This is a genomic window from Roseibium limicola (assembly GCF_017313085.1).
Classification (GTDB): Bacteria; Pseudomonadota; Alphaproteobacteria; order Rhizobiales; family Stappiaceae; genus Roseibium; species Roseibium limicola.
In genome coordinates this window covers 170432-285774 of the sequence record NZ_JAFLNF010000005.1, presented here as the reverse complement: position 1 = coordinate 285774, position 115343 = coordinate 170432, and the positions used below count along the sequence as shown (strand labels likewise).

At 58.1% G+C, this 115343-nt stretch carries 100 protein-coding genes and 1 pseudogene (2 of these 101 running past the window's edge); 49 read left to right on the top strand and 52 right to left on the bottom strand.

Features of this window, described 5'->3' with window-relative positions:
* The 6 genes from J0X15_RS13360 to J0X15_RS13340 all read left to right on the top strand — a co-directional run.
* Positions 1-528, top strand: the 3' portion of a protein-coding gene (locus J0X15_RS13360; protein ID WP_209015327.1) for a BKACE family enzyme. Its footprint begins 306 nt before the window's first position; the window shows 528 of its 834 coding nt (coding positions 307-834); its start codon lies beyond the left edge, outside the window; its stop codon occupies positions 526-528.
* A gap of 163 nt (positions 529-691) precedes the next feature.
* Positions 692-955 carry a ribbon-helix-helix domain-containing protein gene (locus J0X15_RS13355; RefSeq protein WP_209015326.1) on the top strand — a complete coding sequence of 88 codons (264 nt, stop codon included), beginning with the start codon at positions 692-694 and terminating at the stop codon, positions 953-955.
* 3 nt (positions 956-958) lie between these two features.
* A complete protein-coding gene (locus tag J0X15_RS13350) occupies positions 959-1246 on the top strand; it encodes a type II toxin-antitoxin system RelE/ParE family toxin (RefSeq protein ID WP_209015325.1) in 288 nt (95 codons plus the stop codon).
* A gap of 2 nt (positions 1247-1248) precedes the next feature.
* Entirely contained in the window at positions 1249-1371 is a 123-nt protein-coding gene (locus tag J0X15_RS20205) for a 3-keto-5-aminohexanoate cleavage protein (protein ID WP_231710407.1), read from the top strand.
* Positions 1372-1648: 277 nt separating this feature from the next.
* Complete coding sequence (locus tag J0X15_RS13345) at positions 1649-2209, top strand: hypothetical protein (RefSeq protein ID WP_206941604.1); 561 nt, start codon at positions 1649-1651, stop codon at positions 2207-2209.
* 358 nt (positions 2210-2567) lie between these two features.
* Positions 2568-3521, top strand: a complete 954-nt coding sequence (locus J0X15_RS13340) for an AEC family transporter (protein WP_206941603.1) — start codon at positions 2568-2570, stop codon at positions 3519-3521.
* A gap of 21 nt (positions 3522-3542) precedes the next feature.
* Here J0X15_RS13340 and J0X15_RS13335 read toward each other — a convergent pair whose 3' ends face one another.
* Positions 3543-3860 carry an antibiotic biosynthesis monooxygenase family protein gene (locus J0X15_RS13335; RefSeq protein WP_206941602.1) on the bottom strand — a complete coding sequence of 106 codons (318 nt, stop codon included), beginning with the start codon at positions 3858-3860 and terminating at the stop codon, positions 3543-3545.
* 220 nt (positions 3861-4080) lie between these two features.
* Between J0X15_RS13335 and J0X15_RS13330 the strand changes: the two genes are divergently transcribed.
* Both J0X15_RS13330 and J0X15_RS13325 read left to right on the top strand, forming a co-directional pair.
* A complete protein-coding gene (locus J0X15_RS13330) occupies positions 4081-4899 on the top strand; it encodes a bifunctional allantoicase/(S)-ureidoglycine aminohydrolase (RefSeq protein WP_206941600.1) in 819 nt (272 codons plus the stop codon).
* Positions 4900-4904: 5 nt separating this feature from the next.
* Positions 4905-5399 carry an ureidoglycolate lyase gene (locus J0X15_RS13325; RefSeq protein ID WP_206941599.1) on the top strand — a complete coding sequence of 165 codons (495 nt, stop codon included), beginning with the start codon at positions 4905-4907 and terminating at the stop codon, positions 5397-5399.
* A 51-nt stretch (positions 5400-5450) separates the two neighbouring features.
* On the opposite strand, the gene J0X15_RS13320 is transcribed toward J0X15_RS13325, so the two are convergent.
* The 5 genes from J0X15_RS13320 to J0X15_RS13300 form a co-directional block, all read right to left on the bottom strand.
* Positions 5451-5870 (bottom strand): DUF7282 domain-containing protein, encoded by a 420-nt coding sequence (locus J0X15_RS13320; RefSeq protein ID WP_206941598.1) that lies wholly within the window; start codon positions 5868-5870, stop codon positions 5451-5453.
* 187 nt (positions 5871-6057) lie between these two features.
* Positions 6058-9141, bottom strand: coding sequence for an efflux RND transporter permease subunit (locus J0X15_RS13315; protein WP_206941597.1), 3084 nt, complete (start codon positions 9139-9141; stop codon positions 6058-6060).
* Positions 9142-9170: 29 nt separating this feature from the next.
* Positions 9171-10274, bottom strand: a complete 1104-nt coding sequence (locus J0X15_RS13310) for an efflux RND transporter periplasmic adaptor subunit (RefSeq protein WP_209015324.1) — start codon at positions 10272-10274, stop codon at positions 9171-9173.
* A 4-nt stretch (positions 10275-10278) separates the two neighbouring features.
* Complete coding sequence (locus J0X15_RS13305) at positions 10279-10971, bottom strand: TetR/AcrR family transcriptional regulator (RefSeq protein WP_206941595.1); 693 nt, start codon at positions 10969-10971, stop codon at positions 10279-10281.
* Between the two features lie 207 nt (positions 10972-11178).
* Positions 11179-12807 (bottom strand): EAL domain-containing protein, encoded by a 1629-nt coding sequence (locus J0X15_RS13300; protein ID WP_206941593.1) that lies wholly within the window; start codon positions 12805-12807, stop codon positions 11179-11181.
* A 362-nt stretch (positions 12808-13169) separates the two neighbouring features.
* Between J0X15_RS13300 and J0X15_RS13295 the strand changes: the two genes are divergently transcribed.
* Positions 13170-14375 (top strand): hypothetical protein, encoded by a 1206-nt coding sequence (locus J0X15_RS13295; protein WP_206941591.1) that lies wholly within the window; start codon positions 13170-13172, stop codon positions 14373-14375.
* A 102-nt stretch (positions 14376-14477) separates the two neighbouring features.
* A complete protein-coding gene (locus J0X15_RS13290) occupies positions 14478-16487 on the top strand; it encodes a hypothetical protein (protein WP_206941588.1) in 2010 nt (669 codons plus the stop codon).
* Between the two features lie 37 nt (positions 16488-16524).
* Here J0X15_RS13290 and J0X15_RS13285 read toward each other — a convergent pair whose 3' ends face one another.
* The 3 genes from J0X15_RS13285 to J0X15_RS13275 form a co-directional block, all read right to left on the bottom strand.
* Positions 16525-18342, bottom strand: coding sequence for an ABC transporter ATP-binding protein (locus tag J0X15_RS13285; protein WP_206941586.1), 1818 nt, complete (start codon positions 18340-18342; stop codon positions 16525-16527).
* A 166-nt stretch (positions 18343-18508) separates the two neighbouring features.
* Positions 18509-20290, bottom strand: coding sequence for an aspartate--tRNA ligase (aspS, locus tag J0X15_RS13280; protein ID WP_206941584.1), 1782 nt, complete (start codon positions 20288-20290; stop codon positions 18509-18511).
* A gap of 266 nt (positions 20291-20556) precedes the next feature.
* Positions 20557-21204: a ParA family protein gene (locus tag J0X15_RS13275; RefSeq protein WP_206941582.1), complete on the bottom strand. Its 648-nt coding sequence runs from the start codon at positions 21202-21204 to the stop codon at positions 20557-20559.
* Positions 21205-21377: 173 nt separating this feature from the next.
* On the opposite strand from J0X15_RS13275, the gene rnd reads away from it, so the two are divergent.
* Positions 21378-22550 (top strand): ribonuclease D, encoded by a 1173-nt coding sequence (gene rnd, locus J0X15_RS13270; protein WP_206941580.1) that lies wholly within the window; start codon positions 21378-21380, stop codon positions 22548-22550.
* A gap of 98 nt (positions 22551-22648) precedes the next feature.
* Here rnd and J0X15_RS13265 read toward each other — a convergent pair whose 3' ends face one another.
* From J0X15_RS13265 to J0X15_RS13250, 4 genes are all read right to left on the bottom strand, one after another.
* The gene (locus J0X15_RS13265; protein ID WP_206941578.1) at positions 22649-24175 is read right to left on the bottom strand and encodes a Ppx/GppA phosphatase family protein; all 1527 of its coding nucleotides are present in this window, start codon (positions 24173-24175) and stop codon (positions 22649-22651) included.
* Between the two features lies 1 nt (position 24176).
* The gene (locus J0X15_RS13260; RefSeq protein ID WP_206941576.1) at positions 24177-26411 is read right to left on the bottom strand and encodes an RNA degradosome polyphosphate kinase; all 2235 of its coding nucleotides are present in this window, start codon (positions 26409-26411) and stop codon (positions 24177-24179) included.
* Positions 26412-26550: 139 nt separating this feature from the next.
* Positions 26551-27249, bottom strand: a complete 699-nt coding sequence (locus tag J0X15_RS13255) for a P-loop NTPase family protein (protein ID WP_206941574.1) — start codon at positions 27247-27249, stop codon at positions 26551-26553.
* A 3-nt stretch (positions 27250-27252) separates the two neighbouring features.
* The gene (locus J0X15_RS13250; protein WP_206941572.1) at positions 27253-28347 is read right to left on the bottom strand and encodes an AI-2E family transporter; all 1095 of its coding nucleotides are present in this window, start codon (positions 28345-28347) and stop codon (positions 27253-27255) included.
* Between the two features lie 250 nt (positions 28348-28597).
* Between J0X15_RS13250 and purM the strand changes: the two genes are divergently transcribed.
* Positions 28598-29680, top strand: a complete 1083-nt coding sequence (purM, locus tag J0X15_RS13245; protein WP_206941570.1) for a phosphoribosylformylglycinamidine cyclo-ligase — start codon at positions 28598-28600, stop codon at positions 29678-29680.
* Positions 29677-30333: a phosphoribosylglycinamide formyltransferase gene (gene purN / locus J0X15_RS13240; protein WP_206941568.1), complete on the top strand. Its 657-nt coding sequence runs from the start codon at positions 29677-29679 to the stop codon at positions 30331-30333. The genes purM and purN overlap by 4 nt, the downstream gene beginning before the upstream one ends.
* A gap of 11 nt (positions 30334-30344) precedes the next feature.
* On the opposite strand, the gene J0X15_RS13235 is transcribed toward purN, so the two are convergent.
* From J0X15_RS13235 to ndk, 3 genes are all read right to left on the bottom strand, one after another.
* A complete protein-coding gene (locus J0X15_RS13235) occupies positions 30345-30509 on the bottom strand; it encodes a hypothetical protein (RefSeq protein ID WP_206941567.1) in 165 nt (54 codons plus the stop codon).
* A gap of 299 nt (positions 30510-30808) precedes the next feature.
* Positions 30809-32908 carry a molybdopterin-containing oxidoreductase family protein gene (locus J0X15_RS13230; RefSeq protein WP_206941565.1) on the bottom strand — a complete coding sequence of 700 codons (2100 nt, stop codon included), beginning with the start codon at positions 32906-32908 and terminating at the stop codon, positions 30809-30811.
* 198 nt (positions 32909-33106) lie between these two features.
* Entirely contained in the window at positions 33107-33529 is a 423-nt protein-coding gene (gene ndk, locus J0X15_RS13225; protein WP_206941563.1) for a nucleoside-diphosphate kinase, read from the bottom strand.
* 282 nt (positions 33530-33811) lie between these two features.
* Here ndk and J0X15_RS13220 point away from each other — a divergent pair, with 282 nt between their 5' ends.
* The 3 genes from J0X15_RS13220 to J0X15_RS13210 all read left to right on the top strand — a co-directional run bounded on the left by J0X15_RS13220 (position 33812) and on the right by J0X15_RS13210 (position 37539).
* Positions 33812-34855 (top strand): DUF4344 domain-containing metallopeptidase, encoded by a 1044-nt coding sequence (locus J0X15_RS13220; protein ID WP_206941560.1) that lies wholly within the window; start codon positions 33812-33814, stop codon positions 34853-34855.
* A gap of 78 nt (positions 34856-34933) precedes the next feature.
* On the top strand, positions 34934-36826 hold the full coding sequence (locus J0X15_RS13215; RefSeq protein WP_206941558.1) for an ABC-F family ATP-binding cassette domain-containing protein: 1893 nt from the start codon (positions 34934-34936) through the stop codon (positions 36824-36826).
* A gap of 11 nt (positions 36827-36837) precedes the next feature.
* A complete protein-coding gene (locus J0X15_RS13210; protein WP_206941556.1) occupies positions 36838-37539 on the top strand; it encodes an HAD family hydrolase in 702 nt (233 codons plus the stop codon).
* A gap of 11 nt (positions 37540-37550) precedes the next feature.
* On the opposite strand, the gene J0X15_RS13205 is transcribed toward J0X15_RS13210, so the two are convergent.
* Positions 37551-38258, bottom strand: a complete 708-nt coding sequence (locus tag J0X15_RS13205; RefSeq protein WP_206941555.1) for a class I SAM-dependent methyltransferase — start codon at positions 38256-38258, stop codon at positions 37551-37553.
* Between the two features lie 122 nt (positions 38259-38380).
* Here J0X15_RS13205 and J0X15_RS13200 point away from each other — a divergent pair, with 122 nt between their 5' ends.
* Positions 38381-39403, top strand: a complete 1023-nt coding sequence (locus tag J0X15_RS13200) for a hypothetical protein (RefSeq protein ID WP_206941554.1) — start codon at positions 38381-38383, stop codon at positions 39401-39403.
* A gap of 86 nt (positions 39404-39489) precedes the next feature.
* Here J0X15_RS13200 and J0X15_RS13195 read toward each other — a convergent pair whose 3' ends face one another.
* Both J0X15_RS13195 and J0X15_RS13190 read right to left on the bottom strand, forming a co-directional pair.
* Positions 39490-39942, bottom strand: a complete 453-nt coding sequence (locus J0X15_RS13195) for a DNA polymerase III subunit chi (RefSeq protein WP_206941553.1) — start codon at positions 39940-39942, stop codon at positions 39490-39492.
* Between the two features lie 744 nt (positions 39943-40686).
* Positions 40687-42189, bottom strand: coding sequence for a leucyl aminopeptidase (locus J0X15_RS13190; protein WP_206941552.1), 1503 nt, complete (start codon positions 42187-42189; stop codon positions 40687-40689).
* A 221-nt stretch (positions 42190-42410) separates the two neighbouring features.
* Here J0X15_RS13190 and lptF point away from each other — a divergent pair, with 221 nt between their 5' ends.
* From lptF to rsmA, 6 genes are all read left to right on the top strand, one after another.
* Positions 42411-43604 carry an LPS export ABC transporter permease LptF gene (lptF, locus tag J0X15_RS13185; protein ID WP_206941551.1) on the top strand — a complete coding sequence of 398 codons (1194 nt, stop codon included), beginning with the start codon at positions 42411-42413 and terminating at the stop codon, positions 43602-43604.
* Between the two features lie 3 nt (positions 43605-43607).
* Positions 43608-44702 carry an LPS export ABC transporter permease LptG gene (lptG, locus tag J0X15_RS13180; protein ID WP_206941550.1) on the top strand — a complete coding sequence of 365 codons (1095 nt, stop codon included), beginning with the start codon at positions 43608-43610 and terminating at the stop codon, positions 44700-44702.
* A gap of 7 nt (positions 44703-44709) precedes the next feature.
* Positions 44710-47154 carry an LPS-assembly protein LptD gene (locus J0X15_RS13175; RefSeq protein WP_209015323.1) on the top strand — a complete coding sequence of 815 codons (2445 nt, stop codon included), beginning with the start codon at positions 44710-44712 and terminating at the stop codon, positions 47152-47154.
* Positions 47155-47482: 328 nt separating this feature from the next.
* Positions 47483-48418, top strand: coding sequence for a SurA N-terminal domain-containing protein (locus J0X15_RS13170; RefSeq protein WP_206941546.1), 936 nt, complete (start codon positions 47483-47485; stop codon positions 48416-48418).
* 16 nt (positions 48419-48434) lie between these two features.
* Positions 48435-49457, top strand: a complete 1023-nt coding sequence (gene pdxA / locus J0X15_RS13165) for a 4-hydroxythreonine-4-phosphate dehydrogenase PdxA (protein WP_206941544.1) — start codon at positions 48435-48437, stop codon at positions 49455-49457.
* Between the two features lie 2 nt (positions 49458-49459).
* Positions 49460-50308 carry a 16S rRNA (adenine(1518)-N(6)/adenine(1519)-N(6))-dimethyltransferase RsmA gene (gene rsmA / locus J0X15_RS13160; RefSeq protein WP_206941542.1) on the top strand — a complete coding sequence of 283 codons (849 nt, stop codon included), beginning with the start codon at positions 49460-49462 and terminating at the stop codon, positions 50306-50308.
* Positions 50309-50360: 52 nt separating this feature from the next.
* Here the strand turns inward: rsmA and gmk are convergent, their stop codons facing one another.
* The 7 genes from gmk to fabD all read right to left on the bottom strand — a co-directional run bounded on the left by gmk (position 50361) and on the right by fabD (position 56971).
* Positions 50361-51059: a guanylate kinase gene (gmk, locus tag J0X15_RS13155; RefSeq protein WP_206941540.1), complete on the bottom strand. Its 699-nt coding sequence runs from the start codon at positions 51057-51059 to the stop codon at positions 50361-50363.
* 5 nt (positions 51060-51064) lie between these two features.
* Positions 51065-51958 carry a YicC/YloC family endoribonuclease gene (locus tag J0X15_RS13150; RefSeq protein ID WP_206941539.1) on the bottom strand — a complete coding sequence of 298 codons (894 nt, stop codon included), beginning with the start codon at positions 51956-51958 and terminating at the stop codon, positions 51065-51067.
* 43 nt (positions 51959-52001) lie between these two features.
* Positions 52002-53126: an endolytic transglycosylase MltG gene (mltG, locus tag J0X15_RS13145; RefSeq protein ID WP_206941538.1), complete on the bottom strand. Its 1125-nt coding sequence runs from the start codon at positions 53124-53126 to the stop codon at positions 52002-52004.
* Between the two features lie 203 nt (positions 53127-53329).
* On the bottom strand, positions 53330-54595 hold the full coding sequence (fabF, locus tag J0X15_RS13140; RefSeq protein ID WP_206941533.1) for a beta-ketoacyl-ACP synthase II: 1266 nt from the start codon (positions 54593-54595) through the stop codon (positions 53330-53332).
* 89 nt (positions 54596-54684) lie between these two features.
* Positions 54685-54921, bottom strand: coding sequence for an acyl carrier protein (locus J0X15_RS13135; RefSeq protein WP_206941521.1), 237 nt, complete (start codon positions 54919-54921; stop codon positions 54685-54687).
* A 289-nt stretch (positions 54922-55210) separates the two neighbouring features.
* Positions 55211-55948 (bottom strand): 3-oxoacyl-[acyl-carrier-protein] reductase, encoded by a 738-nt coding sequence (gene fabG / locus J0X15_RS13130; protein WP_206941519.1) that lies wholly within the window; start codon positions 55946-55948, stop codon positions 55211-55213.
* A gap of 78 nt (positions 55949-56026) precedes the next feature.
* Complete coding sequence (fabD, locus tag J0X15_RS13125; protein ID WP_206941517.1) at positions 56027-56971, bottom strand: ACP S-malonyltransferase; 945 nt, start codon at positions 56969-56971, stop codon at positions 56027-56029.
* A 698-nt stretch (positions 56972-57669) separates the two neighbouring features.
* Between fabD and rpsF the strand changes: the two genes are divergently transcribed.
* From rpsF to J0X15_RS13080, 9 genes are all read left to right on the top strand, one after another.
* Positions 57670-58122, top strand: a complete 453-nt coding sequence (gene rpsF, locus J0X15_RS13120; protein ID WP_206941515.1) for a 30S ribosomal protein S6 — start codon at positions 57670-57672, stop codon at positions 58120-58122.
* A 6-nt stretch (positions 58123-58128) separates the two neighbouring features.
* A complete protein-coding gene (gene rpsR, locus J0X15_RS13115; RefSeq protein WP_206941514.1) occupies positions 58129-58377 on the top strand; it encodes a 30S ribosomal protein S18 in 249 nt (82 codons plus the stop codon).
* 163 nt (positions 58378-58540) lie between these two features.
* Entirely contained in the window at positions 58541-59128 is a 588-nt protein-coding gene (gene rplI / locus J0X15_RS13110) for a 50S ribosomal protein L9 (protein WP_206941512.1), read from the top strand.
* Between the two features lie 361 nt (positions 59129-59489).
* A complete protein-coding gene (locus J0X15_RS13105) occupies positions 59490-60974 on the top strand; it encodes a replicative DNA helicase (RefSeq protein ID WP_206941510.1) in 1485 nt (494 codons plus the stop codon).
* A gap of 237 nt (positions 60975-61211) precedes the next feature.
* Complete coding sequence (alr, locus tag J0X15_RS13100) at positions 61212-62372, top strand: alanine racemase (RefSeq protein WP_206941508.1); 1161 nt, start codon at positions 61212-61214, stop codon at positions 62370-62372.
* The gene (gene radA / locus J0X15_RS13095) at positions 62373-63773 is read left to right on the top strand and encodes a DNA repair protein RadA (protein WP_206941506.1); all 1401 of its coding nucleotides are present in this window, start codon (positions 62373-62375) and stop codon (positions 63771-63773) included.
* A gap of 97 nt (positions 63774-63870) precedes the next feature.
* Positions 63871-64482, top strand: a complete 612-nt coding sequence (locus J0X15_RS13090; protein WP_206941504.1) for a CvpA family protein — start codon at positions 63871-63873, stop codon at positions 64480-64482.
* Between the two features lie 122 nt (positions 64483-64604).
* Positions 64605-66077 carry an amidophosphoribosyltransferase gene (gene purF, locus J0X15_RS13085; protein WP_206941502.1) on the top strand — a complete coding sequence of 491 codons (1473 nt, stop codon included), beginning with the start codon at positions 64605-64607 and terminating at the stop codon, positions 66075-66077.
* Positions 66078-66085: 8 nt separating this feature from the next.
* Positions 66086-66820, top strand: a complete 735-nt coding sequence (locus J0X15_RS13080) for an SDR family NAD(P)-dependent oxidoreductase (protein ID WP_206941500.1) — start codon at positions 66086-66088, stop codon at positions 66818-66820.
* 94 nt (positions 66821-66914) lie between these two features.
* On the opposite strand, the gene J0X15_RS13075 is transcribed toward J0X15_RS13080, so the two are convergent.
* From J0X15_RS13075 to J0X15_RS13060, 4 genes are all read right to left on the bottom strand, one after another.
* Positions 66915-67697 carry an inositol monophosphatase family protein gene (locus J0X15_RS13075; RefSeq protein WP_206941491.1) on the bottom strand — a complete coding sequence of 261 codons (783 nt, stop codon included), beginning with the start codon at positions 67695-67697 and terminating at the stop codon, positions 66915-66917.
* Between the two features lie 168 nt (positions 67698-67865).
* A complete protein-coding gene (gene der, locus J0X15_RS13070) occupies positions 67866-69302 on the bottom strand; it encodes a ribosome biogenesis GTPase Der (RefSeq protein WP_206941489.1) in 1437 nt (478 codons plus the stop codon).
* 57 nt (positions 69303-69359) lie between these two features.
* Positions 69360-70724, bottom strand: coding sequence for an outer membrane protein assembly factor BamB family protein (locus J0X15_RS13065; protein ID WP_206941485.1), 1365 nt, complete (start codon positions 70722-70724; stop codon positions 69360-69362).
* A complete protein-coding gene (locus J0X15_RS13060) occupies positions 70724-71416 on the bottom strand; it encodes a tetratricopeptide repeat protein (RefSeq protein WP_206941482.1) in 693 nt (230 codons plus the stop codon). The genes J0X15_RS13065 and J0X15_RS13060 overlap by 1 nt, the downstream gene beginning before the upstream one ends.
* 734 nt (positions 71417-72150) lie before the next feature.
* On the opposite strand from J0X15_RS13060, the gene J0X15_RS13055 reads away from it, so the two are divergent.
* Positions 72151-72432, top strand: coding sequence for a PilZ domain-containing protein (locus J0X15_RS13055; RefSeq protein ID WP_206941480.1), 282 nt, complete (start codon positions 72151-72153; stop codon positions 72430-72432).
* Between the two features lie 102 nt (positions 72433-72534).
* Here the strand turns inward: J0X15_RS13055 and J0X15_RS13050 are convergent, their stop codons facing one another.
* From J0X15_RS13050 to pcaQ, 11 genes are all read right to left on the bottom strand, one after another.
* Complete coding sequence (locus tag J0X15_RS13050) at positions 72535-73656, bottom strand: Gfo/Idh/MocA family protein (RefSeq protein WP_206941472.1); 1122 nt, start codon at positions 73654-73656, stop codon at positions 72535-72537.
* A gap of 189 nt (positions 73657-73845) precedes the next feature.
* Positions 73846-74256 (bottom strand): Fur family transcriptional regulator, encoded by a 411-nt coding sequence (locus J0X15_RS13045; RefSeq protein WP_206941470.1) that lies wholly within the window; start codon positions 74254-74256, stop codon positions 73846-73848.
* Positions 74257-74285: 29 nt separating this feature from the next.
* The gene (locus tag J0X15_RS13040) at positions 74286-75086 is read right to left on the bottom strand and encodes a metal ABC transporter permease (RefSeq protein WP_206941468.1); all 801 of its coding nucleotides are present in this window, start codon (positions 75084-75086) and stop codon (positions 74286-74288) included.
* Positions 75079-75954: an ATP-binding cassette domain-containing protein gene (locus J0X15_RS13035; RefSeq protein WP_206941466.1), complete on the bottom strand. Its 876-nt coding sequence runs from the start codon at positions 75952-75954 to the stop codon at positions 75079-75081. Before J0X15_RS13035 ends, J0X15_RS13040 begins: the two co-directional genes overlap by 8 nt.
* 195 nt (positions 75955-76149) lie before the next feature.
* A complete protein-coding gene (cysN, locus tag J0X15_RS13030) occupies positions 76150-78090 on the bottom strand; it encodes a sulfate adenylyltransferase subunit CysN (RefSeq protein ID WP_206941464.1) in 1941 nt (646 codons plus the stop codon).
* Positions 78090-79019 carry a sulfate adenylyltransferase subunit CysD gene (cysD, locus tag J0X15_RS13025; RefSeq protein WP_206941462.1) on the bottom strand — a complete coding sequence of 310 codons (930 nt, stop codon included), beginning with the start codon at positions 79017-79019 and terminating at the stop codon, positions 78090-78092. The genes cysN and cysD overlap by 1 nt, the downstream gene beginning before the upstream one ends.
* A 66-nt stretch (positions 79020-79085) precedes the next feature.
* Complete coding sequence (gene cysQ / locus J0X15_RS13020; RefSeq protein WP_206941453.1) at positions 79086-79949, bottom strand: 3'(2'),5'-bisphosphate nucleotidase CysQ; 864 nt, start codon at positions 79947-79949, stop codon at positions 79086-79088.
* Positions 79950-80201: 252 nt separating this feature from the next.
* Positions 80202-81590 (bottom strand): TRAP transporter large permease, encoded by a 1389-nt coding sequence (locus J0X15_RS13015; RefSeq protein WP_206941451.1) that lies wholly within the window; start codon positions 81588-81590, stop codon positions 80202-80204.
* Positions 81583-82080, bottom strand: coding sequence for a TRAP transporter small permease (locus tag J0X15_RS13010; RefSeq protein WP_206941449.1), 498 nt, complete (start codon positions 82078-82080; stop codon positions 81583-81585). Before J0X15_RS13010 ends, J0X15_RS13015 begins: the two co-directional genes overlap by 8 nt.
* A 76-nt stretch (positions 82081-82156) precedes the next feature.
* Entirely contained in the window at positions 82157-83185 is a 1029-nt protein-coding gene (locus tag J0X15_RS13005; RefSeq protein WP_206941447.1) for a TRAP transporter substrate-binding protein, read from the bottom strand.
* 205 nt (positions 83186-83390) lie between these two features.
* Entirely contained in the window at positions 83391-84317 is a 927-nt protein-coding gene (pcaQ, locus tag J0X15_RS13000; protein WP_206941445.1) for a pca operon transcription factor PcaQ, read from the bottom strand.
* Positions 84318-84450: 133 nt separating this feature from the next.
* On the opposite strand from pcaQ, the gene pcaD reads away from it, so the two are divergent.
* From pcaD to pobA, 9 genes are all read left to right on the top strand, one after another.
* Positions 84451-85245 carry a 3-oxoadipate enol-lactonase gene (pcaD, locus tag J0X15_RS12995; protein ID WP_206941443.1) on the top strand — a complete coding sequence of 265 codons (795 nt, stop codon included), beginning with the start codon at positions 84451-84453 and terminating at the stop codon, positions 85243-85245.
* On the top strand, positions 85238-85630 hold the full coding sequence (pcaC, locus tag J0X15_RS12990) for a 4-carboxymuconolactone decarboxylase (protein ID WP_206941441.1): 393 nt from the start codon (positions 85238-85240) through the stop codon (positions 85628-85630). Before pcaD ends, pcaC begins: the two co-directional genes overlap by 8 nt.
* Positions 85631-85735: 105 nt before the next feature.
* Positions 85736-86494, top strand: coding sequence for a protocatechuate 3,4-dioxygenase subunit beta (gene pcaH / locus J0X15_RS12985; RefSeq protein ID WP_231710406.1), 759 nt, complete (start codon positions 85736-85738; stop codon positions 86492-86494).
* 3 nt (positions 86495-86497) lie between these two features.
* Positions 86498-87124, top strand: coding sequence for a protocatechuate 3,4-dioxygenase subunit alpha (gene pcaG / locus J0X15_RS12980; protein WP_206941439.1), 627 nt, complete (start codon positions 86498-86500; stop codon positions 87122-87124).
* A gap of 117 nt (positions 87125-87241) precedes the next feature.
* Complete coding sequence (locus J0X15_RS12975) at positions 87242-88099, top strand: CoA transferase subunit A (protein WP_206941437.1); 858 nt, start codon at positions 87242-87244, stop codon at positions 88097-88099.
* 10 nt (positions 88100-88109) lie between these two features.
* Entirely contained in the window at positions 88110-88880 is a 771-nt protein-coding gene (locus tag J0X15_RS12970; protein ID WP_206941435.1) for a CoA-transferase subunit beta, read from the top strand.
* 11 nt (positions 88881-88891) lie between these two features.
* Complete coding sequence (gene pcaF / locus J0X15_RS12965) at positions 88892-90097, top strand: 3-oxoadipyl-CoA thiolase (protein ID WP_206941822.1); 1206 nt, start codon at positions 88892-88894, stop codon at positions 90095-90097.
* 389 nt (positions 90098-90486) lie between these two features.
* A complete protein-coding gene (pcaB, locus tag J0X15_RS12960) occupies positions 90487-91827 on the top strand; it encodes a 3-carboxy-cis,cis-muconate cycloisomerase (protein ID WP_206941432.1) in 1341 nt (446 codons plus the stop codon).
* A gap of 201 nt (positions 91828-92028) precedes the next feature.
* Complete coding sequence (gene pobA / locus J0X15_RS12955) at positions 92029-93201, top strand: 4-hydroxybenzoate 3-monooxygenase (protein ID WP_206941430.1); 1173 nt, start codon at positions 92029-92031, stop codon at positions 93199-93201.
* 151 nt (positions 93202-93352) lie between these two features.
* Here pobA and J0X15_RS12950 read toward each other — a convergent pair whose 3' ends face one another.
* Entirely contained in the window at positions 93353-93628 is a 276-nt protein-coding gene (locus J0X15_RS12950; RefSeq protein ID WP_206941428.1) for a hypothetical protein, read from the bottom strand.
* Positions 93629-93793: 165 nt separating this feature from the next.
* Entirely contained in the window at positions 93794-94687 is an 894-nt protein-coding gene (locus J0X15_RS12945) for a helix-turn-helix domain-containing protein (RefSeq protein ID WP_206941426.1), read from the bottom strand.
* A 426-nt stretch (positions 94688-95113) separates the two neighbouring features.
* Here J0X15_RS12945 and J0X15_RS12940 point away from each other — a divergent pair, with 426 nt between their 5' ends.
* Positions 95114-96805, top strand: a complete 1692-nt coding sequence (locus J0X15_RS12940) for a methyl-accepting chemotaxis protein (RefSeq protein WP_206941424.1) — start codon at positions 95114-95116, stop codon at positions 96803-96805.
* Positions 96806-96894: 89 nt separating this feature from the next.
* On the opposite strand, the pseudogene puuE reads toward J0X15_RS12940, so the two are convergent.
* Positions 96895-97794: pseudogene (gene puuE, locus J0X15_RS12935) on the bottom strand (allantoinase PuuE); the annotation flags it as partial.
* 202 nt (positions 97795-97996) lie between these two features.
* Between puuE and J0X15_RS12930 the strand changes: the two are divergent.
* The 5 genes from J0X15_RS12930 (at position 97997) to J0X15_RS12910 (ending at position 105211) form a co-directional block, all read left to right on the top strand.
* On the top strand, positions 97997-98164 hold the full coding sequence (locus J0X15_RS12930) for a hypothetical protein (RefSeq protein ID WP_206941406.1): 168 nt from the start codon (positions 97997-97999) through the stop codon (positions 98162-98164).
* 643 nt (positions 98165-98807) lie between these two features.
* Complete coding sequence (locus J0X15_RS12925) at positions 98808-99419, top strand: PadR family transcriptional regulator (RefSeq protein ID WP_206941405.1); 612 nt, start codon at positions 98808-98810, stop codon at positions 99417-99419.
* A gap of 29 nt (positions 99420-99448) precedes the next feature.
* Positions 99449-100552 (top strand): efflux RND transporter periplasmic adaptor subunit, encoded by a 1104-nt coding sequence (locus J0X15_RS12920; protein WP_206941403.1) that lies wholly within the window; start codon positions 99449-99451, stop codon positions 100550-100552.
* On the top strand, positions 100549-104115 hold the full coding sequence (locus J0X15_RS20200; RefSeq protein WP_206941401.1) for an efflux RND transporter permease subunit: 3567 nt from the start codon (positions 100549-100551) through the stop codon (positions 104113-104115). The genes J0X15_RS12920 and J0X15_RS20200 overlap by 4 nt, the downstream gene beginning before the upstream one ends.
* Positions 104116-104236: 121 nt before the next feature.
* Positions 104237-105211, top strand: coding sequence for a helix-turn-helix domain-containing GNAT family N-acetyltransferase (locus J0X15_RS12910; RefSeq protein ID WP_206941399.1), 975 nt, complete (start codon positions 104237-104239; stop codon positions 105209-105211).
* 21 nt (positions 105212-105232) lie between these two features.
* Here the strand turns inward: J0X15_RS12910 and J0X15_RS12905 are convergent, their stop codons facing one another.
* The 5 genes from J0X15_RS12905 to J0X15_RS12885 form a co-directional block, all read right to left on the bottom strand.
* Positions 105233-106045 carry a CDP-alcohol phosphatidyltransferase family protein gene (locus J0X15_RS12905; RefSeq protein WP_408015346.1) on the bottom strand — a complete coding sequence of 271 codons (813 nt, stop codon included), beginning with the start codon at positions 106043-106045 and terminating at the stop codon, positions 105233-105235.
* Positions 106046-106137: 92 nt separating this feature from the next.
* Entirely contained in the window at positions 106138-106842 is a 705-nt protein-coding gene (locus J0X15_RS12900; RefSeq protein ID WP_206941397.1) for a phosphatidylserine decarboxylase, read from the bottom strand.
* 184 nt (positions 106843-107026) lie between these two features.
* A complete protein-coding gene (locus J0X15_RS12895) occupies positions 107027-108874 on the bottom strand; it encodes an ABCB family ABC transporter ATP-binding protein/permease (RefSeq protein ID WP_206941818.1) in 1848 nt (615 codons plus the stop codon).
* A gap of 226 nt (positions 108875-109100) precedes the next feature.
* Positions 109101-109556, bottom strand: a complete 456-nt coding sequence (locus J0X15_RS12890; protein WP_231710404.1) for an ArsR/SmtB family transcription factor — start codon at positions 109554-109556, stop codon at positions 109101-109103.
* 206 nt (positions 109557-109762) lie between these two features.
* On the bottom strand, positions 109763-111403 hold the full coding sequence (locus J0X15_RS12885; RefSeq protein ID WP_206941395.1) for a LysM peptidoglycan-binding domain-containing protein: 1641 nt from the start codon (positions 111401-111403) through the stop codon (positions 109763-109765).
* 354 nt (positions 111404-111757) lie between these two features.
* On the opposite strand from J0X15_RS12885, the gene J0X15_RS12880 reads away from it, so the two are divergent.
* Positions 111758-112363 carry an LOG family protein gene (locus J0X15_RS12880; protein WP_206941384.1) on the top strand — a complete coding sequence of 202 codons (606 nt, stop codon included), beginning with the start codon at positions 111758-111760 and terminating at the stop codon, positions 112361-112363.
* An 86-nt stretch (positions 112364-112449) separates the two neighbouring features.
* Here the strand turns inward: J0X15_RS12880 and rarD are convergent, their stop codons facing one another.
* The 3 genes in view from rarD to pip are tightly spaced (at most 57 nt apart) and all read right to left on the bottom strand, a layout consistent with a single transcriptional unit that may run on beyond the window.
* On the bottom strand, positions 112450-113379 hold the full coding sequence (gene rarD / locus J0X15_RS12875) for an EamA family transporter RarD (RefSeq protein WP_206941381.1): 930 nt from the start codon (positions 113377-113379) through the stop codon (positions 112450-112452).
* 22 nt (positions 113380-113401) lie between these two features.
* Positions 113402-115009 carry a citramalate synthase gene (gene cimA / locus J0X15_RS12870; protein WP_206941379.1) on the bottom strand — a complete coding sequence of 536 codons (1608 nt, stop codon included), beginning with the start codon at positions 115007-115009 and terminating at the stop codon, positions 113402-113404.
* Positions 115010-115066: 57 nt separating this feature from the next.
* Positions 115067-115343 carry the 3' end of a prolyl aminopeptidase gene (gene pip, locus J0X15_RS12865; RefSeq protein ID WP_206941377.1) on the bottom strand. Its footprint extends 683 nt past the window's final position, so only the last 277 of its 960 coding nucleotides appear in the window; its start codon lies beyond the right edge, outside the window — the gene reads right to left on this strand; its stop codon occupies positions 115067-115069.

Here is a 115343-nt window from a genome sequence, read left to right as displayed (position 1 = left end):
TCGCTGCAGCCGGACATGGCGTCGCTGTCGGTGGGCTCCAACAACTTTCCGACGCGGGTCTATGAGAACCCGCCGGAACTTGTCGACTGGCTGGCGTCGGAAATGCGCACGTATCACGTCAAGCCGGAGATCGAGGCCTTCGACCTCAGCCACATTCATCAGGCAGCAAGCATGAACCGGGATGGCCGCATTCCGGGAAACCTCTACATCCAGTTCGTCATGGGCGTGAAAAACGCCATGCCCGCCGACCGGGACACCTTTGACTATTACATCCGCACGGTCGAGCGCCTGGCACCGGGGGCCGAATGGTGTGCCGCCGGCATTGGTGCGGCGCAGATCGTTCTGAACGAATGGAGCGTGTCCTCGGGCGGTCACGCCCGCACCGGGCTGGAAGACAACGTCCGCCTCGACCGCGACACCCTCGCCCCCTCCAACGCCTCCCTGGTCGAACGGGTGACGGATCTCTGTGAGCGGTACGAGCGCCCGGTCGCCACGTGGCAACAAGCGCGGGAAATGCTGGGGGTGTGAGTTTGAGGGGTGATTGAGCCCCGAATTTTCGCGAAAGCCGAAGCCAAGCCCCCCCCCGCTCCCCCTTGAGGGAGAAAAGGGTGCGGGGCAAACACACCGTTTTTCAAGGCACGACAGCCTCAGAAGCGTGATAGACTGGGTCTAAATGCCAAGAGGTCCTCTCATGTCTGCAGTTGAAAAGATAATCATCACCGTTCCGGCTGATCTGGCACAGCGCCTGCGCCAAAGCGTGGACGGCGGTGAATATGCCTCTGCCAATGAAGTCATCAGCGAGGCCCTGCAGGAGTGGGCCATGAAGCGGGGCGCCGGGATCGAAGACCTAGAAACCCTGAAACAGGAGATCAAGGCCGGATTGGAAAGCGGCGCGCCCTTGTCCGCCGATGACGTCTTCGCCGATCTGCGCGCGCGATACGCCAAGACAAGCTGACCGGTGCCGCGCCTCGTCATTCTGCCCGCAGCCCGAGACGACCTGCGAGAGATCGGCGACTATATCGCCCGAGACAATCCGGGCCGCGCCCTGTCATTTATCAATGAAATCGAAGCTCGGCTGAGACAGGTCGCAGACCGCCCACAAAGCTTCCCCTTACGCGAGGATATTCATGCGGGCCTGAGATCAGCTCGCCATGGCCGTTATCTGATCTTCTTTCGGGAATCCCTGGACACCGTTGAGATTGTCCGTGTTCTGCAGGGGCAACGAGATTTGACGCAACAGCTTTGAAAATGACGGGCGTGACAGAAGCCGTCTCCGATGCAGCTCAGACCAAGCGGGTGACGGATCTCTGCGAGCAGTACAAGCGCCCGGTCGCCACGTGGCAACAAGCGCGGGAGATGCTGGGGTTGTGAGGGCGTTGAGGATAGGAGGGGACTGGCGGGTTTCACACATGGCTAGGCAAAACTGACGGTCACCTTGCCAGGGCCATTGGTAAATTTCGGTCCAAAGCTGTCGTTTGCTCTCGGTGCCGCGAATGACCGCTTAAGTTTTTGTACAAGCGTGTTCAAAAATTCCTAGGCACACAGTAATTTGGTACGTTTTAGCGTTCACTTTGTAGGTTGAAGAATTTGCGTACATTTTCCAACCTAACACCTAATCGGAAAGTGCTTCGTATGCGGAGACAGTGAAATGGAGCTTTTGGAACTTCTAACGGAGATTATCGGCCATCTCGCATGGCCAGTCGCCGCGATCGTTGTCGCACTAAGTTTCAAATCAGAAATCTCGAAGTTTCTGCAACGTGTGACGAACGCAAAATACATGGGCGTAGAATTGGACCTCGAAAGGGAATTTTCTGAACTCAAGGCAGAAGCTACAGATGCCGGGGTCACGATTGTGTATCCTTCATCTAGCTTTGACAGAGCTACCATAGACGGTCTGGAAAACGCGCCCGAGCTTGCGTTCATTAGGTCTTGGCAAGAAATCGAAAACGTTATCGTCTCCCACTATGGATCAGTATCTGGCCTTAAAAAGAATGAAGGCCGCTTCATTTTTGGTAAAGCGGTCAAGTACCTTCGCGAGAATGGCACAATAAACGCTGAGCTAGAGATGCTCATCCAAAAACTACGTCAGATAAGAAACTTGGTTGTTCACGGTTCCGATGTATCCGTTTCTCGCGCTGAAGCATTCGAATGGCTTGGCATATCCAAAAGTGTATTGGATAGGCTCAAACAAAAAATCGGTACAGATTGAGCCGCTCCATATTGGAGACGGGCGCCATCCACTTTCCGTGATGAATTCAATCGTTTCTTGGCGCTCTACCGCAGGCAACCCAATAGCGGTCAATGGCGGAGCCGCAGCGAATGTCCGTTTCGTCCGCAGAGCTGCCGTTCATGCAAAGTGCAGCGAATTCGCACTTTCCGCCCAACCTGTCTCGTCACTGCTTCTGCGATGAATGACGGCTTTCAGTAGCTAGGCTAAAATAATCGAACGACTAGCCTGGCCCACAACCTCCCCTTCCCACACACAAAACCATAAGCCCCCCTTGCTTTTTCTCCGCCCAACCGTTCATAGCTAGGGTCCTTCCTTCACGCCCTTCGGTGTCCTTCCCGTGCTTGACGTTCTGTCCATCACCTCCGTCATCTTCCTGCTGATTGCGGTTGGGCGGTTTGTTGTCTGGCGGGGGATTTTTGATGCGTCGGGCATGCGGGTTCTGGGCGCTTATGTGGTCAACATTGCCCTGCCCTGTCTGATCTTCAACGCGCTGAACTCCAGCCCGATCGCCGAGATCTTTCAGCCCGGCTACCTGATCGCCTTTGCGGCTGGCTCGATGATCACGCTGTTCGGGGCGTATCTGATTTCGCGCAAGGTGCTTGGCATGACCGGGATGGAGAGCACGTTTCAGGGGCTTGGCATGTCCTGCGCCAACAGCGGCTTTGTCGGCTATCCCATCCTGCACATTGCCATGCCCGCCATCGCGCCGCTGGTGCTGGCCCACAACATGGTGGTGGAAACGCTGATGATGCTGCCGCTGGTGCTGATGCTGGCAGAGCGGGCCCAGAACGCCCATCTGACCGGTCGGCGGCTGGCGCTGCAGATCGGCAAGCGGCTGGCGGCCAACCCGATTATCTGGGCGATGGCAACGGGCATCCTGTTCTCGCTCAGCGGGCTGCATCTGCCGGGGCCGCTGGCGCAATCGGCCGACCTTCTGGCCAGCTCCAGTGCGGCGGTCTCGCTGATCGTCATCGGCGGTTCACTGGGCAACTTGTCGCTCAGATCGATCAACGTCAAGGTCATCACCATTGTCGCCGGCAAGCTGCTGATCATGCCGGTCATCATGGCAGTGGTGGCTTTCAGCCTCGTCAACAGCGGGCTGATAACGGTTGCCCCCGACATGCTGACGGCGTTGATCCTTTCAGCCGGCATGCCGACGATGTCGCTGATCCCGATCCTGGCGCTGATCTACAACGCCGGCGAAGAGCCAGGCGTCGCCCTGGCGCTCAGTACGGCCCTGTCGTTCATCACGATCAGCCTGCTGCTCTGGGGCCTTGGCGTCACGGGCTAGGCAAAACGAAAATTCTCTGCCTCAAAACACCTTGATGACGTCGTACATCACCGGCTCGAAATGCTTGCACAGGGCCGACAGGCGGCGGTTGCGTTCGCGCATCGGATCGGAGCGCAGCATGGCGAGAAAATCCTCCCGCCGCTGCCATTGCGAGTAATTGGCGATACGGGTCTGGGCGTCGTTCACATGCAGTCCGGCGCCGATGAACCCCGGCTGGCTGGAGATGAAGCTGGCGTAGGCGTCCTTCAGCTCTTCCAGCAGGTCGTAGCAGGTGCCCGGTGTCACCTCGAACGTCGTGACCACCGTCTGACAGGTGGCTTGATCGGAAATTTCAGGCATGGCTTCCTCCTCCAGATGGCTCTGCCGTCGAGCCTCCCAGAAGACCACATCAAGGCCGACGTGGCCAGTTGCCAGAAATACACCTGTGCCCCCTGACCCTTATGAATTCGCTTGAAGCCGCCCCCTGCTCCTCGCTACCTTAAGCGTCACACCATCCAATCGGGATCAGGCCACGCATGGCCCTCACCTCCCCCCTTCACGCGAATGACAAGGACACACAATGGCGGGCACATATTATGCGCCGAAAGGCGGCCTTCCGCCCCAGACACAGCTTCTGACCGACCGGGCCATGTTCACCGAGGCCTATGCGGTGATCCCGAAAGGCACATTGAGCGACATCACCACCAGCTTCCTGCCGTTCTGGAACGAGACCCGCCTCTGGGTCATTGCGCGTCCGCTCTCCGGCTTTGCAGAAACGTTTTCCCACTATGTGATGGATGTGGCACCCGGCGGCGGCAGCGACCAGCCCGAGGGCGACCCGAAGGCCCAGGGCGTACTGTTTGTCGTTGACGGCACAATGACTGTCACCGTCGAGGGTCAGGCGCATGAGATGGAGCCCGGTGGTTATGCCTATCTGCCCGCCGGCAGCCACTGGACCCTGAAGAACACCAGCGACGCACCGGTCAAGTTCCATTGGGTCCGCAAGGCCTATGACGCTGTCGAAGGGCTCGACGCACCGGAGCCGCTTTTCCTCAATGAAAATTCCATTGCCCCAACGGTGATGCCGGATACGGACGGCGTCTGGGCGACCACGCGCTTCGTTGACCCTGCCGACCTGCGCCACGACATGCATGTCACCATCGTCACGCTGAAGCCGGGCGGTGTCATTCCCTTCCCCGAAACCCACGTGATGGAGCACGGGCTGTATGTGCTGGAGGGCAAGGCGGTTTACCGGCTCAATCAGGACTGGGTGGAAGTGGAAGCCGGCGACTACATGTGGCTGCGCGCCTTCTGTCCGCAGGCCTGCTACGCTGGTGGTCCGGGCGACTTCCGCTACCTGCTTTACAAGGACGTCAACCGCCACATGAAGCTGGGCTGAAGATCATGAGCCAGAGCATCAAGACTGAGCCGCTGACCGCCGAGGCCTTTGCACCTTATGGCGAGGTTCTGCAGGTCGCAGGTGAACCGGACAAGCTGATCAACCAGGGTCTTTGCGGCCGCTATCACGATCTGGCCGGGCTGGATTTCATCGGCGACGGGGCGCGGGCCGGGATTTCAATCTTCCGGTCGCAAAAACGCCAGCTGCCTTACCGGCTGGAAATGCTGGAACGGCATCCCCTGGGATCTCAGGCGTTTCTACCGATGACCCATCAACCATTTCTGGTGATCGCAGCGCCGGACGATGGTGGCAAGCCGGGTCGCCCACGCGCATTCTTGACCGAGCTGGGCCAAGGCATCAACTTTGCCCGCAATGTCTGGCATGGGGTTCTGACGCCGCTCAGCGATCCGGGCCTGTTTGCCGTGGTCGACCGCATCGGCGACGGCGACAACCTGGAGGAACACTGGCTTGACATCCCCTACGACGTCATCAGCGGTTAAACCAAAAAAGGCGGCCCCATGGCCGCCTTTTTCGATGCAAATGCAAAGTGCTTATTCAGCAGTGATGACAGACATCACCAGCTTGCCGTCAACCTTGACCGGGCCGTCTTCCTTGGCGCCCAGCGTGTACTCAAAAGCGCCGGTTTTCATGCCGCCCTCTTCACCGTGCAGCATGAGCATCAGCATCTCGCCGGATTTGACCGGCTCGGTCAGAATGGCTGCCACATCTGTGTTCTCGCCCTTTTTCAGCGGCGCGTAACCGACAACCGGGCCAGGCTTCATGTCTGCGTCCGTGCGGTGAACGACCAGCCAGCCGTTGGCAGGTGCCATGATTTCTTCCGCGGTTACCGTGCCGCCGGACACGTCCTGGTCAGATCCCTTGACCCCGTGCATGCCATGGCTCTCGGCAAAGGCATTGCCGGCAAAGAGAACGGCGGTAGCGGTGAGACCTGCTTTAATCAAATTATTCATCTGTCACTCCTGCGAAGATCGCGGTGTTGTTGAACAGAAGAAGCTACGCAGGCGGGCGTCATTTAGTTTCAGCCGATACGCAGAAAAACGTAACTTGGCGCTAAAGCCGCATTTTAGCAGAAAGAAAACGTAAAAAAGAGGCGGAGAAAACTCCCCGCCCCTTTCGCACTTCAGTCGTTCAGTTGGCTCAGGCCTGCGCCGTCTCCGCTTTGACGTTGTCGCCCTTCCTGGGCGGACGAACGCGGTAGAACAAGGCATAGAGCACCGGCGTGGCGATTAGCGTCAGCACCGTTGCGAAGGCCAATCCCCCCATGATGGTCACCGCCATGCCCTGGAAGAAGGCATCGGAAAGCAATGGGAACATCCCAAGGATCGTCGTGATCGCCGCCAGCATCACCGGTCGCATACGCGACACCCCGGCCTGAACGATCGCCTCGTATTTCTCCATGCCCTCCTCGATCAGCAGATCGATCTCTTCCAGAAGAACGATGGCGTTCTTGATCAACATCCCCGTGAGAGCGAGGAAGCCGAGGAGCGACATGAAGCCGAAGGCCGTGTCGGTCCCCAGCAAAGCCAGCGCCACGCCGTTGACGGCCATCGGCACCATGATCCAGATGATCAGCGGTTCCCGAACCGAGCCGAAAAGCACGATCGAGATGATCAGCATCACCAGGAAGCCAAGCGGCAGCTGGGCCCCCAGAGAGGCCTGGGCGTCATTGGTGCTTTCAAACTCGCCACCCCACTCCAGATGATAACCATGTGGAAGCTTGATGGCCTCGACTTGAACGCGCACCCGCTTCAGCGCGGCGTCCGCCGTTTCGCCCCCGGTGACTTCTGCCGCCACGGTCAGGGTGCGCACCCGGTTGCGCCGATGGATCAGAGTATCCTGTGGCTCCATCGAGAAGTCGCGAACGACCTGCTCAACCGGGACATATCGGTTCTGCGAACTGGAATAGACGAGGTTGTCGAGAAGCGTCCTGGTCGCGTCCAGACCTTCCGCTCGCGCCTTACGGGCGATTATCGGAATATTCTCGTCCCCATCCCGGAAGGTCCCGACCTGAACGCCTGTCGTTGCAAACTTGAGCGACGACGACAGATCCTGACGGGTGATACCGGCAATCCGGGCGCGGTCTTCATCAAACAGCGGACGCAACACCAGCTCACGCTGACGCCAGTCGGTCCGGATGTCATTCAGACGATTTTCCGGATCCCGCAGCACCGCTTCGGCCTGAGACGCAAGCTGACGCAGGATATCGGCATCAGGACCGGAGAACCGTGCCTCGATCTTGGCACCCCCACCCGGACCGAAGACCAGACGCTTGGTGAACACCTGGACATCAGGATAGTCGACGCGGATCTTTTCACGAAGATCCAGAGCAAGCTGGTCGATCACCTCCAGAGATTTGGTGCGAATGATCAGATGACCATAGGCCTTGTTCGCGTCTTCAGGGCCATAAGTCAGCATGAAGCGGGTCGCACCGCTGCCTGCATAACTTGTCACGGAGGCAACCCGGTCGTCGGCAAGTACGATGTCGCCGATTTCCTTCATATCCCGCGCGGTTGAACGGATATCGGTTCCTTGAGGTGCCCAATAATGCACGTAGAACAGAGGTGTGTTGCTGTCGGGGAAGAACGCCTGTTTGACGCTGCCGAACGCCACGAAACACCCTGCCGTGACACCGATCAGCGCCAGAACGGTGAGCAGACGTGCATGAAGGGCTGCCACCAGGAACTTGCGGTAGAACGTATAGATGACGCCCTTGTAGGGGTCGTGATCGTCTCCACCGGCTCCACTGCGGAAGAAGTACTTGCCAAAGAGCGGCGTCACCGTGACGGCGAACACCCAGGACAGCAGCAGCGAAATACCGATCACCGCAAACAGCGAGAACAGGAATTCACCGGTCGCATCCGGCGACAAGCCGATGCCGGAAAATGCCATTATGCCGATGATCGTCGCGCCAAGCAGCGGCCACATGGTCTGCCCGACCACCTTGCTCGCCGCAGGAATGGCTTTGTCGCCACGCTGCATGTTGATCATCATGCCTTCGGCGACCACGATGGCGTTATCCACCAGCATGCCCATGGCGATGATCAGCGCGCCGAGCGAAATACGCTCCATCTCGAGGCCGAAAATCCGCATGAACAGCACGGTCGCCATCACGGTCAGCAGCAGAACCCCGCCAACCACCAGACTGGCTCGCCAGCCCATGAACAGGCACAAGACTCCGATGACAATGGCAACGGATGCGGCCAGATTGACGATGAAGCCATTCACCGCCTCATCCACCACGACGTTCTGTTCATAGATCGGCTGCATCACCATGCCGATGGGCAGCTGGGTCTGAATGTCATCAATCTTGGCTTGAACCGCAGTCCCCACATCAACGATGTTGGCGCCATCAAGCTGCGACACGCCGACGGTTGCGGCGCGCACGCCGTTGTGGCGGATCACCACGTCCGGCACATCCGGCGGCAGAACCTCCAGCGTCGCGATATCCGACAAGTGGATCATCGCCGTAGACCCCGGCCGCCCGACTACCAGATCGTTGATCTTGTCGTAGGCGTCAAAGGCCGATGCAGTCATCAACTGAATACGCTTGTCGCCTGACAGCGCGGATCCGTTGGTCTGAATGGCGTTTTCGGCTTCCAGAACACTGGTAATGTCTGACATGGAAATGCCGAGATTGGCCATTTTTTCCTGAGAGACATTCAGGAAAATACGGTCCTCAGGCGCACCGGCCACCTCGACCTTCGCAACCCCATCAACTGTCAGAAGCTCGCGACGGACCTGCTTCAGTGTTTCTCGGATTTCACGTCGAGTATAGCCCTCCGCCGTGAATGCGTAATACAGGCCGAAGACGTCGCCGAAGCTGTCATAGACCGCCGGTGACTGTGCGCCGCTCGGCAAGTTTCCAACTTCGTCGTTGACCTTGCGACGCAGTTCATCCCACACCTGAGGCAATTCGCTGCCGTCATAGGTGTCCTTGATCTCCACCTCGATGCGGGACAGCCCGGGCTGGGAGACGGATTTCAATTTGTCGAGCTGGGGCATCTGCTGAATGGCAGCTTCCAGCTTTTCAGTCACCTCAAGTTCCACTTCCTCGGCGGTTGCGCCGGGATAAGCGGTGACGACCTGAGCGGTCTTGATGGTAAAGGCAGGGTCTTCCAGACGGCCAACCGTCATCAACCCCCAAAGGCCGCCGAGCAAGGCGATCAACACAATCATCCAGGTGTTGACCGGCTTCTCGATCGAATAACGGGCGATATCCACGGGTCTAGTATCCGTTTCCGTTTAGAGGGTTAGCGCAGCGGGCGGACGGTCTGGCCGTCGGTCAGATAGGAGACGCCGGCGGAGATGATCTCGTCACCGAGCTCCAGTCCCTTGGTCACCGGCAGATAATCGCCAGAGACCACGCCAACCTCGATCGGCTTTTTGGAAACCGTGTCGTTTTCAGAATCGAGCAACCAGACAAAAGTCTTCTTGGCACCGTCCACGGCCACGGCTCCGGTCGGAATCAGAAAGTCCGCATCGCCATCGGCATGGCGGTCAATATTGACCACGACCGTAGCCGACATGCCCGGCATGATCCGGTAACCGGGCTGTTGCGGCATTGCCAGGGTGAACTGATAGGTCTGGGTCACATCATCGACTTCCGTGGAATGCTCGCGGTAGACCAACGGGAATTCCTTGCCTGGAAACGCCTGAAACTCTGCGTGGATTCCCTGCACCTGGCTTTCTGTCACCTGGGCGAACAGTGCTTCTGGCACGTTGATGTCCACCTGTACTTCGGAAACATCCTGCATTCGGACAACCGCCGTACCAGGACTTACGAAGGTGTAGTTGTCGATGAGACGGCGGGTGATCACCCCCTCAAACGGCGCTTCGAGCCTTGTGTAGGCCAGGTTCTGTTCTGCGGTTTTCAGAGCTTCCACAGCCAGATCGTACTGGTTCTTCTGATCGTCGTAGGTGCTTTGGGACACAACAGAGCGTTCCCGTAATTTCTTTTGACGATCTAGCTCACGCTTGGACTGGTCAACCCGAAGCTGCGCCTCGCGTACCGCGCGTTCATAATCGGACGGATCAAGAGCAGCAATCAGACTGCCCTCTTCCACACGGCCGCTTTCCATCACTGGAAGCTGCTTCAGCTTGCCGCCGACCTGAAACGCCAGATCGACGGTCTTGACCGGTTGAACGCGACCAGTGAACCGACGTGAGCTGACGCCCGTCTGGTCGGAAACGGTGAACACCTTCGCCGGGCGCGGCTGCGCGATCAGCTTGGCCTCAGCCTGGGCGATCGGGTCTGGCCCCTCCTCCTGACAGGCGACGAGGCCACCCGCCAGGGCAGCCAGAACGCCGGCTCGCATCAATGGGCGCAAAACGGCGGAATAGGAGAAACATTGCATAGGATTAGTTTTCCTCAGTCAGAAAGGGGCTGCGGACCAGCTCACGCAGCTCCTTGAAATAGATTGTCAGTTCGGAGGTGTTGAAACGCATGACGCCATGGGCGTAACTCATCAAGAGCCCCTCCAGGGAGGTCCAGATCAGCATCGCCCGTGCAAGGTGACCGGTTTCCCGGATCATTTCTTCCCGCAACCGTTCCTTGTGCGCCAAAAAGGGCTCACATAGATCCGGAGCGCTCACGTGGGTTAAAAGTATGCCTCTCGGGCCGGTTTCGTTGCTTTTGATCCAGGTCTCGGCAACTTCAACCAGCGCTGCAAGCGTTGGACTGGGGCAATCGCCCTGTTTCAGACGCTCGGTTTCCAACATGCAGGAAAAGCGAGCGACTTCTCGTTCGACCATGCCCTGGGTGAGTTTTTCCTTGGTCGGGAAATTGTAGAGAACACCCCCCTTGGAAAAACCGGCCCGCTCGGCAACGGCTTCAATGGTCAAAGCACCAGCGCCTTTTTCGCAAACAATTTGAAGTGCGGCTTCAAGAATGGCATCGCGCGACTTGCCACTGGTGTCTGCCCTGCGGCCACGCTTCTTTGGCGCGACAGTCAGAATGCAGCGATCGTTCAAAGGCACCTCCGTAGACGCCAGCTCGGCGCGAGAAGGCGACCGGCTCACCGGGCTTTCATCTGTCTCGCGTTCCAAAGGCATCGAACGTCTCCTGAAGCGCCATCCTCAAGACGCACTTCCTCCGCACCGGGAATGTAAACTTCCACGTTTACATGGCGTATATACCGTCCAGCCGGTACAGACAATAGTGAAATCATCAACCCAGCTCTGCGTTTTCCGGGATGGCGAGATTGGGGAAATGCTTAATGAAACGCAGGTCAAGCGCACTTAATCGAACATAAGTCGAGCTTAGGCTGCCGCTTCGGCGGCTTCTGCAGCACGAGCCGCTTCATCGGCAGCCTTGCGCTCTGCCGCCAAGAGATCCTCTTCGACCTTATGGGCAAAAGCGATGTACTCGGATGCCGGCATCGGCTTGGCGAAGTAATACCCCTGAGCGGCCGTCACACCAAGTTCGCGCAGCCGATCGATCTGGTCCGGGTTCTCGACGCCTTCTGCGATGATGCCCATACCCAGATTATCTGCCAGCTCGACCATGGAATCGACAATGGTGGTCGAGCTGTCGTCATCGCCGATGTTGTCGATGAACATCTTGTCGATCTTGATGATGTCGATGCCGAGCTTCTGCAGATAGGCCATGCCGCCGTGACCCGTGCCGACATCGTCCAGCGCCACACGCAGTCCCATCGCCTGCATTTCAGCGATCATCTTGCGCGCCAGATCCATGTCTTCAAGCGGATAGCGCTCAGTCACTTCCACGACAATCTGCTGGAAGGAGATCTTGGAATTCTCATAGGTGCGCTTGAGATCACCGATGATCTCGCGGTTCTTGAAGTGTCCGGCGAACAGATTGACCGACAGCTTGAAGTCCGGGTTTTCTTCATACAGCTCACCGACCTCGTCCACCGTCTGCAGCATCATGGAACGTGTCATGTCGAAGATGTGGCCGGTGCTTTCGGCATAAGCCATGAACTGCCCCGGTGACACCATGATGCCATTCGGGCGGCGCCAGCGCATCAACACTTCACACCCACGCATCTTGCCGGTCTCAATATCCATCACCGGCTGGTAGTAGGGAATGAATTCGCCATTGCGGATCGCCGCCGCGAAGTCGTCATGTGCTTCGTTCTCCGGCCGCCAAGAGTACCAGACACCAATGGCAACAAAGAGCAGAACCAGCGCACCACAGGCTGCCGCAGAAATGACTTTCAAATCCTGAATATTGGCAATCGCGGCGGACCTTGGCGCAACCACCATTGCCGATAGCGGATAACGCTCCGACTGGATGTTTGCGACCATTGTATTGCTGCTGTCATTCTCCTGGGAGGAATAGCCACCTGAGGAATACCACAGAAGGTCGGCACCCAGCCGCAGCTCCACCCGGCGATAGGACCGGATGAAATCGGGACCGGGATCGATGGCAATGACTGCCGGTGTGATCTCGGCGAACAGCCGGTAGCCGTTGCGCAGATCCCAGCTGACGACAGCCGCACGCGCGCCGAGGTATTCACGTTCCAGCATGCCGATACCGACCAGAGGTCCATCCTGTCGCAACATCGGCAGAATGGCTTGGCCCGTCAACTTCTGATCCGGCACGATGCACATGCGCTTGCCGGCGCTGTCGACAAGACCAATCGCTTCAATCGCTCCTTCGGAGGAGGCAAGTTCTTGAAAGAGAACGCGATCTTCCGCATCACAAGTCTGGACATTATCCCTGTCCAGTCGCTGCAGGGCAGAAACCGTTTCACTGATGGTGTCCTCGGCACGTTGCACATACCGCTCACCCATCCGCTCCATTTCGAAATAGGCGTGAGAGGCGGCATGGTTGTTCAGGATCCAATTGACCACGAACAGAGGCGCAGTCGCCAAAACGAGGGCGACGAGCACTGCCTTCACGAAGAAAAGATAGCGGCGGGACAAAATGCTAGCCTAAGAACAACAATCGTTGCTGAATTATGAAACAAAGGCGTAAACAACGCCTGAACGCCTGCGAATACTGCGGATCACATGCAGTAGAAATTTGCCTGATTATCCTTAGGCTTAATTACCGATTCTGTCGATACGAGCCGTCGATAACACGCAGCGTCGCAAGGCATCAGTTGATGATTGCCTTGGCTGGACAGCAGACCAGCCCTCCACCTTCCATTGACCTGCCACAAATGGGTCATACCTATCTGATGACAGCATTTGCGGATGGGGCCTCAGGGTGTGAACCATGGACCCTGTCCGGATATTTTTGGCCCGGGCCAACAGCCTGCGCATTCATTTTCTGGGAGTTTTCGATGGCTTTTCCTACCGTGCGTCGCCGCGCTGCCACCTTCATCGTCCCTGCGCTTCTGATCGGGGTCAGCACTCTACCTGCCGCCGCGTTTGAACCAACGGGCAACACGATTGCAGATGCCTATCTAGATGTCCTCGAAAGCGGCCGCGCGAAAGTCGTCAGTATCGGTTCGGTCGAGACCACCGCACAGGTCATTGCCCTGAAGAACATCGAGATGGAGACCACTGGTCTTAAGTCGGGCACAGTTGCCATCGCCATCACCGAGTTGGTGAACGGTAGCCTCAACAAGGATGGCCGGCTGAAGGTTGATCTGCTGACCGTAGAAGGCCTTGAAGCCACTTCGGGAAAGAATGGCACGGTGCATGTCAGCACGGCGGTGGCTGAAAACATAACCCTGCCCAGCCCGGCCCAGCTGAAAGGCCCGACCGGAGACGTCAAAGACGACTATTGGCAATTCCTCTTTGATCAACTCGACGTTCAGGGTATCCGCCTGAGCGGCAATGGTGCCAGTCCCATCGACGTTCAGCAGATCAGGCTCCGACAGTCGGATATCCAGAACGGCGTCTCACTCAAGTCGGAGGTTTCCGTGGCCGGGCTGAACATCCCGGCAGATAGCCTGGGCCCAAAAGGCAGCAAGCAACTCACAGACCTCGGTTACGACAGTCTTCAGGTGTCAGCGGAGGTCAATGGCGCCTGGGAACCACTGACTGGCAAGTTGAATATCGATAACAGCACAGTCATGTTCAAAGACATGGGCGACGTCAGTGTTTCGCTCACGCTTGGCGGCTTCACCAAGGAGATTATGGCCAAACTGCAAGCCGCCGACGACGCAACAGAGCCGGAAGAGGTTCTGGGGTTGCTGCAATCCTTGACGTTTGAAAAAGCCGAACTGCGGATCGACAACGAAGGACTGTATGCCCGCGCCCTCGAGACCCAGGGCGAAAAATACGGCATGGACAGCAAGACCATGGAGATGCAAATGAGCCTGGCGCTGCCGCTGCTTCTGGGGCAATTGCAGGATGAGGCCTTCCGCACGCAGGTGAATGATGCGCTTGCAGCCTTCATCGCAAACCCGCGCGCGCTGACACTTGCTGCCAATCCGACTACGATCCCCACCTTCGGGCTGCTGGCCGGAGCCGGCATTCTTGCTCCCCAAAGCCTGCCCGGCGTATTGGGTCTAACGGTTGATGCCAATCTGGCGAAATAACTGATGCTTGCGGTCCCGCCAAGACCGCAAGCCCTGCCTGCACCAACGTCGCCCCAATGTTTCCGCCTATCCCCATTTCCCCACGCGGTCTATAGTATTGAAATGAAAAGATTATTTCCCTGCATTCATCCAGCGTCATTTCTTGCAGTGCTGGGGCTGCTGTTCTGGTCGCAGACCGGCGCTTTGGCCCAACAGCCTGTTGCAAACGCCCCTGCGTCCGATGAGGCAATCGCTGCGGCAGGGGCGACTTCGTTTGAGGGTGTATTAAAGGCCGCCGTCGGACAGTGGCCCGGCGCTACCGTATCGTTGAAAAGCATCACGCCCGTCGGGCAGCGAGGCGATTTTATCCTCAAGGGATTGCGCCTGGCAGTACCACTTGAGCTCGGGGACGCTGCAGAGGTGCGCTTTGAACTGGTGGTTCAATGCGACGCCATGCAGCTGCAAGATGCCCGAGTCGACGGCAATGCCCTGCGGTTCAAGGAACTGACATTTCAATCTCCCCTGCGCATCCAGCTGTCGGATCGCAATGACCCGAGCGCCGACCTGCTTCAGAGCGTCTCCGTCTCGGACCTGACCATCAAAAGCATCTCGGTACCACTCGGATCGCCGACGAGCGACGCTATAAGAACGAGGCCATTTGAGGTCGACCAGCTGACAGCCTCTAGAATGACGGCTCAGACCGCTTCGAACCAGACTGCAGAGACCATACAAAGCTTTCAGCTGGACGATTTGTACGCCAGCGGATTGCGTGCCGCTCAGCTTGCTGGTCTGAAACTCAACGGGCTGTCTGCTGCCTTTCCAGACAGTCGAGGCACTGCGGCTATCCATATGAAGACCGGGAGCATTGCGCTTGAGGACATTGATCTCGGCCAGCTTGTGAGGTCTCTGCTTCGATCGGCAAAGGCAGAGGGTCAACAACAGCCCGCCCAGACAGCGCAAGACGTAAAAGCCGATCTGCCCCTTGTCCGCGTAGGCGAGCTGAAGGCTTTAAGTGTCGAAAGCTCAGGAACAGCCCCTGCGCCCGAGCCAGCAACACTGGCGCTGGAGCAACTCAGTTTCCATAGCCTTCGTTTTGGCTCCAGCCTGTCAGAGGTATCGCAGTTGCGGCTTGCAGGTTTCGATCTGAAACGCATGTCCTGGGCGACCGGCGGCTTCACAGCATCGCTTGAGAGCGCCCAACTATCCGATATAGGACCAGAGTTCGCCGGTTGGACGCAAGTCGAGGGCCTTGTCGTGAAAGACAATAAGGCAGGTTCTCTCAGTCTTGAACACGCATATGCGCAGAACCTGCAGGTTCCTGACATCTACACCAGCGTCCGTTCCAGCGAGACGACGCGCATTCCCGCGCCTTCCGTTGTCGACATTCTGAAATCTCTGGCCAAAACCCCTGCAGTCTCTGTTTCCGGACTAACGCTGGATTCGCGTCCCATGACGGAAGCTTCTGGAAATACACCGGCGCGCTTTACTCTGGAGCAAGGCACCTGGCATGCGACGACCGCTCAAAGCGACATTCCGATGTCTGCTGAATTGCGGCTGAACGGGATGACGTTGCCCATTGGCCATCTAATCCCGAAAGGACTGCGAGAAGCTCTGGCGCTTTCAGATACGGAAGATCTACGGCTTGACCACATCGTGCGTCTGGATTGGGATCAGCAGACGGAGAGTTATCAGCTTGCGCCGTTGCGCCTCAGTCTCGATGGACTGATCGACCTGGAACTCACGGCACGGCTGAGCAATGTCCCCGCTATGGCGTTTTCCAGCCCAGCTCTTGCGCCGATACTGATTGCCGGCGCCCCATTGGAAGGCCTGACACTTCGCCTGCGAGCTGGCGCAGCCCTGGGTAGATATCTTGAGAAAACGGCCAAACAGAGCGGTCTCTCGGTGGAAGACTTAGCCAACGCGTGGGTCGGAAACCGCTCAACCCCGCCAGAACTTCAGGACCGCCTGGCCGAGGCGCTGCGGGCAGAACGTCCAATCAAGCTTGAGCTTACGCCAACCGAGGGCATCAGCTTGTTTGAGATTGTCCGACAGACGCGGATCGGCGCCAGTACGCTTCTGGGCCAAATGGCAATCTCAATCTCACCGGAAGAGGCTTTCGACACGGCAAAGTGAACCACGACAGCTCAGATGCAAAAGGCTGCGGCAGACTTCAAACCGGATCGCTTTTCAGGTTTGGCGCGTCTGAATCGCCAGAAGAGCCAGAACTGAATTGCAGATCATATAGTCGGCGATATGTACCATCCTGACGGATCAGATCCATGTGATTGCCCTCTTCGATGCAGCGCCCCTTGTCCATCACCACGATGGTGTCGGCATCGCGAACGGTAGCCAAACGATGGGCAATGACCAGCGTAGTGCGGTTGCGCATTAAGCGTGCCAGCGCTGATTGGACCTTGGATTCAGATTCTGCATCCAGCGCCGAAGTCGCCTCATCGAGCAACAGAATCGGCGCATCGCGCAGCATCGCGCGAGCAATGGCAATGCGCTGACGCTGCCCGCCCGAAAGCTGATCCCCGCCCTCGCCGACAGACCCGTCATAGCCACCGGGAAGCTCGACGATGAACTCATGCGCATTGGCATCCTGTGCTGCCGTGACGATTTCCTCATCGGATGCGCCCGGTCGGCCGAGACGGATGTTTTCCTTCACGCTCAGATCGAACAGGAACGTATCCTGCGAGACATAGGCAATCGATCGACGCAGCGATGCAAGCGTCACGTCACGCACGTCCCGACCATCGATCAACACCGCACCCGAGGACGGATCATAGAAGCGCTCCAACAATGAGAAGACCGTAGACTTTCCAGCTCCCGAAGCCCCGACCAGAGCTGTAGTCTTGCCCGCTTCTGCCTTAAAGCTCAGCCCGATGAGTGCAGCTCCCTCGCCATAGGAGAAAGTGACATCTGCCAGCTCGACCGCGCCCTTGGTCACGTCCAGAGACCGCGCGTCTGCTGCTTGCTTCAAACTCGGCTCTTCGTCGATCAGGTCGTACATCAGCTTCACGCCGACGAGCGAGTTGTTCAGGTTGACCTGAAGCCGGGCCAACCGCTTGGCAGGATCATACGCCAGCAGCAGCGACGTGATGAAAGAAAAGAAGGCACCAGGCTCCTGCCCCATCTCGACAACCGAATAACCGCCGTAGAGAATGACCAGCGCGACCGCAAACCCGCCAAGGGTTTCCATCAACGGTGATGTTCTGGCCGTCAGCGTGGCGATCTTGTTGGCCTGCTTCTCGACGTCATGCACGGCTGAATTCATCGCCTGCTGCAGCGAATCCTCAACACCAAATGCCTTGACGATACGAACACCGAGAGCGGTCTCCTGCAGCACGGACAAAATGCGCGTGGTGGAGACGAACTGTGACTTTGCATGCTTGCGAACCCGGCGCACCAGCAAAGACACCCCGATCACGGCCGGCGGCATGATGACCAGCGCAATCAGCGATAGCAGCGGATCCTGAATGACCATCACCGCAACCAGCGCAATGATGGTCAACACGTCTCGTCCCAAGGTCACAACAACCATATCGATCACGCTACGCGCAGCTGCGGTGTTGTGCTGGATTCGCGTCGTCAGCTCGCCCAAGGGCGTGCGGCTGAAATAGCCCATGTCCTGCTCTAGAATTCGCGTGAACAGGCGACGTTGACAGTCAGCGACAATCGCATTGCCGACCCGGCTCAGGACAACCTGCTGGCCATAGGTCGAGACACCTTTGATCGTGAAGATGGCCATCACCGACAGAGCGATGATGAGGATCATGCCCTTGTCCTGATTGATGAAGACCTCGTTGATCACGTCCCGCATGATCCAGGCGCTGGCAGCGGTCGACACGGCGACAAGCCCCATGAAGACAAAGGCGATCGCGTAGCGGCGCGAATAGGCCTTTGCGTTTTCCAGCATCAACCGGCGGATCAGCGGAATAGCCGCATCAGCTGGTATCTTTTCTTGGGACTTGGATTTCTTCGACATGATCTGTTTCGATCCGGCCTTGCTGACTGATTGGGACCGCTTTGTGCGCGATCCCGAACTGTTGAGAGCCCGACGGCAAACGGGCGCCGGAAGGATATCCGACGCCCATTTCAATTTGATGATCAATCCGGTGAGGCTCCAGACGGGAGCCACACCTGACGTGAGATCAGGCGTCCGGCAGGTTCAGGCGCAGATGCAACTCACGTAGCTGCTCCGTCATCGGCTCATTCGGCGCGCCCATCATCAGGTCTTCCGCCTTCTGGTTCATCGGGAACATGATGACCTCACGGATGTTGGCTTCATCAGCCAGCAGCATGACAATACGGTCAATCCCGGCAGCACAGCCACCGTGCGGAGGTGCACCGTACTGGAATGCATTGACCATACCGCCGAAGCGCTTGTTGACTTCCTCCTTCGGATAGCCGGCAATCTCGAAGGCCTTGTACATGATCTCCGGCTTGTGATTACGGATCGCGCCGGAGACGAGCTCATGGCCGTTACAGGCCAGATCATACTGGTATCCCTTGACCTCCAGCGGATCCCCTTCAAGCGCTTCCATCCCGCCCTGCGGCATGGAGAAAGGATTGTGTTCGAAGTCGATCTTGCCGGTTTCTTCGTCGCGCTCGTAGATCGGGAAGTCGACAATCCAGGCGAACTCGAAGCGGTTCATATCGGTCAGGCCGAGTTCTTCGCCGATGATCAGGCGCGCCTTGCCGGCGATCTTTTCAAAGGTTTTCGGCTTCCCGCCGAGGAAGAAGGCTGCATCGCCAACTTCCAGACCAAGCTGCTGACGGATGGCTTCAGTGCGCTCCGGGCCGATGTTCTTGGCCAGCGGACCAGCGGCTTCCATCGAGCCGTCTTCAGCCTTGCGCCAAAAGATGTACCCCATGCCAGGCAGGCCTTCGCCCTGAGCGAACTTGTTCATGCGATCGCAGAACTTGCGGCTGCCGCCCTTTGGTGCCGGAATGGCGCGCACTTCATTGCCTTCCTGCTCCAGCAGGTTGGCAAAGATGGCAAACCCGGAGCCGGCGAAATGCTCGGAGACGACCTGCATCTTGATCGGATTGCGCAGGTCCGGCTTGTCGGAGCCGTACCACTTCATCGAATCCTTGTAAGCGATCTGCGGCCAGTTGCGGTTGACCGGACGGCCACCGCCGAACTTGTCAAAACACCCGGCAACCACTGGTTCAAGGGTGTCGAAGATATCCTGCTGCTCAACGTAGGACATCTCCAGATCGAGCTGGTAGAAATCGGTCGGCGAGCGGTCGGCACGCGGATCTTCATCGCGAAAGCAGGGTGCAATCTGGAAGTACTTGTCGAAGCCCGACACCATGATCAGCTGCTTGAACTGCTGGGGTGCCTGAGGCAGTGCGTAGAACTTGCCCGGATGCAGGCGCGACGGCACCAGAAAATCACGTGCGCCTTCTGGCGAAGAGGCGGTGATGATCGGGGTCTGGAACTCGTTGAAGCCGATGTCCCACATGCGCTTGCGCAGATCCGCCACCACGTTGGAGCGCAACATGATGTTGTTGTGCAGCTTCTCACGACGCAGGTCGAGATAGCGATACTTGAGGCGGACTTCTTCCGGGTATTCCTGATCGCCAAAGACCGGGAGCGGCAACTCCTTGGAGGCGCCCAACACTTCCAGATCACGAATGAAGATCTCGACGGCACCTGTTGCGATGTCGGAGTTGATGGTCTCGTCGGTACGCTTCTTGACCTCGCCGTCAATGCGGATGCACCACTCGGAGCGAAGGGTTTCTGCCAGCGAGAAGGCGGCAGAATCCGGATCGATCACGCATTGGGTTACACCGTAGTGGTCGCGCAGATCGATGAAGAGCAGACCCCCATGGTCGCGAACGCGATGGACCCAACCGGACAGACGCACGGTATCGCCAACATGGGTTTCGCGCAGGTCGCCGCATGTGTGACTACGGTAGCGATGCATGAATTCCTCGACAGTTTTCTAGTTCGACAAGGCCTGCCCGGCGGATGATGTCGCTCTGGGCAGACAAGACTCGGATTTAGGAGCGCAAGCGCTTCCACTTCGTTGCGTGGAGAAGCCACGTCACCAGACAGAAGTCAAGTAAGAGGCGGGTTTTCAGCGGGTACATTGTAAATACGACCAGCCAGAACAACCAGTAAAACACAGCTGATTTCAATGCTACCGGCTGCGACCTCAATGCCGGACTTGGCCATAGCCTGTGGACCGCGTCAATCGATCGCCTGCAGCAGTGGCGTCCACTGGATCCGAAGGTTTCTGCTCGGAGCGTCACGTCGGTCAAACAGCCCCGCTCCTTCAGCTGCCAGCTTGGAATAAAGCGCCCTGTCGGCCAGACGGCAAAGGACAGGGTGCCCCTCACGCGCGAATTTCTCTTCCATGATAATCTGCTGGGCTGATTTGCGTATCATACGATTGGCGACGATGTGGATCTCCGCCTTACCCTTGCGCACCCGCTTGATTTCAGAAATGAGAGACAGGAACCGAAACGTTGCCTCCCAGTCAAAGACAGACGGCAACACGGGCACGACGATCTCCGCCGCTTCCGCGATCAGCGCCTTCGCCTGTTCGCTGCGCAATCCGCCAGGCCCGTCGATGACCACGGTGTCAATCCCGGATGTCTTGTCGAGCCCCAGCCGGCCGGATTTACTCCAGTTCAGCCCGGCAATCGGCGCCAATGTGCCAGGTGCAGCCTTGATTGCCTTGTCGCGACGCTTGATCCAACCGAGACTGGACTTCTGCTTGTCGGCATCCGCCAGCGCCACACGCTGCCCCAGGGATGCAAAATGAGAGGCCAGATTCGTCGCAAGCGTCGTTTTCCCGCAACCGCCCTTTGAATTCAAAACCAGAATTTTGCGCATATCCCGCCCTAATTCGCCCCATTCAGCGCCAGGGCTGGCACCGCCCCTTGGCAGAACGCTGCCGTTCACCTCAGATATGGCGCACTGAATGCACCCAAACAATCCTGGATAGTTAATCAGTCGCGATTTCGTGGCGACAAGGAGGCAGGACTGCGATATAGGGTTTGATTACCATGCATGTGATTACAACGACATCCGAATTAGCCGAAGCGTGTGAACAGCTCGGCGTCCACGACTACGTGACGGTCGATACCGAGTTCTTGCGCGAGAGCACGTTCTGGCCGCAACTCTGTGTCATTCAAATGGCCGGGCCCGGCCTGGCCTTTGTTATTGATGCCCTGGCTGAAGGCCTGGACCTGAAACCCTTTTTCGATCTGATGGCAAAGCCTGATGTGACCAAGGTGTTTCATGCCGCCCGCCAGGACATCGAAATCATCTTCCATATGGGACATTTGATCCCCTCACCGCTGTTCGACAGTCAGGTGGCCGCCATGGTATGCGGCTTTGGCGATTCGATCTCCTACGATCAGCTGGTCTACAAGGTGACGGGTGCGCGGCTCGATAAATCGTCCCGCTTTACCGACTGGGCTCGCCGTCCGCTGACCAAGAAGCAGCTTGAGTATGCGATAGCCGACGTCACCCACCTGCGTGACTGCTACGCTTTCCTGAACGCCAATTTGGCCGAACAGAAGCGCAGCCATTGGGTGGAAGACGAGATGAAAGTGCTGTTGTCCGAAGGGACGTACCGCACCGAACCGGAAAACGCCTGGCAGCGGCTAAAAATGCGCGTGCGCAAGCCGATCGAACTGGCCGTCATGCAAGAAGTTGCCGCATGGCGCGAACGCGAAGCTCAGACCCGCAATGTTCCGCGCTCACGCGTCGTCAAGGACGATGCTATCTACGAGATCGCAGCACAGCAGCCCAGCACAAGCGAAGCGCTCGGACGTCTTCGCACGATACCCAAGGGTTTCGAACGTTCCAAGACGGCGGAAGAGATCCTCAAGGCCGTGCGCCGCGCACTTGCCCTGCCAAAGGAAAAGCTGCCAAAGCTGCCCAAAGGGCGTCAGTCTCCGGACGGATCCGCCGCTGCGGTGGATCTGTTAAAGGTGCTTTTGAAGCTTGTCAGCGAGAACCACGGTGTGGCTTCAAAGGTGATTGCAACAGTGGACGATCTGGAACGGATCGCCGCCGACGATCACGCCGATGTTGCTGCCCTTCAGGGATGGCGCCGCGAACTATTCGGCGAGACGGCCCTGCAACTGAAACGTGGCGAAGTGGCCCTTGCCTTCAAGGACCGGCAGATTGTCGCCCTGGAGCAGCCTTTGGATCCGGAAATCGTGGATTAGCCCGGCTTCCCTTCAGATATTCAATCAAAAATGGCGCGAAAGTTTTCGCGCCATTTTTTTGTTCTGCAACAGGATTTGGAGTAAGAGGCCGACACACGTCACGCGCTGACGACAACCTCGCCCTTGGCATCGAGCATCTTGGCAAACTGGCTGAGCCGCTTGCGCAAACGCTCGCCATCAAACTCTTCCAGCTCTTTCGGCAGGGCCAAGGTGATCAGTCCATCATTCTCGCTTACCGACGTCAAAGGCAAGATGCCCGGCATTGATGCACTGAGAAGCGAGGCGATCCTGAGCAAGGCTCCAAGGAGCTTGGCCTGTTCGCGCAGATGACCGCCATCAAACAGTTTCTTGATGACAGACGACAATCCGCCATCACCCAGACCCTGATGGCGATAGAACACTGAAGCCGCCAGATAGGCGCGTCCGGCGTGGCTCAGACCGACGAAGGCCGCGTTGGAGATGATGTTGAGGCTCTGCTCGCCGCGATAATCGGGATGGGCACGCCAGCCAATATCAGACAGCAGACACGCCGCGTGGCGCAAATGCTGCTCCTGCTCGGTCTCCTCAATGGACAGCACCTTGAATATCTGATCGGTCCAGGCCACCAGCTCGTCGGCATGTTCCGGCGAGCGTGATCGCAACAGAGCCAGCTCACGAGCGGCCTCCACGACCGGGTCCTGTTCCTTCATCTCAGGCGACAGCTGTTCGTAGAGCAGTCCCTCGCGCACGCCCGTGGCTGAGATGACCAGACGCTCGGCCTTCATTGCCGTAAGCACCCGCCCCAGCACGACGGCGCCGAAAGGTACCAACGGGCGGCGTTGCTTCGACAGCACGGAGGACCCCTCCACGTCGTTCAGATCCTTGACCGAGATTTCCTTGCAGAAAGCGATGGCCTTCTCCGCCGGGATCTCGAAATTATGCATGACGTGGAGCGGATATTCGACGCGTTCCATATAGAGCCGCGCCAGGGACCGCCAGGTGCCTCCAACAGCGTAGAAAGTCCGCTCGCCCTTGGCCATCTCAGGCCATTCATAAGCTTCCAGACTTTCATCGGCGATGGCCTGGGCGCGGGAGATCTTGCCTTCGGAGGCTTCCTGAAGCCGCAATCCGCCCAGGGGGAACGTATGCCCTGGGCCTGGAGCCCCGTCTTTTACCGGCACCAGCTCAAGACTGCCGCCGCCCAGATCGCCGACGATGCCGCGCGGTTTCCAGAATCCGGCGATGATGCCCAGGGCCGAATAATAGGCCTCCTCGTTGCCGTCGAGGATCCGGACCGGCTGCTGCAGAATGCGTTCGACTTCAGCCACGAATGCCGGGCCGTTGGCCGCATCGCGGGCTGCAGCAGTCGCTATCACATGGGTTTCCTTGACGCCCAGGTGCCGGCTCATAGCCCGAAAGCGCGTCACCGCGGCAATGGCGCTTTGCACGGAGCCTTCCGCCATGTGCCCGGTCGCAGCAATGCCACGCCCAAGCCCTGCCAGAAGCTTCTCGTTGAACAGGATGGTTGGCGTACGGGCATGGCGCTCGTAAACCACGAGACGGACAGAGTTCGAGCCGATATCGATGACCGCGATGGGGCCGGTGCCGTTGAAACGGCCTCGTGCCGGAGTAAATATATCTACCATCTTACTTTTCCGGCCGCTCCCCGCGCTTGCGCCGTTTCAGGAAGGGTTGCGGGCGGTCGCTTTTCAAGGATTTACCTCGGCCGGACAGAGACGGATTTGTCATGAAGTAGCGATGGGCATTGAAAGGTTCCTCATTGGCGGCCGGTGTTACCCGTTCGTGGGAGCCATCCGGCAGAATCCGCCAGCTTTGCTGATTGTCTTTCAGATTGGCGACCATAATCTGGTCCAGAACCTGTTCATGAACCGTTGCCATGCGCAGAGGAACCAAAACCTCTACCCGGCGGTCGATGTTGCGCGGCATCAGGTCTGCAGAGCCGATGTACACATGAGCCTGTGGCGAGGGCAACCCGTGGCCATTGCCGAAGCAGAAGATACGGGCATGCTCAAGAAACCGGCCGACAATAGACTTGACCCGGATGTTCTCAGAAAGGTTGGGAATGCCCGGACGCAAACAGCAAATGCCGCGGATGATCAGGTCGATCTGCACACCCGCCTGACTGGCCCGGTACAATCCATCGATGATGTCTGCATCGACAAGCGAATTCATCTTCATCCAGATTTGCGCCGGGCGACCTGCCTTGGCGTGCGCGATTTCCGCGTCGGTCAGCTCCAGAATGCGCTTGCGCAGATTAAGCGGTGAAACCGCCAGATGCTTCATCTTGCCCGGTTCGGCGTAACCGGTGATGTAGTTGAACACACGTGCGGCTTCCTGCGCGATATCCGGATCATCGGTAAAGAACGACAGATCCTCGTAAATACGCGCCGTGATCGGATGATAGTTGCCTGTGCCAATGTGACAGTAGGTGCGCAGTCCATCATGCTCGCGCCGCACCACCATGGACAGCTTGGCATGGGTCTTCAGCTCGATGAAACCGAAGACAACCTGCACGCCAGCGCGTTCCAGATCCCGCGCCCACTTGATGTTTGCTTCTTCGTCAAAGCGTGCTTTTAGCTCAACCAGCGCGGTCACGGATTTGCCGGCTTCCGCGGCCTCGGTCAGTGCCTTGACGATGGGAGAATTGTTGGAAGTGCGATAGAGCGTCTGCTTGATGGCGACCACATCCGGGTCTTGAGCTGCCTGCCGCAGATACTGCACCACCACGTCGAAGGATTCATAAGGGTGATGGACGATGATGTCCTTCTGCCCGATCGCCGCAAAACAATCACCCCCATGCTCGCGAATGCGTTCCGGAAAGCGGGCCGTATAGGAGTCGAACTTCAGATCATCACGGTCCAGATCGACGATTTGCGACAGGTTGTTGAGCGCCAGCAGGCCATCCGCCAGGAAAATCTCGTTCTCCTGAACCCGCAGAGCCTCGGCGACGAAGTCACGCAGGGCCACAGGTGTCGTGTCCTGAATCTCCAGCCGGATCACAGATCCACGCCGGCGGCGCTTCAGGGCACTTTCATACAGCCGGACAAGGTCTTCAGCCTCTTCCTCAATCTCGATGTCACTGTCGCGAATGACGCGGAATGCGCCCTTCCCCATGATTTCGTAGCCCGGGAACAGCCGGGCAATGAACAGACCGACCACACGTTCGATGGTGATGAACCGCGTGCCACCGTCTGCTCCGTGTGGCAGCCGGACAAATCGATCGACCTGGGAGGGGATGCGGAGCAATGCAATCATGCCGCGCCCACCTTTTATCGGCGCCAGTTCAAAGACGATCGAAAAGCCAAGATTGGGGATGAAGGGAAACGGATGGGCCGGATCAATCGCCAGGGGCGTCAGAACCGGGAAGATGTAGGTCAGGAAATGATCTTCCAACCATCCCAGATCCTCATCGCTCAAATCCCTGACTGCCAGCGTCTGAACACCCTTTTCTGCGATCTCGACGCGCAGCTCGCGCCAGATAGCCTGCTGTGAGGCCTGAAGCTTGCACACGGCCTCGGAAATCTTGTCCAGCTGCTCGGAAGGGGCCAGCCCGTCTGCCGATCGACTGACCACATCGGCCCGCTGCTGTCCCCGTAGTCCGGCGACGCGGACCATGAAGAATTCGTCGAGATTGTTGGCGGAGATTGACAGAAACCGCAGCCGTTCAAGGAGCGGATGATTGCGGTTCATCGCTTCTTCGAGCACGCGGTGATTGAACTGTAGCCAGGACAATTCGCGGTTCATGAAGCGGGCCGGAGACGCAATAAGGTCTTCCGATAACACAGCTGGATCACTGGTGACCGAATTCGGAGCCCCCGCAGAAGCCTCCACGGCCTGAGACAGATCCACTGTTTCGTTCATTGCCATGCTCCTACGCTTCACGCTGAGACCAAACCACGTCCGCCCGAACTAAACAATCGGCGGATAGGCTTGTTCCATTGACAGTCCGGAGGCACCTTCTGGCCCACCCCTAGATGTGCGGCCATATCCTGCATATATTTCAAGATGGTGAAGGTTGCGCGGGTTCCTGTTGCAAACGGTCCAGAACCCGACCGACCAAGGGCTTTGAGATCTTCAGGCGCCCGGCCAGAGCTTCCCGATCGATGGCATCGACCGCCCGGCAGGCGACGCCCAGCGAGCGCTCCATGCGCACGACAAGATAGTCCACAACGGAGAGATCGACCTGCAACTGCCGGTCAGCAAACAGTTTCACCAGAACATGCTGCAAGAGCCCGTCATCCGGCTCCTGAACCTCGACCGGTGCTGCGGCCCGCAATCGCGACATAAGGTCAGGCAGTGCGATGTTCCAGGCGCTTGGCCACGTGCGACTGGTAATCAGAACATGAACATCGGCCTGGCGTGCCGCGTTCAACAGGTGAAACATGGCAGTCTCGTCCACGCCACGATGCGCATCTTCGACGACAACCACAGGAGCCTGCACCAACCCATCAACCAGGTCAGCCCGCAGATCGCCTGCATTGATGACGACAGCGCCCGTCTCAGTCTTGAACGCTTCCACCAGATGGGTTTTGCCCGCTCCGACCGGTCCGGCCAGAATAACGACCGGCGCTGGCCAATCCGGCCAACGGTCAAGAAGTTCGAAAGCCGCCCGATTGGAACTGCCAACCAGATAGTCGTCGCGGCTCAGGGCTTCATCGTGAGGCAATTCCAAAGGCAGCTGGCGAGGAGGTTCCGCCATGATTTAATTGCCTGTTTCTGTTGGGGCCGCTGTGGTGCGACCGGTCCCTGTGTACAATGGGCTCGCTAGGTACTGCTTCAGGGCGAAACGTGCAAGCACCCCGAGCATGGCGGCAACAGGAACTGCAATCAACATCCCCACAAACCCCAGAAGATACCCAAAGGCAAAGAGCGCAAACATCAGAACAACCGGATGCAGTCCGGTGCTCTCGCCCACGAGCTTCGGCTGAAGCACATTGCCTTCCAGAAACTGGCCGACGCCAAAGATGGCGCCCACGGCGATGATCATGCCCCAATCCGGCCAGAACTGCACCAGGGCAACTCCCAGTGAAATGACGAAGCCGAGTGTTGCGCCCACAAACGGAATGAAACTGACGAGGCCCGCGCCCATGCCTATGAGCAGGCCGAAATTGAGGCCGACGCTGACAAGGCCGATGGCGTAGAAGGCACCGAGCAGCAAACAGACCGACACCTGCCCCCGCACAAAACCGGAAACGGCGCCATCCATCTCACGGGCCAATCGGCGGATGGTCGGCTGATGATCCCGCGGCAACCAGCTGTCGATACGCTCCACCATGCGGTCCCAGTCCAGCAACAGGTAAAATGCCACGACCGGGGTCACCACCAGCAGGGAGACCATTGATAGCAACGCCTGCCCACCGCTCCACAGCGACTTGAAGATGCTGGCCAGCCAGCTCGCGCCTTGTCCCAGCAGATTGCCGACAGAGGATTTCAGGTCACCGCCCTGAAACAATCCCATGTCCGACAGACGCTGCCCCAGATTTGTATGAACCAGTGTCTGAAGTTGCCCCACCAGATCCGGAAGCTTTTCAACGAAGCCGGCCAACTGGGAGCCGAGAACCGGCACGATCAACAACAGGAACAGAAGCACGATAATGACGAAGGTGATCAGGATGGTTACCGTCGCCCACATGCGGCTCATGCCCCAGCTCTCCAATCGGTCCCCAACCGGATCGAGCAGATAGGCGACGGCCATGCCGGCGACGAAGGGCAACAGCACGTTGGAGAAGACAGCCATGAACAAAATGACGGCGGTCAGGGACAAGAGCCAGAAAAGAATTTGCCGGCGCAGGGTCATGAGCGTGGCTCCTGTTGTCCGCAGCGAACCTGCATATGAGGGTCCGCATGATCTGAAAACGTTCCTGCACTTAGGGACGCTGACCCCATCGGGTCAAGCATATCTGGCGATTTTACTGAGGGATAAGGCCGAAAGACCTGCGACTGCCGCCCCTAGACCTGCTCTGCGCCTCTTGTTTTCCGCCGCGCCAAGGGGTATGCGGCGCTAACAGAATTCTTATTATCGCCGATCCCTTCTTGGAGTTGCCGCCATGAGCCAGTCCTCCTCCACCGGCCAGAACGGTCTGACCTACGCCCAGTCTGGTGTCGACATCGATGCCGGAAACGAGCTTGTGAAACGCATCAAGCCGCTGGTCAAGGCCACCGCACGCGCCGGTGCCGACAGCGACATTGGCGGCTTCGGCGGCCTGTTCGATCTGAAAGGCGCGGGCTTCACCGACCCGATCCTGGTGGCCGCCAACGACGGCGTCGGCACCAAGCTGAAGATTGCTATCGACACCCATCAGCACCGCACTGTCGGCATCGATCTGGTTGCCATGTGCGTCAACGACCTGATCGTTCAGGGCGCTGAGCCACTGTTTTTCCTCGACTACTTTGCTTGTGGCGCTCTGGACGTAGACACAGCTTCCGACGTGGTCGCCGGCATCGCCGATGGCTGCAAGATGGCCGGTTGTGCCCTGATTGGCGGCGAAACGGCCGAAATGCCGGGCATGTATTCCAAGGACGATTATGATCTGGCCGGTTTTTCGGTCGGCGCGGTCGAGCGCGGCGCAATCCTGCCACGCAAGGATGTCGGGACAGGCGACGTATTGCTTGGTCTGGCCTCGTCCGGCGTCCATTCCAATGGGTTTTCGCTGGTGCGCAAAATCATCGAACTGGCGGGCCTGTTCTGGGATGATGCGGCCCCATTTGCGCCCGAGCAGTCGCTTGGCGAAGCGCTGATGATGCCGACGAAGATCTACGTCAAGCCACTGCTGGCAGCTCTCAAGGAGACATCCGGCGTCAAGGCACTGGCTCATATCACCGGCGGCGGTCTTCCGGAAAATCTGCCACGCGTCCTGCCTGACGGAACCACGGCTGAGATTGATCTGAGCGCCATCGATGCGCCTGGCGTCTTTAAATGGCTGGCGAAAGCCGGTGGCGTTGCCGAACCGGAAATGCTGCGAACCTTCAATTGCGGCGTCGGCATGGTCATTGTCGTCGAGGCGGCTCAGGCGCAAGCCATCACCGACGTGCTGACCCGCGAGGGCGAAACCGTCTTCCGCATTGGCAAGATCGGCGCTGAAGGCCCTGAATCCGTCGTCTTCAAAAACAGCCTGGGTCTGCTGGCATGAGCGAACGCAAGCGCGTCGCCGTGCTGATTTCCGGGCGCGGCAGCAACATGAACTCGTTGATATCCGCAGCCATGCACCCGGATTATCCGGCAGAGATCGCGCTGGTTCTGGCCAACAAGCCAGATGCTGGCGGCTTGGCCAAGGCTGAAGAGATGGGCATCCCGACTGCGGTGGTCGATCACCGCGACTACAAGGGTGATCGCGAGGCCTTTGAGCGTGCCGTCGACGAGATCCTGAGGACTGCAAAGATCGAGATCGTCGCACTGGCAGGGTTCATGCGTTTGCTGACACCGTTCCTGGTGAATGCGTGGAAAGACCGGATGCTCAACATCCATCCGGCGCTATTGCCCTCTTTCAAGGGCCTGGCGACCCACGAGCGGGCACTGGATGAAGGCGTGAAGATCCACGGCGCTACCGTGCACTTTGTGTCCGCAGAAATGGATGATGGCCCGATCATCGCGCAAGGTGCAGTTCCGGTTCTGGATGACGATACTCCGGCCACCCTCGCCGCACGGGTTCTTAGCGTGGAGCATCAGATCTACCCCAAGGCCCTTGCACTTGTGGCCTCCGGCAAAGCCCGCCTGCGCGACCAACGCGTCGCCACCGGGGCTGCCGACGCCTCCCAAGCCGACGCACGTCTGGTCGTTCCTTAAACGCGTTCCTCTCAACACCCACCAGCGTCATCCCATGGCTCGACCATGGGATCCATGCCGTGACGCCGCGGTGTGCTCATCACGCCGCGCGATAGAAGCACCGCAACGGAATGGATTACCGGATCAAGTCCGGCAATGACGGAGTGGATGAGAGTGGTCGGGTGGCGCACCAGCACACAATACCCCCGGTCGTCCTTCTAGGGCCTGTCCCGAGAATCAACGTCCAGTGTAGACTGTGAAGGCTGGATCCTCGGCACAGGGCCGAGGATGACAGAGCGAGCGACACGGCCCCCACCTCTCAAGCGTCATCCCATGGCTCGACCATGGGATCCATGCCGTGACGCCTCCGAAAATTCATAGGGTCATTTCTGCGGGCAGCGCAACGGCATGGATTGCCGGATCAAGCCCGGCAATGACCGAAAGGAGGAGGCAGTGCAGAACTCACCGCTCAGCACCCCTCAGCATCGAAAGCGTTTCAGGCCTTGCGAATCCAGACAGCAGTATCGTGAAAGGCGGCGCCGCCGTAGGGGGCGACCTGATCGGCACCTGTCAGGGTGTTGATGCCCTTGCCGTCAACAAAAGCATCGTTCGGCCAGATCCCCTCAGAGATCACGGTGCCCGGCGATAGCTCGCCGTAATGGCGGGCATGCAAGGTCACGACGCCGCGGTCATTGCCCATCTTGACAAGATCACCATCGGCAATGCCGAGCGCGTCTGCCTCCTCAGAACGCAACCAGGCTTCGGGCCGTTTTTCTTTCTTTTTCGACGCATCCGTCTCGTTGAAGGTGGAATTGAGGAAAGAATGGGCCGGGGCCGTCACCAGCCGGAAAGGGTGACGGGCGTCGGCCGCCTCAATGGCATCCCACTGGTCAGGAAGCGCGGGCATTTCGCTCCAGGGACCGAGCGCAACGCCGTTTGACGGCTTATTCGGGGCGGTGGAACGCCCCCAGTCGGGCTTGAAGTGGAACTTGCCGTCTGCGTGACCAAAGCCTTTGAGAAAATGCGAGGTCGCAAAGTCTGGCTGCAGGTCGATCCAGCGGTTTTTCTCGAAGTCCGCCAGAGTTCCATATCCGGAATTTTGCAGCATCCAGTCTATGTGCTGGCGCGCATCCATATGAAAGCCCGGATGATCCTTTGCATGAACTCTTTTTGCCAGCTCATTGAGAACGAAAAGATTCTCTTTAGGACCATTTTCCGGCTCAACGACCTTGGGGCCCAGAAGAAGGTGCTGCTGACCGCCGCCTTTGTAGATGTCATCATGCTCCAGAAACTGCGTTGCTGGCAGAACGATATCGGCCATCTTCGCGGTCTCTGTCATGAATTGCTCATGTACCACGGTGAAAAGGTCTTCACGGGCAAAACCCTGTTTCACCGACTCCTGCTCAGGCGCAACGGAGACCGGATTGGTGTTCTGGATCAGCATTGCCTTGACCGGCGGTCCGCCGAGAAGCGCGGTGTTATCACCGGTCAGAATGCGGCCAACGAGCGACTGATCGAGCTCGCGGGTCGGCTCATCCATGAGCTCCCGCGCTTCGATCATCGCCTTGTTCAGCTTGTAGATGGCCCCGTTATTGTGAAAGACGCCGCCGCCCTCCTCTTTCCAACACCCGGTGACTGCTCCGATGCAAGCTGCCGCATGCATGGCGACAGCACCGTTGCGCGAGCGGGTAAATCCGTAACCCAAGCGGAAGTAGGTCTTTTTCACTGACCCGATCAGCCGCGCGGCTTCCTCGATCTCGGCAACACTCAATCCGGTGATGTCGGCTGCCCACTGTGGGGTGCGGGTCTGAAGGTGTTCTTCCAGCTCTGCCGGGCAATCAGTGAATTTTTCCAGATAGTCCCGGTCGGCGAGATCATCGCGGAAAAGCACATGCATGATGGCGCAGGCAAGAGCCGCGTCCGTGCCAGGCCGGATAACAAGCCCCAGGTCAGCCTGCTTCATTGTCTGGGTTCGATAAACGTCAACAACGATCAGGCGGGCGCCGCGAGTCTTGCGGGCTGTGGTCACATGGGTGACCACATTGACCTGGGTGGCGACCGGGTTGGTGCCCCAGATGACGATCTGATCGGACAAGGCCATTTCTCGCGGGTCCGGTCCGGCGAGCAGTCCGGTACCGGCGACATAGCCGGTCCAGGCCATGTTGGTGCAGAAGCTGTCAAACTGGCGGGAGTAGCCCTTGGCATGGCGGAAGCGGTGGATGCTGTCGCGCTGCACCAGTCCCATTGTCCCGGCATAGTGATACGGCCAGACGGACTGAGCACCGAATTCGGCTTCCGCCGCCAGAAACTTGTCGGCGATCAGGTCGAGGGCGGCATCCCAGGAGATTTCCTCAAACCGGCCTTCTCCCTTGGCTCCCACGCGGATCAGCGGCTTTTTCAGCCGGTCCGGGTGGTAGAGCCGGTCTGCATAGCGCGCGACCTTGGCGCAAATGACACCAGCAGTGTAGCTGTTATCCTTCGCCCCGCTCAAACGCTTCACCCGGCCTGCATCGTCCATTTGGACGTCCAACGCGCACGTTGACGGGCAATCATGCGGGCAAGCGGAAAAGGAAGTTTGCGTCGGCTGCTGGGTCATCGGGGTCCGGCCTTGAAAGTATCCAGCCCAACTTATGAAGACCCGACCGGCAAGCCGTCAAGCACAGCCTTGTGAGCATGACAATCGGATTTGTGTGGCGCCCAGCGCCAGCCCTCCCCATCGCAAAAGGGCTCTCACCGAAAAAAGGGCCACCCGTTGCCAGGTGGCCCTTTTCAAACTCAGACAGCGAGGGCGCTGTTAGCCGACGATTTCGTTGCCAGCGAACCAGAATGCCATTTCTTCGGCAGCGGTTTCAGCAGCATCAGAACCGTGAACGGAGTTTTCACCGATGGAGAGAGCGAATTCCTTGCGGATTGTGCCTTCAGCAGCGTCAGCCGGGTTGGTTGCGCCCATAACTTCACGGTTCTTGGCAACGGCATTTTCGCCTTCCAGAACCTGAACAACGGTCGGGCCGGACGCCATGAACTCTGTCAGCTCACCAAAGAACGGACGCTCTTTGTGAACTGCGTAGAATGCTTCTGCCTGACGCAGGGACATCCATACGCGCTTCGAAGCGACAACGCTCAGGCCAGCTTCTTCGAGCTTTGCGGTGATTGCGCCGGTCAGATTGCGCTTGGTGGCGTCCGGCTTGATCATGGAAAACGTGCGTTCAATCGCCATGGGTCTCTAAACTTTCTTGTGTTCCGGTCAGGTTTGACCGCTTGACGGAGCAGGCTAGAAAACCACGCTCCCGATTCGAATTTCGCGCCTCCTATAACTTTGCTGGAACCACACCGCAAGGGGGCGTCTTCATGACAAATTTGCGTCACAGCTCCCTCGCTCACAGGCAAGATGTTCGCGTTGCTGGCACAATCCTCTTCAAAGAGGTAAACTTCGAGACCCGCCCGGCTGCCTCGTATGCCGCCTCACATGGAGTGAACCGGTGGACCGGAGTGTTTGTAAATGGGCTGTCGCCTGCAATTGCCTGATGCTGAAATTTCTCCCAAGTCTGGCCTGACCAATCGGTCGGACTTAATGCGCCTCTCCGCCCGCTCCCCGTCTCTCCGCTGGCTGAGGCATGTGCTGAGCTTTGCCATGCTGGCAGTGTTTTTCGCCTCCGCGCCTCCCCTGTCCACAGATCAAGCAACGGCTGCCACTCGTGAGGAACTTCCAGAACAGTCCGAAGAGGATCAGGTGTCTGAACAGCAGGCTCTCGTTCCTTATGATGTGATGCAAGATCCGCTGCTCACCCTGATGCAGGGTCTGGATTCGGAAACCAGCAACGAGCTTTTCGTCTTTGTCGCGGGCAACAGCTATTTCGCGGTCCACCGACAGATGGCCAAAGCGGTGATTTCCAGCTTTGCCCTATCTTCCGAACTGGATCCGAGCCGCACCCTGGACGAGATTGCGGCGGTGCAGATGTCGAGCTTCAGCGGACCGGGCATCGAACTGTTCCTATCGAACGGATTGATCGGTCGCTTTGCCCTGCAGGACGTTGCCGACAATGATGGGGCCAATGACGCGGGTAAAGTCACCTCCCCTGAGACAGATGAACTGGCAAATCGTCGTTTGCTGTGCCTTCTCGCCGGGTCCGACATGATCGGTCTTGGCGACCTGGCACTCGATCTGGGATTTCCCGCCGACAATCTCGACGCTTGCCCCGAAAGCTATCTTCAAGCCCACGACCTCTGGCAAAGCCTGACGGCGGAGCATCGGCCTGCAAATGATCAATCGGCCGACCATGGTGTGAAGGTCATTCTCGACACCTCGGATGAGGACCCCCTAGGGCTATTCATCAAGGAGAGCGGTCTGCTGCACATGATCGGGCGGCAGATCGACAAGCTCTATCAGTTCCCGGAAGGCCTAACCCTTAGCGCACGCAGATGCGGCACTCCCCGGTCCTACTGGGATGCCGAGACACGTGAGGTGGTGTTGTGCGAAGAGCTCTTGGCCAGCTATGCGTGGGGCTTTGTCAGTCTGTTTTTGTCCGATACTGTGACCGAATAAACCCTATCGTTTAGCAGTTGCACAATTAGCCAAACTTTCTGCTTGCAACAGCTTCGCGCGTCGGCCATTTCTCGCCCCATGCTGCAAGTTACAGACCTTACATTCCGCATCGGCGGCCGACTTCTCATTGACAATGCCAGTGTCACCTTGCCCCCCAAGGCCAAGACCGGCCTGGTTGGCCGCAATGGAGCTGGCAAGTCCACCTTGTTCAAGTTGCTCACCGGCGACCTGTCGAGCGAGACCGGCTCTGTTACCATTCCCAAGAAGGCCCGCATCGGGCAGGTGGCGCAGGAAGCGCCAGGCACAGAAGAAACACTGCTTGAAGTGGTTCTTGCCGGCGACACCGAGCGTGCCTCCCTGCTGACCGAGGCCGAGACCGCCACAGACCCGCAACGGATCGCCGAGATCCACATGCGACTGGCTGATATCGACAGCCACACCGCAGAAGCGCGCGCGGCCTCCATTCTGTCTGGCCTCGGCTTTGATGAGGCGGCACAGGCTCGCCCGTGTTCCGCCTTCTCTGGTGGGTGGCGCATGCGCGTCGCGCTGGCGGCTGTGCTGTTTGCGGAACCCGATCTGCTGCTTTTGGATGAGCCGACCAACTATCTCGATCTGGAAGGCACCATGTGGCTAGAAAGCTACGTTGCGCGTTATCCGCATCAGGTGCTGCTGATCTCGCATGACCGCGATCTCCTGAACAAGGCGGTAGACTCCATCGTTCATCTCGAGCAGGGCAAGCTGACCTATTACACCGGCGGCTATGACAGCTTTGACCGGCAGCGTCGCGAAACCATGATGCTGCAGATGAAGGCGAAGGAAAAGCAGGACGCCCAGCGCAAGCATATGCAGACGTTTGTCGACCGCTTCCGCTATACTGCTTCAAAAGCACGTCAGGCCCAGGCCCGACTGAAGATGCTGGAAAAGATGGAGCCGATAGCCGCTCTAACGGAAGAAAGCTCCCGCCCCATCCATTTCCCTGATCCGGTCGGTCGCCTGGCACCGCCGATCCTGAAACTGGAAGGCGTCAGCGTCGGCTACGACGGCAAAGCCATTCTCAAGAATCTGACCTTGAACGTCGATACGGACGATCGGATCGCGCTTCTGGGCGCCAACGGCAACGGCAAATCCACCTTCGCCAAGCTCATTTCCGGCCGAATGGAAGCTATGGGTGGCGAGCTGGCGCGTGCATCGAAGCTGAAGATCGCCTTCTTTGCCCAGCATCAGTTGGACGAACTGCGCCCAGCTGAAACCCCGATTGCCCATGTTCGCACTCTGATGCCACAGGCGACCGAGCCGCAAGTGCGTGCCCGTGTTGCCCGGTTTGGCCTGCCGACCGATCGCATGGACACCCCTGCGAAGGATCTGTCGGGTGGTGAAAAGGCCCGGCTGCTGCTTGGCCTGGCGACCTTCCATGGTCCGAACCTGCTGATCCTCGATGAGCCGACCAACCACCTGGATATCGACAGCCGTGAAGCACTGGTTCACGCCCTGAATGACTACAAGGGCGCGGTACTTCTGATCTCGCATGACCGCCACCTGGTGGAGGCCTGCGCCGATCAGCTTTGGCTGGTGCACGACGGCAAGGTGGCTCCCTACGATGGCGACATGGAGGACTACAAGCGCCTCATTCTTCAGGGCCCGGAAGCAGCCCAGAAGGCTCGGGAAAAGCAGGCAGCTGTCGATCAGGAAGCCTCTGCAGCTTCAAGCCAGGAAAAACGCCGGGAAGCCGCACAGAAGCGCTCTCAGTTGCAGCCCCTGCGCGCCAAAATCGACGTGGCCGAAGCCGAAATCACCCGTCTCCAGGAGAAAATCGCCAAGCTGGATCAGGCACTTTCGGATCCGGACTTCTTCCAGAAACTTCCCGATCGAGCGATGAAATACGCCAAGGAGCGGGCCTTCTGCGAAAAGAAACTGGCAAAGACCGAAGAGGAATGGCTGAAGCTTTCTGCCAAGTATGAAGCCGCCAGCTAACGGGAAGCGTCATGCCCCATTCCATCAAAACGCTCGGCTTCGATGCCGATGACACGCTTTGGCACAACGAGCGGTTTTTCCAGCTGACGGAAACCCGCTTCACCGAGCTCTTGTCGGATCATGCGGAAGGTGATCACTTGCGCCAACGGCTGCTTGCAGCCGAGCGGCGTAATGTCGGCCACTACGGTTACGGCATCAAAGGCTTCACTTTATCGATGATCGAGACCGCCATCGAAGTGACAGGCGGCAATGTCCCAGGTCATGTGATCGGCGAGATCCTCGAAGCCGGCAGAGCGATGCTGTCTCATCCGGTGGAGCCCTTGCCCCACGTGGAAGCAACGCTCAAGGTCGTCAGCACCGAGTTCCAACTGGTATTGATCACCAAGGGCGATCTTTTCGATCAGGAGCGCAAAGTCGCGGAAAGCGGGCTGGCCAATTACTTCAAAGCGGTAGAAGTCGTCTCCGAAAAAGACGATGCCACTTACGCCCGGATCTTTTCGCGTCACGGGGCTGGGGCTGACAAGGCCATGATGATCGGCAACTCGATGAAGTCCGACATTCTGCCGGCTCTCTCAGCGGGCGCTCACGGCGTCCATGTGCCCTATGAGATCACCTGGGCCATGGAAAAGGCCGACGCCCCAAGCTCAACTGAACGGTTTCACCGGTTGGCACACCTCGGGGAATTGACCGACCTTCTCGCTCAAATCGGTTAAGCTCCCAAACGCTAACCGGTCTTGTGGAAGAGAGCCCGGACGTGGGGAATGCTCCTGTCCTTGCGGGCAATCTCATACTCATGCGCTTCCATAAGCGTAAAGCCCAGGCTCTCAAAGGTTTTCCACTCAGATGGCGCCAGGGGCCAAGGTGGTCCGTCTACCGCGACACCCTCTGGTCGACATCTGGTAATCAGCAACAACTGGCCACCCGGCTTCACCAATCCCGCCAATGCCTTGAGCGCGTTCGAGCGCAAAGGCTCCTGCAAGGCCTGAAGCGTGTAGCACTCATGAACGAGATCGAAGGCACCATTCCAGTCCTCCGGCATTTGAAGCAGATCGGCCACCTGATAATCTACCGCCGTCTGCGGGAAACGTTGGCGTGCCCAGTCAATGGCGTCCCCCGCCAGATCAAAGGCGGTGGTTGAATAGCCGGCCTTGGCCATCGCCTCTGCGTTGTCGCCCAGACCGCAGGCCACATCGAGGGCCTTCTCCCCGTTGCCCGGATTGTTCTCCAGCCAGGCCAGCAAGGCTTGCTTGGGTTTCATATCTGCCCAAGGGACAGCAGCCGGATCGCCGTCTGCTTCGCGGTAGACGGTCTTAAACCAGTCCTTGCGATCCAGTTCCGTTCCTCCTTTTCCGCCGGTCAGATCATCCAGCCGCCTGCGGGCCGCATCGCGCCGCGCCAGGAACGTTGCACTGCCGACCTCCGTGTCATCCATGTCGAAAACCCTTCTTGCCTGCGCGAGTATGGGCAGCGGAGAATCTGCCGCCCGCGTTTATTCGCTCGCTTGGCGGAAACATATCGGCTTTGGTGCGTTCTCCTGTCAAAGGGAGACTAAGCATGTCCACATCGCGCAATATTATTATCGCCTTAGGTGCCCTGGCGTTGACTGCGCTCCCCATTGGGCCGAGCAGCCTGACAAGTCAGCTGAATCTGTCGACCGTCGCCCATGCGGATGGCGACGATGTAGCGAAGACAATCAACAAGATGGGGTACAAAGCCTCCAACTTCCTTGGCAAAACAATCGGCGGCGCCTTGGGGATTGAAAAATCCCGGCCGAAGACCGCGCGTCGTCCAGCAGCCAATGGTTTGAACACCAAGCAACGGGCTTCCCTGGCAACAGTCTCTATCCTCCCTCCGGAACATCCTGGTAAGGAAGCAGAGTCCCTGGAAACTGAGTCTGTCGTAACTTCAGGCGAAGTGTCGGCAGAATACTCCAAACTGGACCAGAGCTACCGCGTTTACATGACCTCGGAAGATCCGGGGCTGGAAAAGGTGCAGGCTTATATCGAGGCTTCCATTGCCCAGGATGAAGCCCGCGAGAATTTCGTAAAGGCCGACGCAGACGTACAGTCTGCCGTCGGAGCCTTCCGAACCCGTCTGTCCAAAGTCCGTTCCTATGATGGGACACCCTATGATGATGCAACGCTTGAAAGCGCGGCCACGCGACTGAGTGAGCTTAAGGCGATTGATAAGGCGACCATCAGCGTCACGCAGGCGGTCTATCTGGACGGGGAGATTGTCGATCTGACGGCCGCCCTCGACAGCCCGGAAGCAGAGAACCTTGCGGAAGCCTTGTCGGAGTACACTGCCGCGCAGGCTGCTGCCTCCAGTACTGATGCGACCGCTGTTTCCGACGCCACGCTGAAGAGCGCGATCCTGTCCGCTTCTTCGAAGCCGGGCAGTTCCGTTTCTGACGAGGACGCAACGGTGGATGAGGCCACTCTTGCGTGGGCCAAGTCTCTTCTGGGGGTTGGTGCTGCACACGGCAAGATCGATGAGATCAAGGCGGCACGCACCTCGCAGATCGTTGTTGACGAAGAAGACCGCAATGCGACGACCGAACTCAAACCTATCGAATAATCAGTTGACGACATGAGAAAAAAGGCCAGGTCCCCGTTGGGAGCTGGCCTTTTTCGTTTCCGTTTGATCTCTGCAAAGCCAAAAGCTCAAGCCTTACGTTCCCAGCCACCGGTGTCTGTCTGCTGCCAATAGGTCAGCGCATGACCGGCGTCCTTGTTGACCTTCCACTGCTGGCGCGCTTGTCCCAACGCCTGCTGATCATTGCCGTCGAACAGAAAGACGACCCGCTCGTAGGCGGCGAGCTCTGGAGGCGTCGCCTTGTCGACGAGAAAACGGACATTCGCCTCGTTCGGATTATCCACCTCATGTGTGAGATAGATTGGTTGCAGCTCGGGAAAGTCGTCTTCAAGCGTGCCATGGGGCAAAAAGCTGTCATCGGAGAACGTCCACAGATGGGCATTCAAGGCATCGCGACGTTCGCTGGTACCCGTCTGCACCGTCACGGTCCAGTCCCGCTCCAGGCACTTCAGCAGCAGTTTCGGCAAGGCTGCCTCAAGTGGCTGGTGCATCAAATGGTAAAACAGGACGTCCGTACTCATGATTCGGGCCAATCGAGTGTGGGCATTGAACTTCGTGATCGTTTTAAAGAGAGAAGTCACGACAGTCGACCACCGGCAAGACGCTTATTGACGGGCTGTTTGGCAGGTCTGACGAATCTGGTTACAGCCACCCCGCTCACACGGACTGATGAGAGTGTCTAGCTCGCGCAGGGCAGCAGCTTAACCATCTCATGTTTCAGCCCTATTTGAGCAGAAATGTTGGGAACTTATGTCAAAGTCGTGGCGTTACCCAGCCAAACACTGGTTTTGTGATGCGGTAGGGCAACAAATTCCCGCGATGCGATGCCCATGGGAAAATCCGTATAGACATTGCTTTCCCGTCATTCCATTAACCCTTCACAAATCGGGATCGCCTAACTCTGTCGTCCGGGGAATTGGTAAAAATCCTTATCTGGGCTGTTTTGAACTGCGGCTTTTGAAAAGGATGAATTGGCTAAACAGGTTGAAGCCCAACCTGTCTGCGTTGTTTTAAGGGGATGGGCATGGCTGCTCGTATTGTCGTTTTTTTCGCACTGGTTTTCGCACTTGCAGGGGCAACCGCTTCCATCGGTATGATCGTTACCGAAGAGGCTTCTGCTTGTCAGGCCTACAAGACCTGCTGAGCATCTGCGCCCTCCGGGACACACCAGCCTCGCTCTTGCTGAAATACAGTCTGCGACAAGAATACAAAAACCCGCCGTTTCCGGCGGGTTTTTTCGTTTTAAGCCTTGCCACTCGTTGATATCAGCTCTCGTAGAAATCCGCCACGAACCGATCCAGCAGGCGCACGCCGTATCCGGAGGCCCATCCGGTGTTGATGTCGGTCTTGCCCGCGCCGAATGCCGTGCCGGCGACATCCAGATGCACATGCGGCACGCCGTTGGAGAAGCGCAGCAGGAACTGGGCCGCCGTAATGGATCCAGCCGTCCGACCACCGGTGTTCTTCACGTCCGCATTGGGGGTATCGATCAGCTTGTCATAGTCTTTGGAAACCGGCAGACGCCAGACGGGTTCACCGGAGGATTTTCCGGCAGCGGTCAGGCGTTCCGCCAGCTCATCATCTTCTGTGAACATTCCGGCCATCAGGTGACCAAGCGCGACGAGAACCGCGCCGGTCAGAGTGGCGAGGTCGATCATGAAGACCGGAGTGAATTTCTCCTGCGTGTACCAGAGCGCATCGGCCAGAACGAGGCGGCCTTCCGCATCGGTGTTCAGGACTTCGATCGTCGTGCCCGACATAGCGGTGAGAATATCGCCCGGACGGTAGGCATTGCCGTCCGGCATGTTCTCCACAAGTCCGATCACACCGACGGCGTTGACCCGCGCCTTGCGGGCGGCCAGCGCATGCATCAGGCCGGTCACTGCTGCTGCCCCGCCCATGTCGCCCTTCATATCTTCCATGCCGCCAGCCGGCTTGATGGAAATGCCGCCGGTGTCAAACACCACGCCCTTGCCGACGAAGGCCAGCGGTGCGTCGGACTTCTTGCCGCCGTTCCACTTCATGACCGCCAGTCGCGGTGGACGGACAGACCCCTGAGCCACCCCCAGCAGCGCGCCCATCTTGAGCTTGGTCATTTCCTTCTCGGTGAGGATTTCCACTTCTACGCCAAGCTTCTCTAGCTCCTTGGCCTTGGCGGCGAATTCGACAGGGCCAAGCACATTCGGCGGCTCATTTACCAGTTCACGGGCCAGCAGAACGCCGTCGCTGATACCGTCAAGATCGTCCCAGACCTTGCGTGTGGCCTTATGATCTTCAATCGAGATCTCCAGCTTCAACGCTGTCGGCTTGTCATCGTCAGGCTTTGCGCTCTTGTAGGTATCGAAAGTGTAGGAGGCCAGCTTGGCACCCATCGCCAGCTTGGCAGCTGCAGATGTCCCGGTCTCGCCTTCCAGACCTGCTGCTTCAAACAGCAGCGATGCTGTTTCTACCTTGGCCTTCGCCAAAGCTGCCTGAAGTTTACCACCCAGACCAAGCCAGTCCTCTTCGTTCAGCTCTTGCGGCTTTCCCAGGCCCAGCACGACAAGTCGGTCAAGCTCAAGTCCAGCAGGTGCGATGAGCTCCAGAATGCTGCCCTTCTTGCCGGTAAACCCGCCAATTGCTGCAATCTTCTCCAAGCCTGAGGACAAACGTCCAAGAAGCTCTGAGGTCGTGGCCCCCATGGCCATCTCGTCTGTGGCAAGAACCACAGCCGTGCCCTTTTCCGGAGCGGAGACCTTAGCGAAGGAGACCTTGGTGAGTTGAGCCATTTCTATCCTATTACCTCTCGTGGAAAAGCCCGCCAATCAGGGTGCCGAAGCAGGCCTTCTTTCAAGTTTGCGATCATGGCGGCAACCGATAGCAGCTGCAAGAGCCGACTTTATGACCAGAAATTTACCATGCTTGTTGAGCCTTGGTTCACCAAAATAGGTGCTATTGCTCCAGTGACGCACTTCCCCTACAAGAGGTGCCTAATCCGGTCTGGCGCAGCATGAAAATTCTGGAACGCTACATCATTCGGCGCACGGCCTTCGTGTTCGTCATGACACTGGGAGCCATGACCGGCGTCGTCTGGGCGACCCAGGCTCTTCGCCAGCTCGACCTTGTGACCTCCAAAGGCCAGACTGTCTTACAGTTCATCGGCATCACGATCCTTGCGCTGCCGTTCCTTCTCGTCATTGTCGCCCCCTTCGCCCTGATGATTGCGTTGATCCTCGTGCTGAATGCCTTGTCCGGCGACAGCGAGCTGATCGTGATCAATGCGACGGGTGGTTCACGCTTTCTCGTTCTCAAGCCGGTGATGATCTTCGCAGCGCTGGTGTTCGCCCTGTCGGCCAGCATGTCACTCTATGTGGCGCCGCTGGGGTTGGGGCAGTTGCGCGATGAAATCACGCGGGTTCGCGCCGATCTGGTCGCCAATATTGTCAAGCCGGGACGGTTTATTTCGGTTGAGGACGGCCTGACTTTCCACATTCGCAATCGCTCCGGAAATGGCACGCTTGAGGGCCTCTTGCTGCACGACACGCGCGACGAGGAAACGGCTTTCACCTATCAGGCCGAAAACGGGCAGATCATCGAGGCAGCCAACCGCACCTTGCTGGTCATGCAGAACGGCACGATCCAACGCAAACCAAAGCAACAGGGCGACATTTCCATCGTCCGCTTCCAGTCTTATGCCTTTGACCTTTCAAGCCTGATCCCGGAAGCCGGGCAGCCCGTCTACAAGGCCAGTGAGCGCTCCACCTACGATCTCCTGGCCCCCTCGCCCGATGATCGCTACGCCCAACAGCACAACGACAGACTGCAAACCGAGTTGCATGAACGCATCAGCCAACCGCTGTATTGCCTGTCATTTGCTCTCGTGGTTTTTGCCTTCCTGGGCCGCGTGCGCTCAACCCGGCAAAGTGCGGGCCTTCTGACCCTTGGCGCCATTGCCTGCTGTATCGGCATGCGCACTGCAGGCTTTGGAGCCAGCGCCATTGCCGGCAACTCGCAACTGCTTCTGGTGTTGCTTTACGCCATCCCGGTGTCGGGCATCGTGATCGCCCTCTGGTCGATTGTCCGCAGCCAGCGGCTGAGCCTGCCACGTCCGCTATCAAAGGCTGCGGAAGGTCTCTCCGAGCGGATCGAAAAGCTCTCCTCGCGGCTTACGGCCACCAACGGCCCGAACGGGGGGGCTTCTTGATCCATGCTGTTAGGGCGGACACTCTCGCTGTATTTTTCTGCGCGCTTTCTGAAGACCATTCTTGGGCTGTTCCTGCTTGCGAGCGTGCTTATATTCCTGTTCGATGTGCTGGAGCTGGTGCGGCGTGGATCGGATCGCGATGGCTTTTCAGTACTTCGAGTCGCTGCAATCTCGCTGCTCAGAGTGCCGCTGCTGCTTGAGCAGGTCATTCCCTTTGCCGTGCTCTTCGGTTCCATCGCAGCCTTTGTCAGCCTGAGCCGTGCTTTGGAGCTTGTCGTTACGCGGGCAGCCGGAGTTTCTGCCTGGCAGTTCATGCTTCCGGCGCTGCTCGCGGCCATCGGCATCGGCGTTTTTTCCATTACGGTCTACAATCCGACTGCCGTTTATCTGCAACAGAAGTCAGAGGAAATCGCCGCTGGCATTTTCGACTCGGGTGAAAGCCTGCTGATGCAGACCACCAATGACATCTGGGTCCGTCAGGACGGCCTGGATGGCGAAAGCGTGCTGCTGGCCAAGAAGTTGCTCGATGGGGGCACCCGATTGCTGGACGTCACCATCTTCACCTTCGATAAGGATGGAAGCTTCCGCGAACGGGTGGAAGCGGACAACGCCCGCCTTGGCAACCAAATCTGGTATCTGACAAACGTCACGGTCTATACGACCGAGCAAGACCCGCAGCGCTACGACAATTACGAAGTCAGCACCTATCTGACGGCAACGGAAGTGCGCGAGAGCATCGGCTCACCCGAATCAATCTCATTCTGGAAACTTCCGCGGTTTATTGAGCTTGCTAGAAATGCCGGTCTTCCTGCCTACAGATATGCATTGCAATATCAGACGCTTCTCGCCCGTCCCCTACTTTTGGCGGCCATGACACTGATCGCAGCCGCAGTTTCCCTTAGAGTGTCGCGGTTTGGTGGACTCGGGAAGATGATTGTGGGTGGAATCCTCGCCGGCTTCGTGCTTTACGTTCTAACGGAGCTCGCAAAGGACTTCGGTGGCGCGGGGATTGTCCCACCGACGATTGCAGCCTGGGCTCCGGGACTATTTGGGGTGCTGATGGGACTTACGATCCTATTGCATCAGGAAGATGGGTAGAAGACGCGTGCAGAGTATTGCCCGATCTGACCTGACACAGACCCGCTGCCGGCACGCCCGTGCCGCAGCGAAGGCTTTGCTTCGCCTGCCGTTGGCCCTTGTGCGCCAGGCTGGGTCTGTCGGGATCGCCGCCCTTCTCTCAGCCACAGCTCTCGCCACAGCATCCCTGGCGATTGCCCCCGCGCATGCGCAGAACGGGTTTACACCCAGTTTCGCCAATGCTCTCCCGGAGAGCGATGAGCAGCTTCTTCTGGAAGCTGCTCAGCTGACCTATGATTTCGACCGCGATGTCATCGTCGCGACCGGTCGCGTGCAGATCTACTATATCGGATATACGGTCGATGCCGATCAGATCGTCTTCGACCGTGGCGTCGGAACGCTGACCGCGCGCGGCAACGTTGTGATGGTCGAGCCGGATGGCAATGTGGTTCAAAGCCACGAACTGACCCTCACGGAAGATTTCGCAGAGGGCTTTGCCAACGCCCTGCAGATCGATACGCCGCAACGCACCCGCTTCATTGCGGAGAAGGCAACGCGGACCGAAGGCAACACCACGACAATCGAGAACGGCCTCTACACCGTCTACACAAAACCGACCAATCCGCCGAACAAGCCACCCCTGTGGCGGATCCGCGCTGCCAAGATCATCCACGACCAGAAGGAACGGATGATCTACTACGAGAGCGCGTCGTTCGAGCTTTTCGGCCAGCCGATCGCCTATCTCCCTTATTTCTCCATGCCTGACCCTACAGTGAAGCGGAAATCCGGTTTCCTGCTTCCGTCCGGCGTCTATCAGGACAAACTCGGCTACGGCGTCTCCGTTCCTTATTTCTGGGCACTTAGCCCGCACTTCGACGTCACCACCACTCTTACGCCACTGAGCAAGCAGGGCACGCTGGGAAGCTTCGAGTTCCGCCAGCGCCTGGGCACCGGCCAGTATTCCGTTTCCGGCGCCGGCCTCTTCCAGGCACGCCCCGGCGAATTCTCCGGAACCAGCGGCAGTGACCGTTGGCGCGGTGCGATCAACACGTCCGGCCGCTTCCGCCTTGCCCCCAATTGGGAGTATGGTTGGGATGTCACCTTCAAGAGCGACCGTCGTTTCCTTGAAGACTACGATATGGCTGACATCAGTGGCGATGGCGAGGTCTCAGAGATCTACCTGGAAGGCAGTACAGACCGGAATGGCTTGAGCGTCCGCGCTTACTCTTTCTCGCTATCGCAAGAGGACTACACCTCCACCGGCGTCAATGACGCGACCTCTACGCTGTTCTCGTCGGTCGGCGATTCACTGCAGGAAAAGCAGCCCTTCGTGCTGCCCGTGATCGACTATGATCATGTGTTTGACGATCCGATTTTCGGCGGTGAACTGTCTCTGACATCCAACTTCACGTCGCTTACCCGGGCCGAAACCGATGCCTTCCAGGCGACAGGTAGCAACGTTGACCGGTTTCGTGGCATCGACGGCACCTTCTCGCGTCTTTCCGTTCAGAGTGATTGGCGCAGAAGCTTTATCGACCCGCTTGGGCAGGTTTTCACGCCGTTCGCATATGTGCGTGGTGATCTGTTCTTCATTGCGTCTGCCGACAATGATGTGAGTGCGCTGACAAGTGAATCCTTTGCCGGCCGGGCAATGCCTGCCGCCGGGCTGGAATACCGGTATCCTTTCCTGGCGACGTTCAAGGGCGGCAACCAGATCATCGAGCCGGTGGCACAGGTCATCGTGCGGCCGGACGAAACGCGGATCGGTGAGCTTCCCAATGAAGACGCCCAGAGCCTGGTGTTCGATTCCACCACGTTGTTTGATTACGACAAGTTTTCCGGCTTTGATCGGGCGGAAGGCGGCTCGCGCGTCAATGCAGGGCTGCGCTATAAAGTGCAACTCGACAACGGCTATTACATGAGCGCGCTGATCGGTCGCTCGTATCATATCGCTGGCGAGAACTCCTATGCGACGACCGATATTCTCGGCTCGACTCAGGATTCCGGCCTCGCCACGGCCCAATCAGACTATGTCGCCAGCATGTATCTCGACACACAATACGGCGTCCGTCTCGGTGCTCAGGCACGGCTTGATGACGAGGACTTCCGTGTCCGCCGTCTGCAAGCCCAGGCGACCGGCAGCTACGGCCCTGTGGTCTCGTCGCTGGCTTATGCCTTCCTTGGTGCGCAGCCGAACCTCGGCATCAATGACCCGCGCGAAGAAATCGTCGGTTCAACCAGCCTGAAGCTGGAAGACAATTGGCGTATTTTTGGATCGATGCGTTACGATCTTGAGAACAAGGACATTGTTCAAAACGGAATCGGTGTCGGCTACGACGATGAGGGCTTCTCGATTTCGCTTTCTTACGACGAAGATCGCAGTGATAGCGATGAAGACACTGACCGGACGTTCTACTTGCGCATTGGCTTGAGAACGATCGGCAACACGCAGTTCTCTTCCGGCGCAAACTGATCCGCCCGTGCAGAAACAGAATCAGACACCTGATATAACTCACTGAAAATTTTACTTATTTAACCGTTTCACAAGCGCGCTCCAAAAAGAGCTTTGCGGCTATCTGACGCAAAGTTCGATCTGAGAGCACGCAGAACAACAGATCGCATACCGTTTATTTGCAAGCAACTCCGCTTCTGCCCGCAAAATACCGAAGGCTTACCATTTCTTTGCCCCTTTGAATTGGCATACAAATTGTGCAAGATCGCGTTCAGGATTTTCTACCGGGACTGAGTGGGCAACCACGAGGACGCAAACCGGCGGCAGCAAACGACAAACCCAGGTTCACATGGCTTTCAAACGTCCGGCATTCAAACACGTTCTTCTGGCTCTCGGCCTTTCTGTTGCTCCTGTTTTGGGTGCACAGGCTTGGGCTCAGACTTCGATTGCGGTTGTCGTTAATGACCAAGCGATTACCAATTATGACGTCAATCAACGCGCCAAGCTGATCCGCCTGACCCAGCGAAAGACCGGGGCCACCGCCCAGCGGCTGGCTGAGCAGGAACTGATTGATGACAGCATCAAACTGGCAGAAGCCAAGCGCATTGGCGTGACTGTCAGCGAGAGCGACGTCAACAATGCGTTTGGCAGCATCGCCAGCAATGTGAAGCTATCTCCCTCGAAGTTGTCGCAAGCCCTGCGCCAGAACGGTGTCAGCCCGGACACGCTGAAGGACCGACTGCGGGCGCAGCTCGCCTGGTCACAGGTTGTTCGGCGCCGCTTCCAGGCGTCCGTCGACATTACCGATAGCGAAGTGATTGCCGCCCTGCGCAAATCGGACATGAAAGACCAGCAGACCAGCATTGAGTATGACCTCAAGCGTGTAGTCGTGGTCGTTCCGCAGAAGTCCAGCAACGGCTTCCGCGCCCAACGCAAGCGGGAATCGGATGCCATTCGCGCCAAATTCAGCGGCTGCGATACATCTGGCCCCATTCTGGGCACCTACAAGGAGGTCGTGATCATGCCGATCGGTCGCCGCCTGGAGACGGAAATTCCTGAAAACATGCGCACGGCCATCGACAAGGCCGGCGAAGGAAAACTGACTGCTGCGGAAAAAACCGGCCGCGGCTATGAGATGATCGCCGTTTGCGGAAAACGCGAAATCAAGTCTGATATCGCGGCGCGCACGGAAATGGAAAACGTTCTGCGCGAAAAGGAAGGCGAGCAGCTTTCTCGCCGCTACCTGATGGATCTTCGCCGCCGGGCAACCATCGTCGACCGCTAAGCCGGAATAAAATTGTATGCCACAAAACAAGACGCCCGTCGCCGTGACTATGGGCGAACCGGCAGGTATTGGCCCTGACATCGCACTGATGGCATGGGTCGCCCGCAAGGACCTCGGCCTGCCACCGTTCTATATGCGCGCTGACCCCGGACTTCTGGCGCACCGTGCCCACCGTCTCGGGTTGACCGTGCCGATCCAGCTGGGCGAGCCCGAAGACGCCTATAAAACCTTCTCCAAGAGCCTGCCGGTCGTGTCTGGCACTGCCCCTGTGGAAGACAGACCCGGAGACGAAATAGCCACCACCGGCCAAGACGTCATCAGCTCGATTGAAGGCTGTGTTCGCGATGTTCACGAAGGACGCGCCATCGCCGTTCTGACCAATCCGATCAACAAGGCGAACCTCTATGAAGCCGGCTTCAGTTACCCTGGTCACACGGAGTATCTTGGCGCCTTGGCAGAAAAGCTCTGGGCGTTCGACAAGCCTTTAAGGCCTGTCATGATGATTGCCGGACCGGATCTGATGGTTGTGCCTGTCACCATTCACATCGCACTTAAGGATGTGCCGGTGCAGCTGACCCGCGACCTGATCGTCGAGACAGGCCGGATCGTCGCCCGTGATCTGCGCGAACGCTTCGGTCTGGCCGAGCCACGCATTGCCGTCTGCGGTCTGAACCCGCATGCCGGCGAAAACGGCACCATGGGTACCGAAGACCGTGACATCATTGCGCCTGCCGTAGAAATCCTTCAGCAGGAAGGAATTGACGTTTCCGGCCCCCTGCCCGCCGACACGCTGTTCCATGCACGCGCGCGCCAAACCTATGACTGTGCCCTTGGCATGTACCATGATCAGGTTCTCGTGCCCGCCAAGACGCTGGCCTTCGATGACGGTGTCAACGTGACACTCGGTTTGCCTTTCGTGCGCACCTCGCCCGACCATGGCACGGCTTATGGGCTGGCCGGTACCGGCAAGGCCAAGCCAGACAGCTTCGTCGCAGCCCTGCGCATGGCAACCGTGCTCGGCAATCCGGGAGCGCTGTAGCCATGGCCCAGATCGATAACCTGCCTCCCTTGCGGGAGGTCATTGCCTCTCATGGCCTTGATGCCCGCAAGTCGCTGGGCCAGAACTTCTTGCTCGACCTCAATCTGACGTCTCGCATTGCCCGGTCTGCCGGTGACCTGACCAATTGTACCGTTATTGAGATTGGACCGGGGCCCGGTGGGCTGACACGTGCCTTATTGGCGGCTGGTGCCAAACGGGTCGTGGCGATTGAAAAGGACCAACGTTGCCTGCCTGCTCTTGCGGAAATCTCCGGCCATTACGATGGCAAGCTCCACGTGATTGAGGGAGATGCACTGCAGATCAACCCACAAGAGCTTGCGCCGGGCGAAGACATCCGCATCGTCGCCAACCTACCCTACAACGTCGGCACTCAATTGCTGTTAAACTGGGTCGCTACCCCTCAATGGCCGCCGTTCTGGCTGTCGCTGACACTGATGTTCCAGAAGGAAGTTGCTGAGCGGATTACCGCGAAACCGGGATCCAAACACTATGGCCGTCTGAGCGTTCTTACCGGCTGGCGAACCCACGCGGATCAGCTGTTCGACCTCAACCCGAAAGCCTTCACGCCACCGCCCAAAGTGACGTCAACCGTGATCCATCTGACACCCCGTCCCGAGCCTTTTGAATGCGATCTGAAGCAACTTGAAAAGCTGACTGCAGCTGCCTTCGGACAACGGCGCAAGATGCTGCGCGCCAGCCTCAAGGGTCTCGCCAAGCCCGCCGAACCGCTCATTGAGGCTGCAGGGCTTGCGCCGACTGCCCGGGCTGAGGAAATCGACGTGGCAGGGTTTGTCCGTCTTGCCAACATCTTCAAGCAAAACGGCGCCTGAGCATTCGCTCCGACGCCGTTGTGATCTGGACTTTCAATGCAACCAAGAAAGCTCAGCCGTCGAGTGCGTCCTGCAGATCGCTCACCATTCCTTCGATAAAGGGACCTATCGCAGCCGAACGAGCCTGCTTATGGCGCTCTGCGCGCAGAACCGAGCGGACAGCCTCATAGGCCCGGTCCAGAACCTCATTGACCACCACATAGTCGTAACGGACCCAGTGGCGCATTTCTCCGACCGCTGTTTCCATGCGGCGCAGGATCACGGCATCCTCGTCTTCGCCCCGGCCTTTCAGTCGCTTTTTCATATCCTCGATGGAGGGCGGAAGAACGAAAATCGAGACAACATCTTCCCGCATCTTTTCATAGAGTTGGAAGGTTCCCTTGATGTCGATGTCGAAGAGAATATCACGACCACTTTCGATGGCAGATTCAACTGGAGCCCGTGGCGTGGCGTAATAGTTTCCGTGAACCTCCGCCCATTCCAGCAGCTCGCCGCCGTCCCGCATCTCGAAGAACCGTTCCTGTGAAACGAAATGGTAATGCACGCCGTCCTCTTCGTAAGAGCGACGTGGACGGGTGGTTACGGAAATGGAAAGCTCAAGGCCCTTTTCACGCTCCAGCAGCATGCGGGCAATCGTCGATTTGCCTGCACCGGAGGGAGAAGACAGGACCAGCATCAAACCGCGACGTTGTGCGTCGACCTGATCCGCAGTCACCAGTGTTGCGGCTTTGGGTTTGGGGGTCTCGGACATGAAGGTCACTCCAGGTTCTGTATTTGCTCGCGCATCTGATCAATCACCGCCTTGAGCTCAAGGCCGATTGAAGTCAGATCAACGTCATTGGATTTGGAGCAGAGCGTGTTGGTTTCCCGATTGAATTCCTGAGCCAGGAAGTCGAGGCGTCGCCCAATCGGCCCGCCCTTCTTCATCAGATCACGCACCGCAGTCACGTGCGCGTCCAAGCGGTCAAGTTCCTCACGGATGTCGGCCTTGGTCGCGAGCAGCACAGCTTCCTGATGCAGACGCTGAGGGTCAAAGGCCCCGGCACCAGCTTCCAGCAGTTCCGTCACCTGAAGTTTCAGACGCGCCTTGATCGCGGCCGGCTTGCGGGCAGGCAGAACTTCGGCCTGGCTCGTCAACTCGGCAATCCGGTCGACCTGAGCGGTCAGCAGAGCTTCGACCGCAGCCCCTTCCTGTCGACGCATGCCCACCAAGGCCTGCAGGGCCTCATCCAGCGTGGCCAGAAGAGTCTGCATCATGGCAGCGCGCGTCTCTTCATCGTCTTCGCTATCCTTGACTTCCAGCACCCCGGACTGAGAGAGGATCCCGTCCAACGTCGGCGGAGCAATATCCGGCACCTTGTCTCGCAGCAGAGAAATAGCGTTCAAAACCGCGTCCAGAGCGTTCTCGTTGACGGTCAGGGCGTTGCCAGTCTGGTCGCGCTGCATTGATAGGCCGACCGAGATATTCCCGCGTTTCAGGGCCCCGGCACAGCGCTCGCGGATCTTCTGTTCAAGAGGGTCCAGTCCCTGTGGAATTCGAATGCGGACATCAAGGTTCTTGCCGTTGACAGAGCGCAGCTCCCAGGTCCAGCGAACAACGCCACTTGCGCCTTGCACGCGTGCAAATCCGGTCATGCTGGCTACGGTCATCAATCGTCTCCTCGCCGCCGGAGCGGATCTTAATTCACGCTGATCAGTTCGATTCCGTCGTGCCGGATTGCTTTTCGCGATCCCGCAGTTCCTTCTCGATCTTGCGCCACTTGCGCACATTCGCCTGGTGTTGCTCGTAGGTCTCTGAGAAGAAATGCCCACCAGTGCCATCAGCCACAAAATACAGGTCCTTGGTGCGAGACGGATTGGCAACCGCCTCCATCGAGGCCTTGCCCGGGTTCCCGATCGGTCCGGGCGGCAGGCCCTGGATCTGATAGGTATTGTAGGCATTCTCTTTTTTCAGTTCGGACTGCTTGATCGCCGAGCGGTCCTTCAACCAGGCCTCGCCGCCATACAGGCCGTAGAGGATCGTAGGGTCCGACTGCAGGCGCATGCCTTGGTTCAGACGGTTGACGAAAACGCCGGCAATCCGCGGGCGTTCGTCGGCCTTGGCGGTTTCCTTCTCCACGATCGACGCCAGGATCACCAGATCCTCCGGCGTTTCAATCGGCAAGTTCTGGTCGCGACGGGACCAGGCATCCGCAAGAACCTTATCCTGAGCATCGCGCATCTGGTCGATGATGCCCTGACGAGACGTGCCACGGGTGAAAGTATAGGTCTCGGGCAGCAGATCGCCCTCGCCTGGAAGGTCGTTGATTTCGCCGACGAGAACCGGATGCGCACGCACTCGCTGCAGGATCTGCGCGGTGCTCCAGCCTTCGGGTACCGTTACCTGATGAACCACGGCTTTGCCGGACACCAGAGCGTCCATCACCTGCTCCATGCTGACGCCGGTTTCAAAAGCGTATTCACCCGCCTGCAGCTTGGTCGCATTCTTGTAAAAGCGGACACCGATGTTGAAGAGAAGCTCGTCGATGATGTTGTCGTCGATCACGTTCTGAGCCTGAAGCCGATCAGTGATACCGGAGAGACCTGCGCCGGAAGAAATGATCACAGTGGTGTCTTCTTCAAGGGGGCCGGCTTGCTCAAAAGCCTGTTTGCCGAAATACAGACCACAGCCGGCGCCAAGAAGCCCAAGCACGGCAATGGTGATCAGCAGATTGATTAGGATAACGATCGGATTACGCACATGCCGCGACCGCTGAGGCGGTGCCGGTGCCACTTCAGGCTGAATAGCCTCCCGTGGACTTTTCGGCTTGATACGCATTGATCGCTCCTTCCCGTTCATCTCCGATATGGCTCAACGGCAGCACCGGGTCTGTTTCCCGGAGGGGTCAATCGACTTCGATAGCCAATTCCCTGCGCCTGTTTGAGACAAGGCTGAGACTTTATAAAGGCACAACAAAAAAAGATCGCCGCCGAATGCGTCATCCGGCGGCGTTTTCCTTAGTTTCGTCAGATAGCGAGCTGTTAGCTCGCGACCTTCTTGAAAACCAGAGAAGCATTGGTGCCGCCAAACCCAAAGGAGTTTGACAGGGCTACGTCAATGTTCATCGATTTCGCCGTGTGTGGCACGAGATCGATTGGCGTTTCAACAGAAGGATCGTCAAGGTTGATTGTCGGCGGCGCGATACTGTCGCGAATCGATAGCACCGAGAAGATCGCCTCAATTGCACCGGCTGCACCAAGAAGGTGACCTGTACAGGACTTCGTCGAAGACATGGTCAGCTTTGACGCGGATTCACCGGCAAGGCGCGTGATCGCACCAAGTTCGATTTCGTCACCAAGAGGCGTTGAGGTACCGTGGGCGTTGACGTAATCAACTTCCGCAGCTGTGATGCCAGCTCGCTTCAATGCTGCGTCCATACAACGGTATGCCCCATCGCCATCAGCGGCAGGTGCCGTAATGTGGTAGGCATCACCTGAAAGGCCATAACCGACAACTTCGGCATAGATCTTGGCACCACGCGCCTTGGCATGTTCGTACTCTTCCAGCACGACAACGCCAGCACCCTCACCCATCAAGAAGCCGTCACGGGCCTTGTCGTAAGGACGCGAAGCTTTTTCCGGATTGTCATTGAATGCGGTGGAAAGCGCACGGCAAGCAGCAAACCCTGCAAGCGAAAGACGGCAAATGGGTGACTCTGTGCCACCTGCAACCATTACATCTGCATCCCCGAAGGCAATCAGACGGGAGGCATCACCAATGGCGTGCGCGCCGGTGGAGCAAGCGGTCACGACCGCATGGTTCGGACCTTTCAAACCATGACGAATGGAGACATAGCCTCCTGCCAAGTTGATCAGACGACCCGGAATAAAGAAAGGCGAAATTCGGCGCGGGCCTTTTTCAGCCAGCGTATGCGCCGCAGTCTCGATGCCCTGCAATCCGCCAATACCAGATCCGATCAAGACACCAGAGCGGGTTTGATCTTCATAAGAAGTCGGCTTCCAGTCGGCGTCGGCCAAGGCCTGATCAGCCGCGGCCACAGCATAGACAATGAAGTCGTCAACCTTGCGCTGTTCCTTGACATCGAGCCAATCGTTGGGATCGTAGCCCCCATCTTCGGCTGACCCACGCGGAATTTGCGCAGCGACTTGACATGCAAGATCGGAAGTTTCGAAGTCAGTGACCCGATTGGCTCCGCTCTTGCCAGCGACGATATTTTTCCAAGAGACATCCACGTTTCCGCCAAGCGGAGACACCATGCCCAATCCTGTTACAACTACTCGCCTCATTGACCTGCATCTTTTTAGAACGGCGGCGCGAGCTTATTCCTTGAAAAGGAGCCGCGCCGCCCATCCAATCTGTCAATTTACCGGCTTAATCAGCCAGCGTTCTTTTCCAGGAAGGAAACGGCATCGCCGACAGTCAGAATAGTTTCAGCTGCATCGTCCGGGATTTCCACGCCGAACTCTTCTTCAAACGCCATGACCAGCTCAACTGTGTCGAGGCTGTCTGCGCCCAGGTCGTCGATGAAGCTTGCGTTGTCGGTTACCTTTTCGGCATCCACACCGAGGTGCTCGATAACGATCTTCTTCACACGTTCCGCGATGTCGCTCATTTTGTACTTCCTTGAGTTTTCACGTTTTTCCTGTGCCTACTCTATCGAGCCCAAAGGTCAATAGAAAGGCTGAGTTTACTACGTCGCCGCACAAGCATGGGAACCGTTTCCCATCCGCTTGAACGCGCGATGTCTGTACAGGGCAGTGGTGGCCAACAGTATTTGGCCTATTGACCCATCCCTTGCAATAGTCGGCGGCTAGGTATCACACTTTCTACACCTTGACCAGCCGATCCGACCGCGCGGACGCGGCCGGTATTCTCATCGTGATTTGAGGAGAGTTTCCCAATCAAATCATGGCCATGCCACCGTTAACATGAAGGGTCTGGCCCGACACGTAAGCTGCTTCGTCGCTGGCCAGATAGCTGCAGGCCGACGCAATCTCGTCAGCCTTGCCGAGGCGGCCGGCCGGAACGCCTTGCAGAATTGATTCCTTCTGCTTGTCGTTCAACGCATCAGTCATGGCTGTTTCAATGAAACCCGGCGCTACCGTGTTGACGGTGATGTGGCGGCTGGCCACTTCGCGAGCCAAAGATTTGTACATGCCGATCATGCCGGCTTTCGCGGCGGCATAATTAGCCTGACCAGGATTGCCCGTCACGCCGACGACGGAGGTAATGCCGATGATGCGGCCGGTGCGGCGCTTCATCATGCCCTTGATGGCGGACCGGCAAAGACGGAAACCGGATGTCAGATTCACTTCCAGAACCTGGTCCCACTCCTCGTCCTTCATGCGCATGAAGAGATTGTCGCGCGTGATACCAGCGTTGTTGACCAGAATATCGACCTTGCCCATCACGGCTTCGGCGGCCGGCAGAAGAGCGTCGACTGCAGCGCGGTCAGACAGATTGGCCGGGGTCACGAAAGCGCGCTCGCCAAGATCGGCCGCAAGAGCCTCGAGCTTCTCAGCCCGTGTCCCAGACAGAGCAACAGTCGCACCCTGGGCATGCAATGCCCGCGCGATGGCTTCGCCGATCCCACCGGTCGCACCGGTAACAAGGGCGGCTTTTCCCTCAAGGCTGAACATTCGAGCTTCCTTCCTAGACTTTGAACCCGTGTCCGGCTGACCGAAACAACGACCTCTTAACTTGATTTAAGTAGCGCCTCAGGCGTTGAGCGTTGCGATCAACGCATCAATATCCTCGGCCGTATTGACTGCCTGGCCTTTGACGCCCGGTGCAATGCGCTTGACCATACCGGACAGAACCTTGCCAGTGCCAACTTCCACCAGAGTGTCCACATCCTGCTCGGACAGCCAGATCACACTTTCACGCCAGCGCACGGTTCCCGTTACCTGTTCAACGAGACGCTGACGAACCTCTGCCGCAGCCGTAATCGGGCGCGCCAGAACGTTTGCCACCAAGGGCACACGTGGGTCCTTGATGTCGGCTTCGGCGAGTGCTGCTGCCATCGTATCTGCAGCCGGACCCATGAGAGAACAATGGAACGGCGCGCTGACTGGCAGCAGCAGTGCCCGGCGCGCACCTTTTGCCTTGGCCAGTTCGATGGCGCGTTCGACCGCGGCAACATGGCCGGAGACAACCACCTGCCCGGGCGCGTTGTCGTTGGCTGCCTGACACACGTCATCACCGGCGGCTTCCTTGGCGATTTCCATGGCAGCCTCAAAGTCGAGGCCCAACAAAGCAGCCATTGCCCCCTGCCCGACCGGCACAGCCGCCTGCATGGCTTCACCGCGAACCCGCAGCAGCTTGGCTGCGGTGGCGACATCAAAGCTGCCAGCCGCTGCCAGAGCTGAGTATTCCCCAAGCGAATGGCCGGCGACATAAGATACAGAGGACTTGAGATCCAGGCCCTTGGCTTCCAGCACCCGCATCGTGGCGAGGCTGACAGCCATCAGAGCAGGCTGTGCATTCGCCGTCAGGGTCAGCTGATCCTCTGGGCCGTTCCACATGATATCAGACAGCTTCTGACCGAGAGCGTCATCGACTTCTTCAAAGACCGTGCGTGCTTCGGCAAATTCATCGGCCAGGGCCTTGCCCATGCCGACAGCCTGGCTGCCCTGTCCGGGAAATGTGAATGCAATGCTCATAGGAGGTCGCCTTCCTGTCTTTTATCTGGCGCATGACCTGGTTCGCAGCCCTGGTCGCCATCTTTATCGTCCGTCAGACGTCACATTTGGGGCGACGATCGGAATCGGCTGTTTGGCGCGAGGCTATGGGACCAACACAGGACCCCTGTCAAGACCTGCCAGCAGGTTACGATAAGCCATTTGTGGGAAAAAGCCTTAATTTCCCTAGGGAACCCGCCACATCAGGCGGGATTCCCGCCATTTCAATTGTTTCTCCCCCAGCAGGTCACTATAGTGAAGGGCGCCGCGGCACAGGGCGCTCCAAGTCACTTCAGACTTGGAACATCTCCAAGGGCCGCCGTGGCTCATCACTCATAGCAAACTGCCGAGCATGAGATCGTCTTTAATCCAGGCAGCTCTGTTTCAAGGCACGCCCGCGCTATATCGGATCGGGCCCAGGCCCTGAATGGCCTGCAATCCGGGACAAATGCCCCGCCAGGCCTTGCATTGCGCTGAACATCCGCTTATAGACCGCGTTCGTCCGGGATCTTGGCCGAAGGCTGAACGGAAGGATATGTGAGCTCGCTCATACTATCAGGGTGTTCCAAAAACCCGTCTTCCCGTGTCTCCGCTCTCGTAGAATTCTCGTTACCTTTCCAACGGTCACGAGGAGGCTTTGCGCCAGATCCCGTCGTAAAACCCTAGGAAAGGCTTTTCTCATGCCTCTTTACGAGCACGTGTTCCTGGCACGCCAGGACGTTTCGGCCCAGCAGGTCGAAGCCCTCGTCGAACAGTACAAAGCTATCATCGAAGCTGGTGGCGGCACTGTCGGCAAGGTAGAAAATTGGGGTCTGCGTTCCCTCGCATACCGCGTCAAAAAGAACCGCAAGGCTCATTACACCCTGATGAACATTGATGCTCCGCATCCGGCAGTTGCCGAGATGGAGCGTCAGATGGGCCTCAGCGAAGACGTTCTGCGCTTCATGACCTTCAAGGTCGAAGAGCACGACGACGAGCCGTCTGCAATGATGCAGAAGCGCGATCGTGATGACCGCCGTGGCGGCCGTGGCGATCGTTTCGGCGATAAAGGTGGCCGTGGTGGCGATCGCGGTGGTGACCGTGGTGGCGATCGTGGCGGTGACCGCGGCCCACGCCGCGCAGAAGCGGAGTAAACGATCATGGTTGATATTGCACAGCTTCCGAGCCGCCGTCCGTTCTTCCGTCGTCGGAAGACCTGCCCGTTCTCCGGTGCCAACTCTCCGAAGATCGACTACAAGGACGTTCGCCTGCTACAGCGCTACATCTCTGAGCGCGGCAAAATCGTCCCGAGCCGCATCACCGCGGTTTCCGCGAAGAAGCAGCGTGAACTGGCCCGTGCTATCAAGCGCGCCCGCCTGCTCGGCCTGCTGCCTTTCGTGATCAGCTAAGCCGTCCGCGGCTTTAAGCACTCACCCAATTTCGACGGCCCGGGGCACAGCCCCGGGCTTTCTTAGGACTGGGGCCGGCCTGACATCGCATTGCAGGACCAGCCTCTAACCGTGGCATCCGGATATCGGATTGACCCACGGGACAGACCCCCGGAGAGATTCCATGGAAGTCATTCTTCTCGAACGTATCGCCAAGCTCGGTCAGATGGGCGACACAGTCCGCGTCAAGGACGGTTACGCACGTAACTTCCTTCTGCCGCAGGGCAAGGCGCTTCGCGCCAACAAGTCGAACCTGACACGCTTTGAAGCCGAGCGGGCTCAGCTTGAAGCTCGTAACCTCGAGCGCAAGACCGAAGCTGAAGCAGTTGCTGGCAAGATCGAAGGTCAGAGCCTGACCATGATCCGTTCCGCTGGTGAAACAGGCCAGCTCTACGGTTCAGTTTCCAAGCGCGACATTTCCGACGGCCTGAATGAAATCGGCTTCTCGGTTGGCCGCAGCCAGATCGAACTGAGCACGCCAATCAAGACCGTTGGCCTGCACAGCGTTCTGATCGCTCTGCATCCGGAAGTCGAAGTCTCCGTCATCGTCAACGTTGCACGCTCGGCAGACGAAGCCATTCGCCAGACAGCCGGTGAAGACCTGAGCTCGCCAGACCACGAAGTCTTCGAATTCGAAGAGGACGAGGATGAGGACGAAGCTGAAGGCGAAGACGACGCAGAAGCTGAAGAAGCGACCGACGAAGACGCGTAACAACGACGTCTTAATCGTTTCCAAGACTGCAAGACGGCGCCCATCGTGGCGCCGTTTTTCTTTGTCTTTTCACAAAAATTGAAAAAGCATCGAATACGTGCTTTTCACATTGTTAGTATTATCGCCGCATTAACAATCAGACCCCTGCCTTTTTAGGAGGCTATTCAAAAAAACATTGTCTTTTCAATGCGCCTCACCCTGGGTTGGCGAGGACATGGTAAACAGAAACGTCAAGGCCAACGACAAGATATCCCCGTTGATTTCCACCCGGCTAAGGGAATCGGAGTCAAGGTTTTTGATTCCTTGATAGCTCCCTGAAGATGCGGGTAGACCCATTGGGCAAGGGCCATCGGGGGACGATATGAAGGGCAAATTACAGTCGGTGGAATCGGATGACAGCATACAACGCGTCGCTCCGCATAATGCGGAAGCTGAACGCCAGCTGCTCGGTGCCATCCTGGTCAACAACGAAACTTTTTACCGGGTTTCCGACTTTCTAGAGCCGTATCAATTCTTCGTTCCACAGCATCAGGAAATCTACGAGAAGATCGGCCAGCTGATCCGCGCAGGCAAAACCGCCTCGCCGATTACACTCAAGACATTCTATCCGGCCGACGCCAAAATCGCAGATCTGAGCGCCACGCAGTTTCTGCTGCGTCTGGCTGCCGATGCAGCCTCGATCATCAACGCCGAAGACTATGGTCGCACAATCTATGAACTGGCCCTGCGGCGAAACTTGATCCGCATCGGCGAGGACATGGTCAACATCGCCTATGATGCCCCGATCGATGTACCGCCGAACCAGCAGATCGACGACGCGGAAAGACGCTTGTTTGAGCTGGCAGAAACCGGCCGGAACGAGGGTGGCTTTCTTTCCTTCGGTGAAGCCCTCACCGAGACCATCGAAATGGCGCAGGCAGCGTATCACCGCGAAGGTGCCCTCTCCGGTATTTCGACAGGACTGACGGCCCTCGATAAACTGATGGGCGGCCTGCAGCACTCCGATTTGATCGTACTGGCTGCACGTCCTGCCATGGGCAAGACGTCACTTGTTACCAATATCGCCTATAATGTCGCGCAAGGGTATCAAGCCGAAGAACAGCCTGACGGGACGATCAAGACGAAGAACGGCGGCGTCGTCGGCTTCTTCTCGCTGGAAATGTCAGCAGAACAGCTCGCCACGCGTATTATCTCCGAGCAGGCAGAGATTTCCTCCTCGAAAATCCGCCGTGGTGAAATTTCCGAGGCCGAATTTGAGAAACTCGCTGCCTGTTCCCAGATCATGCAGACGGTTCCCCTGCATGTGGACCAGACCGGTGGCATCTCGATTGCTTCGCTTGTCGCTCGCGCCCGTCGCCTCAAGCGTCAGCGCGGCCTCGATCTGCTGATCGTCGACTATATTCAGCTGCTTTCGGGAACATCGAAAACCGCCGGCAATCGCGTGCAGGAAGTCACCGAGATCACCACCGGCCTGAAGGCTCTGGCGAAGGAACTGAATGTTCCGATCCTGGCGCTTTCCCAGCTGTCTCGTCAGGTGGAAAACCGCGAAGACAAGCGTCCGCAGCTTTCGGATCTGCGTGAATCGGGCTCCATCGAGCAGGACGCCGATGTGGTCATGTTCATCTACCGTGAAGAATATTACCTCTCCAAGTCAGAACCTGAAGAAGGCACGCCAGAGTACGAAGTCTGGCGCGACAAGGTCGACCGCGTAAAGGGCCGGGCTGAAATCATCGTCGCCAAGCAGCGTCATGGTCCGACCGGAACAGCCAACCTTCACTTCGAGGGCCAGTACACCCGCTTCTCCGATCTGGCAGAAGACGACTATCTGCCCGAGCGAATGGAATAAGCATCGCATCATCGCATCTCGAGGCCCATAGAGTGAGATGCGCCTGCCTGTCGGCGCTCAGGAGACTGGAGACCGGCGCGCCAAGAAAAACGTGGCGGACCTCACTGGCCCCAGCAATATTGGTTGCTTGGGGCCAGTTTTGTTTTTTCAAGGGCTGGCCCAGCCCCCTGGATTTCCCGTAAGTTTGTGATCACAAACGGACAACATTGACCGTGACACACTCGCCGAGAGGCCGCCGTGACTTCGCAAAGACCCCTTCCTGATTCCCACGCCGGCGGCGTTTTGACCATCGACACCGATGCCATCGCCGCCAACTGGTCCCTTATCGCCTCACAGCTTGCCTCAGGCTGCTCCTGCGCTGCCACCATCAAGGCTGACGCCTATGGCACCGGAGCCAAGATCACCTCCAAGCGGCTTTGGGACGAAGGCTGCACAACCTTTTGCGTGGCACTGCCGGGAGAAGCCCTGGAAGTGCGCAAGGTTCTTCCCCAGGCCAAGATCTATGTTCTCGATGGGTTGTTTCCGGACACTGCGGAAACTCTGGCGTCCAACAGCCTCGTACCGGTTCTAGGTTCGGAAGAAGAAATTCGGGAGTGGGCTGGCTTCTGCAGGACCGCAGGCCAGGCTTTTCCTGCCGCTATTCACATCGACACCGGCATGAACCGGCTCGGGCTACGTCCGGAACAGTTTTCCAGCATGATGGGCGACGCAGCACTGATCAATTCCTTCTCGCTGGACCTGCTGCTGACGCACCTCGCCTGCGGCTCAGACCCGAACCACCCAATGAATGGGCGCCAGCTGTCGGCCTTTCGTGAAGTCACCGCTCCCTTCAGCCAGATTCCGCGTTCGCTGGCTAATTCTGCCGGTGTGCTGATGGGCAAGGAGTTCCATTTCGACATGGCCCGACCCGGCATCTCTCTGTATGGCGGCAAAGCCCTCGATACCCAGGCGAACACGATGGCAGCCGTTGCCCGCGTGGAAGCGCGCGTGATGACCGTCAGATCGGTTCCCGCGGGAGAAACAGTCGGCTACGCCGCTTCCCGGACCGCTCGACGCGACACCCGCATTGCCATGGTCGCAGCCGGATATGCCGACGGGATGTTGCGTCTGACGGGGTCCACCGACGCCTCAGAAGGTGGGTATGGCTGGATTGAAGGCCACATTGCGCCGCTGTTCGGCCGCATCTCCATGGACATGATGGCGCTTGACGTCACAGATGTGCCTCAAGGCATTGTAAAACGCGGTTCGCTTGTGGAAATACTGGGCCCGAATGTTGCCGCGAGCGATCTGGCTTCCTATGCCCAGACCATCGATTACGAATACCTGACGGGGTTGGGCAAACGATACCGGCGCCACTATGGCCGCCTGCCCGCCCCTGGAGCACGACCCGGAGACTAAATGGCCAAACGGTCCACTACCTTTGTCTGCCAGTCCTGCGGTGCGGTTACCGCCAAATGGGCGGGGCGCTGCGAATCCTGTGGCGAATGGAATTCCATCGTGGAGGAGCAGACCGGCGGAGGCATCGGCGGGGGCCCTTCACGCGGCTCGGCAACCCGCGGCCGTGTGATCGAGCTGGTCGGATTGGAAGGCGACGCCAAAGAACCTCTGCGCATCCAGTCAAAGGTGGCCGAACTCGACCGGGTGACCGGGGGCGGCTTCGTGCGCGGGTCCGCACTTCTGGTCGGCGGCGATCCGGGCATCGGCAAGTCAACACTTCTCATTCAGGCAGCCGCTGCACTGGCAGATCTCGGCCACAAGACGGTGTATATATCCGGCGAAGAAGCCATCGGACAGGTTCGTCTGCGGGCCGAACGCCTGGGATTGGCCAAATCGCCTGTGGCACTCGCCGCCGAAACCAGCGTGGAAGATATTCTCGCCACCTTGCAGGCCGACAAGCCGCCGGCCCTCGTCATCCTCGATTCCGTTCAGACCCTGTGGACAGACAAGGTCGATTCGCCTCCCGGCACCGTGACCCAGGTCAGAGCTTCGGCACAGGCGATGGTGCGCTATGCCAAGAAAACCGGCAGTACCCTTGTCTTGGTCGGACATGTGACCAAGGACGGCCAGATTGCCGGGCCACGTGTCGTCGAGCATATGGTCGACGCAGTGCTCTACTTTGAAGGCGATGGCGCGCACCAGTACCGAATTCTCAGGTCGGTCAAGAACCGGTTTGGGGCGACCGACGAGATCGGCGTCTTCGAGATGACCGGTGCCGGATTACAACAGGTCGCAAACCCTTCAGCGCTTTTTCTGGGTGAACGATCGACGAACTCACCCGGCGCTGCCGTGTTTGCCGGCCTTGAAGGCTCGCGCCCGCTGCTCATCGAGATCCAGGCTCTGGTTGCCCCATCTCCGCTCGGGACCCCGCGCAGAGCCGTTATCGGCTGGGATTCGGCACGTCTGTCGATGATCCTTGCGGTACTGGAAGCCCGCTGCGGGATCCGCTTTTCACAGCATGATGTCTACCTGAATGTGGCCGGTGGACTGCGGATCAATGAACCAGGCGCCGATCTGGCTGTCGCTGCGGCCCTTGTCTCTTCACTTAGCGGGCTTGCCCTTCCAGCCAATTGCGTCTATTTCGGCGAGGTCAGCCTGTCAGGAGCCATCAGACCAGTGGCTCAGGCACAATCCCGCCTCAAAGAGGCGGAAAAACTGGGCTTCGACAAGGCGTTTTGTCCGCAAGGAAATCTAAAGGACAAAGCCCTTACAGATTTGACGGCGAATGGCCTCGAGGAACTTGGGGATTTCATCGCCAAAATATCGGCGCAAGCAGGTCGTACTGAGTCGGATGGCTCATAAAGGATCCTGACGCGCACCAAAAACCAGACTTGGTCTGGCGCTCCATCTCAGGTCAGGGATTGGCGCCGGCGAAACGGACGAGGGACCGGAAAGACACATGCCGATTACGCTGCTCGACGGAATCCTGATCGTCATCATGCTGATCTCGGCGGCTCTTGCGATGATCCGTGGTTTTGTCCGCGAGGTTCTGTCAATCGCCTCCTGGGTTGCGGCTGCCGTTGCGGCTTTCTATCTGTATGGGGACGTGCTGCCCTACGCCCAACAATATATCACCAACCAGCATGTGGCGCTTGGCGTCTCGGTGGCCAGCGTCTTCATCATCACGCTGCTTATCGTCAGCTATGTGACAATGCGTATCTCCGATTTCGTGCTCGACAGCCGCATCGGTGCACTCGACCGCACGCTCGGCTTCGTGTTCGGCTCGGTTCGCGGGCTGTTGCTGGTTGTGGTGGCCTTGATGTTCTTCAACTGGTTCGTTCATCCGGACCAACAGCCCGGCTGGATTGTCCAGGCCAAGTCGCGCCCCGTGCTTCTGTCTGTCGGCGAGCGCCTGGTTGGCTTCCTGCCTGAGGATCCCGAACAGGCCATCCTGGACAAGCTCAAGGCTGAGTCCACACAGACCACCGGGTCTGTCTCCAGCCAGGAAGATACCGGCTACAGCGCCTCCCAGCGTCAGGGACTGGAACAGCTGACAACCGGCGATAACTGAATTAGAAGGTCGGCACAGCCGGCCTTTTTTCGCGGATGCCCCGCAAAGATCCGGCACCGCTGCCCTAGACCCAGCAAAACCGCCGCCCTCCCCCCGCGCGGCGCCAATGAAGGAGCTTCGCCATGCACGGCGAGACAACTCTTGACGATCCGTTCGACATCAATGGCGACACGTTGCGCGAAGAGTGCGGTGTTTTCGGCATTCTTGGCCATGAAGACGCCAGCGCCCTAACCGCTCTCGGTCTGCACGCCCTGCAGCACCGTGGCCAGGAAGCAGCCGGCATCGTGACCCTGGATGGTGATCAGTTCCGCGCCGAGCGTCACCTTGGACTGGTCGGCGACCACTTCTCCAAGGCCGAGACCATGGCCCGCTTGTCGGGCATGTCAGCCATCGGCCACGTGCGCTACTCCACCACTGGCGAGACCGTTCTGCGCAATGTACAGCCGTTGTTTGCCGAGCTGGAAGGTGGCGGTATCTCCATCTGCCATAACGGCAACTTCACCAACGGCCTGACCCAGCGCCAGCAACTTATTCGGGACGGCGCAATCTGCCAGTCCACCTCCGATTCGGAAGTGGTTCTGCAGCTCATCGCCCGGTCGCGCGAGACCAAGATCGTTGACCGGTTCATTGAGGCAATCACCACGATGGAAGGCGCTTATGCGCTTGTTGCTCTGACACCGAAAAAGCTGATCGGTGCCCGTGACCCGCTTGGCATTCGTCCGCTTGTACTCGGCGACCTGAATGGCGCACCTATTCTGGCGTCGGAAACCTGTGCACTCGACATCATCGGCGCGACGTTCATCCGTGAAGTTGAAAACGGCGAAGTGATCGTCTGCACGCCGACCGGTATTGAGAGCTACTTCCCATTTGGCAAGCGTCCGGCGCGTCCCTGCATTTTCGAATACATCTACTTCTCGCGTCCTGATTCCATTGTCGGCGGCCGCAGCGTTTATGACGTACGCCGCAAGATGGGGCGTCAGCTGGCGCTCGAATCCCATGTCGATGCAGATGTCATCGTGCCTGTGCCCGACAGTGGCGTTCCAGCTGCCATCGGCTACAGCCAGGAAAGCGGCATTCCCTTCGAACTCGGCATCATCCGTAACCACTATGTGGGACGAACATTCATTGAACCGACGCAGCAGATCCGTAATCAGGGCGTCAAGATGAAGCATTCCGCCAACAAGCCGATCATCCAGGGCAAGCGCGTCGTGCTGATCGATGACAGCCTTGTGCGCGGCACCACATCAGTGAAGATCGTTCAAATGATCCGCGAAGCCGGAGCTGCGGAAGTGCATTTCCGCCTCGCCTCGCCGCCAATCCGCTATTCTGACTATTACGGCATCGATACGCCGGTGCGCGAAAAGCTGCTGGCCGCCAAGTACAATCTCAAGGAGATGTGCAACTACATCGGCGCCGACAGCCTTTCCTTCGTTTCCATCGATGGCATCTACAAAGCCATGGGCTATGAGGGCCGCGACAACGAAAACCCGCAGTTCACCGACCATTGTTTCACCGGTGACTATCCGACGCCTTTGACTGATCTGCATGGCGAAAAGGATCTGGTCAAGGCACCGCGTCTGGTGGAAGCGAGCTGATCGACCTGATGGCAGATACACAAGACTTTGCGGGGCGCGTGGCTGTGGTCACCGGCGCATCGCGCGGGATCGGCTATCAGCTGGCGAAGGAACTCGGCAAGCGCGGCGCACATGTGTTCGCGCTGGCCAAGACCGTGGGCGGGCTTGAAGATCTTGATGACGAGATCCGCGCTGCAGGCGGCACAGCCACTCTGGTGCCGGTCGATGTGACCGACTTTGACGCGCTGGACCGCCTTGGAGCCGCCATTTTTGAGCGCTTCAAGAAGCTCGATATTCTTGTAGGCAACGCTGGTATCCTCGGCACATTGGCCCCCACCGGGCATATCAAGCCGAAGGACTTCGAAAAGGTGATGGCGACCAACGTCACCGCCAACTTCCGCCTCATCCGCTCGCTGGATCCTCTGCTGCGGCAGTCAGAGGCCGGTCGTGCCGTGTTCATGACATCAGCACAGGCACGTGACCGGGTGCCCTTCTGGGGACTTCAGGCAGCCTCCAAGGCTGCTCTGGATGCCATGGTGGTCACCTATGCCCACGAGATGGAGAAAGCACCTCTGCGCGTCAATCTCTATGACCCAGGGCCGGTGCGCACCGGACTGCGGGCAAAGGCCATGCCGGGTGAAAAGCCCGAAAGCCTGACCCAGCCCGAAGAAGTCGTGCCAGATATCCTCAAGCTGTTATCGCCTGAGCTGGCTGAAACCGGGCTGTGCTATCGCCGTGAAAGCGGATCCTTCGAAGCCGTCTGAACGATCAGGCTACCTGCCCTATAGAAAAAGCGCGGCGCCCATTCAGGCCCGCGCTTTTTGTTTGCCTCACACCTTCTTCCGAGAGCCTCAGAAATCAGGCGAAGGACTTTTGGGCGATCTCCCGGACTGCATCATAGACGCCAGGTCCGGCAACCACGACACGCGTGCCCTTCTCCAGGGCTTCGTCTGCACTGTAGGCTTCGACTTTGCCGCCAGCCTCTTCCACCATCAGCATACCCGCCAGGCAATCCCAGGCATTCATGTGGCTTTCCACATAGCCGATCAGGCGACCGGACGCGGCATAGGCCAGCATCAGTCCACCCGAGGCATTCCGGAAGAACACACCACCCTGGTCAATCAAGGCGCTGATGCAGTTGTTCGCATCTTCAGCCCGGGTGCGACCATTGAAACCGATGCCGAGGGAGCCATTTGCCAGGCTCTCGCTGTCGGAAATCTTCATCGGCTTGCCGTTGATGAATGCACCCTGGCCTTTTGCCGCCCAAAAAGTTTCGTTGTGGCATGGGTCATGGGTCACTCCCAGGATCACCTGCCCTTCGTAAACGCAAGACAGAACCACACACCACTGAGGAATTGAGGTGACGAAGTTTGCGGTGCCATCAATCGGATCGATGACCCAGGTGTATCCACTGGTTCCCGCGACAACGCCGTGCTCTTCGCCCAAAATCCCATCGGTCGGATAGGCTTTGGCGATTTCGTCGCGCACGAGGGTTTCGACGTCCCGATCAGCCTCGGAAACGAGGTCCTGATGACCTTTGGCTGAGATCGTGAGTTCGTCCAGACGGCGGAAGTAGGTGAGGCCGAGGTCTCCCGCCTTGATGGCGAGCGTTTTTGCAAAGTCCAGCCGTTCGGACGTCATTTTCTCAATACTCCTGCTGCGTCAAAAGGAAGGCACCGCCGAGACCGGCGATGCCTTATGGATAAACAGAGATTCTTCTTCAGTTGTGTGACAGCCGCCTAAATAAACCAGCCGCTGTTACACCTCATCTGCGGCTCTACCACACGCGCGGCGACCACAGTCTGAAGGCTACTGAATCTTACGCTTTTTCTTCACCGCATATGGGTTCTCACCCTTCCGATAGGACAGGCGGATCGGAGTGCCATGAATATTAAACGTCTCACGCAGATTGTTCACCAGATAGCGGGTATAGCTTTCCGGCAACTGCTCTGGACGCGAACAGAACGCAATGAAATGCGGTGGGCGGGTCTTCGGCTGCGTCATGTAACGCAGGCGTACACGACGTCCAGCCACGGCGGGGGGCGCATGGCTTGCGGTCGCCCGCTCGAGCCAACGGTTCAGACGCGATGTGGAGACGCGCGAGTTCCAGGCCTCATAGGCCGTGAAGACACTCTCCATCATTCGATCGATGCCCTGCCCCTGAATACCCGAGAGGGTACAGATCTGAACACCGCGAACCTGGTTGAAGTATCTCTCGTTGGCGTCCCGGATCTTCGCCCAGGCTGCTTCGCGATCTTCGACCAGGTCCCACTTGTTGACGGCAATCACCAGGGCCCGGCCTTCGCGGCCGATCAGATCAATGATCTGCAGATCCTGCTTTTCGAAGGAGACCAGCGCGTCCAGCGTGATGATCACCACTTCCGCAAACTTGATGGCGCGCAGGGCATCGGCAACGGAGAGTTTTTCCAACTTCTCCTGCACACGTGCCTTCCGGCGGATCCCGGCCGTATCGAACAGCTTGATGTGATGCTCACGCCACTGCCAATCGACAGAGATACTGTCGCGGGTGATACCAGCTTCCGGCCCGGTTAGCATCCGGTCTTCGCCAAGCAGCGTGTTGATCAGCGTCGACTTGCCTGCGTTGGGGCGCCCGACAATGGCCACGCGCAGCGGGCGCTCCTTGGTTCCAACCGGCTCTTCCTCTTCCAGAAGCTCGCCGTCTTCATCCAATTCAATGCCGGTTCGGGCTTCATCAGCCTTCGCAAGTTCCAGCTCTTCCTCGTCGCTCACCCGATCCACATGGGGCTTGAGAGCATCGTAAAGATCGGCCAGGCCCTCCCCATGTTCTGCCGAAAAGGCGATCGGATCGCCAAGGCCGAGGGAGTAGGATTCATACAGCCCGGGCATGCCCGCACGGCCTTCGGCCTTGTTGGCCAGCAGAACGACCGGTGTGGTCGTCTTTCGGGCCACCGAGGCAAAGTGAGCATCGAGCGGGGTCACGCCGGCGCGCGCATCAATGACGAACAGCACAACGTCGGCTTCGGCGATGGCTTCCTCGGTCTGGCGGCGCATGCGGCCTTCCAAAGATGCGTCATCTGCATCTTCCAGCCCCGCCGTATCGACGATGGTAAATTTCAGATCGCCAAGACGTGCCTCACCAGGACGACGGTCGCGGGTTACACCCGGCGTGTCGTCAACCAGTGCCAGGCGTTTGCCGACAAGGCGATTGAACAAAGTGGACTTGCCGACATTCGGCCGTCCGATAATGGCGACTTTTGCGCCCACGAGACTGTACTCCTTGACAGCCGCCAAGAGCCCCGTCGCGTACGGCGGGGACCATCTTTATCTAAAGGCGGCGACGGCGTCATCGCCGTCCAGAACGATCATGCGGCCACCTGCGGCGATCGGAGCAACATAGACGTCCGTCTTGACGTCATTGGTTGTCATGATCTTGCCGGAGGCAGCATCAACCAGCGCCATCCGGCCGTCGCTCGACATGACGACCAGGGCGCCATTGGCAAGCAGCGGTCCGGCCCAATTGCGGCGCTGTTTCTTTTTCTGAGGCTTCGGCAAGACCGTCGCCCAGAGGATTTCGCCGCTCTTGCGGTCCAGCGCCACAAGGCGATCATCGAGATCAACCATGAAGAGCGAATTGCCTGAAACCACAGGTGTGTGAACGGAGCCCAGATCCTGAGCCCATTCACGGGAGCCTGTTTTCAAGGAAGCAGCGAGAATGCGCCCTGATACACCAGTTGCGTATACGGTGCCACCGGCAATTACCGGGCTAGCAGACACATCCGACAAACCGGACAGCGCGAAGGTGCGGATACCACGGGTAACGCCATCAATCCAGTCAGCTTCGCCACTTTCCGTATCGATCGCCATCACTTCGCCGGAAGAGAACGGAACAACGACCTTTTTGCCGGAGACAGCAGGAGCTGCAGCAGACAAGACACCGGCATTTTCTTCAATGCCCGTGTAGGACCAGGCTTCGGAGCCGTCCTCAAGGTTCAGCGCGTAGACTTCGTTCGACTGACTGACCACAAAAACCTTGCCCTGACCAACTGCGGGTGCGCCCCGTGCCGGGGTCGGCAGATCGACCTGCCAAAGAACCTGACCCGAACCAGCATCAAGAGCTGCGAGCGTGCGGTAAGCCGTCGCTGCATAGACGCGGCCACCGGACACAGCAACACCGCCACCGGGGGCCAGATCACGTTCGCCTTCAGGCCGCAGCGAGCGCGTCCACAGACGTCCGCCGCCCGTGCTCAGCGCCACGACATCGCCGGAAGGCTTGTAAACAAAGACACGGGATCCGTCAGAAACCGGACGGGCATAGCTTCTCAACGCATCAGAGGTGAGACCTCCACCGGAAGAACCGATGCTGGCGCGCCAGACTCTGGATCCGGAGATGCTGATGGCAACGTTGCCGGGATTGTTTTCCGCATTACCGCCGACCGTGGTCCACGTTTGCCCGCCAGACGCCGATCCGAAGCTGGCGGGTTTGGCTGTCGCCTCGATCGCCGGATCGTTGTTGTTGAACAACGCTTTACGATCACCAGCGAGAATCTTTTCCTTGCCCCAGGGATTCATGTTTCCGGCAAATTCGGAAACACTGCCGCAGGCAGCCAGTCCGCTGCTCAACAGAACAGCGAGAGCAACGGGGCGAAACTGCACAGCCGTTGCCCGTCGAAACTTCAACCAGGTCATCAGTTTCCGCCCTCCACAGCCGCATCATCCGTTGCCGCAGGCGTGCCTTCAGCTGCGACGATCACATCGTTCAGCAAGGCAATCCGGCGCGAAACGTCGGTCGGGGTTTCCGAATCTTCCTCGATGGCGGTGATCCATGTCCGGCTCAGCCCGATGTCGCCAGCTTTCCAGGCCGCAATGGCCAAGATTTCGCGAGCGCTGGCACGGAATGGATTGGTGTCGCCAGTCAATGACTCAGCGCGATCCGCAACGGCGTCATAATCACCTGTATCAGCGGCCAGCAGAGCCGCGCGCAGAGCTGCGACATCGCGGAAGGATTTATCAAGAGAGCTGTCAGCTGAAATCGCGTCGAAAGCTGCAAGTGCAACTTCCTTTTCGCCGCGCTCTCCTTCCAGGGCAGCATCGCGCAGACGCGCCAAAGCCGGATAACCGCCACCTGCCTGAGCGAGCTCGCTCAGCAGGGCGTCGGCTTCGTCGAACTTTCCACCTTCAGCAGCCGTCACGGCGAGCTGGAATTTTTCACCCGATGCCTGAGCCTGGGTTTCCTGCCAGTAGAGCCAGCCACGATAACCGCCGGTCCCCACAACAATAAACACAGCAAGAACCATCACCCATGGACCGAAACGGTCCCAAAGCCGACGGTACTTCTCCTGACGGATGTCTTCATCGACTTCACGAAAAATATCGGACATTGCGCGATTAATTCCTACTGCTAATAATCTTGGGCAGAGACCGCCTGAATGCGGGCACGAAACTCTACCCGCTCCCCATCTCAGGCACAAATTCCTGTCAGCATCTCTTCACCCGTATTGATGGCCGGAGTGAGGCACGCGACAACAAGAAACGGTCCCCTTGCACGTCTCCCCCCGTGCTTACGAAAAGAGCACCGCAAACACAAGCTTGCTGCGACATGTTGCCAGACTGAATTTGAAATTTTTCGTCCGCCTCAGGCTTGTTTCAGTAGGTCACCTGTTCAGATCTGCTTCTGGTCTCTGCGAGAAGAGATTTTCCGGTTGACCGGCGCAACGGTCCGCTGCGGCATTCTCCAGGCGAGCTCAGCCACGTAGCAAATCTCCACGACTACGTCAGACCGATTTGCCAAAGCTTATTAAAAAATAAATGCGAAAAATAACGAATAAATTGAAAATTTTACACAAAAACCACATCATCACCAAGCATTCAAAAACATAGAATCAATAAACTCACATTAGTAATTATCAAATTGAGGATACTACTTAACCGTCATCTGCAGTTGCAATTTGTGCGTAAGTCACAATTGACGCACTTCCTCCAGATGGTGTTTAATTAAATAGGGAATTTCAACTGGTTAGATGGTATTCTAATTTTTATCCCAGACATGCGGAAATTCTTTGTTTAGAAATACCGGATAAAAATCCACGCAACGAACGTTTGATGGACAAGAAGCATGACCGAAGAGCGCAGAGCAGAGCCACGTCGCCGCACCCTAAAATCCGCTCGCATCGTCTTTGGTGGCCTGTCGCAGGTGTTTAACTGCACCATTCGCAACGCCAATGAGACCGGAGCCTTGCTGGTTCTGCCGAGCACCGTTGGAGTGCCGAACAACTTCCTGCTTTACATCGACAATGAATCGAACCGCCGCCCGGTTGAGGTAGTCTGGCGCTCCGATGACCGGATGGGCGTGCGTTATATCGGCCCGGCCGAAAGCCTGTTGAAACGGGCGATTTGAGCGCCCGCTTCACCATTCCGGTTCCTGACCTTAATTCAACTCCGACATCCCTTCGCCAGCATCAGCTTTTGACAAATACCGACAATGAGCTGTGCCGGGCCGTCAGGCCAGCAGGTCCTCGACGTCGATAGTCGTCAATTGCTGGGGTGAGATGCATCCGGTTTTCATTTCGAGCACAGAACCATCCTGTGCTGCCTGGTCGATTGCTTCCAGAACTTCCACCACGTGAACGCCAAGAAAATCCGAGCAGCGGTAGGCCCCGCCTTCGCGCAGAGCACGGATCATGTCGGCCAAAGCGAGACCGCGATAAAAGTCTTCCGCCTGTTTTTGCGTGGTCGCGCCTGCAACATAAAAACTCTCGTCATCGCGTACCTGCTGAGCCCCGCCCGGTGACATACTAAGCTCCAGGGCCCCAGTGTAGTTGGAAGGATCCGGCAATTTGAGCGCGCCCTGCGTGCCGAAGATCTCGATTGCAGAGCTGCCTTCGCTCCACACATCCCAGCTTAATGTCAAACTGACATGAAGCTCGTTTTCAAAGACAAGCAATGCCTGATAAGTGGTCTGGCATTTGACATCGAAGACAAGCTCCTCGCCATTGCCGTCTCTGGCACGACGCACGGGTTCCGAGCGCAGGCTGAGAGCTGAAACACGTTGTACCGCGCCAAAGAGGGACACCAGCGTGCTGATGCAATAGGGGCCCTGGTGAACCAACGGCCCCTGCCCCTCATAGTATTGCGTGTCGATATGCGGATGGCGTCGGCTTTCTGCCCCGCGGTTCATCACCCGGCAGGTGGCAAAGCTCACTTTCCCCAGCTGCCCCGATTCCAAAATGGCACGGGCCTGCTGATAGGGTGCGGTGAGGAAGGTATCCGGAGCGACGCCCAGCCCCCGGCGATGCTTGACCGCGAGGTCTTGCAATGTCCGGGCCTGCTCAAAGGTCAGTGCCAAAGGCTTCTCGCTATAGAGATGCTTACCGGCCAGCAGCACCTCGCGCCCGACAGCATAGTGGGCGTCAGCTGATGTGAGATTAAGAACCAGATCGACGTCTGGCGCCTGCAACAGATCGGTCACAGTGAGCCGCCGGATTCCGTAGGCATTGCTCAGGCGTTCCGCCATGCCGCGATTCAAGTCGGCGCAAGCATTAATCTCCATGCCCCGAAACCGTGGAAGACTCTGAATATAGCTTTCTGAAATGGCTCCGCAGCCAATGATCCCGATGCGCATCAACGCTCCTGCCAGTTCGATTGGCCCCGGTCATGAACATCCGAGCCAACACTTCTTGAACAGAAAGGTGGCTGCAGACATGCGGCCAACCTTCCCTCAAGGCAAGAAACTAGGAGCAGTTGCATTTCCCATTGGTTTACGTTGCAGTAAAATGGATCAACTACCTATGCAGGAAATAAATAAGCACTGTTACTTATGACAGGAAGAGCACTCGCCACGCAATTCTATGGTTGTTCTCGCAAGAGCAAACTTGTGATCACTCGCCCAGGACTGCAGCAAGCTGACAGCTTCATCGGGTGCGAATTCATCGACCTGCCCGCATGTTTCACAAATCGCAAAGGCCGCGGTCTCGTGAGACGAGCACTCCGGATGCCGACACACGACGAAGGCATTCAGGCTTTCCAGCCGATGCACCAGCCCAACATTCATCAGCTTGGTCAACGCGCGGTAGACCTGCAACGGAGCCCGCATTCCCTCTTCACGTAATGCATCGAGGATTGCGTAAGCGGTCAGTGGACCACCGGCATCAGCCAGCGCGTCAAAGACCAGTGCCTGATTGCGGGTCAGTTCCAGTTTGGACTTGGGGGCGTGCTCGTGCATTTCAGTTCCCTTGCCGCGAACGGCTCACCTCAATTGGCGCTTTGTCGACCGAAGACCGGCAACAAGCTGACGAGAAAAAGCAACAGAGCCGCAACGACGATCGACGGCCCGGAGGGCGTATCCCAGAAAAGCGAGCCATACAGCCCGCCCACGACTGCGGCAACCCCAAGCCCACTGGCAACGAGAGCCATCTGTTCGGGTCCAGAAGACAGACGGCGCGCGGCGGCTGCCGGCATGATCAGCAGGGCGGTGATCAGCAGAACGCCCACAACCTTCATCGCAATGGCGATGACGGCTGCCATCAACAGCACGAAAACAAGCTCCATGCGCTGCGGTTGAGCGCCTTCCGCTGCAGCAAGCTCCGGGCTAACGGTCGCCGCAAACAGACGACCCCAGATCCGCCAAAGAATCAGCAGCACCGAGGCCCCGCCCCCATAGATCAGCGCCAGATCGGCGCGACCGACGGCAAGAATATCGCCGAAGAGAAGTCCGAGCAAATCCATCCGGACCCATGTCATGAAGGACAGACACACCAGCCCGATGGCCAAGGCGGAGTGGGATAGAAGCCCCAACAGGGCATCACTGGACAAAGACGGGCGCCGCGACAAAACCACCAGCAGAACAGCCAACAAGGCAGAGACTGCAAAGACAGCAAGCATGGTGTTGATTTCAAGCGCCAGAGACAGCGCAACCCCCAGAAGCCCGGCGTGAGACAGGGTGTCGCCGAAGTAGGACATGCGCCGCCAGACGATGAAGCAGCCGAAGGGACCAGCCACCACGGCGATGCCGATACCAGCCAGCAGAGCCCGGAGGAAAAAATCGTCAAGCATTGCCCGTCTTCTCCGTCACCGTAAGAACCGGCTCATGTGCATGATCATGATGCCCGTGGTCATGGCCGTGAGCGGGCGAATCGCAGTGTTCACCCGCGCAGCTCTCGGAAACTGATCCATCCGCGTGGCGCACCCGCCCGTCAGGCAAATGCTCGTGGTCATGCTTGTGCTCATAAAGTGCCAACCCGGCACGCCGGCCAAACAGCTCACGAAAGCTCTTGCTCTGGCTGACCGCTCCAGGCGTTCCGCGGCAGCAGACATGGCCATTCAGACAGACCACATGATCGGTGGAGGCCATGACCACATGCAGATCATGGGAAATCATCAGGATTCCGCACCCCAGTTCGTCCCGCAGATTGGCGATCATGTCGTAGATTTCAATCTCACCGGAATAATCGACGCCCTGCACCGGCTCATCCAGCACAAGCAGATCCGGTTTGCGTGCAATGGCCCGGGCCAGCAGAACCCGTTGCAACTCGCCCCCGGAGAGATTGCGCACTTCGTATTCCAGCAGATGAGCAGCGCCTGTCCGGCCAAGTGAAGCCAGCATATCGCTGGAGGATATCGACTGGGTCAGCCCCATCAACCGCTTGACCTTCAACGGCAAGGTCCAGTCCACCTGAAGCTTTTGCGGCACATAACCGACGCGCAAGCGGGGGCGCCGCAAGGCCTCTCCCTCGGAGGGGGAAAGGATACCCAGCGCCATCTTGGCGGTCGTCGACTTGCCAGAGCCGTTCGGCCCGATCAGCGTCACGATCTGCCTCGGAGCCACGGCCAGATCGATTCCCTGAACCAGCCATCGCCCATCACGAAAGATCCCTGCCTGGCGCAGTTCAATCAGACTTTGAGGCTCGCCTGTCGAGGCCATGGTCAACTCCACCGCCTCACATTCAGAGGCGTTATAATATTACATTCGAGATTTCTATAAGCGCTTCGCTGCAAGCAGGCAAGCCCCCACCCCGCGCCTGTAGAGATCAGACGGCCGACTGTGGCACTTAATCAAGAAGAGCCGGACCATACGGCCCGGCTCTTCTTGATTTCAGTTATCATCAGGGGAGCCTGATCAGATGCCAGCGCCATCCGCGATGCTGGCCGGTGGCACCAAATAATTGTTGGCGCGCAGGTATTCGATCACCTCTTCGGCGACCTCTTCAGGATCACGTCCAACATTCGACAATCGAAGTTCCGGATTGACCGGCGCTTCGTACGGGCTGTCGATGCCGGTGAAGTTCTTGATCTCACCCGCCTCAGCCTTGGCGTAGAGGCCCTTCGGATCGCGCTTCTTGCATTCTTCGATCGGCGTATCGACAAAGATCTCGATGAACTCGTCAGACCCGACCATCTCACGTGCCAAGTCGCGCTCGGCGCGGAACGGCGAGATGAAAGACACCAAGGTGATCAGGCCGGCGTCGACAAACAGCTTCGACACTTCGCCAACCCGGCGGATATTCTCCACCCGGTCGACGTCGGCAAAGCCAAGATCGCGGTTCAGTCCGTGACGCACGTTGTCCCCGTCGAGCGTGTAGGTATGGCGCCCTTCAAGGTGCAACTTGCGCTCGACAATCGACGCGATAGTCGACTTGCCCGATCCACTCAATCCGGTGAACCAGAGCACCGCCGGACGCTGGCCGAGGTTGGTCGCACGGGCCTGCTTGTCAACATGCATTGCCTGCCAATGAATGTTGGTGGCGCGACGCAGTGCAAACCACACCATCCCTGCTCCGACAGTCGCATTGGTCAACCGGTCGATCAGGATAAACGACCCAGTTGTGCGGTTGGCCTCATAGGGATCAAAGGCAACCGGCGCACTCAGGGAGAGGTTACAGAAGGCAATCTCATTGAGATCTATCTGCTTGCCTGCCACCTGCTCGAAGGTGTTGACGTTGATCTTGTGCTTAATCTCCGTGACGGTCGCCGTCACGGTCTTCGTCCCGATTTTCATCAGGTAAGATCGGCCCGGAAAGAGCGGCGCGTCATTCATCCAGATTAGATGGGCTGCCATCTGATCTGCGACATCAGGGCGGGACCCTGAGGTTGCCAGCAAATCACCACGGGAAATATCGATCTCGTCTTCCAGTGTGATCGTGACCGCTTCACCAGCCGCCGCTGACGGCTGATTACCAACTGGCGTGACAATTTCCTGCACTTTGGACGTCTTGCCGGAAGCCGCGACCACAAGCTCGTCGCCAATGGAAACTGTACCTGCGGCAATTGTGCCGGAATAGCCCCGGAAATCGAGGTTCGGACGGTTCACCCACTGGACCGGGAAACGGAACGGCTGATTGAGCTCATGAATGCCAATCTGGACAGTTTCCAAATGCTCAAGCAGCGTCGGGCCTTCAAACCAGTCCATTTTCTCGCTACGGATCGTGACGTTATCGCCATATCGCGCAGACATCGGGATTGCTTCGAGGGTTTCAAAATCAAATCCGGTCGCAAAGGCTGCGAATTCCTGGCGGATTTCCTCAAAACGCTCCTGGGAGAAATCAACCAGATCGATCTTGTTGATCGCAAGCACCACATGACGAATGCCCAAAAGCGACGCAATGTACGCATGCCGCCGGGTCTGCACCATCAAACCATGGCGGGCATCGACCAGCAGAACGGCCAGGTCGGCAGTCGACGCACCGGTCGCCATATTGCGGGTGTATTGCTCATGCCCCGGCGTGTCGGCAACGATGAACTTGCGCTTGTCGGTGGCAAAGAAGCGATAGGCAACATCAATGGTGATGCCCTGCTCGCGCTCGGCTTCCAGGCCGTCCACCAGCAGCGCCAGATCCATTTCCTCGCCGACCGTACCGTGGCGCCTGGAATCCTTCTCCAGAGCGGCGAGCTGATCTTCAAAGATCAGCTTGGTATCGAACAGAAGTCGCCCGATGAGGGTAGACTTGCCGTCATCAACGGAGCCACAGGTCAGGAAGCGGAGCTGGTCCTTTTCTTCCTGCGCCAGAATGTAGTCAGTGACGGTTTCCGCCGAAGCGGTGATGGTTTCGGTATCCGACATCAGAAATACCCTTCCCGCTTTTTCTTTTCCATGGAGGCGCTGTCGTCATGATCGATCAGGCGACCTGACCGCTCCGAGGTGCGCGCAATCAGCATTTCGCGTACAATCTTGGGCAGCGTGTCGGCATCGGATTCAATGGCGCCTGTCAGCGGATAGCAGCCAAGGGTCCGGAAGCGAACAAGCTTTTCTTCCACCGTTTCGCCCGGCAGGATGGTCATGCGGTCATCGTCGACCATGATCAACATGCCATCGCGCTCGACCACCGGACGTGGTGCAGCGAAATACAGCGGCACCATCGGGATATTCTCCGTCAGGATGTACTGCCAGATGTCCAACTCGGTCCAATTCGACAGCGGGAAGGCTCGAATGCTTTCGCCTTTGGAGACACGCCCGTTATAGAGGTTCCAGAGTTCCGGCCGTTGGTTCTTGGGATCCCAGCCGTGGTTCGTATTTCTAAACGAAAACACCCGCTCCTTGGCGCGGCTCTTTTCCTCATCACGGCGGGCACCGCCGAAGGCTGCATCAAAGCCGTATTTGGTCAGCGCCTGCTTGAGCGCCTCAGTCTTCATAATGTGCGTGTGGACCGAAGAACCATGGTCGAACGGATTGATGCCCTTCTCCAGACCTTCCGGATTGGAATGGACGATCAGATCCAGACCTAGGCGTTCCACGGTTTCATCGCGGAACTTGATCATGTCGCGGAACTTCCACGTGGTATCCACGTGCATCAGCGGAAATGGCGGCTTGGAAGGATAGAATGCCTTCATCGCAAGATGCAGCATGACGCTGCTGTCCTTGCCGATGGAATAAAGCATCACCGGGTTGCGGAACTCGGCAGCAACCTCGCGGATGATGTGGATGCTTTCTGCCTCAAGACGCCGCAGATTGCTCAGTCGGTCGGAAGAAAGATCCGTATGTGTCGTATCCATATGGACACCCTTTTTGGTTTTCTCGGACCTCGGTCCGGTCTCAGACAACATCAAGCGTTTGGCCGTTCAGCCAGCAACCGGAAATCCGGCAGCGGCCAGAATCTCGACATCGCTAACAGCCACGAAATAGGGATTGAGAAGGTCGGATTTGACTGCGCCCTCCGGCACCGCGTAGCGCCGGAGCGTCCAGGTCTCCGCTTCCAGAACCGTGCCACCGGCTGCGCGCAGAACCGCATCACCTGCAGCAATGTCCCATTGCATCGTCGGGGCCATGCGCGGGTAGAGATCCGCCTTGCCACAAGCAACCCAGCACAGCTTCAGGCTGGACCCGACAGACAGCTTTTCATCCACCTCGAATTTCTCGATGAACTCGGCGGTCTCTGCCGAGAGATGCGAGCGGCTGGCAAGAACCGACAGACCACCGGCGGGGACCGGACGAACGGCAATCTTGCGCACTGCGCCAAGCACACCGTCCAACACATCGGCCTGGTAAGCGCCAGCGTCCTGGCTGTCACTCATCTCGGCCGGGAACGCTCCGCCCCAGTAGATTTCATCAAGTGCCGGGGCATAGACAACGCCAAAAACCGGTAAGCCGTCTTCGATCAGAGCGATATTGACCGTGAACTGACCATTTCGGCTGATGAACTCCTTGGTTCCGTCGAGCGGATCAACGAGAAAATAGCGGTTCTGGACAACCGGCAAGTTACCCGCTTCTACGGCTTCTTCAGCCACAACGGGCACACCGGGGAAAAGCTTGGCCAGACCGGCAAGGATCACCTCTTCGGCTGCTTCGTCCGCAGCTGTCACCGGAGACCCGTCGGCCTTGGAAGCCGCAGTGACCGCTTCTGCTTCATAGATCTCAAGAATTTTTGCACCCGCAGCAATCGCGAGGGTGCACAGGGCCGAAGAAGCCGAGGAGATGGCGGTCATGAAACCCTTTTTCCGGTTCGTCTGATGTTGGGTCTAAAGTAGGTGCGAGACACCGAGGAATAAACGAATGGGATTGCGAACGAAATCCGAGCGCTGGTATTTTCGTCTCAATTTCGATCATCAAACAAAACGGCAACCCAATTCAGGCTCAGCCTGTGGCAATCGCTGTATCAATACGAAAAACCCCGCCGGCATGATAACCGGCGGGGTTTGTAAGTTTTTCAGGCAAAAGCCGAGGCAACGACAGCATCGCTATCCAAGTGCACTGGGCATGAACAGCACTAGGACAGGGAAGAAAATCAGCAGCGCCACCCGGATCAATTCCACTCCGAAGAAGGGAATGACGCCCTTGAACGTCTCTGACATCGGAACGTCCTTGGCGAGCGCATTGATGATGAAGACGTTCAGACCGACAGGCGGTGTGATCAGCCCCAACTCCACGACTATAAGCGACAGGATACCGAACCAGATCTTGAGCTCATCCACGCTCATTCCGAAGGTTGATGAAGCAGCCGTCGCATAATCCCCGCCATTCAGGTCGATCAAAACCGGCCAGAAGAAAGGAACGACAACAAGGATCATCGCCAGGCTGTCCATGAAACAGCCAAGCAGGATGAAGATCAGCAGCATGATGATCAGCACCAGCCACGGGTCGAGCCCGCTGGATCCGGCCCAGGTTGCCATTGCCGAAGGCAAGCCTGCCCGGGTGAAGAAGCCCTTGAGAACCTCCGCGCCGAACAGGATGTAATAGATCATGCCGGAGGTGATGGCCGTTTCAAGCAGTGCCGTGGAGACGCCCTTGATATTCAGCCCCTTCTCGCCCCAGAACCGCTGGGCGAATCCATAGACCAGAATGGCGAACACCCCGACCCCGGCAGCCGGAGTAGGTGTAAACAGACCAACGCCCAGACCCAGGATAATCGACCCGAAGATCAACAATACGGGAATCAACCTCAGCAGTGCTGTCTTGCGTTCTGCCGGATCCATGTCGGAAGTCTTGGGAGCAAGTTTCGGGTTGATCCGCACCATGATGGCAATCACGGAGATGAAGAACAGCACGGCAATCAGGCCGGGGATGATCGCAGCCCGGAACATATCGATGATCGAAGCTTCGACGATGACCGCATAGATCACCAAGGCGACAGATGGCGGGATCAGGATACCGAGCGTTCCACCGGCTGCAAGGGCACCAGTTGCCAGACGTGGCGAATAATTCATCCGACGAAGCTCAGGCAGAGCAACGCGGCCCATGGTGGAAGCCGTTGCCAGGGAAGATCCGCAGACTGCGCCGAAACCAGCGCAGGCGCCAATCGCTGACATGGCAACACCGCCCCGGAAGCGCGACATCAGCGCACTCATTCCACGGAACAGATCCTGGCTCAATCCCGCCTGACTGGCGAGATACCCCATGAAGACGAACAGCGGGATGACCGACAGGTCGTAGTTCGCCATGTTCGACCACAGAAGCGTCTTGAACTGCTTGATGTAAGGCAGAAAGCGAACGTACGGCGCGGCCAGCGACAGGCAATAGTAGCCACCGATGCCGACCAGCAGCATCGACAGACCAACAGGCGCGCGCAGGGACAGCAGGATGAACAGGACAACGAGCCCGCCAATCCCGATAAACTCCATCTCACCCATGGGTTTTCCTTTCAAACGTCTGGATGAGGCAAACCAGCGCCCACAGTGCCATGGAAATAATGCCTGGTATGTACCAGGGCCACTCGTCCCAACCGAGAATAGAGGTCATGGCGTGGTCGGCGCGTGTTTCCAGCATGCCCTGGATCATCCAATAACCAAGGAAAAGCGCGACAAAGACCGTGCAGAGGAGCCACATGCGATCCAGAATATTCTGAAGCGTCGGCGGAAAATGCTGCACGAACAGCTCGACCGAGACATGGCCTCGACGTACCTGGCAGTAAGGAAAGAAGCTCAGTGCGGCTACGCTGATAGCAAGTCGAACAAAGTCCTCATAACCGGGAAGCCCTGGCACGAATATGCCCATCGGCTTGAGGAGACTGTCGAGAAGAAAAGCGCCAACATTGACTGCGGTGACGAGCACGATCGCGATCACGAGGACCCCGCCGAGGAACGCCCAACCACCGGCGATACGTTGCAGAAACGCGTGCATATTTCAGCCTTTTGGAAGAAAGGCGAACGGCACTTCTATGCCGTTCGCCCTGTTGTTATTGCCTTGTCAGACAGGCTTATTTGTTATGCTCAGCCATCACAGCCGCACGCGCCTTCTCAACCAGGCCGGCACCGTCGAGACCATTGCCGTTTGCTTCTTCGACCCAACGGTCGACAACCAGCTGCATCTTGTCGTTAAACGCAGCAGTCTGCTCTTCGGACAACTCGATCAGTTCACCGGATTCGCGACGCAGCCCCTTGCCGTCTTCTTCGATGGCATCCCAAAGAGCACCATATTCCTGAGCAATCGCGCCCATGGAGTTGTCGTCGATGACCTTTTTCAGATCGTCCGGAAGATCGTTATAGCGATCTTCGTTCATGGCAATCATGAAGATGGACGTGCCGAAACGCAGGTCGTTTGCTCCAACGGTGGTGTATTTGGTCAGCTCTTGAAGCTTGAGCGGACGCACGATTTCGAACGGCACCATGGCACCGGCAACGACGCCCTTGGACAGCGCCTGCGGCAGATCCGGAACCGGCATGCCAACCGGCTCGGCACCGAGAGCTTCCAGACTCCAACCACCAACGCGTGACGGGGTCCGGATCTTCAGACCTTCGAGGTCGCCCGGAGACGTGACCTTCTTGTCGACCATGTGGAATGCCTGACCACCATGGGTGTGAAGCAGGATGATCTTCAAACCCTCGAAGTCTTCTGCGATCAGGTCAAAATTGTTGACCAGCGCCATCGTGCTTTCCTCGGCAGAGCCAAGGTGAACCGTCGGCAGCTCGAAAACTTCGGCATGCGGGAAAACGCCCGGAGTGTAGCCAAGCAGGCTCCAGACAATATCCACAACGCCGTCACGCACCTGACGGTACAGCTCAGGCGGCTTGCCGCCGAGGGACATGGACGGGAAAATCTCGACCTTGATGCGACCGTCGGAATCAGCTTCGACCTTCTGTGCCCAAGGCTCCATCATCTTCGTCTGGGCCGGGCTTTTCGGGCCGAGGAAGTGATGCATGGTGAGAGTCACGTCCTGCGCACTGGCAGACACTGTCATCATGGTTGCGGTCAACAGACCTGCAGCCACGGAAAGCAAATGTTTCATAAGAACCTCCCTTAAGGTTGTGGCATTTCGACCGAACGAGTTTCTACAGGTCCCTCCAACCCGGTCAAACTGCATCAAAAAACTACGTCATTCTTGCAGAGAGGTAAAATAATGATTCCTCAATCAAGAATAAGTATTGCTTATACAAGTGATCCTTCAAATTCCTAAGACGTCGGAAAATTCGATCTTTTTCCATAAGCAATCATTACTTTTTGACCGGCACTGATTTGGCCGCTTGCCGCAACGCGTTCTGGAAAACGAGCAAAGCTGGGGTCGGCGCTGCGTCAGCCCGTGTGGTCAGGCCCACCGGCCCGGTTGTTTCGGCTGTTTCCAACGGCAGTTCCACCAATTCCCCATTGGCGACATCGCGGGAAACCACACCACTGGAGATGATCCAGACCGCATCCGTCCCCAAAGTATAAGTTCGACCAAAACTGTTGGAAATCGTCTCGATCCGTTTCGGCAAACGGGTGATGCCCTGAGCAATCAAAAGCCGCTCCACATAGGACCGGATGATTGCCTCCTTGGTCGGATAAAGCACGGGATAATCGACGATGCGGGACAGATCATCCGCCCCATTATCAAGCATCGGGTGCCCCTTGCGAACGACGAAGGAGACACTTTCCGAATAAAGATGCGTAAAAGAGAGCCCGGCCATCTGCTCGGGATCGGACAATCGCCCCACCACCAGATCCAATTCTCCGCCGCGCAACCTGCTGAGCAACAGGGTGTTCGGGCCGGTGATCAACGTCAGCGTTGTCTCCAGCCCTTCGCTTTGAAATGCTTCCACCGCTTGCGGCACGATCCGGGCAGCCACACTGGGCAGCACACCGACGTTGAGATAGGATTCCCCCGACATGCGAGCTTGCGCAACACTGTCGAGACCCTGCTTCAGCGCCGCCAGGCTGGCGCCAGCGTAATGCAGAAACACTTCGCCGAACTGGGTCGGGACGACACCCTTGCGACTGCGCTCGAACAAGCGCACCTGGAGGATTTCCTCCAGCTCCTTAAGTGTTTTGGAAACCGCAGGCTGGGTAATGGTCAACGCGTCAGCCGCTTTGACAAGGCTGCGTCGGCGCGCCACTTCCAAAAAACACTGCACATGCCGATACTTCACGCGCGGATCGATCATACGCCATTCCGTTTGGTTATTGTTCTCTATCAATTTCTCATTTTACATAACTAACGTGAGAGTCAAATATTAAATACAATAGAACCGGTGAGCGGCCCGCGGCACAGCTCCCGGACAAGTGGAGGGAACAACGATGAAGATGGTCAAGGCCAACGGCCTATATCTCCATTATACGGATACCGGTGAAGCAGACCTGCCGACAATGGTGTTCTCCAATTCGCTGGGCACCGATCTGCGTGTATGGGACGGGATCGAGAAGCACTTTTCCGGTCGCTTCCGGATGGTATGTTATGACAAGCGCGGCCATGGGCTGAGCGAGGCTACCCCCGCCCCTTACAAGATGTCGACCCTCGTGGACGATGTGGCCGGCCTACTGGATGAACTCGGTCTTTCACAGACGATCTTCATCGGCTTGTCGGTCGGTGGCCAGATCGCCCAGGGGCTGGCGCACAAGCGTCCAGACCTTGTGCACGCGCTGGTGCTGATGGACACTGCCGCCAAGATCGGCACCCCCGAGATGTGGGGCTCTCGCATGGCCGCCATTGAAGACGGTGGGATTGCCGCCTTGAGCGAGCCCATTCTGGAGCGATGGTTCTCAGCAGATTTCCGCGCCAACCGGCCGCAGGACCTTGCCGGATGGCGAGCAATGCTGACACGGACCACCAAGGACGGATATCTTGGCACCTGCGCTGCAATCCGCGACACGGACTTCACGCAGGCCACCAGCGCTCTAACGCTGCCGGTTCTCTGCATGTGCGGCTCCGAGGATGGCTCGACACCGACCGACCTGGTCAAGGCGACAGCAGCGCTGATCAAGAACGCGACATACGCCGAGATTGCTGGCGCCGGACATCTTCCCTGTGTCGAGTTTCCCGATCAGGTCGCAACCAAAATAACAAAATTCCTTCAGGAGAAAACCATTGTCTGAACGTGCCCCCGGCTCCCGCTATGATACCGGCCTGGCGACCCGACGCAGCGTCCTGGGCGATGCCCATGTTGACCGCGCCGGCGCTAACATGACCGACTTTGACACCGACTTTCAGACGCTGATCACTGAAAGTGCCTGGGGCACGGTCTGGTCGGACGACACATTTTCCAAGCGCGAGCGTTCTATCGTGACGCTCGCTCTGCTGGCCGGTCTCGGCCACCACGAGGAATTCGCCATGCATGTGCGCGCCACGGCCCAGACTGGCGCGACGGCAGAGGACATCCGTGAATTGCTGATGCATGTGGCAATCTACGCCGGTGTCCCGGCAGCCAACACGGCGATCAAGATCGCCAAGGAAACCCTGGCCGGCATGCAAGCCGACTGATTTTACGGCAGGCTTCGACAAGCCGGCCAGCCTGTTTTCGGAGGGGCAGCCAAGGGTCAGCGTTCAGGACGGGAACGCGACCGCAAAGCCTTTTGGGAGAAAAGAATGCCTATTGAAAGACCTAACATGTTGCCGACCGGGCCCAAACCCGGAGAGTATTATCAGCGTGATCGGGACATGCAGCCTCCGGCCTATACACCGATCTACAAGACATCCGTCTTGCGCTCGCCGAAGAACGCCCTGCTGTCCATTGACCAGTCCCTGTCGGAATTGACCGGCCCGATGTTCAACCACAACGAACTCGGCCCGCTCGACAACGACATGATCTCGAACTACGCACAGGATGGAGAGCCTATCGGCCAGCGCATCATCGTGCATGGTCGGGTACTAGACGAAAACGGCAATGGCGTGCCGAACACGCTGGTGGAAGCCTGGCAGGCAAACGCCGGTGGTCGCTATCGCCACAAGAAAGACGTTTACCTAGCGCCAATCGACCCGAACTTCGGTGGCTGTGGCCGCTGCCTTTCGGATGACAACGGCTACTATTTCTTCCGCACCATCAAGCCAGGCCCCTATCCCTGGCGCAATTACGTCAACTCCTGGCGTCCGGCCCATATCCACCTGTCGGTCTTCGGTCCTTCTTTCTCCCAACGTCTGATCACTCAGATGTATTTCGAGGGTGATCCGCTGATCGACATCTGCCCGATCGTCAAGACGATCCCGGATGCAGAGGCGATCAAGCGCCTGATCGCGCCGCTCGATATGAACAATTCGATCCCGATGGACACCCGAGCCTACAAGTTCGACATCGTGCTTCGCGGTCGCCGGTCCACGCTGTTTGAAAACCGTCTGGAAGGAAACTGAGCCATGGTACAGCCACTTCACATGTTGAAGGAAACGCCAAGCCAGACGGCCGGGCCTTACGTCCACATCGGCCTTGCGCCGTCCTATGCGGGCTTCGACATCTTCGAGAACAACTTCTCCAACGAGATCGTCGGCCCGGACACCAAGGGCGAGCGGATCACCTTGCAGGGTCGTGTGTTTGACGGATCAGGCACGCCGATTCGCGATGTGTTGCTGGAGAGCTGGCAGGCCAATTCCGAGGGCAAATACAACCATCCGGAAGATTTCCAAGCCAAGGAGATTGAAGACAATTTTCGTGGCTGGGGCCGGATCTGCTCCGACTTCGACACCGGCGTCTACCAGCTGAAAACAATCAAGCCCGGCAAGGTTCCCGGGCGCAACGGCGCTGTCCAAGCACCACACATAAGTCTCTGGATCGTGTCCCGCGGCATCAATATCGGCCTCAGTACACGCGTTTATTTCAGCGATGAAACAACGGCCAATGCGACAGACCCCGTTCTTAACGGCATCGAGCTTGTGGAGCGACGTCAGACCCTGATTGCCAAGCGCAACGAGGCGGACGGCGAAGTGGTCTACACATTCGACATCTATTTGCAGGGCGACAACGAAACGGTGTTTTTCGACATATGAAAAGCACCGCGAGCCAAGAGCCGGTATACCTGCCGACAGCTTCTCGTGATCCCCTTCCTGCCCAATGGCCCGTGCGATCTGCACGGGCCACATTCGTGAAACAGACGAGTAGAAAACATGGCGAAAATTCAGTCTCTCTCCGAGGCGGTCGCTGAAAACATCAAGGACGGCGATACCGTCGCCTTTGAAGGTTTCACCCACCTCATTCCGCACGCCGCCGCGCATGAAACGTTGCGCCAGGGCCGCAAGGACCTGACCGTGATCCGCATGACCCCGGACATCATCTACGACCAGATGATCGGGATGGGTGCCGTCAAGAAACTTGTTTTCTCGTTCGCCGGAAATCCGGGCGTCGGCCTTTTGCGCCGGATGCGCGATGCTGTCGAAAACCAGTGGCCCCGCGCGTTGGAGATCGAGGAGCACAGCCACGCAGCGATGGCCAATGCATATGAGGCTGGGGCTGCCGGCCTGCCTTGCGCGATTTTCCGCGGCTACCGTGGCGCCGAGCTGGTCCGCGTCAATCCGAACATCAAGTTCGTTAACTGCCCCTTCACTGGCGAAGAACTGGCTGCCGTTCCGGCACACCGTCCCGATGTCGCTGTGATCCATGCGCAGAAGGCGACGAAAAAGGGTGATGTGCTGATCGAGGGCATCACGGGCGTCCAGAAGGAAGCCGTACTGTCCGCCAAGCGCTCCATCGTGACTGTTGAAGAAATCGTCGACGATTTCGACGATGTGCATCCCAATGCGACCGTTCTGCCGTGCTGGACCGTGACATCCGTCGCCAAGGTGCCAGGTGGGTCGCATCCCTCCTACACCCAGGGCTACTATGCCCGCGACAATGCTTCCTATCTGGAATGGGACAAGATTTCCGCTGATCGCGAAGTTTTCATGGAGTGGATGCGCGAGCACGTCATGAACGAAACGCCGGAGATCTTCGCCAAGCGCGTTGCCCATCTGAAAGTCCAAGGTTGAGGAGAGAGCCATGACCAATTTCACCTCTACCGAGATGATGACCGTAGCAGCTGCCCGGGCCCTGAAGAACTCCGACGTCTGTTTCGTCGGCATCGGCGCGCCTTCGGCCGCCTGCAACCTCGCACGACTGACCCATGCGCCAGACATCACACTGATCTACGAGAGCGGCACCATCGGCACAGCTCCAGACGTTCTGCCTCTGTCGATTGGTGACGGCGAGCTTTGCGACACCGCAGTGACCACTGTGTCCGTGCCGGAGATGTTCCGCTACTGGCTGCAAGGTGGACGCATAACCGTTGGCTTCCTTGGGGGCGCTCAGCTCGACAAGTTCGGCAACATCAACACGACCGTCGTTGGAGACTACGACAATCCGAAGGTCCGCCTGCCAGGTGGCGGCGGTGCACCTGAAATTGCCGTCTCATGTGGCGAGATCTTCATCACCATGAAGCAGTCATTGCGCGGCTTCGTCGACAAACTCGACTTTATTACTTCGCTGGGCCATGGCACGGGCGGAACGGACCGTGCCGACAAGGGCGTCACAACGAAGGGCCCGAGCCGTCTGATCACCGATCTGGCGATCTGGGAACCGGATCCGGAGACCAAGGAATTCACTGTTACCTCCCTACATCAGGGCGCGACACGGGAACAGGTCGCCGAGACCGTCGGCTGGAAGGCCAAGTTCGCCGCCGAGCTATCAGAAACACCCCTGCCGACTGCCGAAGAGCTGGAAGTGCTGCGTGATCTGCATGCCCGGACCAAAGCCGCGCATTCGGGAAACTAAGGAAACAGATGATGAAGCACGCTTATATCTGCGACTACATCCGCACTCCGATCGGCCGTTTCGGCGGGTCGCTGTCCTCCGTGCGTGCCGACGATCTCGGCGCGATCCCTCTGAGCGCCTTGATGGAACGCAACGCGGGCGTGGACTGGACCGCTGTGGATGAAGTCATCTACGGCTGTGCCAACCAGGCCGGCGAAGACAACCGCAACGTCGCCCGTATGTCGGCGCTTCTGGCCGGTCTGCCGGACGTCGTTCCCGGCACGACGATGAACCGCCTGTGCGGATCTGGGATGGATGCCATCATCACTGCGTCGCGGGCAATCATTGCTGGTCAGGCCGATCTGATCGTGGCGGGTGGCGTGGAAAACATGTCACGCGCACCGTTTGTCATGCCAAAGGCTGAAACTGCCTTCTCTCGCGCCAACTCCATTGAAGACACCACCATTGGCTGGCGCTTCATCAATCCCCTGATGAAGAAGCAGTATGGTGTCGACAGCATGCCGGAGACCGGTGAGAACGTCGCCGAGGATTTCAACATCTCGCGCGAAGATCAGGATGCCTTCGCTTTCCGCTCCCAGCAAAAGGCTGGCAAAGCATTGGCAAATGGTCGCCTGGCGGAAGAAATCGTGCCGGTTACCATTCCGCAGCGCAAGGGCGATCCGATCATCTTCGACACGGATGAACATCCCCGCCCGAGCACAACACTGGAAGCGCTCGCCAAGCTGCGGGCACCTTTCCGTGATGGCGGCTCGGTGACGGCCGGCAACGCTTCCGGCGTCAACGACGGAGCGGCAGCGCTGATCATTGCCTCTGAAGAGGCCGTCAAGAAATACGGCTTGACGCCGATTGCCCGGATCGTTGCAGGAGCTTCAGCCGGTGTTCCACCACGCATCATGGGCATCGGTCCGGCTCCGGCAACCCGCAAGCTGTGCCAGCGCATCGGCATTGCCCCGAAAGACTTCGACCTGATCGAACTGAACGAGGCCTTTGCCTCGCAGGGCATCGCGGTGCTGCGTGATCTGGGTCTTGACGAGTCTGCGGACTATATCAACCCGAATGGCGGCGCCATTGCGCTTGGCCATCCGCTCGGCGCATCAGGTGCGCGCATCACCGGCACGGCAGCACTGGAATTGAAAAAGCGCGGTGGCAAACTCGCCCTTGCGACCATGTGCATCGGTGTCGGCCAAGGCATTTCCATCGCTCTGGAAGGCGTCTGATCTTCAGGCAATCGGCAAGGCGAAGACGTTTCGCTCTGCCGATTGCCTGCTCACTCTCCTGCGCAATCTTCGGGCTTGTCCGAGCATGACACGCCATCGAGGGAGCCATGCTCCACAACGCACTCCTCCTTCGTCATCCCGGACAAGTGAAGCGCCGAGACGCGACCGGCGAGCCTCCGTGACCAACGATCTGAATCCCAGAAAACCGCAAGGTCCCGGCTCACCGACCCCGGATCTCCGGCTTTGCCGGCGTCCGGGATGACGACGATAGCCCGACTTTTCCCCGCTCCTTCGTCATTCCCGCTCGGCTCAGAATCCATTACAAACAATCACGCACTTTTAAGCTGGCCCGTTGTCACCAACAGCGTGTTCAAACCACAGGACGCCTCATGAGCCTCACCGCATTCGACAGCCAGATCACTGGTCTTATGTTCACGGATTCGAAAACTTCCGAGCTGTTTTCAGACGACGCGGTGATCAAGGCGATGGTGCAGGTGGAGAGTGCGCTCGCCGCCGCTGAAGGTGCCTGCGGTGTCATTCCGAAAGAAGCAGCTGCTGCCATCGAGAAGACCTGCGCCCGGGCGCGGATCGCTCCCTACCGGTTGGCAGAAGGCACTGCGAAAGACGGCGTGCCGGTTCCTGCATTGGTCAAGGAATTGCGCAGCCAGGTTGACAAGGACCACGCCCGCTTCGTCCACTGGGGTGCAACAAGCCAGGACATCGCCGACACCGGGTTGGTTCTGCGGCTGAAGGCTGTCCTAGACCTGCATGAAAGCGCCCTGACGCGCCTTGCCAGAACGCTGGGCGATCTCGCGCAGGCGCACCGTAACACCCCTGTAGCCGCCAGAACGCGGACGCAGCAGGCAACACCGACGAGCTTTGGCCTGAAATGCGCTGTCTGGCTGTCGGCGATCCTGCGGCATCTCGACAGGTTGCCGGGTTTGCGCGAGCGATTGTTGACCCTCTCCTTCGGCGGTGCTGCCGGTAATCTGGCAGCACTTGGTGACAAGGCGACGGATGTGGAGGCCGAACTCGCTGCAAGGTTGGGTCTGAGCATCTCACCTGCCCCTTGGCATGTCATGCGCGACAGTCTGGACGATTATGCAAACTGGCTGACGCTGGTGACTGGCACGCTCGGCAAGATGGCGCAAGACGTCATGCTGATGGCACAGAACGAAGTTGCAGAACTGAAGCCCGGATCCGGAGGCGGCTCTTCCACCATGCCGAACAAGGTCAATCCGGTGGGGGCTGAAGTGCTTGTGGCACTGGCCCGTCAGAATGCCGGCCTGATCGCCACGATGCACCAGGCTGCGCTGCATGAGCACGAACGCTCCGGATCCAATTGGGCCATTGAGTGGCTGACCCTGCCGCAGATGGTTCTGGCCACTGGAGCTGCGCTGAAAGAGGCCAACACGCTGGCCTCCGAACTGGTGGTGCGAACTGAGAACATGCGCGCCAACATCGAAGCTTCCAACGGCCTGCTTTTGGCGGAAGCCGCCATGTTCGCGCTTGCCGACCACATGCCCCGTCCAGAAGCGCAGGAAAAAGTCACCAAGGCCTGTAGGGTCGTCAACGAAACTGGACAGCATCTGTTCGATGTTCTCAAGGACAGCTACGACCTGCCAATCGACTGGAACGGATTGAAAGATCCGGCCTGCCATATGGGAGCCAGTGACCAGATGATTGACCGGGTTTTGGAATCATTTCAGAAGCTTGCTGAAAAGGCTTGAGAAACCGATTCGACTGCTTCGCGTGATGAATCAATCCGGCCTCGCACATCTGATCAGCTATCTGACGCCACTGGCTGTCGTCCCAGCCGTAAGCTCGGGATCTGCGCGGTCGAAAAGTCCAAGTGATTTGAAAAACCGTCCATTCTCCTTTGCCGTGGCCTCCCTAGAATGCCGACTAACGAAATCCGGGGAGGATGACCCATGCGTACCCAGGTTGCCATCATTGGTGCCGGACCTTCTGGCCTGCTTCTGTCCCAACTGCTCCACAAGGCCGGGGTTGACTGTGTCGTCTTCGAACGTCGCTCACCAGAATATGTCCTGTCGCGCATTCGGGCCGGTGTTCTGGAACAGGGCACGGTCGACATGCTGGAACAGGCAGGCGTCTCCGAGCGCATGCGCAAGGAAGGCCTGCCACACGACGGCTTCACCATGGCCGTCGGCGACACCCGGCTGCGGATTGACCTGAACGGCCTGACCAGCGGCAAGAACGTCATGGTCTATGGACAAACGGAAGTCACAAAGGACCTGATGGATGCACATGAGGCGCGAAGCGCCCAGGTCATCTATGAGGCGGAAAACGTCACACCGCATGACTTCGAAACCGACCATCCACGCGTCACCTATGAAAAGGACGGTGTGTCCCATGAGATCACCTGCGACTTTATCTGTGGCTGCGACGGCTATCATGGGGTGTCGCGTACCAGTGTGCCGAAAGCCGCCATCACCGAGTTCGAAAAAGTCTATCCCTTCGGATGGCTCGGCATTCTCTCCTACGTAAAGCCGGTCGATCACGAGCTGATCTACGCCAACCATCCGAATGGCTTCGCGCTGGCTTCGATGCGCTCCGAAACACTCAGCCGCTATTACATCCAGGTTCCGGCGGGAACGGACGTCAACAAATGGTCCGACGACGCACTCTGGGACGAGCTGAAGATACGTCTCGGCGCGCAAGCCGCCGCCAACATGGAAACCGGCCCGACGATCGAAAAAAGCATCGCGCCGTTGCGCAGCTTCGTCTCAGAGCCACTGCGCTTTGGACGGATGTTCCTGGCAGGTGACGCGGCGCATATCGTACCGCCAACGGGCGCCAAAGGTTTGAACCTTGCGGCTTCCGACATTCATTACCTGTCAAACGGGCTGATTGAGTTCTACGGCGAAAAATCATCTGCCGGCGTCGACCACTACTCCCAGAAGGCCTTGTCGCGGATCTGGAAGGCTGAACGCTTCTCATGGTGGATGACGTCGATTTTGCATCAATTCCCGGATCTGGGTGCGTTCAACGCCCGAATCCAGCAATCCGAAATGGATTATCTGGCGAGCTCGCACGCCGCGCAGGTGTCACTCGCAGAAAACTATGTAGGGCTTCCGTTCTAACGGAAGCGCCCGGAAGTTCAGATTCGATGACCTGACGTTTCAAGAGCAGGTCATGACCGGGTTTCGGTCTAACTCAGCCTCGCCTGTCGGCGGGGCTTTTTCTTTGCCTCCTGCAGTTAGCCAAGGTGGCCCCCTTGCAGGTTGGCGCCGCTCAGTTCGCCTGGATGCGGCGCTGCGCTTCTTCGAGTTGCGTGTTCAGAGCAGCCAAAGGAGCGGTCGGAAAAGCCACAAGCGCCTCAGCGAAATCCTGGTTCTCCTGGATGATACGGTTCAGATCGAACTTGCGCACAAATTCATAAACCGGCTGAAGATCCTCAAAGACAGTGCGACTGTCGTCAGCAAATTTCTGCACGAATAGCCGGGCATCATCCGTGTTGAGGCTGACCATCAGTGCGAACCCCGCCGAAAACGCAGCAAAAACATACACATGAAAATACCTACCCGAAACCTGCATGCCGACCCTGAGCGTTAACAAAAGATTAATTCACTCAAGACAATTAGACAGATCGGCGGACAAGCTCAAGAGCTGCAACCCAAACGAGTGCAATCAGTCCTCTCTCTTAGTTAATTTACACAAGGGGACAGCCTCGTGTCAGTCGGGTTTAGCAGTCAACGACGAGCTCTGGCTGGTGCGGAACTCCTGAGGCGAACGACCGATATCTTTGCGAAAGCTCCGCGAAAAATAAGCTGGATCCTCATATCCGAGGTCGAAAGCAATTTCCTGCACGCTCTGGTTGGAGAATGTCAGAAGACGCTTGGCTTCCAGCATCAAGCGGTCCCGCACTGCCTGGGATGCGGTGCGATCGAGGAACAATCGGCAGAACCGGTTGAGGCGCGCCACACTTAGCCCCATTTCCGACGCATAGAACTCAGCCCCTCGCTGCTGTCGGAAGTTCTCCTCAACCAGTCCCTTGAACTGAACCAGCGAGAAACCCGTCGTGGAGTCGGCCGCAGGTGGGCTGGCAGGCTGCTCGAACAGCAGGACAAGCACGAAGTTCAGCAAAGACCGAAAGATTGCCCGACGCTCCACCACCTCATTGCTTTCAGCCGCCATTTCCGACAGGGCAAAGGCCATCCGGCGCAACCTCAAGGGATCCAGAGCTGTCACCTTGCATGAGGCACACATCAGCGCTGCCTGTTCCGCCTGTGACAGATCGGCACTGCCGCCACTCAGGTAGTCGCTCGTGAAAGATACAACGTACCCCTCGGTACCGGGAGCAAACGTCCAGCCATGAACAGCCCCGGCTGGGACATAGACTGCCGTCTCATGATCTATCGATCGCTCGCCGCTTTCGCCGCTCAATCGACCGGAGCCTTCCATGATCACCAGAATCTGGAATAGATGAGCGTGGGCATGGGGGTCAAGCGACCAGCCGAGCGAGCGCGAGCGTGCCGGGATGGTTTCGATGTGAAAGAAATCGAAATCCTCAACCGGCCCGTTTTCGCCATAAAGGTGGTAGCGTGGGATAAATGGATTTTGGACCATGAAGCCTTCGACACCTGAGCTCGCGCAGATCTTCTTATAGCAGGACCTCGGGCTGCTTGGACATGCCCCTCGCCGGCTTTGGCTCAGACCACAATCTTGCACTGCACAGAGGGAAGAAAGACGCACTGATTTCTTCAGCCCGATAAACTCCGCAGCAGAAATCCGGCTCTTCGCCGCGAGATCACGCTTCCAACGTCATCACTTTTACAATTGAAGTCATTCATTTTTGCTGCACTTGCGAAATAGGCTGATGCGAGCCCCCTCGCTACTTTCTGGCTATAATCCTCACGTTTGGCGAAATCTGGCGCTGAAGCTCGTCCATTCTTCCGATCAACAACCCTAAGAAGCCCTTCGCATTTTTCACAATTCCTTAAGGGGTAAAAGCTGATTTTTACAGTCCTTTCTGCTACTTAGGCTCCCTGCTCCATGTCCCTAGATCGCTTCAGCCTCAGATTCAAAATCTGGCTTCCCGTCCTGACGGTTGGCGTCTTCTGCGCCATTATCGCCGTCTTCAGCCTCATGTCCTTGCGCACCGTGCTTTATAGCGAGCGGATCAACAAGACGCACACGGTTGCCGAAATCGCGACCTCGATGGCGAAGTATTTTCATCACCTTGAAGAAACCGGGGAACTTTCGCAGGACGAGGCGCAGGCCCGTGCCCGCGACGTCATTCGTGCCCTGCGCTATGACGGCTCCAACTACGCCTTTGGCTACACCGAAACAGGTCACCGCGTCGTCAGCGTCACGCCTGAAAAAGAGGGGCAAGACGCCTACGGGTCGTCAGACAGCAACGGCAAGCACCATGTGCAGGCGATGATTGAAGCCGCCAAGACCGGTGGTGGAGCCGTCTCCTATTACAAGCCACGCAAGGGACAGGAAACGCCCTTGCCGAAAACCTCCTGGGCTCAACCATTCAAGCCTTGGGGCTGGGTACTCGCCACCGGCATGTATGTGGATGACGTCGAAGCCAGCTTCTGGAACACCGCCTACAAGATCCTCGGCATTGCACTTGTCGGCGGCCTTCTTGCGCTTTCGATCTCCTATGCGGTTATCCGAAGCCTGTCCAAACCGCTGGCCTGCCTGACCGAAAACATGACCCGTCTGGCACAAGGCGATACGGACATCGAGATTTCCAGCTCCGGCCGCTCCGACGAGATCGGGAACATGGCCCGTGCCATGGAGGTCTTTGCTGAAAATGAGCGCGCGCGCCGCGAACTGGAGCATCAGGAAAGCGACCGCCAGGCCCTGGAGCGCACCCGCAGCGACAACGTCCAGACCCTGACGGCCGGTTTTGAAGGACAGATCCAGGGTTTGATCGAAACGATCACCAAGTCCGTCGGCGGTCTGCAACAGGCCTCCACCGATCTGAATGCCGGAGCGCAGCAGACAACAGACCAGAGTGAAGCTGTTGCCGGCGCTGCCGGACATGCCTCCTCCAATGTTGAGACTGTCGCCGCAGCAGCCGAAGAACTGGCAGCCTCCGTGTCAGAAATCAGCCGTCAGGTGGCAAGCTCCAGCGAAGTGGCGTCTCGGGCTTCCTCCCAGGCAACCCAGACCAACCAGCGGATCCAGGGTCTGTCCGATGCCGCAAACCGCATCGGAGAGGTCGTCAACCTGATTCAGGCAATCGCCGAGCAGACCAACCTGCTTGCCCTGAATGCCACCATCGAAGCGGCCCGGGCCGGAGAGGCCGGCAGAGGCTTTGCAGTTGTGGCTGCCGAGGTCAAGGATCTGGCGACCCAGACGTCCAAGGCGACGGAAGAAATCTCAGCCCAGATTCACAATGTTCAGGAAGAAACCCAGCAGGCCGTTGGTGCAATCGAAGAGATCACTGCAACTGTCAGCAGGATCAACGAGATCACCTCAAGCATCTCAGCATCTGTTGAACAACAGGGCTCCGCCACTCAGGAGATCGCCCGCAATGTGCAGGAAGCTGCGCGCGGCACTCAAGAGGTTTCGACCAATATCTCCGGCGTTTCCAAAGCTGCCTCGGAAACCAATGTCGCCGCAGATATTGTCTATGCCGCCTCACAGGATCTGGAGCAGGAATCCGAAATGCTGCGTCAGTATGTCAACGAGTTTCTGTCCTGCATTCGCGCCAATTCGGCTGCCGCCTGACCCGACAACGCTCATGGAAAACAAAGAAGGCCGGTGCATGATTGCACCGGCCTTCTTTGTTTATGCACCACACAAACTTAGCCGCGCGCGTGATGGGCGTGCCAGTGCCAGGCGATGTCGATCCGGCGCGGCAACCACACTTTATCATGGGACTGCACATATTCGAGGAAGCGAGCAAGTGCTGCGGCCCGCCCCGGACGTCCGGCGAGACGGCAGTGCAGACCGATGTTCAGCATCTTCGGTGCGCCCTCTTCCCCCTCTTGATAGAGCACATCAAAGGCATCCTTCAGATAGGTGAAGAACTGGTCGCCGGAGTTGAAGCCCTGGACCGCGGCAAAGCGCATGTCATTGGTGTCGAGCGTGTAGGGGATCACCAAGTGATCGCCATTCGGGCTGTCCACCCAATAGGGAAGATCATCGGCGTAGCTGTCGCTGTCATAAAGGAAGCCGCCCTCCTCCATAACGAGCTTTTGAGTCTGCATGGAACTGCGTCCGGTGTACCAGCCCAGAGGCCGGGAACCGGTCACTTCCTCATGGATGCGGATGGCCTCAAGCATGTGCTCGCGTTCCACCTCTTCCGGCACATCGGCGTATTCAATCCACTTCAGTCCGTGAGACGCAATTTCCCAATCAGCTTCCTTCATGGCAGCGACGATATCCGGCGTGCGGGCCAGTGCCGTTGCCACACCATAGACGGTGACTGGAATGCCGCGTTTGGAGAACATGCGCCACAAGCGCCAGAATCCTGCGCGGGAGCCGTATTCGTAGATGCTCTCCATGTTCCAGTGGCGCTTGCCCGGCCAGGCCTGGGCTCCGGTGATTTCGGAGAGGAAGGCTTCCGATGCAGCGTCGCCGTGGAGAATATTATTTTCGCCACCCTCTTCATAATTGATCACGAACTGCACGGCGACATTCGCGTTGCCAGGCCATTTCGGATCAGGAGACGTCCGGCCGTAGCCGATCATGTCGCGGGGATATGGTGTTGTCATGATGGCAGAAGTCCCTCATTCACTTGTGAGAATCACAAAACCCCATTCGATTCCCCAATGCAAGGGGCAGGCAGGAGATGAACGGCCAGCATCTTTGCGAGGCAGCCGCAACCTCGAGCCTTTATCTCAAATTTTACCGGACTGTTTTGCAAAGTCTTCCAAGGTCGCTGTTAGAACCCACCGCAGACCTTAGGAGAACCCAATGAAACTCGTCACCACGGGGCTGCTGTTTTTGGCCACGGCCGCCTCAATGGCACTTTTCGCCGATCTCAAGACGCTTGAAGATTCTTCAAGCTACAGCGCGCGATCCAGCATCAGCAGCAACCTGAACACCAGCACGAGCATGATGCAGGCCAGCCTGCTTCACTAGGCAGAATGCGGTCGATCCGACTTGGGTGGGCCATCCCCGCCCGGAGTCCGTCTGACTTCCTTCCATACCGCGAACAATCCGCGCACCTTCTCTTTTCCATCTGACACTTTTTGCCTGACGGCGATGGCGCTCGGGTCCCGCTTCCTGCGCGCGCCCGCCGCCGGTTTCGCTCAGGAATTGGAAATATCACGACATATTTTTCGAAGGACGTCTGTTCTTACGCTCAAAGCATTTTGGACAATTGAGCGCCACTCCGGCCAGCAGATAGCTAAAAATGCCATCCATCATGTGAAAATTGGCGCAATACAACTGCTGCCATGTTGCACTTGCACACCTCTTACCCCATCTGACTTGCGTAAATTGCATGACCTAACGCAAGTCAGATGGAAACAGGCCTTCATTCCGAGCCTCGAACTGAAGGCATGTCCAGCGAGTTGCCAAGGCTTGCGGATCCTCTCGGATCTGGAAATGACGAGAAAAATTGCTTGCCGAGCATTTGTCGCGGACTAGAGGTCTTGCACGACATATCCGGACTGACATATATTGATTTGATACATACCGAAATGATGCATTTGATCAGACTGCGCGTGTGCGCCGTCTTCGTTGAATTTTACAGAACCTGGACCCGCCGGAGATCTCGCCTATGAGCGTGCGCAAGCTGTGCCTGACGATCCTGAGTTTCGGAGACGCCACTGGCTATGAAATCCGGAAGGAATCCACGTCCGGGCGTTTCAGCTACTTTGACGAAGCCAGCTTCGGCTCGATTTATCCGACGCTTGCCAAGCTGGAGAACGAAGGCTTGGTCACCGTTCGCGAGGAAAGCCAGTCCGGCAAGCCGACACGCAAGGTCTACTCCATAACGAAAGCAGGACGCGCGGCTCTGGTGACAGAGCTCTGCGCTCCGCAACAACCGGATTCCTATCGCTCTCCTTTTCTCTTGATCGCTCTCTGCGCTGAACATCTGGATCAGGCCACATTACGTGCCGCAATCGAACGCCGCCGCCTGCATCTGCAGGAAGAGCTGAGCGTTCTGCAGGGCCACAATGAAGAAACACAACATCCCGGCGCCCGCTGGACCCGCAATTACGGCATCGCCTGCATGGAGTTTTCCCTCGGTTACCTTGCCAGTCATGGCGAAGAACTGATTGCAATGGCGGGGCGACCCGCTGGTGCCAACCCTATCGATGACGGCAGCGGCCGTCTTTCCAAGACCACCGAACAAACGCCGCCCGTGGCGACCGAGGCCGCCGAATAGGCTGGGTCTCAAAGTCGGAGACAATTTCGATGCACTTCAAGTTTTCATATGTTCTGGCACTGGCCATGACTGGCGGCGTCGCACTGTGGATGGCGACAGGTACCGTGGTGCGTGGCGGTGAAGAAGATAATCCCAACAGCACACCGCCGCCCGCAGAGCGGCAATCATCGTCCGGGGAAAACCTGTTCAAAGTACAAGTCACCAAGCTTGTGGCTCGGGACCGCAGCGCGACACTTGAGATCCATGGCCGGACCGAAGCCCATGCGAAGGTCCAGGTCCAGGCAGAGACTGCCGCTGTCGTCATCTCGCGCCCAACCAACGCCGGCGAGCAGATCGCCAAGGGCGACGTGCTGTGTCAGCTCGATGCGGGAACTCGGCAGGCAAAGGTTCTGGAAGCCGAGGCAAATCTGGCTCAGGCGGAATTGAACTTCAAGGCGGCGGATCGCCTGTCGCAGAATGGCTACACGGCGCAGACGACCCTGGCTGCCCAACAGGCTGGGCTGAATGCAGCCAAAGCCCGGCTCCAGGAGGCCCAGGAAGAGCTGAAGTGGGTGACGGTTCGCTCCCCCATCGATGGCATCATCGAAAGCCCGATGGCTGACGTGGGAACCCGTCTCAATGTAGGCGACACTTGTGCAACGGTTGTCGACTTCAATCCGATGATTGCCATCGGTCAGGTTTCCGAACGTAACATCGGCAAACTGTCCCTCGGGATGCCGGCGGAAGTGAAGCTGATCTCCGGTCAGACGGTTCAGGGCGCTCTCAGTTACATCGGCCCGGCCGCGGATCCAGACACACGGACATTCCGCATCGAAGTCGAGATCGACAATCATGACGGCACCACTCGCGACGGGCTGACAGCACTGACCCGGATCGTTCTGCCTTCAGAAAAAGCTCATCTGATTGATTCCTCCATCCTGACGCTCAACGATGACGGTCAGGTCGGCGTTCGCGCCGTCTCCGATGACAATGTTACCCAGTTCCATCCCGTCAGTGTGATGGGCGGCGGAGATGACGGAATGTGGGTCAAGGGTCTGCCTGACACGCTCGACGTCATCACAGTCGGTCAGGATTACGTCAAGGACGGCGAGAAGGTTCAGCCGGTCTTCAAGACGGCGGAGGCGGCTCAATGATTGCAATGCTTGAAGGGATCCTCAGACGTCCCAAAACGGTGGTGGTTCTGATGATCGCCCTGCTGGCAGCAGGAATCGCCAGCTACATCGCCATCCCGAAGGAAGAAGCGCCCGACATCGACGTGCCGGTGTTTTATGTCTCCGTGACCCAACAGGGCATTTCCCCGGAGGATTCCGAACGGTTGCTGGTTCGACCGATGGAAACTGAACTGCGCGGGCTGGATGGGCTGAAGGAACTCACCGCGATTGCCTCCGAGGGGCATGCGGGTTTCGTGCTTGAATTTGACGTATCCTTCGACAAGGACGAAGCGCTGCAGGATGTGCGTGACAAGGTCGATCAGGCCAAGTCGAAGCTGCCTTCCGAAGCAGACGAGCCGACCATTACGGAAACCAACTTCGCCCTGTTCCCGACCATGACTGTGGCGCTTTCAGGTCAGGTGCCGGAGCGAACGCTGTATCATATGGCGCGACGGCTGAAAGATGAGATCGAGGCGGTCGATACTGTGCGCTCCGCAGATCTTTCCGGTCACCGCGAAGAACTGCTGGAAGTCCTGATCGACAGCCAGAAGCTGGAAAGCTATTCAATCTCTCAAGAAGAGCTGCTGAATACCCTGTCGTCCAACAACCGGCTGATCCCTGCCGGAGCACTGGACAGCGGGTCCGGGCGTTTCAACGTCAAGGTGCCGGGTCTTGTCGCCAGTGCCGATGATGTCTTCTCCATGCCGGTCAAACAAAGCGGCGAAGGTGTTGTCACGCTTGGGGATGTCGCCGAGATCCGCAGAACCTTCAAGGACGCCAGCAGCTATACCCGCGTCAACGGTAATCCGGCGATCGCGATTCAGGTGACCAAGCGGATCGGCACGAACCTCATCGAGAACAATGCTGCCGTGCGCGCTGCTGTCGAAGCAGCGGAAGCCAATTGGCCCGAGACCGTCAAGGTCGACATCCTGCTCGATCAATCCAAAAAGACCTTTGAGGTTCTGGGCTCGCTGGAATCCTCGATCATGACCGCCATTTTCCTGGTGATGATCCTGGTCGTGGCAGCACTTGGGTTGCGCTCCGCCCTGCTGGTGGGGCTGGCGATCCCGACGAGCTTCATGCTGGCCTTCTTCATTCTGGCGGGCATGGGCTACACGGTCTCCAACATGGTGATGTTCGGCCTGGTGCTGACGGTCGGAATGCTGGTCGATGGTGCCATCGTGATGGCGGAATATGCCGACCGCAAGAGTGCGGAAGGCATGGAGCCGACCGAAGCTTACATCCGCGCCGCCAAGCTGATGTTCTGGCCCATTGTTTCCTCCACAGCGACGACGCTTGCCGCCTTCCTGCCGATGCTGATGTGGCCTGGCGTGGCTGGCGAGTTCATGAGCTATCTGCCGATCACCGTCATCATCGTTTTGTCGGCTTCTCTAGTCACCGCCATGATCTTCCTACCGGTCACCGGCGGGCTGTTTGCCAAGGCATCCCATTGGATGGGGCGTTATGCGACATGGCTGCTCGCGCTAACCATCGCAGTGGCCGTCGGCTTCGGTATTGCCAAGGCGCCCAATCTTCCCGGACCAGAACAACTGGTCGCTTTGCGGATGCCGATTGCCATCGGCGCCGCACTGCTGGCGGGGCTTGTTGGGTTCTTCATCTTGCGGCCCTTCGTCGCCTGGTCTCGTGCCCGTGCCGCGCGCCGACACGAACAGGAAATGGAAGAGGCACGCGCCTTGTCGGCGAGCGAAACATTCGACGTGCGCAAGGTGCGCGGCGTTACCGGTCTTTATATTCGCTTCCTGAAGCTGCTGGCCGGGAATCCCATCGGCAACATTGTGACCCTGGTCATGGTGCTTGGCGGCGGGTTCATGATCTTTGCCAGCTTCTCTGCAAACCCGACGGGTGTGGAGTTCTTCATTGATGAAGAACCGGATCAGGCCGTGGTCCTGGTCTCCGGTCGCGGCAATCTCTCGGCTGCCGAGAGCTTGACCCTGGTCGAGGCGGTTGAACAGGAAGTACTGCAGATCCACGGGGTGAAAAATGTCGTCACCACAGCCAATGCCCCCGGCTCGTCCGGGGGCTCTGGCCCTGACATCGGCGGTGTTCAGGACAAGCCGGCCGACGTGATCGGCCAGCTTTCTCTGGAGCTCGACGACTTCTGCTGTCGCCGCCGGGCGCAGGCGATCTTCGACGAGATCCGCACCCGCACCCAGCCACTTCCGGGCATCAAGGTGGAAACACGCAAGATCGAGGGGGGACCGCCCACCGGCAAGGATATCCAGCTGGAGATCAAGTCGACCGACTATGACCAGATGGTCGCTGCCGTCTCCCAGACACGCGCCCAGTTCGACCAGATGGAGGGGCTGATCGATGAAGAAGATGATCGTCCTCTCCCCGGCATCGAATGGCAGATCGCCATCGACCGTGAGCAGGCTGGTCGCTATCAGGCATCCATCGCGTCCGTCGGCTCAATGGTTCAGCTTGTCACCAACGGCGTTCTGATCGGCACATACCGCCCCGCCGATAGCCAGGACGAAGTCGATATCCGCGTCCGCCTGCCGAAGAACGAGCGCACGCTCGACCGTTTCGATCAGCTGCGACTGCAAACACCACGCGGGCAGGTTCCGCTGACCAACTTCGTCGAGCGCACACCAGCTCAACGGGTGTCATCGATCACCCGTCGCGACGGCCTGTATTCAATGATGATCAAGGCGACCGTGGACCCGGCAAGTGGCGCCACCATTCCCGACAAGGTCAAGGAGATCCAGGAATGGCTCGACCAGCAGACCTATCCGGAAAATGTCTACCTGAAATTCCGTGGAGCCGATGAAGATCAGCAGGAGAGCTTCGAGTTCCTGATGAAGGCGATGATCGGCTCACTGCTTCTGATGTTCCTGATCCTGCTGACCCAGTTCAATTCCTTCTATCAGACGATTCTGACACTCTCCACGGTGGTCATGTCGGTGATGGGGGTTCTGCTGGGTATGCTGATCACCGGACAGAAGTTCTCCGTCATCATGACGGGAACGGGCGTCGTGGCCCTGGCCGGTATCGTGGTGAACAACGCCATTGTGCTGCTGGATACCTACAACAGGTTCCGAGAAGACGGTCTGGAGCCACTCGACGCCATCCTTAAGACGTCGGCGCAGCGTATTCGACCAATCATGCTGACGACGATCACGACGATTGCCGGTCTGATCCCGATGGCGACACAGATGAACTTCGACTTCATCAACCAGACGATCGCCATTGGCGGCATCACCGGCTTCTGGTGGGTGCAGCTGTCCACCGCAGTGATTTCCGGCCTTGCCTTCTCCACGCTGCTGACACTGATCATGATCCCGGTGATGATCGCGCTGCCCAGCGTCTGGGGGCGGGCCTTTTCACGGGTTTTCTCCAGGGGGGCAGAGAACACTGCTGGCCATGCTTCGACAGGCGAGCCCTCTCAAGACGATGCTCAGGCGGTTCCGGACAAGGCAGCGCCTTCGCCAGTGCATGCGACCACGGGAGAGGACGAGGCTGGCTTGAAATCGCGCCAGCCGGAAAAACAGGGGCCGTCCCATATGCCACACGCAGCCGAGTGAGCCTTGAGCCGGACTCCCATTAAAAAGACAGCTAAGCGCCGGGGCCCGCCCCGGCGTTTTTTATTGCCACGGTCAGGCTTTTACAGCTAGATAGTTGCATTAAGCAACTAATGTGAGTTCCATGACCCAGATTGCCCCCACCCTCATTGAGGACATACGCAGTGCTTCGCGAACATTCGTGCGCGAGCACGGCTTTCTCGACAAGACACTTGCCGGCACCACGCTCGCCCCTTCCGCGGTTCACGCCATTATCGAGATCGGTTTGGCGGGAGAGTTGACCTCCAAACAACTGGCAGAACGTCTCAATCTGGAAAAATCGACTATCTCACGACTGGTACAGTCCCTGGAAAAAAGAGGAGAGCTGGCCGTAGTTGCCAACCCATCAGACCGCAGATCCTCTACCCTGCGATTGACGTCCCAAGGCACGGAAACTCTGAAGAGTGCCGCACACTATGGGCGCGACATGGTCGCCAACGCTCTACCGCGCCTGAACGGCATAGCGCCTGCAGATGTTGCCGAGGTCCTGACAGCCTACGCAGACGCTCTGAAAGCCCGGCGGACAGGACAGGCGGTGCAGCCAAGGCACAAGGAACCCGAAATAGTCGAGGGCTATCAAACCGGCATGATTGGCGATCTGGCCGCTCTACACGCCCGCACCCACGGCTTCATTGTCGGCGATGGTCCAAAGTTTGAAAGCGTCGTGTCCACAGCACTGGCAGAGTTTGTGCCACGCCTGTCCCGGGCGAAAAACAACAGTTGGAGTGTTGTCAAGAACCAGCGGGTGATCGCTTCCATCAGCATCGACGGCGAAGATCTGGGTGAGGAAAATGGTCGGAAGCTTGCCCATTTGAGATGGTTCATCCTGTCGGAGGAACTGCGTGGGCAAGGTCTTGGAAGAACTCTGTTGAACAAGGCCATTGACCACTGCGATCAGCACGGCTTCGATGAAATCCGCCTATGGACCGTCAAAGGCCTGGACGCTGCTCGAAAGCTTTATGAACAGAACGGATTTGTCCTGACAAGCGAGTATGTGGGCGATCAGTGGGGACGCAAGATCAGTGAACAGACCTTCAGCCGGTTTCGTCCTACACGATAGGAACGTGGGGCAGCTCGCGGCCTAGCCAGCGTCGTGCTTGTCCCGATCACTGAGGTGATCAAGATCCGTGTCATCGCAGTCTCCATCATCGTCCAGCCCCAGCGACTTATCGGCCAGGACAAGCTTGCGATGCGAGCGCCAGGCAATCGGAATGGCGATGATATAAGCCAGGGTGCCTATGGCGAGCATGCGGAACGGGTAGCTGACCGTCAGGCCAACAATCAGCACGGCCACGACAAACAGCGGCAGGACGAAGTCGCGACGAATGCGCTGACCGACCTGTTTTCCAGAAAAGGTCGGCAGGCGTGAGATCAGCAGGAAAGCGACGCCGATTACGTAAATCGCGACAGCTGGTGCAAATTCCGGCCAATGCGGCAGCACGCCGAGGAATTCCCAGTAGAGCGGCATCAGCACGACGAGCGCGCCCGCAGGGGCCGGAACGCCGGTGAAGAACTTGACCGCCCAGGCAGGCTTGTCAGGATCGTCCAGAGCGACATTGAACCGGGCCAGCCGAAGAGCTGCCGAAATGGCGAAGAGCAAGGCCGCAATCCAGCCGAATGACCCGGCTTCCTTCAAGATCCAGAGATAGAGCATCAGCGCCGGTGTCACACCGAAGTTGACAAAATCCGCCAAGGAATCCAGTTCGGCTCCAAACCGGGACGTGCCTTTCAGCATACGCGCCACCCGGCCATCGAGGGCATCGAGAACAGCAGCCACCAGCACAGCACCGATGGCGAATTCCCAACGCCCTTCAAAGGCCATGCGCACGGCAGTCAGACCGGAACACAGGGCCAGAAGCGTGACCATATTGGGCAGGATCAGGCGCATGGGCACGCGGCGGAACCGTGGTACGCGCGCCGGATCACGTGCGACAGTCGGGCGGCTGCCAGGCGTCTTGCTCGGATCGCTCAAACTGTCGCTCCCAATCAGCTTACGCGGGTGATCGGACGCGCTTGGGCATCCTTGTCATTGAGGTCGAACAGGATCGTCTCGCCTGCAATCATCGTCTGGCCGATAGCGACACGTGCAACAGTGCCTGCGGGCACGTAGACATCCAGGCGAGAGCCAAAGCGGATCAGACCGAAACGCTCGCCTGTGCCCAGGCTTTCCCCTTCACGCACGAAGCAAATGATGCGTCGGGCCACCAGACCGGCGATCTGCACGACGCCGATGCGGGTGTCCCCCGTTTCGATCACCAAGCCGTTGCGCTCATTGTCTTCAGAGGCCTTGTCGAGTTCGGCATTGAGGAACTTCCCGGCACGATAGGCCACACGCGTGATCTTGCCCCCGAGCGGAGCGCGGTTCACGTGGCAATTGAAAACGTTCATGAAGATCGACACACGCATCATTGGAACTGTTCCCAGCTCCAACTCCACCGGCGGCATCACTTCGCCGACATGGCTGACCGTTCCGTCTGCCGGGGCGATCACCAGCCCGGCGCCCACAGGTGTCACCCGTTGAGGATCCCGGAAAAAGTAGCAGACCCAAGCCGTGAAGATCAGCCCAATCCAGAACAGCGGATCGACAAACCAGCCGATGACAACCGTTGCCACGAGAGAGATCGCGATGAAGGGCCAGCCTTCACGATGGATCGGCACAAAGGCCTTGGTGACGGAATCGACGAGCGACATGGGACGCAGTCCTTGAACGTTTGAAATTTTGGTATCTTCACCAGCCACCTCATGGCTGGCAAGACGACAGGCAAAATTCACCCATCATCTTTCGATCCGGCCGGTTGTAGAGGCTTTTTCTCGGCAATTGAACCGGAAAAGCTGTTTTCTCCCCCTCACCCTGCGAAAGACGAGGGGGAGGCATTTATTTTGGTGGAATGTAGTCGGCTGTCTGGCCGCGCAAAACGATACCGCGGTCATCCGCTTCACGTACCGCACGCAACCGTTCCTCGGCTTCATTCGCCTCCCGTTGGCGGTCCCACATGGAAGCGTAAAGCCCTTGCCTGGCCAGCAACTCGGAGTGTGTGCCGCGTTCGGCAATTAATCCGCCTTCCAGCACGATAATCTGATGCGCGTTGACGACTGTCGACAGCCTGTGGGCGATCACCAGTGTCGTCCGGTTGCGCGACACCTGATCCAGCGCCGACTGGATTTCCTGCTCCGTGTGAGTATCCAGAGCCGACGTTGCCTCATCGAGAATCAAAATCGGAGGTGCCTTGAGGATCGTCCGGGCAATGGCGACACGCTGTTTTTCGCCGCCGGACAACTTCAAACCGCGCTCGCCGACCTGTGTGTCATACCCTTCCGGCAACGTGCTGATGAAATCATGGATCTGTGCCATACGGGCTGCTTCGCTCAGTTCTTCCTCTGAAGCATTCACGCGACCGTAGCGAATGTTGTAGGCAATGGATTCGTTGAACAGGACCGTATCCTGCGGAACCATGCCAATGACATCACGAACCGACTTCTGCGTGACATCGCGCACATCCTGCCCGTCGATGGTCACCCGCCCCCCCGTCACATCATAGAAGCGGAACAAGAGGCGCGAGATCGTCGACTTTCCCGCGCCCGACGGCCCGACGATCGCAATCGTCTGACCAGCGGGAACCTCAAAATCGATCCCCTTCAGAATCGGCCGGTTGGCGTCGTAGTGGAACGTCACGTTCTCGAACCGGATCGCAGCGTTCTCAACCTTCAGGTTGGGTGCGTTCTCGCGGTTGGTGATCTCCGCCGGTACGCGCAACAGCGCAAACATCTCCTCGATATCGGCAAGTCCCTGCCGGATCTCGCGGTAGATGAACCCGATGAAGTTGAGCGGTATGGAGATCTGCATCAACAGCGCATTGATCAGAACGAAGTCACCGATGGTCTGTTCGCCACGCTGGACTGCCATGGCTGAGAGAACCATGCATGCCGCCATGCCAACGCCCAGAATCACCGTCTGGCCGAAGTTCAGCCAGGCCAGCGACGTCCAGACACGGGTTGCTGCCTTTTCATAGGACCGCATCGAGGCATCGAAGCGCTCGGCTTCCATTTGCTCGTTGCCGAAATACTTTACGGTCTCGAAGTTCAGCAGGCTGTCGATGGCCTTGGAGTTGGCTTCCGTGTCGGAATCATTCATCTCGCGACGAATAGCAATCCGCCAGTTCGAAGCCAAGATCGTGTACCAGACATAGGCGACAATCATCACCGCAACGATGACCACATACACCAAGCCGAACTGCCACCAGATGACAGCCGCCATGATGGCGAATTCCAGAATGGTCGGGATGCCATTCAAGATGGTGAAGCGGACGATGGCTTCAATGCCCTTCACCCCACGTTCAATCACCCGGGAGAGGCCGCCGGTGCGCCTGGCCAGATGGAACCGCAAGGACAGCTCATGAAGATGACGGAAGGTGATCTGGGCAAGCTGGCGCACGGCATGCTGGCCAACCCGCGCAAACAACGCATCACGGATCTGGTTGAAGGCCACAGCCATGACACGGGCGGCATTATAGGCCAGCACCAACATCAGGGGAGCGACGAGAAATGCCGGAAGACTGTCGGTTTCCCCCGTCAGAGCATCTGTGGCCCAGGCAAAGAAATAGGGCGACAGTACCGTCACCGCCTTGGCAATGACCAACGCAACGAGCGCCCAAAGCACACGTATCTTCAGATCCGGGCGATCGGACGGCCAGATGTAAGGCCGCAGGTTGATCAGGGTCGTCAGAGTGGACCCATCATCGGCGCTGACGCGCCCAGCTTGTGGAGTAGCATTGGATGGCGTTTGTGGGGCGTTGTCGCCACTGGGGGGGCGGCCGGAACCGGTCTGATCGGCACTGTTTGCCAAAACTTTGGTCTCCTTCACCCGTTTAACGGGCGTATTTTTTAGCGGTGGCACCTTTTCGGCGTCTCATCCGCACTGACGATTGCGACGAATATTGGCGGCAATTAATTCAAGGATCGGCGCCTTCCGGGCAGCAAACGGGCGGCTGCTCGACTGCAGTAATGGCCTTGTCAGAGGAACCTGTCGCATCAACGATCCTGATCTCATCCAGAAAGTCGGCGGAGGCGGCACGAGCGAACTGCAGACCTGCCTCATTGACGCGATAGTGGCAACAGCGACCCTTCACCTGACACATCAGCAGTCCCGCGTCCTTCAACGCTTGCAGATGCTGGGAAACAGTCGACTGGGCCAGCGGAAGACATTTGACGATGTCGCCACAGCAGGCTCCAGGCTCAGACCGCAATCTGCGCAAGATTGCCAGGCGCGCCGGATGGGCGAGCGCGCGATAGACAGTTGCCAACCGTTCGTCCTCGGACGGCACAAGGCCTTCTGTGGTTGCCGAACACATCCTCCGATCTGCCGAGGTGAGGACAGCAGTTTCTTTCTGAGAGAAGGAAGTCGGCATGAAGTTCCTAGTAGCAAGAAAACATAGGTGAGCGCGCCCAGCTCGGCAGCTGAAACGACTGGCGCGAGCCAAAGCGAAACATCGTTTCTTATATCGTAAATATGCGATGATTTCTTGAATGCAAGTCCGGAAAGGAAAAACCGCATCAAGTCAATGTCTTAACGCGGTTTCCTGAAAATGTGATTCTGTCTCGAACGGCCTACAACCTAGTTGGTTGGCCAGCTCAGATCACCTTCCGGCGTCAGGAAGACCTGACCCGGATAGATCAGATCCGGATTGCGAATCTGTGTCTGGTTGGCTTGATAGATCGTGGTGTAGCGATAGCCTGTACCATAAAGACGGCGAGCAATGTTCCAAAGATTGTCACCCTTGCGGATGATGACGTTGGGCAGTGCGCGCTCGACATTCGCATTCACCTGACCACCTTGGGAATCAGCTGCTCCCTCGGTAACAACCCGCGTCAGCACGATGGCTTTTTCGGCTGCCTTCTCGAAGGTCACCGCAGCCCGGGCCACAACCACGCCGGTCTTGGCATCAAGCATGTCGGCGCGAACTTCGACAGCGCCAGCCTCCAGGTTCACTGCGCCCTGAACAAGCCAGCGGTCGCCACCCTTCATCGTGGCTTCGCCAAGTGACTTGTCGGCGACATAAACGCGGACCACATGCCCAGCCTCACCGGTGCCGGCCACATAGACCTTACCGTTTTCAGCTTCGACCGCTTCCACGGTCACGACCATGTCTCCGGCTTCGACCGGGGCCATGTCCGTGTCTGGCTCTGCCTGCGGAGCAACCGCAGTAAGCTGGGTGGCATCGCTGCCAGTTTCAGTATTGGTGTCCACGGCGACGTCTGCTGTGGCTTCCCCATTCGTTCCACTGCCGTCAGCAGTTGCCACATCCGCAGTGGCCGAGCTGTCGTCGCCCTCTGAGGCGGTGGCATCTACAGCAGTCTCCTGCTCAACCGAACTCGGGGGAGAGGCTTGCGTTGGTGTCTCCGCCTCTGTCTCAGGCTCTCCGACATCACCGGATTGAGCAGCGTTCGGGGCTTGCCCTGCAGCATTGTCTGCATCTTCAGCAGGCGGGGAAAGAGCAGCCATTTTGCTCAGGTCCGTCTCGGCAGGCTGATCCACAGCATCGGCGATGGCGTCGGCTACCGTTTCGGCTGCGTCTGCCGCATCGGCCGTAACCCCTTCGGCCAGCGCCTCGGCGTCTGCGGCCTTGTCAGACGGGTCTTCATTTGGCACGGCAGTCTGATTAGCTGCAGCAACTACCGTTTCTGCTGCGGGCTGCGCTTCAGGCACTTGCAGGATCGTCGAGGGAGCGTCGGGCGCGTTCAGCACGACCAGCGGCTGTTCCTTGCCGTCTTCGGAAATGGAGACAGCCAGACGCTGCTTGGATTCGCCTGTTTTGTTGCCGTCTTTATCCTGAGTTTCCAATCCGACGTCATATTGGCCGGCAGTCAGGGGATCGTCCAGAATGATCGTCCATTCGCCCTTGGTGTTGGCCTGCCCTCTGCCGACGACCTTGCCATTGGCAACAAGCGCGACAATAGCCCCCGGGTCAGACCGGCCTGCGACCACTGTGTCTCCGGTCGGCTCAACCCCAACCACATCAAATGAGGGACCGTCATCGGCCACGGCAGCATCTTCGACTTCCGCATCGACGGCATCAGCTGCTACGGAAGCCACGTCACTGGAACCATTTGATGTTTCGGCAGGGGAGGCCGGGGCTTCGGCAACAGCCGGTTCACCCTCGTCCGGAGAGTTGGAGTAAATATACCCGGTCACCAGAGCGCCAGCACCGACAAGAATGGCAACAATGATCGTCCGGATCAGAGCTAGTTTGGTCATGTATCTTCCCATCGCTGAGCGGTCAGCCTTGCCCTGCCTGCAAGCCTCCCCAAGATCAATGTTGCCGCTGAAACATCAAAGATGCAGCGCCGCATTGACCCTATCTGGAAACCTGCAATCTGCTCCGCTCTGCCCCATTTCCCCCTCCAGGTCACAAACCTGGAGATCAAAACCTGATTTTCCACCCCGGACCGTCTGTCTGCGGCCACAGTCTTTTATCTAACGCCATGAATAGACTTATTTTTAGCGGTCGGCAACAAAACCGCCGCATTCGGGCAGCCGGAGGCGTTTTTCTACTCGGCGCAATCAACGGGATGCTTGACCAATTCCCGTTTGCAATGCCACATCTGCAGTATGACACATTTTAACAGCGTTTGCGTTTATTGCGGCTCCAGCTTTGGCACGGATCCCGCCTTTGAAGCGGCCGCCACACGGCTCGGCCAGGTCATCGCGGGCGCCGGCCTGCGACTGATTTATGGCGGAGGCAACGTCGGTCTGATGGGCACCGTTGCACGTGCGGTTCTCGACGAGGGCGGAAAAGTCACTGGAATCATTCCACAATTCCTCGAACAAAAAGAGAAGATGCTGGACGATGTGGACGAGTTGATCGTCACCGAGACCATGCACGAACGCAAGCACCTGATGTTCGACAAGGCGGATGCCTTCATCGCTCTGCCCGGTGGTGTTGGCACGCTCGAAGAAGTCGTGGAAATGATGACCTGGGCTCAGCTCGGGCGTCATCAGAAGCCGATATGCCTGGCGGACGTCAAAGGTTTCTGGAGCCCGCTGCTGCATCTGCTCGACCACATGCGCGCCCAGGGTTTCATCCGCGCGCAGACGGAAGTGCCCTATCTGGTCGCCAAGCGAATCGATGACGTGCTGCCGCTGATCAGCGACACCCTCGACTGTATTGCAGAGCCTGCCGCCGGAACGGTCAACGCGCCCCTCAACAAGCTCTGAGGGCAACTTTGCGATCACCATCGCCGCAAATACGCAAAGGGCCCCATTCAGGGCCCTTTTTGGTTTGGTCACTCAGGTCCGTTGGCCTATACGGTCGGCACCGGTCCTAGTCTCTGACGACGCCAACGCTTCAGTGAGTCGTAGCTGAAGATTGCCAGCGCGGCCCAGATGATCAGGAAGGTCGTAAGCGTGCCCATATGCAGCGGCTCGCCCCAGATGAACACGGCCTGGAGAAAGTGCATCGAAGGTGCAATGTACTGCAGGATGCCGATCATCACCAACGGCAGACGACGAGCACCGGCTGAGAACAGAACGAGAGGCACAGCAGTCAGGGCGCCGGAGGCAATCAGTGCCGCCATTACGACCGGTTCATCGGTCGGGAACACCTCAACCCCATTCACCCAGTTGATCGCGAGATACCCCAGGACAAAGGGCAGAAGCAAAACCGTCTCGATCAGCAACCCAGGTGTGGCGCGCACCGGCGTGATCTTGCGCATGTAGCCATAGCCCGCAAAGCTCGCTGCCAAAAACAGTGAAACCCAAGGAAGCCCGCCCGCAATGATCGCCTGCAAAACGACGCCTACCGCCGCCAAACCTATGGCAAGGCCCTGAAAGCGTGAAATCTTCTCACGCAAGACCACCAGCGCCAGCACGACGCTCACCAACGGATTGATGAAGTATCCAAGCGAGACTTCAAGCACCTGATGGTTGGAGACAGCCCAGACGAATACCAGCCAGTTGCCAACGATGAGCAGGGTGGAGATGCACAGATTGCGCACCAACTTGGGCTGACGGACGATCTCCATCACCTCACTGAAGCGGCCTACCGCGAGCAGAAACAGGCTGACGAAGATCACCGACCAGACAATGCGGTGAGAAACCACGAAGTCCGGGCGCACGGTCTCCATCAGCTTGAAGAATGCTGGCAGAACGCCCCACATACCATACGCCGTTAGCGCGCAAATAAAGCCGGTCCGCGTTTCAGCCGCATCCGCAGCAGGCGTTTGCACAGTCATTTTAGAAGTCCATCTGAAGGGCTCAGCCGACTTTGGCGGTCATCAGCGCAAAATTGATGCTGTCCACCAGAGCCTGGAAAGATGCGTCCACGATGTTGGAAGATACGCCAATTGTGAACCACCTGCGATGGCTCGCCTTGTCGTGGCTTTCAATGAGGACGCGGGTGACGGCTTCCGTGCCGCCGTTGAGGATGCGGACCTTATAATCGACAAGTTCCAGTCCGTCGATGGCCAACTGATATTTGCCGAGGTCCTTGCGCAACGCTTTGTCGAGGGCGTTGACCGGGCCATTCCCCTCTGCCACCGACATGCGGCTTTCGCCATCGATGTCCAGCTTCACCACGGCTTCGGACATGGTTGTCAGCTCACCCATGGCATTGAAACGTCGCTCGACCATCACCCGGAAGGATTTGACGTCGAAGAAGTTCGGCACTTCACCCAGCGTGCGACGGGCCAGCAACTCGAAGGACGCGTCGGCAGCCTCATAAGCATAGCCCTCGGCCTCGCGCTGCTTCACTTCCGCCAGTAGCCGGTCGAGACGACTATCCGTCTTGGCAACGTCGATGCCCAGTCGGTTCAGTTCGCCGAGCAGATTGCTCTTGCCAGCCTGATCAGACACCAGAACCCGGCGTCGATTTCCGACGCTTTCCGGGGTCACATGCTCATAGGTCGCCGGATCCTTCAGGATCGCCGAGGCGTGAATGCCGGCTTTGGTGGCAAAGGCCGTCTCGCCGACATAAGGGGCATGACGGTCCGGCGAGCGGTTGATGATCTCGTCGAAGGCGTGGGAAATCGACGTGATCTCCGACAGTTTCTGTGTGGTCACGCCGATTTCAAAGCGCTCCGAGTAGGCCGACTTGAGCAGCAGCGTCGGGATCAGGGAAATCATGTTCGCGTTGCCGCACCGCTCACCGATGCCGTTCAACGTGCCCTGGATCTGTCGCACGCCCGTATCGACAGCCGCCAGCGAGTTCGCCACGGCATGGCCAGTATCGTCATGGGTGTGGATGCCCAGATGATCGCCGGGCACGACCTTGATCACCTCAGAGACGATTTCGCGGATGTCATCTGGCAGCATGCCGCCATTGGTGTCGCAAAGCACGACCCAGCGGGCGCCAGCGTCATAAGCTGTTTTCGCGCAGGCCAGTGCATACTCCGGATTGGCGCGATAGCCATCGAAAAAATGCTCGCAATCAAGCATCGCTTCGCGACCGGCAGCAATCGCCGACTTGACGGTTTCGGCGATGCCTTCCAGGTTTTCCTCATTGGTGCAGCCGAGCGCCACCTTGACGTGATAGTCCCAGGCCTTGGCGACGAAACAGCAGGCATCGGTATCGGCAGCAAGGATCTGTTGAAGACCAGGATCATTGGCTGCCGAGCGCCCTGCCCGCTTGGTCATGCCGAACGCCGTAAACCGAGCCTTCTGCGTGCGCTTTGTCTCAAAGAATTCCGTATCGGTCGGATTGGCACCGGGATAGCCGCCTTCTACATAGTCCACCCCGAGACGGTCGAGCAGCTCAGCCACCACGATCTTCTCATTCACCGAGAAATCAATACCCGAAGTCTGCGCCCCATCGCGCAGGGTCGTGTCGAAGAGGTAAAGCCGTTCTCTCGTCTCAGCCGTAGTCATGGTCGTTTCCCGTCTCCCTTGCGCCGCGATGCGACGCCCCTCAGGCTTTTCGCCCTTTTATGCGCCGCGCCCGGCGAATTTGTCAGTAGCCCGGATCAATGCATCCAGAATTCCCGGTTCATCAAAGGCATGACCTGCCCCTTCGATCAGGTGGAACTCTGCATCCGGCCAGGCCTTCGACAAAGCATAGGCCGTCGAGGCCGGACATGGCATGTCATAGCGCCCATGAATGATTGCGCCCGGAATACCGGCCAGCTTGCCCGCCTCACGCAGAAGCTGCCCCTCCTCCAGCCAGCCGCCATGCATGAAGAAATGGTTCTCGATGCGAGCGAAG

Coding starts and splice junctions, on each gene's coding strand:
- J0X15_RS13135 (WP_206941521.1), bottom strand. CDS start 54,921: ATGAGCGACATCGCGGAACGTGTGAAGAAGATCGTTATCGAGCACCTC.
- rnd (WP_206941580.1), top strand. CDS start 21,378: ATGCATGTGATTACAACGACATCCGAATTAGCCGAAGCGTGTGAACAG.
- rsmA (WP_206941542.1), top strand. CDS start 49,460: ATGGCCCAGATCGATAACCTGCCTCCCTTGCGGGAGGTCATTGCCTCT.
- rarD (WP_206941381.1), bottom strand. CDS start 113,379: ATGACTGTGCAAACGCCTGCTGCGGATGCGGCTGAAACGCGGACCGGC.
- J0X15_RS12910 (WP_206941399.1), top strand. CDS start 104,237: ATGACCCAGATTGCCCCCACCCTCATTGAGGACATACGCAGTGCTTCG.
- J0X15_RS13275 (WP_206941582.1), bottom strand. CDS start 21,204: ATGCGCAAAATTCTGGTTTTGAATTCAAAGGGCGGTTGCGGGAAAACG.
- J0X15_RS13355 (WP_209015326.1), top strand. CDS start 692: ATGTCTGCAGTTGAAAAGATAATCATCACCGTTCCGGCTGATCTGGCA.
- purF (WP_206941502.1), top strand. CDS start 64,605: ATGCACGGCGAGACAACTCTTGACGATCCGTTCGACATCAATGGCGAC.
- J0X15_RS13075 (WP_206941491.1), bottom strand. CDS start 67,697: ATGACGTCCGAACGGCTGGACTTTGCAAAAACGCTCGCCATCAAGGCG.
- J0X15_RS20200 (WP_206941401.1), top strand. CDS start 100,549: ATGATTGCAATGCTTGAAGGGATCCTCAGACGTCCCAAAACGGTGGTG.
- J0X15_RS12920 (WP_206941403.1), top strand. CDS start 99,449: ATGCACTTCAAGTTTTCATATGTTCTGGCACTGGCCATGACTGGCGGC.
- J0X15_RS13105 (WP_206941510.1), top strand. CDS start 59,490: ATGAAGGGCAAATTACAGTCGGTGGAATCGGATGACAGCATACAACGC.
- J0X15_RS12975 (WP_206941437.1), top strand. CDS start 87,242: ATGGCGAAAATTCAGTCTCTCTCCGAGGCGGTCGCTGAAAACATCAAG.
- pcaG (WP_206941439.1), top strand. CDS start 86,498: ATGGTACAGCCACTTCACATGTTGAAGGAAACGCCAAGCCAGACGGCC.
- fabD (WP_206941517.1), bottom strand. CDS start 56,971: ATGAGCATTGCATTCACATTTCCCGGACAGGGCAGCCAGGCTGTCGGC.
- J0X15_RS13310 (WP_209015324.1), bottom strand. CDS start 10,274: ATGCAATGTTTCTCCTATTCCGCCGTTTTGCGCCCATTGATGCGAGCC.
- J0X15_RS13255 (WP_206941574.1), bottom strand. CDS start 27,249: ATGGCGGAACCTCCTCGCCAGCTGCCTTTGGAATTGCCTCACGATGAA.
- fabG (WP_206941519.1), bottom strand. CDS start 55,948: ATGTTCAGCCTTGAGGGAAAAGCCGCCCTTGTTACCGGTGCGACCGGT.
- J0X15_RS13195 (WP_206941553.1), bottom strand. CDS start 39,942: ATGAGTACGGACGTCCTGTTTTACCATTTGATGCACCAGCCACTTGAG.
- J0X15_RS12930 (WP_206941406.1), top strand. CDS start 97,997: ATGAAACTCGTCACCACGGGGCTGCTGTTTTTGGCCACGGCCGCCTCA.
- ndk (WP_206941563.1), bottom strand. CDS start 33,529: ATGGCGATTGAACGCACGTTTTCCATGATCAAGCCGGACGCCACCAAG.
- J0X15_RS13325 (WP_206941599.1), top strand. CDS start 4,905: ATGAGCCAGAGCATCAAGACTGAGCCGCTGACCGCCGAGGCCTTTGCA.
- lptG (WP_206941550.1), top strand. CDS start 43,608: ATGCTGTTAGGGCGGACACTCTCGCTGTATTTTTCTGCGCGCTTTCTG.
- J0X15_RS13220 (WP_206941560.1), top strand. CDS start 33,812: ATGGGCTGTCGCCTGCAATTGCCTGATGCTGAAATTTCTCCCAAGTCT.
- J0X15_RS13010 (WP_206941449.1), bottom strand. CDS start 82,080: ATGCACGCGTTTCTGCAACGTATCGCCGGTGGTTGGGCGTTCCTCGGC.
- J0X15_RS13295 (WP_206941591.1), top strand. CDS start 13,170: ATGGCTTTTCCTACCGTGCGTCGCCGCGCTGCCACCTTCATCGTCCCT.
- J0X15_RS12925 (WP_206941405.1), top strand. CDS start 98,808: ATGAGCGTGCGCAAGCTGTGCCTGACGATCCTGAGTTTCGGAGACGCC.
- J0X15_RS13200 (WP_206941554.1), top strand. CDS start 38,381: ATGTCCACATCGCGCAATATTATTATCGCCTTAGGTGCCCTGGCGTTG.
- aspS (WP_206941584.1), bottom strand. CDS start 20,290: ATGCATCGCTACCGTAGTCACACATGCGGCGACCTGCGCGAAACCCAT.
- rpsR (WP_206941514.1), top strand. CDS start 58,129: ATGGTTGATATTGCACAGCTTCCGAGCCGCCGTCCGTTCTTCCGTCGT.
- J0X15_RS13205 (WP_206941555.1), bottom strand. CDS start 38,258: ATGGATGACACGGAGGTCGGCAGTGCAACGTTCCTGGCGCGGCGCGAT.
- purM (WP_206941570.1), top strand. CDS start 28,598: ATGAGCCAGTCCTCCTCCACCGGCCAGAACGGTCTGACCTACGCCCAG.
- J0X15_RS13330 (WP_206941600.1), top strand. CDS start 4,081: ATGGCGGGCACATATTATGCGCCGAAAGGCGGCCTTCCGCCCCAGACA.
- J0X15_RS13320 (WP_206941598.1), bottom strand. CDS start 5,870: ATGAATAATTTGATTAAAGCAGGTCTCACCGCTACCGCCGTTCTCTTT.
- J0X15_RS13290 (WP_206941588.1), top strand. CDS start 14,478: ATGAAAAGATTATTTCCCTGCATTCATCCAGCGTCATTTCTTGCAGTG.
- pcaH (WP_231710406.1), top strand. CDS start 85,736: ATGCCTATTGAAAGACCTAACATGTTGCCGACCGGGCCCAAACCCGGA.
- rplI (WP_206941512.1), top strand. CDS start 58,541: ATGGAAGTCATTCTTCTCGAACGTATCGCCAAGCTCGGTCAGATGGGC.
- cysQ (WP_206941453.1), bottom strand. CDS start 79,949: ATGACCGCCATCTCCTCGGCTTCTTCGGCCCTGTGCACCCTCGCGATT.
- J0X15_RS13090 (WP_206941504.1), top strand. CDS start 63,871: ATGCCGATTACGCTGCTCGACGGAATCCTGATCGTCATCATGCTGATC.
- J0X15_RS13005 (WP_206941447.1), bottom strand. CDS start 83,185: ATGAAACATTTGCTTTCCGTGGCTGCAGGTCTGTTGACCGCAACCATG.
- lptF (WP_206941551.1), top strand. CDS start 42,411: ATGAAAATTCTGGAACGCTACATCATTCGGCGCACGGCCTTCGTGTTC.
- pobA (WP_206941430.1), top strand. CDS start 92,029: ATGCGTACCCAGGTTGCCATCATTGGTGCCGGACCTTCTGGCCTGCTT.
- J0X15_RS12940 (WP_206941424.1), top strand. CDS start 95,114: ATGTCCCTAGATCGCTTCAGCCTCAGATTCAAAATCTGGCTTCCCGTC.
- cysD (WP_206941462.1), bottom strand. CDS start 79,019: ATGGATACGACACATACGGATCTTTCTTCCGACCGACTGAGCAATCTG.
- J0X15_RS13055 (WP_206941480.1), top strand. CDS start 72,151: ATGACCGAAGAGCGCAGAGCAGAGCCACGTCGCCGCACCCTAAAATCC.
- J0X15_RS13045 (WP_206941470.1), bottom strand. CDS start 74,256: ATGCACGAGCACGCCCCCAAGTCCAAACTGGAACTGACCCGCAATCAG.
- cysN (WP_206941464.1), bottom strand. CDS start 78,090: ATGTCGGATACCGAAACCATCACCGCTTCGGCGGAAACCGTCACTGAC.
- J0X15_RS13345 (WP_206941604.1), top strand. CDS start 1,649: ATGGAGCTTTTGGAACTTCTAACGGAGATTATCGGCCATCTCGCATGG.
- fabF (WP_206941533.1), bottom strand. CDS start 54,595: ATGAGGCGAGTAGTTGTAACAGGATTGGGCATGGTGTCTCCGCTTGGC.
- J0X15_RS13080 (WP_206941500.1), top strand. CDS start 66,086: ATGGCAGATACACAAGACTTTGCGGGGCGCGTGGCTGTGGTCACCGGC.
- J0X15_RS12970 (WP_206941435.1), top strand. CDS start 88,110: ATGACCAATTTCACCTCTACCGAGATGATGACCGTAGCAGCTGCCCGG.
- J0X15_RS13335 (WP_206941602.1), bottom strand. CDS start 3,860: ATGCCTGAAATTTCCGATCAAGCCACCTGTCAGACGGTGGTCACGACG.
- J0X15_RS13215 (WP_206941558.1), top strand. CDS start 34,934: ATGCTGCAAGTTACAGACCTTACATTCCGCATCGGCGGCCGACTTCTC.
- J0X15_RS13230 (WP_206941565.1), bottom strand. CDS start 32,908: ATGACCCAGCAGCCGACGCAAACTTCCTTTTCCGCTTGCCCGCATGAT.
- J0X15_RS13260 (WP_206941576.1), bottom strand. CDS start 26,411: ATGAACGAAACAGTGGATCTGTCTCAGGCCGTGGAGGCTTCTGCGGGG.
- J0X15_RS12945 (WP_206941426.1), bottom strand. CDS start 94,687: ATGGTCCAAAATCCATTTATCCCACGCTACCACCTTTATGGCGAAAAC.
- J0X15_RS13060 (WP_206941482.1), bottom strand. CDS start 71,416: ATGTCCGATATTTTTCGTGAAGTCGATGAAGACATCCGTCAGGAGAAG.
- J0X15_RS13050 (WP_206941472.1), bottom strand. CDS start 73,656: ATGCGCATCGGGATCATTGGCTGCGGAGCCATTTCAGAAAGCTATATT.
- J0X15_RS13065 (WP_206941485.1), bottom strand. CDS start 70,724: ATGACCTGGTTGAAGTTTCGACGGGCAACGGCTGTGCAGTTTCGCCCC.
- J0X15_RS13015 (WP_206941451.1), bottom strand. CDS start 81,590: ATGGGTGAGATGGAGTTTATCGGGATTGGCGGGCTCGTTGTCCTGTTC.
- J0X15_RS13285 (WP_206941586.1), bottom strand. CDS start 18,342: ATGTCGAAGAAATCCAAGTCCCAAGAAAAGATACCAGCTGATGCGGCT.
- gmk (WP_206941540.1), bottom strand. CDS start 51,059: ATGTCCGAGACCCCCAAACCCAAAGCCGCAACACTGGTGACTGCGGAT.
- J0X15_RS13190 (WP_206941552.1), bottom strand. CDS start 42,189: ATGGCTCAACTCACCAAGGTCTCCTTCGCTAAGGTCTCCGCTCCGGAA.
- J0X15_RS12900 (WP_206941397.1), bottom strand. CDS start 106,842: ATGTCGCTCGTCGATTCCGTCACCAAGGCCTTTGTGCCGATCCATCGT.
- purN (WP_206941568.1), top strand. CDS start 29,677: ATGAGCGAACGCAAGCGCGTCGCCGTGCTGATTTCCGGGCGCGGCAGC.
- pcaF (WP_206941822.1), top strand. CDS start 88,892: ATGAAGCACGCTTATATCTGCGACTACATCCGCACTCCGATCGGCCGT.
- J0X15_RS20205 (WP_231710407.1), top strand. CDS start 1,249: ATGACGGGCGTGACAGAAGCCGTCTCCGATGCAGCTCAGACCAAGCGG.
- J0X15_RS13305 (WP_206941595.1), bottom strand. CDS start 10,971: ATGCCTTTGGAACGCGAGACAGATGAAAGCCCGGTGAGCCGGTCGCCT.
- radA (WP_206941506.1), top strand. CDS start 62,373: ATGGCCAAACGGTCCACTACCTTTGTCTGCCAGTCCTGCGGTGCGGTT.
- J0X15_RS12890 (WP_231710404.1), bottom strand. CDS start 109,556: ATGCCGACTTCCTTCTCTCAGAAAGAAACTGCTGTCCTCACCTCGGCA.
- pcaQ (WP_206941445.1), bottom strand. CDS start 84,317: ATGATCGATCCGCGCGTGAAGTATCGGCATGTGCAGTGTTTTTTGGAA.
- J0X15_RS13150 (WP_206941539.1), bottom strand. CDS start 51,958: ATGACCGTAGCCAGCATGACCGGATTTGCACGCGTGCAAGGCGCAAGT.
- pcaD (WP_206941443.1), top strand. CDS start 84,451: ATGAAGATGGTCAAGGCCAACGGCCTATATCTCCATTATACGGATACC.
- J0X15_RS13170 (WP_206941546.1), top strand. CDS start 47,483: ATGGCTTTCAAACGTCCGGCATTCAAACACGTTCTTCTGGCTCTCGGC.
- J0X15_RS13250 (WP_206941572.1), bottom strand. CDS start 28,347: ATGACCCTGCGCCGGCAAATTCTTTTCTGGCTCTTGTCCCTGACCGCC.
- rpsF (WP_206941515.1), top strand. CDS start 57,670: ATGCCTCTTTACGAGCACGTGTTCCTGGCACGCCAGGACGTTTCGGCC.
- pcaB (WP_206941432.1), top strand. CDS start 90,487: ATGAGCCTCACCGCATTCGACAGCCAGATCACTGGTCTTATGTTCACG.
- J0X15_RS13035 (WP_206941466.1), bottom strand. CDS start 75,954: ATGGCCTCGACAGGCGAGCCTCAAAGTCTGATTGAACTGCGCCAGGCA.
- pdxA (WP_206941544.1), top strand. CDS start 48,435: ATGCCACAAAACAAGACGCCCGTCGCCGTGACTATGGGCGAACCGGCA.
- J0X15_RS13210 (WP_206941556.1), top strand. CDS start 36,838: ATGCCCCATTCCATCAAAACGCTCGGCTTCGATGCCGATGACACGCTT.
- J0X15_RS13040 (WP_206941468.1), bottom strand. CDS start 75,086: ATGCTTGACGATTTTTTCCTCCGGGCTCTGCTGGCTGGTATCGGCATC.
- J0X15_RS12880 (WP_206941384.1), top strand. CDS start 111,758: ATGACACATTTTAACAGCGTTTGCGTTTATTGCGGCTCCAGCTTTGGC.
- J0X15_RS13265 (WP_206941578.1), bottom strand. CDS start 24,175: ATGGTAGATATATTTACTCCGGCACGAGGCCGTTTCAACGGCACCGGC.
- J0X15_RS12885 (WP_206941395.1), bottom strand. CDS start 111,403: ATGACCAAACTAGCTCTGATCCGGACGATCATTGTTGCCATTCTTGTC.
- cimA (WP_206941379.1), bottom strand. CDS start 115,009: ATGACTACGGCTGAGACGAGAGAACGGCTTTACCTCTTCGACACGACC.
- mltG (WP_206941538.1), bottom strand. CDS start 53,126: ATGCGTATCAAGCCGAAAAGTCCACGGGAGGCTATTCAGCCTGAAGTG.